General features: G+C 59.7%; 107 protein-coding genes and 2 pseudogenes (2 of these 109 only partly in view). 53 read left to right on the forward strand and 56 right to left on the reverse strand.

All coding sequences use genetic code 11. The features are described from left to right. Positions 1 to 321 carry the end of an acyl-CoA thioesterase gene (locus tag V8689_RS08505; RefSeq protein WP_056791889.1) on the forward strand. The gene continues 477 nt to the left of window position 1, outside the view, so the window shows 321 of its 798 coding nt (coding positions 478-798); its start codon lies beyond the left edge, outside the window; its stop codon occupies positions 319 to 321. 9 nt (positions 322 to 330) lie between these two features. Here V8689_RS08505 and V8689_RS08510 read toward each other — a convergent pair whose 3' ends face one another. The 7 genes from V8689_RS08510 to V8689_RS08540 all read right to left on the reverse strand — a co-directional run bounded on the left by V8689_RS08510 (position 331) and on the right by V8689_RS08540 (position 9,673). Then, on the reverse strand, positions 331 to 693 hold the full coding sequence (locus V8689_RS08510) for an Mpo1-like protein (RefSeq protein WP_003189844.1): 363 nt from the start codon (positions 691 to 693) through the stop codon (positions 331 to 333). A 117-nt stretch (positions 694 to 810) separates the two neighbouring features. Further along, on the reverse strand, positions 811 to 1,200 hold the full coding sequence (locus V8689_RS08515; RefSeq protein ID WP_056791891.1) for a hypothetical protein: 390 nt from the start codon (positions 1,198 to 1,200) through the stop codon (positions 811 to 813). After that, entirely contained in the window at positions 1,200 to 1,451 is a 252-nt protein-coding gene (locus V8689_RS08520) for a polymorphic toxin type 47 domain-containing protein (RefSeq protein ID WP_156408340.1), read from the reverse strand. Before V8689_RS08520 ends, V8689_RS08515 begins: the two co-directional genes overlap by 1 nt. A 546-nt stretch (positions 1,452 to 1,997) precedes the next feature. Continuing rightward, positions 1,998 to 2,408 (reverse strand): DUF6896 domain-containing protein, encoded by a 411-nt coding sequence (locus tag V8689_RS08525; protein WP_056791893.1) that lies wholly within the window; start codon positions 2,406 to 2,408, stop codon positions 1,998 to 2,000. Further along, a complete protein-coding gene (locus V8689_RS08530) occupies positions 2,405 to 7,102 on the reverse strand; it encodes an RHS repeat-associated core domain-containing protein (RefSeq protein WP_282390051.1) in 4,698 nt (1,565 codons plus the stop codon). Before V8689_RS08530 ends, V8689_RS08525 begins: the two co-directional genes overlap by 4 nt. A 198-nt stretch (positions 7,103 to 7,300) precedes the next feature. Then, complete coding sequence (locus V8689_RS08535) at positions 7,301 to 8,770, reverse strand: methyl-accepting chemotaxis protein (RefSeq protein WP_056789350.1); 1,470 nt, start codon at positions 8,768 to 8,770, stop codon at positions 7,301 to 7,303. 96 nt (positions 8,771 to 8,866) lie between these two features. Further along, a complete protein-coding gene (locus tag V8689_RS08540) occupies positions 8,867 to 9,673 on the reverse strand; it encodes a TatD family hydrolase (RefSeq protein WP_056789348.1) in 807 nt (268 codons plus the stop codon). Positions 9,674 to 9,909: 236 nt separating this feature from the next. Here V8689_RS08540 and V8689_RS08545 point away from each other — a divergent pair, with 236 nt between their 5' ends. From V8689_RS08545 to V8689_RS08555, 3 genes are all read left to right on the forward strand, one after another. Then, complete coding sequence (locus tag V8689_RS08545) at positions 9,910 to 11,331, forward strand: transglycosylase SLT domain-containing protein (protein WP_056789346.1); 1,422 nt, start codon at positions 9,910 to 9,912, stop codon at positions 11,329 to 11,331. Positions 11,332 to 11,434: 103 nt separating this feature from the next. After that, positions 11,435 to 11,869, forward strand: a complete 435-nt coding sequence (locus V8689_RS08550) for a DoxX family protein (protein ID WP_003189852.1) — start codon at positions 11,435 to 11,437, stop codon at positions 11,867 to 11,869. A 259-nt stretch (positions 11,870 to 12,128) separates the two neighbouring features. Next, positions 12,129 to 12,437 (forward strand): hypothetical protein, encoded by a 309-nt coding sequence (locus tag V8689_RS08555; protein ID WP_003189853.1) that lies wholly within the window; start codon positions 12,129 to 12,131, stop codon positions 12,435 to 12,437. Between the two features lie 4 nt (positions 12,438 to 12,441). Here V8689_RS08555 and V8689_RS08560 read toward each other — a convergent pair whose 3' ends face one another. The 3 genes from V8689_RS08560 to V8689_RS08570 are packed head-to-tail and all read right to left on the reverse strand — an operon-like array spanning position 12,442 to position 15,844. Further along, positions 12,442 to 14,178, reverse strand: a complete 1,737-nt coding sequence (locus V8689_RS08560; protein WP_056789344.1) for a Gldg family protein — start codon at positions 14,176 to 14,178, stop codon at positions 12,442 to 12,444. A gap of 17 nt (positions 14,179 to 14,195) precedes the next feature. Further along, entirely contained in the window at positions 14,196 to 14,921 is a 726-nt protein-coding gene (locus tag V8689_RS08565; RefSeq protein ID WP_056789342.1) for an ABC transporter permease, read from the reverse strand. Next, positions 14,918 to 15,844 (reverse strand): ABC transporter ATP-binding protein, encoded by a 927-nt coding sequence (locus tag V8689_RS08570; protein WP_056789338.1) that lies wholly within the window; start codon positions 15,842 to 15,844, stop codon positions 14,918 to 14,920. The genes V8689_RS08565 and V8689_RS08570 overlap by 4 nt, the downstream gene beginning before the upstream one ends. Before the next feature lie 240 nt (positions 15,845 to 16,084). Here V8689_RS08570 and V8689_RS08575 point away from each other — a divergent pair, with 240 nt between their 5' ends. After that, a complete protein-coding gene (locus V8689_RS08575) occupies positions 16,085 to 17,131 on the forward strand; it encodes a hypothetical protein (RefSeq protein WP_056789335.1) in 1,047 nt (348 codons plus the stop codon). Between the two features lie 124 nt (positions 17,132 to 17,255). Then, positions 17,256 to 17,735: a transcription elongation factor GreB gene (greB, locus tag V8689_RS08580; protein ID WP_434520701.1), complete on the forward strand. Its 480-nt coding sequence runs from the start codon at positions 17,256 to 17,258 to the stop codon at positions 17,733 to 17,735. A gap of 37 nt (positions 17,736 to 17,772) precedes the next feature. Here greB and V8689_RS08585 read toward each other — a convergent pair whose 3' ends face one another. Further along, positions 17,773 to 20,283 (reverse strand): ABC transporter permease, encoded by a 2,511-nt coding sequence (locus V8689_RS08585; protein WP_056789329.1) that lies wholly within the window; start codon positions 20,281 to 20,283, stop codon positions 17,773 to 17,775. After that, positions 20,283 to 20,966 (reverse strand): ABC transporter ATP-binding protein, encoded by a 684-nt coding sequence (locus tag V8689_RS08590; RefSeq protein WP_003189864.1) that lies wholly within the window; start codon positions 20,964 to 20,966, stop codon positions 20,283 to 20,285. The genes V8689_RS08585 and V8689_RS08590 overlap by 1 nt, the downstream gene beginning before the upstream one ends. Positions 20,967 to 20,976: 10 nt before the next feature. On the opposite strand from V8689_RS08590, the gene V8689_RS08595 reads away from it, so the two are divergent. From V8689_RS08595 to V8689_RS08605, 3 genes are all read left to right on the forward strand, one after another. Next, positions 20,977 to 21,582: an arylesterase gene (locus V8689_RS08595; RefSeq protein WP_056789326.1), complete on the forward strand. Its 606-nt coding sequence runs from the start codon at positions 20,977 to 20,979 to the stop codon at positions 21,580 to 21,582. Positions 21,583 to 21,640: 58 nt separating this feature from the next. Beyond that, positions 21,641 to 21,934: a hypothetical protein gene (locus V8689_RS08600; RefSeq protein ID WP_003189866.1), complete on the forward strand. Its 294-nt coding sequence runs from the start codon at positions 21,641 to 21,643 to the stop codon at positions 21,932 to 21,934. Between the two features lie 78 nt (positions 21,935 to 22,012). Beyond that, positions 22,013 to 22,978, forward strand: coding sequence for a L,D-transpeptidase family protein (locus V8689_RS08605; protein ID WP_003189867.1), 966 nt, complete (start codon positions 22,013 to 22,015; stop codon positions 22,976 to 22,978). On the opposite strand, the pseudogene V8689_RS08610 reads toward V8689_RS08605, so the two are convergent. Together V8689_RS08610 and oprI are read right to left on the reverse strand one after the other, a co-directional pair. Beyond that, a pseudogene (locus tag V8689_RS08610) lies at positions 22,974 to 23,099 on the reverse strand (outer membrane lipoprotein carrier protein LolA); the annotation flags it as partial. The gene V8689_RS08605 and the pseudogene V8689_RS08610 sit on opposite strands and share 5 nt — an antisense overlap. A gap of 51 nt (positions 23,100 to 23,150) precedes the next feature. Then, positions 23,151 to 23,402 (reverse strand): outer membrane lipoprotei OprI, encoded by a 252-nt coding sequence (gene oprI / locus V8689_RS08615; protein ID WP_003172710.1) that lies wholly within the window; start codon positions 23,400 to 23,402, stop codon positions 23,151 to 23,153. Positions 23,403 to 24,014: 612 nt separating this feature from the next. Between oprI and V8689_RS08620 the strand changes: the two genes are divergently transcribed. Further along, positions 24,015 to 24,296: a GNAT family N-acetyltransferase gene (locus V8689_RS08620; protein WP_003189869.1), complete on the forward strand. Its 282-nt coding sequence runs from the start codon at positions 24,015 to 24,017 to the stop codon at positions 24,294 to 24,296. A gap of 69 nt (positions 24,297 to 24,365) precedes the next feature. Here V8689_RS08620 and V8689_RS08625 read toward each other — a convergent pair whose 3' ends face one another. Both V8689_RS08625 and V8689_RS08630 read right to left on the reverse strand, forming a co-directional pair. Beyond that, a complete protein-coding gene (locus V8689_RS08625) occupies positions 24,366 to 25,442 on the reverse strand; it encodes a 3-deoxy-7-phosphoheptulonate synthase (RefSeq protein ID WP_003189871.1) in 1,077 nt (358 codons plus the stop codon). A gap of 130 nt (positions 25,443 to 25,572) precedes the next feature. After that, a complete protein-coding gene (locus V8689_RS08630; RefSeq protein ID WP_056789323.1) occupies positions 25,573 to 26,007 on the reverse strand; it encodes a PilZ domain-containing protein in 435 nt (144 codons plus the stop codon). Between V8689_RS08630 and V8689_RS08635 the strand changes: the two genes are divergently transcribed. The 4 genes from V8689_RS08635 to cysB all read left to right on the forward strand — a co-directional run bounded on the left by V8689_RS08635 (position 26,006) and on the right by cysB (position 29,047). Next, complete coding sequence (locus V8689_RS08635; RefSeq protein WP_056789320.1) at positions 26,006 to 26,392, forward strand: thioredoxin family protein; 387 nt, start codon at positions 26,006 to 26,008, stop codon at positions 26,390 to 26,392. The two genes, V8689_RS08630 and V8689_RS08635, sit on opposite strands and share 2 nt — an antisense overlap. Then, positions 26,389 to 27,351: a putative 2-dehydropantoate 2-reductase gene (locus V8689_RS08640; RefSeq protein ID WP_056789318.1), complete on the forward strand. Its 963-nt coding sequence runs from the start codon at positions 26,389 to 26,391 to the stop codon at positions 27,349 to 27,351. Before V8689_RS08635 ends, V8689_RS08640 begins: the two co-directional genes overlap by 4 nt. A gap of 117 nt (positions 27,352 to 27,468) precedes the next feature. Continuing rightward, entirely contained in the window at positions 27,469 to 27,969 is a 501-nt protein-coding gene (locus V8689_RS08645) for a universal stress protein (protein ID WP_003189875.1), read from the forward strand. A 103-nt stretch (positions 27,970 to 28,072) separates the two neighbouring features. Then, positions 28,073 to 29,047 carry an HTH-type transcriptional regulator CysB gene (cysB, locus tag V8689_RS08650; protein ID WP_003189876.1) on the forward strand — a complete coding sequence of 325 codons (975 nt, stop codon included), beginning with the start codon at positions 28,073 to 28,075 and terminating at the stop codon, positions 29,045 to 29,047. A gap of 123 nt (positions 29,048 to 29,170) precedes the next feature. On the opposite strand, the gene V8689_RS08655 is transcribed toward cysB, so the two are convergent. Both V8689_RS08655 and V8689_RS08660 read right to left on the reverse strand, forming a co-directional pair. Then, on the reverse strand, positions 29,171 to 29,653 hold the full coding sequence (locus tag V8689_RS08655) for a GreA/GreB family elongation factor (protein WP_056789316.1): 483 nt from the start codon (positions 29,651 to 29,653) through the stop codon (positions 29,171 to 29,173). A 14-nt stretch (positions 29,654 to 29,667) separates the two neighbouring features. After that, positions 29,668 to 30,036 carry a hypothetical protein gene (locus V8689_RS08660; protein ID WP_056789314.1) on the reverse strand — a complete coding sequence of 123 codons (369 nt, stop codon included), beginning with the start codon at positions 30,034 to 30,036 and terminating at the stop codon, positions 29,668 to 29,670. Between the two features lie 132 nt (positions 30,037 to 30,168). Here V8689_RS08660 and earP point away from each other — a divergent pair, with 132 nt between their 5' ends. Beyond that, a complete protein-coding gene (earP, locus tag V8689_RS08665) occupies positions 30,169 to 31,302 on the forward strand; it encodes an elongation factor P maturation arginine rhamnosyltransferase EarP (RefSeq protein WP_056789313.1) in 1,134 nt (377 codons plus the stop codon). Between the two features lie 49 nt (positions 31,303 to 31,351). After that, positions 31,352 to 31,924: an elongation factor P gene (locus V8689_RS08670; RefSeq protein WP_003172723.1), complete on the forward strand. Its 573-nt coding sequence runs from the start codon at positions 31,352 to 31,354 to the stop codon at positions 31,922 to 31,924. A 65-nt stretch (positions 31,925 to 31,989) separates the two neighbouring features. Here V8689_RS08670 and V8689_RS08675 read toward each other — a convergent pair whose 3' ends face one another. From V8689_RS08675 to V8689_RS08685, 3 genes are all read right to left on the reverse strand, one after another. After that, positions 31,990 to 32,409 carry an organic hydroperoxide resistance protein gene (locus V8689_RS08675; protein ID WP_308908566.1) on the reverse strand — a complete coding sequence of 140 codons (420 nt, stop codon included), beginning with the start codon at positions 32,407 to 32,409 and terminating at the stop codon, positions 31,990 to 31,992. A gap of 705 nt (positions 32,410 to 33,114) precedes the next feature. Next, on the reverse strand, positions 33,115 to 33,567 hold the full coding sequence (locus V8689_RS08680; RefSeq protein ID WP_056789311.1) for a MarR family winged helix-turn-helix transcriptional regulator: 453 nt from the start codon (positions 33,565 to 33,567) through the stop codon (positions 33,115 to 33,117). A gap of 81 nt (positions 33,568 to 33,648) precedes the next feature. Next, a complete protein-coding gene (locus V8689_RS08685) occupies positions 33,649 to 34,599 on the reverse strand; it encodes a LysR family transcriptional regulator (protein WP_056789308.1) in 951 nt (316 codons plus the stop codon). A gap of 108 nt (positions 34,600 to 34,707) precedes the next feature. Between V8689_RS08685 and V8689_RS08690 the strand changes: the two genes are divergently transcribed. Beyond that, positions 34,708 to 35,457: a sulfite exporter TauE/SafE family protein gene (locus tag V8689_RS08690; protein ID WP_056789306.1), complete on the forward strand. Its 750-nt coding sequence runs from the start codon at positions 34,708 to 34,710 to the stop codon at positions 35,455 to 35,457. Here the strand turns inward: V8689_RS08690 and V8689_RS08695 are convergent. Beyond that, complete coding sequence (locus V8689_RS08695; protein WP_056789303.1) at positions 35,447 to 36,328, reverse strand: LysR family transcriptional regulator; 882 nt, start codon at positions 36,326 to 36,328, stop codon at positions 35,447 to 35,449. The two genes, V8689_RS08690 and V8689_RS08695, sit on opposite strands and share 11 nt — an antisense overlap. 70 nt (positions 36,329 to 36,398) lie before the next feature. On the opposite strand from V8689_RS08695, the gene V8689_RS08700 reads away from it, so the two are divergent. Continuing rightward, on the forward strand, positions 36,399 to 36,605 hold the full coding sequence (locus V8689_RS08700; RefSeq protein WP_056789300.1) for a DUF1127 domain-containing protein: 207 nt from the start codon (positions 36,399 to 36,401) through the stop codon (positions 36,603 to 36,605). Positions 36,606 to 36,650: 45 nt separating this feature from the next. Beyond that, positions 36,651 to 37,880: a winged helix-turn-helix domain-containing protein gene (locus tag V8689_RS08705; protein ID WP_056789297.1), complete on the forward strand. Its 1,230-nt coding sequence runs from the start codon at positions 36,651 to 36,653 to the stop codon at positions 37,878 to 37,880. A 96-nt stretch (positions 37,881 to 37,976) separates the two neighbouring features. Here the strand turns inward: V8689_RS08705 and V8689_RS08710 are convergent, their stop codons facing one another. After that, positions 37,977 to 39,323 (reverse strand): class II 3-deoxy-7-phosphoheptulonate synthase, encoded by a 1,347-nt coding sequence (locus V8689_RS08710; protein WP_060766050.1) that lies wholly within the window; start codon positions 39,321 to 39,323, stop codon positions 37,977 to 37,979. Positions 39,324 to 39,446: 123 nt separating this feature from the next. Between V8689_RS08710 and V8689_RS08715 the strand changes: the two genes are divergently transcribed. Continuing rightward, positions 39,447 to 40,202, forward strand: coding sequence for a spermidine synthase (locus V8689_RS08715; protein WP_056789292.1), 756 nt, complete (start codon positions 39,447 to 39,449; stop codon positions 40,200 to 40,202). Positions 40,203 to 40,335: 133 nt separating this feature from the next. Here V8689_RS08715 and V8689_RS08720 read toward each other — a convergent pair whose 3' ends face one another. After that, positions 40,336 to 41,127 (reverse strand): crotonase/enoyl-CoA hydratase family protein, encoded by a 792-nt coding sequence (locus tag V8689_RS08720; protein WP_014717676.1) that lies wholly within the window; start codon positions 41,125 to 41,127, stop codon positions 40,336 to 40,338. A gap of 422 nt (positions 41,128 to 41,549) precedes the next feature. Between V8689_RS08720 and V8689_RS08725 the strand changes: the two genes are divergently transcribed. Beyond that, positions 41,550 to 43,223 carry a DEAD/DEAH box helicase gene (locus V8689_RS08725; RefSeq protein WP_003189900.1) on the forward strand — a complete coding sequence of 558 codons (1,674 nt, stop codon included), beginning with the start codon at positions 41,550 to 41,552 and terminating at the stop codon, positions 43,221 to 43,223. Between the two features lie 586 nt (positions 43,224 to 43,809). Here the strand turns inward: V8689_RS08725 and V8689_RS08730 are convergent. Further along, complete coding sequence (locus V8689_RS08730) at positions 43,810 to 44,577, reverse strand: DODA-type extradiol aromatic ring-opening family dioxygenase (RefSeq protein WP_056789289.1); 768 nt, start codon at positions 44,575 to 44,577, stop codon at positions 43,810 to 43,812. 103 nt (positions 44,578 to 44,680) lie between these two features. Between V8689_RS08730 and V8689_RS08735 the strand changes: the two genes are divergently transcribed. Then, positions 44,681 to 45,337 carry a thiopurine S-methyltransferase gene (locus V8689_RS08735; protein WP_056789286.1) on the forward strand — a complete coding sequence of 219 codons (657 nt, stop codon included), beginning with the start codon at positions 44,681 to 44,683 and terminating at the stop codon, positions 45,335 to 45,337. 186 nt (positions 45,338 to 45,523) lie between these two features. Here V8689_RS08735 and htpX read toward each other — a convergent pair whose 3' ends face one another. Together htpX and V8689_RS08745 are read right to left on the reverse strand one after the other, a co-directional pair. Then, positions 45,524 to 46,411 carry a protease HtpX gene (gene htpX, locus V8689_RS08740; RefSeq protein WP_003189904.1) on the reverse strand — a complete coding sequence of 296 codons (888 nt, stop codon included), beginning with the start codon at positions 46,409 to 46,411 and terminating at the stop codon, positions 45,524 to 45,526. Between the two features lie 304 nt (positions 46,412 to 46,715). Next, positions 46,716 to 47,927: a pyridoxal phosphate-dependent aminotransferase gene (locus V8689_RS08745; RefSeq protein ID WP_003189906.1), complete on the reverse strand. Its 1,212-nt coding sequence runs from the start codon at positions 47,925 to 47,927 to the stop codon at positions 46,716 to 46,718. 202 nt (positions 47,928 to 48,129) lie between these two features. Between V8689_RS08745 and msrB the strand changes: the two genes are divergently transcribed. After that, on the forward strand, positions 48,130 to 48,522 hold the full coding sequence (gene msrB, locus V8689_RS08750) for a peptide-methionine (R)-S-oxide reductase MsrB (RefSeq protein WP_003189907.1): 393 nt from the start codon (positions 48,130 to 48,132) through the stop codon (positions 48,520 to 48,522). Positions 48,523 to 48,674: 152 nt separating this feature from the next. Then, the gene (locus V8689_RS08755) at positions 48,675 to 49,160 is read left to right on the forward strand and encodes a glutathione peroxidase (RefSeq protein ID WP_014717681.1); all 486 of its coding nucleotides are present in this window, start codon (positions 48,675 to 48,677) and stop codon (positions 49,158 to 49,160) included. 21 nt (positions 49,161 to 49,181) lie between these two features. Here V8689_RS08755 and V8689_RS08760 read toward each other — a convergent pair whose 3' ends face one another. Then, entirely contained in the window at positions 49,182 to 51,491 is a 2,310-nt protein-coding gene (locus V8689_RS08760; protein WP_434520702.1) for a response regulator, read from the reverse strand. Positions 51,492 to 51,655: 164 nt separating this feature from the next. Here V8689_RS08760 and V8689_RS08765 point away from each other — a divergent pair, with 164 nt between their 5' ends. Beyond that, complete coding sequence (locus tag V8689_RS08765; protein WP_056789280.1) at positions 51,656 to 52,546, forward strand: ATP-binding protein; 891 nt, start codon at positions 51,656 to 51,658, stop codon at positions 52,544 to 52,546. Continuing rightward, on the forward strand, positions 52,543 to 53,025 hold the full coding sequence (locus V8689_RS08770; protein ID WP_056789276.1) for a GAF domain-containing protein: 483 nt from the start codon (positions 52,543 to 52,545) through the stop codon (positions 53,023 to 53,025). The genes V8689_RS08765 and V8689_RS08770 overlap by 4 nt, the downstream gene beginning before the upstream one ends. Positions 53,026 to 53,095: 70 nt before the next feature. Here V8689_RS08770 and V8689_RS08775 read toward each other — a convergent pair whose 3' ends face one another. The 7 genes from V8689_RS08775 to V8689_RS08805 form a co-directional block, all read right to left on the reverse strand. Beyond that, positions 53,096 to 56,731 (reverse strand): transporter substrate-binding domain-containing protein, encoded by a 3,636-nt coding sequence (locus V8689_RS08775; protein ID WP_056789273.1) that lies wholly within the window; start codon positions 56,729 to 56,731, stop codon positions 53,096 to 53,098. A gap of 8 nt (positions 56,732 to 56,739) precedes the next feature. Continuing rightward, a complete protein-coding gene (locus V8689_RS08780) occupies positions 56,740 to 57,366 on the reverse strand; it encodes a response regulator transcription factor (protein WP_003189917.1) in 627 nt (208 codons plus the stop codon). A 248-nt stretch (positions 57,367 to 57,614) separates the two neighbouring features. Continuing rightward, positions 57,615 to 58,016 (reverse strand): response regulator, encoded by a 402-nt coding sequence (locus tag V8689_RS08785; protein WP_056789261.1) that lies wholly within the window; start codon positions 58,014 to 58,016, stop codon positions 57,615 to 57,617. 168 nt (positions 58,017 to 58,184) lie between these two features. Further along, positions 58,185 to 59,516 (reverse strand): deoxyguanosinetriphosphate triphosphohydrolase, encoded by a 1,332-nt coding sequence (locus V8689_RS08790; RefSeq protein WP_032892699.1) that lies wholly within the window; start codon positions 59,514 to 59,516, stop codon positions 58,185 to 58,187. Positions 59,517 to 59,681: 165 nt separating this feature from the next. Further along, the gene (locus tag V8689_RS08795) at positions 59,682 to 60,023 is read right to left on the reverse strand and encodes a hypothetical protein (RefSeq protein ID WP_056789259.1); all 342 of its coding nucleotides are present in this window, start codon (positions 60,021 to 60,023) and stop codon (positions 59,682 to 59,684) included. Next, entirely contained in the window at positions 60,020 to 60,424 is a 405-nt protein-coding gene (locus V8689_RS08800) for a phage holin family protein (protein WP_032892696.1), read from the reverse strand. The genes V8689_RS08795 and V8689_RS08800 overlap by 4 nt, the downstream gene beginning before the upstream one ends. A 2-nt stretch (positions 60,425 to 60,426) precedes the next feature. Beyond that, positions 60,427 to 60,741 carry a DUF883 family protein gene (locus V8689_RS08805; protein WP_003189926.1) on the reverse strand — a complete coding sequence of 105 codons (315 nt, stop codon included), beginning with the start codon at positions 60,739 to 60,741 and terminating at the stop codon, positions 60,427 to 60,429. Between the two features lie 345 nt (positions 60,742 to 61,086). Between V8689_RS08805 and V8689_RS08810 the strand changes: the two genes are divergently transcribed. Next, entirely contained in the window at positions 61,087 to 62,295 is a 1,209-nt protein-coding gene (locus V8689_RS08810) for an ammonium transporter (RefSeq protein ID WP_056789255.1), read from the forward strand. Here the strand turns inward: V8689_RS08810 and V8689_RS08815 are convergent. Beyond that, positions 62,282 to 64,012 (reverse strand): cation:proton antiporter, encoded by a 1,731-nt coding sequence (locus tag V8689_RS08815; protein WP_056789252.1) that lies wholly within the window; start codon positions 64,010 to 64,012, stop codon positions 62,282 to 62,284. The two genes, V8689_RS08810 and V8689_RS08815, sit on opposite strands and share 14 nt — an antisense overlap. A 246-nt stretch (positions 64,013 to 64,258) precedes the next feature. Between V8689_RS08815 and V8689_RS08820 the strand changes: the two genes are divergently transcribed. From V8689_RS08820 to V8689_RS08830, 3 genes are all read left to right on the forward strand, one after another. Next, positions 64,259 to 64,495, forward strand: coding sequence for a glutaredoxin family protein (locus V8689_RS08820; RefSeq protein ID WP_056789246.1), 237 nt, complete (start codon positions 64,259 to 64,261; stop codon positions 64,493 to 64,495). 74 nt (positions 64,496 to 64,569) lie between these two features. Continuing rightward, positions 64,570 to 64,905: a hypothetical protein gene (locus tag V8689_RS08825; protein ID WP_003189932.1), complete on the forward strand. Its 336-nt coding sequence runs from the start codon at positions 64,570 to 64,572 to the stop codon at positions 64,903 to 64,905. 68 nt (positions 64,906 to 64,973) lie between these two features. Further along, positions 64,974 to 65,864, forward strand: coding sequence for a pseudouridine synthase (locus V8689_RS08830; RefSeq protein ID WP_056789244.1), 891 nt, complete (start codon positions 64,974 to 64,976; stop codon positions 65,862 to 65,864). Positions 65,865 to 65,919: 55 nt separating this feature from the next. On the opposite strand, the gene V8689_RS08835 is transcribed toward V8689_RS08830, so the two are convergent. Then, positions 65,920 to 66,141 carry a YgdI/YgdR family lipoprotein gene (locus V8689_RS08835; protein WP_005786486.1) on the reverse strand — a complete coding sequence of 74 codons (222 nt, stop codon included), beginning with the start codon at positions 66,139 to 66,141 and terminating at the stop codon, positions 65,920 to 65,922. Positions 66,142 to 66,220: 79 nt separating this feature from the next. After that, positions 66,221 to 66,823 (reverse strand): molybdenum cofactor guanylyltransferase MobA, encoded by a 603-nt coding sequence (gene mobA, locus V8689_RS08840; protein ID WP_056789352.1) that lies wholly within the window; start codon positions 66,821 to 66,823, stop codon positions 66,221 to 66,223. Positions 66,824 to 66,899: 76 nt separating this feature from the next. Between mobA and moaB the strand changes: the two genes are divergently transcribed. Together moaB and V8689_RS08850 are read left to right on the forward strand one after the other, a co-directional pair. Continuing rightward, entirely contained in the window at positions 66,900 to 67,439 is a 540-nt protein-coding gene (moaB, locus tag V8689_RS08845; protein WP_032892684.1) for a molybdenum cofactor biosynthesis protein B, read from the forward strand. Next, on the forward strand, positions 67,423 to 68,649 hold the full coding sequence (locus V8689_RS08850) for a molybdopterin molybdotransferase MoeA (protein ID WP_434520703.1): 1,227 nt from the start codon (positions 67,423 to 67,425) through the stop codon (positions 68,647 to 68,649). Before moaB ends, V8689_RS08850 begins: the two co-directional genes overlap by 17 nt. Positions 68,650 to 68,947: 298 nt before the next feature. Here the strand turns inward: V8689_RS08850 and V8689_RS08855 are convergent. The 3 genes from V8689_RS08855 to V8689_RS08865 form a co-directional block, all read right to left on the reverse strand. Continuing rightward, positions 68,948 to 70,311, reverse strand: a protein-coding gene (locus V8689_RS08855; RefSeq protein WP_155717239.1) for an IS3 family transposase whose coding sequence is annotated in 2 segments (ribosomal slippage) — positions 68,948 to 69,846 and positions 69,846 to 70,311 — 1,365 coding nt in all. Because the reading frame shifts where the segments join, the coding sequence is not laid out codon by codon here. Positions 70,312 to 71,295: 984 nt separating this feature from the next. Continuing rightward, the gene (locus tag V8689_RS08860; protein WP_056788616.1) at positions 71,296 to 71,625 is read right to left on the reverse strand and encodes an EscU/YscU/HrcU family type III secretion system export apparatus switch protein; all 330 of its coding nucleotides are present in this window, start codon (positions 71,623 to 71,625) and stop codon (positions 71,296 to 71,298) included. Continuing rightward, a complete protein-coding gene (locus V8689_RS08865; RefSeq protein ID WP_056788613.1) occupies positions 71,622 to 73,199 on the reverse strand; it encodes a flagellar hook-length control protein FliK in 1,578 nt (525 codons plus the stop codon). The genes V8689_RS08860 and V8689_RS08865 overlap by 4 nt, the downstream gene beginning before the upstream one ends. 200 nt (positions 73,200 to 73,399) lie before the next feature. On the opposite strand from V8689_RS08865, the gene ccmA reads away from it, so the two are divergent. From ccmA to V8689_RS08935, 14 genes and pseudogenes are all read left to right on the forward strand, one after another. Beyond that, positions 73,400 to 74,035, forward strand: a complete 636-nt coding sequence (ccmA, locus tag V8689_RS08870; RefSeq protein ID WP_056788610.1) for a cytochrome c biogenesis heme-transporting ATPase CcmA — start codon at positions 73,400 to 73,402, stop codon at positions 74,033 to 74,035. Continuing rightward, on the forward strand, positions 74,032 to 74,700 hold the full coding sequence (ccmB, locus tag V8689_RS08875) for a heme exporter protein CcmB (RefSeq protein WP_003189951.1): 669 nt from the start codon (positions 74,032 to 74,034) through the stop codon (positions 74,698 to 74,700). Before ccmA ends, ccmB begins: the two co-directional genes overlap by 4 nt. 87 nt (positions 74,701 to 74,787) lie before the next feature. Continuing rightward, positions 74,788 to 75,543 (forward strand): heme ABC transporter permease, encoded by a 756-nt coding sequence (locus V8689_RS08880; protein WP_003189953.1) that lies wholly within the window; start codon positions 74,788 to 74,790, stop codon positions 75,541 to 75,543. Beyond that, complete coding sequence (gene ccmD / locus V8689_RS08885) at positions 75,540 to 75,716, forward strand: heme exporter protein CcmD (RefSeq protein WP_003172771.1); 177 nt, start codon at positions 75,540 to 75,542, stop codon at positions 75,714 to 75,716. Before V8689_RS08880 ends, ccmD begins: the two co-directional genes overlap by 4 nt. Then, complete coding sequence (gene ccmE, locus V8689_RS08890) at positions 75,713 to 76,171, forward strand: cytochrome c maturation protein CcmE (protein ID WP_034135169.1); 459 nt, start codon at positions 75,713 to 75,715, stop codon at positions 76,169 to 76,171. The genes ccmD and ccmE overlap by 4 nt, the downstream gene beginning before the upstream one ends. Positions 76,172 to 76,174: 3 nt before the next feature. Then, complete coding sequence (locus tag V8689_RS08895; RefSeq protein ID WP_056788608.1) at positions 76,175 to 78,163, forward strand: heme lyase CcmF/NrfE family subunit; 1,989 nt, start codon at positions 76,175 to 76,177, stop codon at positions 78,161 to 78,163. Continuing rightward, positions 78,160 to 78,696, forward strand: a complete 537-nt coding sequence (locus V8689_RS08900) for a DsbE family thiol:disulfide interchange protein (RefSeq protein ID WP_032892673.1) — start codon at positions 78,160 to 78,162, stop codon at positions 78,694 to 78,696. Before V8689_RS08895 ends, V8689_RS08900 begins: the two co-directional genes overlap by 4 nt. Next, positions 78,693 to 79,166, forward strand: coding sequence for a cytochrome c-type biogenesis protein (locus tag V8689_RS08905; protein WP_056788604.1), 474 nt, complete (start codon positions 78,693 to 78,695; stop codon positions 79,164 to 79,166). Before V8689_RS08900 ends, V8689_RS08905 begins: the two co-directional genes overlap by 4 nt. Next, positions 79,159 to 80,349: a c-type cytochrome biogenesis protein CcmI gene (gene ccmI, locus V8689_RS08910; protein ID WP_056788601.1), complete on the forward strand. Its 1,191-nt coding sequence runs from the start codon at positions 79,159 to 79,161 to the stop codon at positions 80,347 to 80,349. Before V8689_RS08905 ends, ccmI begins: the two co-directional genes overlap by 8 nt. A gap of 16 nt (positions 80,350 to 80,365) precedes the next feature. Beyond that, positions 80,366 to 80,775, forward strand: a pseudogene (locus V8689_RS08915) (hypothetical protein). Between the two features lie 262 nt (positions 80,776 to 81,037). Beyond that, positions 81,038 to 81,610 carry a phosphonate metabolism protein/1,5-bisphosphokinase (PRPP-forming) PhnN gene (gene phnN, locus V8689_RS08920; protein WP_056788595.1) on the forward strand — a complete coding sequence of 191 codons (573 nt, stop codon included), beginning with the start codon at positions 81,038 to 81,040 and terminating at the stop codon, positions 81,608 to 81,610. Positions 81,611 to 82,012: 402 nt separating this feature from the next. Next, positions 82,013 to 83,566: a M57 family metalloprotease gene (locus V8689_RS08925; RefSeq protein ID WP_056788592.1), complete on the forward strand. Its 1,554-nt coding sequence runs from the start codon at positions 82,013 to 82,015 to the stop codon at positions 83,564 to 83,566. Between the two features lie 792 nt (positions 83,567 to 84,358). Further along, positions 84,359 to 86,461 carry a M10 family metallopeptidase C-terminal domain-containing protein gene (locus V8689_RS08930; RefSeq protein WP_434520704.1) on the forward strand — a complete coding sequence of 701 codons (2,103 nt, stop codon included), beginning with the start codon at positions 84,359 to 84,361 and terminating at the stop codon, positions 86,459 to 86,461. Between the two features lie 200 nt (positions 86,462 to 86,661). Next, entirely contained in the window at positions 86,662 to 88,299 is a 1,638-nt protein-coding gene (locus V8689_RS08935) for a M10 family metallopeptidase C-terminal domain-containing protein (protein WP_434520705.1), read from the forward strand. Positions 88,300 to 88,424: 125 nt separating this feature from the next. On the opposite strand, the gene V8689_RS08940 is transcribed toward V8689_RS08935, so the two are convergent. The 9 genes from V8689_RS08940 to gcl all read right to left on the reverse strand — a co-directional run bounded on the left by V8689_RS08940 (position 88,425) and on the right by gcl (position 99,862). Beyond that, positions 88,425 to 89,630 (reverse strand): MFS transporter, encoded by a 1,206-nt coding sequence (locus V8689_RS08940; RefSeq protein ID WP_056788580.1) that lies wholly within the window; start codon positions 89,628 to 89,630, stop codon positions 88,425 to 88,427. Between the two features lie 889 nt (positions 89,631 to 90,519). Beyond that, entirely contained in the window at positions 90,520 to 91,521 is a 1,002-nt protein-coding gene (locus V8689_RS08945) for a sulfate ABC transporter substrate-binding protein (protein WP_056788576.1), read from the reverse strand. A gap of 94 nt (positions 91,522 to 91,615) precedes the next feature. Continuing rightward, positions 91,616 to 92,440, reverse strand: a complete 825-nt coding sequence (locus V8689_RS08950) for an ion transporter (protein ID WP_014717713.1) — start codon at positions 92,438 to 92,440, stop codon at positions 91,616 to 91,618. A gap of 31 nt (positions 92,441 to 92,471) precedes the next feature. Further along, the gene (locus tag V8689_RS08955) at positions 92,472 to 93,347 is read right to left on the reverse strand and encodes an urea transporter (protein WP_056788573.1); all 876 of its coding nucleotides are present in this window, start codon (positions 93,345 to 93,347) and stop codon (positions 92,472 to 92,474) included. Between the two features lie 105 nt (positions 93,348 to 93,452). After that, positions 93,453 to 94,868 carry a pyruvate kinase gene (pyk, locus tag V8689_RS08960; RefSeq protein WP_056788571.1) on the reverse strand — a complete coding sequence of 472 codons (1,416 nt, stop codon included), beginning with the start codon at positions 94,866 to 94,868 and terminating at the stop codon, positions 93,453 to 93,455. Next, positions 94,858 to 96,138: a glycerate kinase type-2 family protein gene (locus V8689_RS08965; RefSeq protein ID WP_056788567.1), complete on the reverse strand. Its 1,281-nt coding sequence runs from the start codon at positions 96,136 to 96,138 to the stop codon at positions 94,858 to 94,860. The genes pyk and V8689_RS08965 overlap by 11 nt, the downstream gene beginning before the upstream one ends. A gap of 136 nt (positions 96,139 to 96,274) precedes the next feature. Beyond that, on the reverse strand, positions 96,275 to 97,165 hold the full coding sequence (locus V8689_RS08970; RefSeq protein WP_056788564.1) for a 2-hydroxy-3-oxopropionate reductase: 891 nt from the start codon (positions 97,163 to 97,165) through the stop codon (positions 96,275 to 96,277). Positions 97,166 to 97,293: 128 nt separating this feature from the next. Next, positions 97,294 to 98,076 carry a hydroxypyruvate isomerase gene (gene hyi, locus V8689_RS08975; protein ID WP_056788561.1) on the reverse strand — a complete coding sequence of 261 codons (783 nt, stop codon included), beginning with the start codon at positions 98,074 to 98,076 and terminating at the stop codon, positions 97,294 to 97,296. 10 nt (positions 98,077 to 98,086) lie between these two features. Next, positions 98,087 to 99,862: a glyoxylate carboligase gene (gcl, locus tag V8689_RS08980; protein WP_003189987.1), complete on the reverse strand. Its 1,776-nt coding sequence runs from the start codon at positions 99,860 to 99,862 to the stop codon at positions 98,087 to 98,089. 256 nt (positions 99,863 to 100,118) lie between these two features. On the opposite strand from gcl, the gene V8689_RS08985 reads away from it, so the two are divergent. Next, positions 100,119 to 100,559 (forward strand): GlcG/HbpS family heme-binding protein, encoded by a 441-nt coding sequence (locus tag V8689_RS08985; protein WP_020302584.1) that lies wholly within the window; start codon positions 100,119 to 100,121, stop codon positions 100,557 to 100,559. Between the two features lie 106 nt (positions 100,560 to 100,665). Here V8689_RS08985 and V8689_RS08990 read toward each other — a convergent pair whose 3' ends face one another. Both V8689_RS08990 and V8689_RS08995 read right to left on the reverse strand, forming a co-directional pair. Continuing rightward, entirely contained in the window at positions 100,666 to 101,124 is a 459-nt protein-coding gene (locus V8689_RS08990; protein WP_056788558.1) for an REP-associated tyrosine transposase, read from the reverse strand. A gap of 213 nt (positions 101,125 to 101,337) precedes the next feature. Further along, positions 101,338 to 101,943, reverse strand: a complete 606-nt coding sequence (locus V8689_RS08995) for a TetR/AcrR family transcriptional regulator (RefSeq protein ID WP_003189991.1) — start codon at positions 101,941 to 101,943, stop codon at positions 101,338 to 101,340. A 134-nt stretch (positions 101,944 to 102,077) separates the two neighbouring features. Here V8689_RS08995 and V8689_RS09000 point away from each other — a divergent pair, with 134 nt between their 5' ends. Continuing rightward, on the forward strand, positions 102,078 to 102,992 hold the full coding sequence (locus V8689_RS09000) for a DUF808 domain-containing protein (protein ID WP_056788556.1): 915 nt from the start codon (positions 102,078 to 102,080) through the stop codon (positions 102,990 to 102,992). Positions 102,993 to 103,047: 55 nt separating this feature from the next. Here the strand turns inward: V8689_RS09000 and V8689_RS09005 are convergent, their stop codons facing one another. Next, positions 103,048 to 103,836, reverse strand: a complete 789-nt coding sequence (locus V8689_RS09005) for an MlaA family lipoprotein (protein ID WP_003189993.1) — start codon at positions 103,834 to 103,836, stop codon at positions 103,048 to 103,050. Continuing rightward, positions 103,829 to 105,127 carry a serine/threonine protein kinase gene (locus V8689_RS09010; RefSeq protein ID WP_056788553.1) on the reverse strand — a complete coding sequence of 433 codons (1,299 nt, stop codon included), beginning with the start codon at positions 105,125 to 105,127 and terminating at the stop codon, positions 103,829 to 103,831. Before V8689_RS09010 ends, V8689_RS09005 begins: the two co-directional genes overlap by 8 nt. Positions 105,128 to 105,360: 233 nt before the next feature. On the opposite strand from V8689_RS09010, the gene V8689_RS09015 reads away from it, so the two are divergent. Further along, a complete protein-coding gene (locus V8689_RS09015) occupies positions 105,361 to 105,729 on the forward strand; it encodes a hypothetical protein (RefSeq protein WP_014717724.1) in 369 nt (122 codons plus the stop codon). Positions 105,730 to 105,835: 106 nt separating this feature from the next. Here the strand turns inward: V8689_RS09015 and V8689_RS09020 are convergent, their stop codons facing one another. Further along, the gene (locus tag V8689_RS09020) at positions 105,836 to 107,389 is read right to left on the reverse strand and encodes a glycosyl hydrolase family 17 protein (protein ID WP_056788550.1); all 1,554 of its coding nucleotides are present in this window, start codon (positions 107,387 to 107,389) and stop codon (positions 105,836 to 105,838) included. Positions 107,390 to 107,721: 332 nt separating this feature from the next. Between V8689_RS09020 and V8689_RS09025 the strand changes: the two genes are divergently transcribed. The 3 genes from V8689_RS09025 (at position 107,722) to V8689_RS09035 (ending at position 110,772) form a co-directional block, all read left to right on the forward strand. Further along, positions 107,722 to 108,573 (forward strand): glycine betaine ABC transporter substrate-binding protein, encoded by an 852-nt coding sequence (locus V8689_RS09025; RefSeq protein WP_003233255.1) that lies wholly within the window; start codon positions 107,722 to 107,724, stop codon positions 108,571 to 108,573. Between the two features lie 232 nt (positions 108,574 to 108,805). Further along, entirely contained in the window at positions 108,806 to 109,117 is a 312-nt protein-coding gene (locus V8689_RS09030; protein WP_003190001.1) for a DUF485 domain-containing protein, read from the forward strand. Beyond that, positions 109,114 to 110,772, forward strand: a complete 1,659-nt coding sequence (locus V8689_RS09035; protein ID WP_032892639.1) for a cation acetate symporter — start codon at positions 109,114 to 109,116, stop codon at positions 110,770 to 110,772. Before V8689_RS09030 ends, V8689_RS09035 begins: the two co-directional genes overlap by 4 nt. Before the next feature lie 700 nt (positions 110,773 to 111,472). Here V8689_RS09035 and gltA read toward each other — a convergent pair. After that, positions 111,473 to 112,762 carry a citrate synthase gene (gene gltA, locus V8689_RS09040; protein ID WP_003190003.1) on the reverse strand — a complete coding sequence of 430 codons (1,290 nt, stop codon included), beginning with the start codon at positions 112,760 to 112,762 and terminating at the stop codon, positions 111,473 to 111,475. Positions 112,763 to 113,127: 365 nt separating this feature from the next. On the opposite strand from gltA, the gene sdhC reads away from it, so the two are divergent. Continuing rightward, positions 113,128 to 113,305: the 5' end (the start) of a succinate dehydrogenase, cytochrome b556 subunit gene (sdhC, locus tag V8689_RS09045; protein WP_014717729.1), read on the forward strand. Its footprint extends 197 nt past the window's final position; the window shows 178 of its 375 coding nt (coding positions 1-178); the start codon lies at positions 113,128 to 113,130; its stop codon lies off the right edge, out of view.

Below are 113,305 nucleotides of genomic sequence, written 5' to 3' on the forward strand. Positions count from 1 at the left end.
TCCCGCGAGATGGGCGGTTGGGTAAGGTTGCGCGGGGATGTAAAAGAAGAACCACTGACCGAGGCGCATATCCTCGCCCTGGTCGACGCCTGGCCACCGGCGTTGCTGCCGCACCTGAAAAAGCCCGCGCCGGGTAGCACCCTGACCTGGACCATCGAGTTCATTCAGCCCCTGCAAGACCTGAGCACCCTTGACTGGTGCCAGTACCACGTCAACATCGAACACGCCCGCGACGGCTACGGCCACGCTGCCGCTGCCTTGTGGAGCCCGACCGGCGAGTTGATCGCCCTCAGCCGTCAGACTGTGGTGGTGTTCGCCTGAACCTGCCGGTCAGTGGTGGTGCCGCTGCCGCCAGGCGCGCCACCAGCCACCGCTGAGCACAAAGCGCGGGAAGGTCACGAACTGCTCGACCACCAGGCGCTGCACCGCATCTTTACGATCGCTGAACGGCTCACTGGCCTGGGCCTCCAGGCTATGGCCATGACGCTGCAACGCCAGGCCCGCGACAATGCCAATCACACCGACGGCGAAGCTGGCCAGGCTGAGACTGAACACGCCCGACACGATCAGCAGGAAACCAACGATAAACAGCGGCACGGCAATCAGGTGCAGCGCCAGGTTGGTCGGGTGCTGATGGTTCTGTGGGTACTGACGCCATTGCCAGGCGGGGAGATTGGGGTGACGTTTGCCCATGGTGGTGAATCCTCTGTCCGTTGAAACAACTTGGACAGAGTCTAGGTTGAGGTGGGCGGGGTGGCGAATTGGGGCTGGCTATGGGCCTCATAGTCTGCAATTTAGGCGGAGTGGCGCTCATGCCCAAATGACACAGTCATGATCGTCCATGTGTACTAAGAACGTCAGCTCGTTATCGGTTATCCAAAACGGATATCCGGTGGTTTCGCCTAACACAGAGGCGAGCACTCGAGCGTTTTCCATTCTCCAGGCGCTGTACGCTGAATCAAATACCAGCAGAACCAGGCCATTCCCGCTAATGCGATGCGGCACCTCCTTCCAAAAATCAGGGTTGTGTTCGGTGCTTTTCTCGTTCAGTTCGACGGGATCAAGCACATTGCTTTGCGCTTTGAAGAATTTTCTCGTCAGAGAGCTTATCAACAAGTTGAGTTCGCTCGAATCAAGCTTTCCAGCGTCGAGGTTCAGCGCATTACAGGCTTCGTCTATTTCGTCTTCCAGATAATTCATCAGGGGACACCTATTCTGGACCGGCTGACAGGAACCAGTTGGAGCAGTATATCGCCTCTTTTGGCTCCTCCATCGCCTCTTTTTCCAGGTGTTTGATAACCAATATGAGGTGATTTCGGGCCTTCTTTACTTGGCACAAGCATAGGATCGTCAATATTCACTTCCGCTCCTCTATTGGGACCGGTTTGTACTCGCCATTCTGTTGGAAATGATTTGCCATATTGGTCTTTGCCCGTTTCTATACGCGGTATTCGATCTTGGGTATGCCCGTCCTGCGAAAAGGCTCATCCAAACCATTGGTGGGAAAGAGTGTCGCCGTGGGTTCGGATGTGGGAGGAATGCCAGTCAGTTAAGCGCAGATCCCCTGTGGGAGCGGGCTTGCCCGCGAAGGCGGTGTGTCAGTCACTGCATCTGTTACTGCACTACCGCTTTCGCAGGCAAGCCATAATGCCAATCAGTTAAGCGTCATCGCCCTGTGTAGGAGCGAGCTTGCTCGCGAAAAACGTCAACGATAACGCGTGCTCGCTGAATGAACGCGGCGCCTGTAAGTTTTTCGCGAGCAAGCTCGCTCCTACAAAAAGGCCTTAACTGACTGGCATTAAGGCAAGCCAGCTCCCACATTGGATCTTCGTTGCTTTGAGCATTGCGTTCGCTTGACTGATCCGCACCAGGGCTTGCCCCCGATGTTGTTGGGGCAGTTTGCACATGCATTGGCTGGTTCACAGCTATCAGGATCAAGCCCCATCCCATATTCGATATTCAGGGTGTCTAGGGTAAGGGGGGTTACCGGAACGGCATCAAGACTGTATGAAGTACAAATTGGATGTGGATCCTTCAATTTTCTTGGCTTTTCCCTTTTTTAGGTACGCATTGAACTCACGTTCCAAGACTTGTTTGTCTGTATATTTTTTGTACTTGCTGGGTGTTTCGCATGCGTACATATACAGCCTCCACGAGTCGAAACCGTCGACCCTATCGTCCGGACCGTAATCAAAGTCGACACATATTTCAGATAAGTAAACACTGCAACCAATACCGTGCAGTTCGTAGGTGACATTTGCAGCGACCGTCCCGCGCTGTGGGATCTGTTTGGATCGCCACAGACCAATGATATTTTTGGTTCCAAACACTTGCTCAAGTAAATTGGTAGCCTTTTTTACTTGTTTCAAGTAGTCGGTGATCAAATGTTCTAGAGTTTGAGCTCTCATCTTCTTGGCCTTTCTAGTCTATCCAATCCTGCTGTATTTGAAGCGTCTATTACATCCTTGGTGCTGTTGAACGAGCTGTTATGATCACCTATGTTCTGGATTAGTTTTATGGTGACTGGCGTCTTTGTTTGTCTTGCAGCGGCAGCTCGGTGGTGCCCATCAACAATATAGCGTTGCTCGTTATACTCAAGCACGTCTATTGGCGTATTTTTATCGTATCCATCGTTTCGCATACTGCGAGCAATCTCTTCCACACGCTTGGTTGATCGCTTCCCTTCAATACTGTGTGTTCTATTTAAGGAGGTTGCGTCTACTCCGTGAACAAGAGGTGCGGAAGGCTGTCCCTCATCCACGCTCGATTTGTAGGATGGATCGTCAGCACTCGTTTGTTTTTTACACCCATCGTCTGGGCATGAATTCAAGCCTAGTGGATCCACCCACCCCGTAGGATTGGGCACATACCTGTACCCATTGATCCCCCCCGCCAACTTCACCGGGTCCGGCGTCAGGTAACGACCAATATCCGGATTGTAGTAGCGATGGCGGTTGTAGTGCAGGCCGCTTTCCGCATCGAAATACTGCCCTTGAAACCGCAGCGGGTTGTCGATTTTGCCCACGTCCAGCCGGGCGATCTGGCCGTAGGCGCGGTAGTGGGCGGACCAGACGATTTCGCCTTCGGTGTCGGTGAGTTCTTGCGGGGTGCCGAGGTGGTCGAGTTGGTAGTGGTAGGGCTTGGTTTCTTTTGGGCCGAAGCCTTGCAGTAGGGCCAATGGGCGGAAGCTGTCGGGCTCGTATAGGTAGCTGCGATGGCGTTCAGCATGGTGCTCGGCTATCAGCTTGTTGCCTTGCCAGAAAAACTCGGTGGTTTTGCCGTCCACGGTTTTGCTGATACGCCGCCCGAACGGGTCATAGCGATAGCTTGCGGTTTCGCCGTTCGGCTTTGTGATGCTGATTAACCGATGCTGGCAGTCGTAGCGGTATTCGGTGACAAGTTGCTGGCCTTTGCCGCGTCGTTCGCGGATGAGGTTGCCAAAGGCGTCGTAGTCGTAATGGCGGTCGCCCTGGATCATCAGGCGGTTGGCCGCGACGATGTCCGGGCCGGGGCGGTCTTGCATCAGCAGGTTGCCCGCCGGGTTGTGGCCGAAGCGTTCCTGCACGTCTTGGGAGTGGCCGGCGCGGGTCAGGCGGGCGAGGGGGTCGTAGTGGTAGCGGTGTTCGCCTTTGCGGGTGTCGAGCAGGCGGGTGAGGTTGCCGGCTTTGTCGTAGTCGTATTGGCGTTGGTAGAGGTGGTTCTGTTGCTGGGTGACCGCGTGGGCGTGTAGGCGGTGTTGTTCGTCGTAGTGATAGTGGCTGAGCAGTTGGCCTTGCTGGCGCTGGTGTTCGCGGCCGCTGTTGAATAGATGTGAGGTGAGCAATCCACCATTGAGTTCGACGGTGGCGAGGTGGCCGCCTTTGTCGTGGTTGAAGGTGACGCGGTTGTTGTCTGGCAGGCACAGGTGTTGAAGCTGGCCGCAGGCGTCGTAGCCGTAGCGCAGGGTGCCCCAGCCTTGGTGTTCGGCGGTGAGGCGGTTTTGGCGGTCGTACTCGTAGGCCAGCGCCCAGTGGCCGTCTTCGACGCTGAGGAGGTTGCCTTGGCGGTCGTAGGCGTAGTCGACAACGTTGCTGTCGGGCAGGGTTTTTCGTACGAGGCGTCCGGCGTGGTCGCGCTCGTAACGGGTGATTAGCTGCCTGCCATCGTCGCCGTATTCGGTTTTCTCCAGCAGGTTGCCGTTGAGGTCGTAGGCGTAGGCGGTGCGCTGGCCGTCGAAGCCGGTTTCCTGGCGGATCAGGCCGTTGGGGTGGTAGTCGAGTTGGTAGGTTTCGCCGGCTTCGTTTTCGATCTCGGTGAGCAGCAGCCGGGCGTTGTCGTAGCGGTACTTGACCTGGGTGCCGTCGGCGTTGAGACGGCGGCTTATCAGGTGCAGGCCGTCTGCGTATTCGTAGCGGGTGACGTGGCCGAGTTCGTCGCGTTCGGCGATGATTTTGCCGTAGGGGTTGTAGCTGAATTCGCGTGTGGCGCCGCCTGGCAAGACGAGGCGAATCAACCTACCGACGCAGTCCCATTCATAGGCTGTCTGCGCGCCGTGTTCATCCTCACGGGCAACCTGTCGACCAAGATCATCATAGCGATAGCGCTTGATCCCACCATTGGGCAATTGCTCCTCAAGCAACTGCCCGCGCTCGTTCCACACCAGCCGATGACAGCTGATGTCGGGGTACCAAACCCCGGTCAGTTGCCACTGTTTGTTGTAGCTGTAGTCAGTCGAGTTACCATCCGGGTCAGTCTTGCGGATGACATCGCCCTGGTCATTACGCTCATACTTCCAGACCGCCTCCCCACGCCTGACAATTCGTACAAAACCGTTGTCATGCTCGTAGGACGTCGGCTCATCATCCCCTGGAAACAGCGCCACCAAGCGTCCGGCATCGTCGTACTGATAGGCCGTCACCGCGCCCATCGGGTCTTGCTCGACGGTCAGGCGGCCTTGGTCGTCGTAGGATTTAAAATGCGTGGCGCCATCCGGATCAATCCTCTGCACCAGCCGCGCCCGCTGGTCATGGACATACACCTCCTGGCTACCATCGGCGTTATGCACGGTGACACGCCCGTCATCGCCCCAGGCATAACGCGTGTCCATCTGCGAAAAGCTTGCCCAATGCCGGACGCAACGCGCCGCCTTGCCAGCGCGCTCCCATTCCCAGAAGAAGCTCGCCCCACCGGCCAGTTGGCGTTCCAGAATGACGTGCTGATCGTCGTACCGATAACGCTCGCTTTTCCCGACAGCATTGGTCGCGCAAACCAGTCGTCCGTGTTCGTCATAGGCGTAGGAAACGAGGTTCTGCTCGGTCTCCCACACGTAGGGCTCTCGCCCTTTGGCACGATGCACCTGGTAGTCCACCGCAACGATGCGATCCAACTCATAACGCAACAGCAGCGAACGGCCAGCACCGTTATCCAGCCGCTCAATCCGCCCTGAACGATCCCGGCAAAGGCGCAGGCGGTTGTCATACGCATCGCTGATCGAGACCAGTACACCATCGCGAAAGTGATAGAAGCGCGAGGCCTGGGCCAGCACCAACTCATCAGGAGCCGAACCTAAATAGATCGCTGCTTCGGCCAGGCTATTGGTGATCGCGGGCCGAGAGTCGGTGGGCAAGGGCAGGGTAGTCGAGCGGTTCTCATGGTCAGTCCACACCACCGAATCGCCCGACACCACCAGCCGATGGGCCAGCGCATGGCTCCAACCAAACCCCAACCCGCAATCGACTTCCACCGCGCTGGTGCGATACAGCCGCGTCCACTCAAACGGCAAGATTCCATCCAGCGCGCCGTCGGTAAGGGTCAGCAATTCCTCACCAGTGACCATCGACACCGGGCAACCGTGAGTGACGGTTTTATCCGCAGAAGCCGCCGCATCCCCCTTCGGATTTGAAGCCACAGCCGGCACATCGTCGACAGGCTCCTGACGGACCAACGCCGTGCGCTGGGCCTTGCCGCGCACCATCGGCACCGGGTTCGAAACCAGCGTATCGCCCGCCTTCAACGGCACAGCCGGCACCGCCTTGACCGGCGTCGCCGCACTGCTCAGCAACACCGGCTTGGCGACCTCGACATGGGGTTCCAGCCGAGGCCCTGCCACCTGCTTGGCCAGCAATTCCAACAACGCCCGTGCCCGCCCGGACTTGACGTGACTGAGCGTCTGCGCGCCCAGGCGCAGTTGGACCCCGATGCCCCGCGTGGCCCAGATCAGCAATAGATTGATCAAGACTTCGCCGGTGATTTCACCCAGCAGTTCGTACATGTCGGGCGGCGGCAGCATGCGTATCCAGGCCACCAGCGCCGACAGGTAGATAAACAACAGCGGCTCATCACTGAGCACCAGCAAACCCTTGGCCAGCGTGTCTTTGCCCAGCGCGAGCAGCGCCTTCAGCTCGGCTTCGGACAGGTATTTCAGCAACTTTTCGCTGTTGGATTTGAGGTTGGCGAGCAGGTCGTACAGCTCGGTGATGTTGTCCCACAGGTTATAAAGCGCGCTGCCGAGCCCGGCAGCAAAGGCCATGCCCTGTAATGCACTGCGCTTGTAGGCGGGCGCTTTGGCAAAGTCTGCCCATCGAGGCTTGAACTGCTCGGCCCAGGCCTTGCGCAAATCCGCTTCCAACCCGGCGATCACAGACTCATAGGACGCATACAGCGCCTGGACGTGAGCCTTGGAAACGTTGGGGTAAAAGGTGATTTCGTACGTCTGGTCGCGGGTACAGTCGTTGACTTCAAGAATGCCGCTGGGGCCAATGGTCCGATGCAGTGGCGCACCTACCGGGCTTCTGTCTCGTGCAACGGCTTGCAGCCTCACGGGCGTGTTGCCGATGGGCACGAACTGCGTGCTTTCGAACAGATGCACCAGGGTCAGCCCGCCTTGGGCTTTGCATTGAGCGACCGTGCGACTGGGTTTTTTCGAAGAAACCGGTGCGACCAGTGCGACCTGTTCTCCAACCTTGAAGACCTGCTCCACGCTAAGTGCCGAACCACTTAAAAAGCTGTCGGCCCACTTATCAAAGGTAATCAGGCAGGTGCGGAAATCCGCGAATACGCGCTCAACCTTCGGCGCTTCGGGATCCATCGGCACCAGCACCAGGTTGGCCAGCACCGAGATCAAGAGACAGCCCCATCCACCAGGGCTTTAACGAACACCACCATTTGCAATCCCTCGCACTGTTTGATCAGGCGAGGGACTTTGCAGCGGTTGTCAGGTAAAAGAAGTCGGCGTTATTCGCGAGAGGGGCGAGGAAGTTTCGTCTTAATCTCAGGTAAACCGAGACTTGGTCGTAGGAGTCGGATTACAGCTGGAACAGTCTTACAACTTCAACTGCCCAATCGCCTTGCTCAACTCCCCGGCCAACGTCGCCAGTTCATTGCTGGTAGTCGCCGATGCCACGGTTTGATGTACGGTGTTTTCGGTCACGTCGCGAATGCTCACCACGGCGCGGTTCATTTCTTCGGCGACATGGCTTTGTTGCTCGGCGGCCACGGCAATCTGGGTGTTGCTTTCGCGCATCTGTGCCACGGCCCCGGTAATTTCAGCCAGCGCGATGCCGGCTTCCTGGGCCTGCTGCACGCAGTCATCGGCCTTGAATGAGCTTTCTTGCATGAAGTCCACGGCGTCGCGGGTGCCGGCTTGCAGCGCCGAGACCATGCGGGTGATTTCATCGGTGGAGCTTTGCACGCGCTTGGCCAGGTTGCGCACTTCGTCGGCGACCACCGCGAAACCGCGGCCCATTTCCCCGGCGCGGGCGGCTTCGATGGCGGCGTTGAGGGCAAGCAGGTTGGTCTGTTCGGCGATGCTGTGGATCACCCCGACCACGCCGTTGATTTTCTGGCTGTCTTCGGCCAGTTTCTGGATCATTTCAGCGGTCTGCTGTACGCCACTGGACAGCCCGGCGATCGAGCGCTGCACCCGGGTGACCACTGCCTGGCCGCTGCCGGCGAGGGTGTCGGCGGACTGAGACAAGTCACGGGTGGCGCCCGCGTGCTGGGCGATGTGGTAGACGGTGGCGGTCATTTCGTTGATGGCGGTGGCGGCCTGGTCGGTTTCGCTCTGCTGGCCAAGCATCCCGTGTTGTACCTCGTTCATGCTGCTGGCCAGGCGTGCGGCGCCGTCGTCCAGTTGCCGGGCGGTGCGGGCCACGGTATTGACCACGCGCTGGTAGCTGGCTTGCATGGCGTTGAAGGCGCTGGCCATCTGGCCGACTTCATCCTTGCAAGCCAATGGCACCCGCGCCGACAGGTCGCCGGTTTTTTCAACGTGCAGCATCACATCCTTGAGGGTGTTGAGTTGGCTGAGCAGAAAGCGGATCAACAACTGCGAGGCGCCGAGCATGGCGAGCATCAGTACGGCCACGGCGACGGCGTAATGAGTGAAGCGTTCACGGAACACCTGGCTCAGGCTCGGCGCGTAGGCCAGGACTGCGACCTGCTGGCCGTCGGCCCGGCTGATCACTTCGGCGCCGATCAGCGGGTTTTCACCGAACAACGGCATGTGGTTGAGTTCAGTCCAGCCGTTGGCAGTGCTCAGGGCGGGCAAATCCAGGGGGATCTGGCCTTTGGCAAAGGTGAGCCAGTGCTCACCCGTGGGCAAGGTTTTGTCGGCTGGCCAGGCGCTGAGCAAGCGGCCCTGGGCCTGGGCCGATGCCTGCGCTGCCTGGCTGCGCGCCTGTTGTTCAAGCTGTACGGCGTACAGCACCAGCAGCAGGGTGGTGATAAAGGCGACCGCATTGACGGCCCAGAATTTGTATTTGAGCGAGATATTGCTAAGCCAGGCACCCATGGAAGGTTTTCTCTGATAGCGGAAACAGTATTGGCAAGGTGCCATTATTGTGCCGCTATTCAGAACAGCGCTTTTGACATGGGTCAATGCGCCGCATTAATCGATGCCAGGCAAGCCGAAAAAGCGCCGGGCGCACGCGGTGCTGTGCAGCGCCAGGTCTTCAATTGTTTCGTTACGGTGCAAGGCCACTTCGCGCAGTACTTCGGGCAGGTACGCCGGTTCATTGCGACCGTTCTTTGGTTTGGGACGCAACGTGCGTGGCAACAGGTAGGGCGCATCGCTTTCCAGCATCAGACGGCCTCGGGGAATCTCCCGGACCAGCGGATGCAGGTGAGTGCCACGGCGTTCGTCGCAGATCCAACCCGTGATGCCAATGTGCAAGTCCAGGTCCAGGTAGCTGAACAGCGCTGCCTGTTCACCAGTGAAGCAGTGCACCACGGCGGCCGGCAGGTGGTCGCGGTAGTCCTTGAGGATCTCCAACAGGCGCTGGTTGGCATCGCGCTCATGGAGAAATACCGGCAGTTTCAGCTCGACGGCCAGGGCCAGGTGTTCTTCGAGGACTTTTTCCTGCTGGGGGCGAGGGGAGAAGTCCCGGTTGAAATCCAGCCCGCATTCACCCACGGCGCGCACTCGGCTGTCGCCCAGTAAGCTGCGCAGGCGTTGAGCGCTGTCGCTGTTCCAGTCGCTGGCTGAGTGAGGGTGAATGCCGGCAGTGCTGAACAGTCGCTGGCCGCTTTCGTCGAGTTTTACACACAGTTGCAGGGCCTGTTCGCTGCCTTCGACGCTGGTGCCGGTGAGTACCAATTGCTGCACGCCAGCGGCGTAGGCGCGTTCGAGAACGGCCGTGTGCCTCTCGTCGAAACTGGGGTTGGTCAGGTTGACGCCAATATCAATGAGTTGCATGGTGCTATCTCCGCCTGCGGCCGGAAAGCATATCAGAGCTGTAGATTGATAAGAAAAACCAAGAACTACAATGCGTTAACGCTGTCTTTGAACGTCGCAAGCGACATTGTGGTGGGCCGATTGCCTGCCACCGTGGCGCCGTTGCACGCCTTGCCAGCGCATAAAGCGCTCTGTTTCTGACCACCAGCACTGCGTTATTCGCGCACGCGCTGGCCAGTTTTCTTTCCGGAGAGCGGATGATCCGACCCTCGGCGTTGCTTATATTGTGCCTGACGTTGCTGCTGCCCATGGCGGCGGTCGCACGTCTGGATGGGCCGCTGCAAGTGACCAAGCCCGGCAAGGTCCGCGACCTCGCGCAAATTCGCTCCAGCCGCACCCTGCGCGTCTTGGTCAACCAGAGCCGCAACAGTTCCGGTGAAGTGCAGGGCCAGGCCATCGGTGTCGAATACCATCGGTTGCGCGCCTTCGAGCAGTACCTCAACGGCCATGCCCGTGATGGGCAGGCCATCAACCTCAAGATCATCCCCAAGGCCAAGGACCAGTTACTCGGCGCGCTGGCCCGCGGTGAAGGCGACCTGGTGGCGCCCGGTGAGTTGCTGGACGTTAAGGGCGTGCGCAAGGTCAGCGCCAGCGACCCGATTGTCAGCGATGTGCCGTTGTGGCTGGTGGGCGTCAAGGGTGAACGACGCTTTACCAAGTTGGAGCAACTGTCGGGTCGCACACTGACGCTGACCACCGGCAGTGCGGCGGCGGATGCCATCAGTCAGGTCAATCAAAAACTGGCTCTTCACAAACGCCCACCCGTAAAAGTGGAATGGGTTGACCCCAGCCTGGCGGTGGAAGATGTTCTGGAGATGGTGCAGGCCGGGATTTTTCACCTGACGATTGTGGAAAAACCGATTGCCCAACGCTGGGCGAAAATCCTGCCCAAGTTGCGCTTTGACAAACAGGTAGTGATCAGCGAACCGGGCGACGAGTTCTGGTTTGTGCGCCAGGACGCGTCGATGCTGCGCGCCAGCATTGATCGGTTTCTCAAGACCTATCACACGCCTTCCGACCAGGATGTGGCCTTCCAGCGTATCTATCGACGCCTCTATCAGGTCCGTAACCCATTGGCGCGGGCTGACCGCCAGCGCCTGGAAAAACTGCGCCCGGTTTTGCAAAAACATGCGCGTGAGCAAGGTATGGACTGGCTGAACCTGGCGGCGTTGGCGTTCAAGGAGTCTTCCCTTGACCCAGGTGCACGCAACAGCGGCGGCCCCACCGGCCTGATGCAGATCACGCCGTCGGCGGCCCAGCGGGTGGGGGTCAACAATATCGAGACGCTCGACAATAACGTGCAAGCGGGGGCACGTTACCTGGCGATGATCCGTCGCAAGTTTTTCGCCAGCCCTAAGCTCAATGAGCGCGAGCGCATGGCCTTTATGCTGGCGGCGTACAACATGGGGCCGGAGCGAGTGCAAGGCATGCGCACCGAGGCCAAGCGCCGCGGGCTTAACCCCAATCAGTGGTTCTTCCAGGTTGAACGCATTGCCATGGAGCAGGTAGGGATGGGCGGCGTCAGCTATGTTAATAGCGTCAACAAGTATTATTTGGCGTTCGATCGGGAGCGGGAGTCCCTTGAGCCGGTAGCTGCTAAAATTGCCTCGCGCAAATAATCGAATTGTTAGATATTAATTAGGCAATATTTCGGCTTTTATCATTGCTTAAACTGATTAATATAGCGGCCAACCAACCCCTACCTAGAAAAGGATTTACCCCATGAGCCCAATGATTACCCGTGTACTGTCCACTCGCGCCGGTTATGGCCTGACTATTCTGCGCATCTTCGTCGGCATCATCTTCGCTGCCCACGGCTCGCAAAAACTCTTCGGCTGGTTTGGCGGTGGTGGCCTGGCGGGCACCGCACAATGGATGGAAAGCATCGGCCTGGCGCCGGGTACGCTGATGGCGCTGCTGTCGGGCGGTACCGAGTTCTTCGCCGGCCTGGCCCTGATCATCGGTTTGCTGGTTCGCCCTGCCGCATTGGGCCTGACCTTCCTGACGCTGGTGGCGATTTTCTCTGTACACATCCACAACGGGCTGTTCATGGCCAACAACGGTTATGAGTTCGCGCTGGCGTTGCTCGGCGGCGCGCTGGCGGTGTTGCTGGAAGGTGCGGGCAAATTGTCTGTCGACCGCGCGATCACTCACTGATCGTTTTGCAAGCTGCACAAAAGGCCCGCTGATGCGGGCCTTTTCGTTGCCCGGGATTCTTGACACTGCCCCACCGGCTTCTCTAGGATGCTGCTCATGCGCCGATTTAAACAGCTAATTGCGGGGCGCCACTGGGTCTCAATGCAGCCCGACAGAAGCACGCTTGCTCACGCAGGGCGTTCTTCGAAATACCGCTAAAGCGCTGGTTCGGTGTTGCCTCTCACCTGCCCGCAGACTTTTGAGGCAGAGACACGACACGATGAATGCACTACGCCCCCTCATACGCCTGGCCCCGATCACCGCGGACCTGACTCAACGCAATCCGAAAATCCTGTTGGGCGGCAAGCACCAGCCGACACTGCTGCGCTATCTGGACGGCTGGCCACGTCGTTCCGGTCGGCCCTCGGCGTTCCTGATCCAGTTTGTTGAAGACGGCGATTCACTGGCCCGTTTTGCCAGCGACAGTTTCGATCTGGCAGTTATTCAGGCACCGAGTGCCAGCAACGCCCATGAGGTGATCCACCAACTGACGCGCATTGCCCGGCAAGGGCTGATTGCCCGTCGCTGAGCGATTAGTGAAAGATCGCGGGGGTACGACGCCGGCGCTGGTGTAGGAAAAGTAACCAGGCAATCAGGCACAACAGCAGCGGAAGGGGCAAGATTATCAGCCCTTTGAGCTGTCGCTCGAAACGCTGCACCGGGGCATAGGCCTGCGCCTTGAGCGCATGCAACTCGATGGGCAACTGCAGGCGCTCCTTGTTCAGTGCCTGCAACTGGGTACTGGTATCCACCGCTTGGGTGATAAGCCGTGTGTGCAGTGGGTTCAACCTTCGCCACGCTTGCTCCGTCTGCTCAAGTCGTCGCTCCAGCTCAAGCGAGTTTTTCCGATACGCCTGTGCGGCTTGGTCCCGCATCTGATCCAGCCTGTGCAACGGTTGGTGCATGACACGGGGTCGAATGCGTTTGAGTGCGTCGGGCGCCGCCAGGTTATCCAATGTGTTCAATACCAACTGCGCGTTGCCGTTGGGTCTTGCCTGGCTGAGAGTGTCCGCTAGCAGGTCAGTGTCGGCCATGACTACCATCTGAATCAGTTCTGCTTTTTGCAGCCCGGGCGGCTGGCCCTTGAAACCGTCGGGAAACGCTGAGTAAGCGGGCCCCTCAATGCGCGCTGCGATTACGTGGCGCTGCCCTGAAGTTGCCGTTTCATCGATGAGCGAGTCGAATGTCGTCGCCGAGGCAAAGCGTTTTGCGTCCAACAGGGCCGATTGCCCTGAGCTCAGTAGGAGCGGGGTCAGCTGTGAGCGGCTCTTGGGCGCTAGCGAAAGCGCGCCGCTGCTTGAGACGATGACGCTGTCCAGTCCCCAGGTGCTGATATCCGTCGTGGCCATGGCTTGTCGTGGCAGGTGTAGCCGGGCGGGGTGCAGTACCCGGGGGATTCCCGGACCGGGCGTGGCTGATGAGGCATAAAGATTGTCGATCAACAGCTTGTCCTCCGGCATCTGGATGCCCCACGCGTTCAGCAGCCCCTCCATTCTCGCGTTCGCTGACACGGCGTCAGCGCCTATCTCGCTCACGGGGTCGATGAACATCATCAACGGGGTGCCTTTCAATACCGATTGCTCAACGGCATATAAGGCCCGCTCAGGTAAGGCGTGCGGCTGTATGACCATCAATGTAGCGATGGATGGCGGTACCTGAGCGATGTTCGCCGCCAGTTCCACCACATTGAATTGCTCGCGCATCAACGCCAGCAACTCGCTGGCCGGTTTATCCAGCGACAGGCCCGACAGCAGGCCGATAGTGGCACGCTCAGGGTGCCCCAACTTATAGATCAGGTGGCTGATCTCATATTCAAGTAATGACTCGTGCTCAGGGCGGAACGCTTCGATGCGTTGGGCGCCCTGGCCAGCGCGGGTGCCGATAAGACCAAGAAATCCTTGTGTATCATCAAGCCCGAACAAGCTGGCTTTGTAGGCGTCTTCAGAAAAGGGAGCGGGGTTGATGATATGTAAGTTGATCATGCCGTTTGCCGCTTTTTCGAACGCTTTGAGCACGTCTTCGACGCGCCGACCATAACGTTCTAATGCCTGGCTTTTTTGCGGCGCATTGAGGGTATTGAAGTAATACAGATCCAGGGGGCTTTCAAGTGAGGCAAGTAGTTGCCGCGTTGCTGGCGATAACGTATGGATTTTTTCTTGGGAAAAGTCCCATTGGGCAGTAGGTAGTTTGGGTACCCAGACTAGATTGAGTGCCAGAAACAGCAGTGATATGACGAGAAGTGTCATACCCGCACGAAAAGCGGATCCCATCAGTGGTCTTCCTTTTCTCAACTGCTTTTGTAGTTGAGTGTTAGGGTGGTTGCAAACAGAAAAGCAACGATCATGCTGATAAAGTACAGGCTGTCATGCAGTGTGAGTCTGCCGTTATCCATCGCGCTGAAGCGGGCAATGGGATCCAGGGACATCAAACTGTCGATAACCCATATCGGTGCTTGTTGTTCAAGTGCATCCAGTACTGACGAAAGCCCACTGGCGGTCAGCAACAAGCCGAGGGTGAAAAAGAAAATCAGCAGGCGTTGGTTCGCAAGTACACAGATGAAGCAACCCACGGAAAGATAACTTCCCGCCAGCAACCAACTGGCCAGGAACTGCGAAGCGATAACGCTATTGTCAGGCGTGCCCAGATAATTGACGGCAATTACCAAGGGGAAGTTAAGCATCAGCGCAATGCCACAGACAGTCCATGCTGCGATAAATTTTCCGATCACTCGTTCCACTGAGGTGACAGGCAAGGCATTGAGGGTGTCGTAAAAGCTGGCGTTGGATTCATCCGACCACAACTGCGTCGATAACAGGGGGACCAGCAGGAGATAGAGCCAGGGATGCAGTTCGAAAAAGGCCTGCAGATCGCTGCTGTTGCGCTCCATCCATTGGCTGGAATGCAGTCCCAGCACTGCGCATAGCGCGAGAAAAATCGCCACGCTCAGATAGGTGCTGGGCGCGCAGGCATAGTTGGCGAGTTGTCGTTTGAAAATGACAGGTAGCAGTCTCAAGGTGTTACCTCTTGGCTCAGATGGTGAACGACATCGTTCAGGCGACCCGGCTCCAGATTCATTGACGTGATATTCCAGCCGCGATGGGTGATAAGCGCGTTGATTGCGGGAAATATGGAATGCCCAGGCATGGCCAGGACCGTCACCTTGCCGGGTGCATGTCGGTCTTCTTCGATGCCGGCGACGCCGGGCAATACGGCCAGCGCGAGCAAGTCCAGCGGGGTGTCTGCTGCGAGGGTGACGGCCTGGAAATGCCGGGAGCTGCGCTGTAAGTCGGGCAGCGAGGCATCGGCCACCAGGCGGCCACCGGCCATAACCAAGGCACGGGTGCAGATGTCCGCCAGCTCCTGGTAATGGCGGGAGGCGATGATGATGGTCATTTCCTCGCTCAGGGAGTGAATGAGTGCCCGGAACTTGAGCCGTTGATCAGGACAGAGCCCTTCTGTGGGTTCATCCAACAGCAGCAGGCTTGGTGAATGCAGGAGCGCCTGGGCCATTGCCACTCTGCGCTTCAAACCAAGGGAAAGTACGCTGATGGCGCAGTCGAGCACGGGCAGCAGTTCCAGGCGTGCGGCGACCTGCGCCACTTGGCTGCGTTTTTCCAGCCCGCTCAAACCGCGAATGGCAGCAATGAAATTGAGCATGTGTTTGACGGACATCGTGTGATGGTCGAGGCCGCCTTGAAGTTGATAGCCAATGACTTTTTTGGCTTGAGTTGAATGGGTATGGGTATTGAAACCTTGAATAGTGATATGCCCGGCCGTCGGCTTGATCGCCCCGGCGATCAAGCTCAATAGTGTGGTTTTCCCTGCACCGCTCTCTCCCAGCAGGCCCACACACTCCTGGCGCTGGGCACAGAAGGACACGTTGCTGATTACGCGTGTTTTGCCCAGCTGTTTTGTCAGGTTGCTTATCTCGATCATGGTTTTACCGAATAAGTTTTGCAGGGCGTGTGAGGGGGGCCGGCTGTAGGGGAAAGTGCTTTAAAAAGGGTACGTTCAATATGAAGGCTTGGGAACGCGAAGTATGCTTAATAAGAAGAATCCTACGTTCGCTCCGATAATTCGCTGAAACAATTGTTTTGTTTTGAATACTTATTAATGCCCGGATGTTTATCGGATGTTTATATAAAGTTTTCTTTTTTGTAATGAGGCCTGATTGCCATGATGCTTCTACGTACTCTTGTTCTTGAGCGCAACGATGAAGGGACGCCCGTTAACGGCGCCTTGTTGTGCGGGTTTGCTGTTACGCAAACGGCGTCCAACTTTCTGGTGTACAGCCTGGATGAGGAGGCAGAGCCCGGCCACTCCAGGGTCTATATCGCCGCATTACGTAAAAAGATTGAACGGTATTTTCTGGGAGGCGTTGATTCCAAAGAGGACCTGCAATTAGCCATGCAAGTCTTCAAACAGATCCTGACGATGGCAGCCGCAGCCGGCTCGAAGACGACGCCCATTGCCGAACCCCAGGTTCCCTTTCATTTCATTGATTTGAAAGGCTGCCGGTTACCGCCGGCCAGGCCAGAGGATCACCACTCGGTGATCATCAAGAAGGCTCTGGTCATGAAGGTCATCACCCTGGGCATGTCAGCCCCGGCGTTGCCTGCGATCGAAAGCAGTGCAGTGATCGTGCCGTCCATTCGCTTCTCGTCGCAAATGGTTGCGCCGCCGCGAAATCCGCGCTCAGCCACGACGGCGCCGCAGCCTATGGATGAAGACACCGTTGAGGAACCGGCGCGGTCGCTGGTCGCGATACCGCAGGAGCAGGTTGAGAGCAGTGCGTCGCCTGTTCCGGTTGAACAAGATGACAGTCACTTTGAGCCAAACAACCTGCGGTTGGACCCACCTGAGCCGGAGCCCGAACCCTTGGACCCGCCTGCTCAGCTGGACCATACCTCTTTGCTCGAAATGGACAGCGCACTGAGCAACCTGGCCAAGGTCGCCCAGGAACTGACGCAAAAAAAATGCGCAGTACTGGAGAAGGAACAGATGCTCGAACAGTGGCAGGCGCGATTGCAACAGCAGCAGAGCCAGCTGGAAGAGAAGGGCCGTGAACTTGAACAGCGCCATGCCTATTTGCAGGAGCAGGGCTTGGAGGTCAGCCAGAAGGCCGAAAAGCTGGCGATGATGATGTTGCAGTTGTCGGGTATGCGCCAGCGTATGCAGGGCACGTTGCTTGAGTTGGATCAAGTGCTGGAGGGGCATGGGTGAGGTAATGGGGCGCCGGCCTGGATACTTTCCAGGGTTCATTTATCATCAGTCCCAGCCAGCCGCTGCCTGGGCATGATGCCCTGGCATAACGGCACCATTGCACATTGCCTGGGGATGCAAGCGTTTGAGTACCAAGCTGATTACCAAAGAAGGTCATGAAGCGCTGAAAAAAGAGCTGGATTACCTGTGGCGAGAGAAACGCCCGGATACCACGCGCAAAGTGACCTGGGCGGCCTCCCTGGGAGATCGCAGTGAAAACGCCGATTACCAGTACAACAAGAAGCTGTTGCGCGAGATAGACCGGCGCGTGCGTTACCTGCGCAAACGCCTGGAAGACATGCGGGTGGTGGAGTACATGCCCGAGCAGGAGGGAAAGGTATTTTTCGGCGCATGGGTCGAAATCGAAAACGAGCAGGGCGAGACCAAGCGTTTTCGCATCGTCGGTTATGACGAGATCTACGACCGCATGGATTACATCTCCATCGACTCACCCATGGCACGGGCCCTGCTGCGCAAGGAGGTGGATGACGAGGCAATCGAACAGACCCCAGGCGGGGAGGTGTGCTGGTGGATCACCAAGATCGAATATGTGAAGCCCGTCTGATGGCACGTACCTTGGCTGGGTACGTGCCATCCGGGTTTCAGCCTTCGCGCAATACGGTCAGCGGGCTGGCATTCAGCGCACGGCGCGTGCCGAACACGCCGGCAGCGCCAATCAACAAAGCACCGATCACGGGCAGCAATAACAACCACGGGTGGGGATGCCACGCCAAGTCAAAGGCGTAGCGATACAGCACCCATGTCACCAGTTCGGTGCCCAGTGCCGCCAACAAGCCGCTGACGGCGCCCAGCAGGCCGAACTCAATGCGTCGGGCCTTGACGAGCAACTTACGCTCGGCACCCAGGGCGCGCAGCAATGCACCCTGGCGGATTCGTTCATCCAGGGTGGCCTGCAGGCCAGAGAACAACACCGCCATGCCCGCCGCGAGTACAAACAACAGCACGTATTCCACGGCCAAGGTCACTTGGGCAAGGATGCTGCGCAACTGCTCCAGCAGGGCCTCGACCTGCAGGATAGTGACCGCCGGGAAGGCCCGTGACAGATCGACGATCTGTTGGTCATGGCCGGGAGCCAGATAGAAGCTGGTGAGGTAAGTCGCGGGCAGATCCTTCAAGGTGCCCGGTTGGAAAATCATGAAGAAGTTGGGCTGGAAGTTATCCCAGTTGATGGTGCGCAGGCTGGTAACCCGCGCTTCACGGTTTTCACCGCCGATGGTGAACACCAGATGGTCGTTGAGCTTGAGCTTCAGGCTCTCGGCCACTTTGGCTTCCACCGACACGCCAGGAACCCCCTCAGTGGGTTGCGCCGACCACCAGGTACCTGCCGTCAGGACGTTACCCGCCGGCAAGTCGGCTGCCCAGGTCAGGCTCAGGTCGCGTTGAGTGGCACGGTCGCCGCTGGAGTCCTTGCTGACAATTTCCTGCACCGGTTCGCCATTGATGCTGATCAAGCGCCCTGGCACCACCGGGTAAAGCGGCGCAGCTTGCGCCTGGACGTCCAGCAGGCGGGCGCCAAAGGCGTCCTTGTCGGCTGGCAGGATATTCAGGGCGAAGTAGTTGGGCGCATCCTTGGGCAACTGGTTTTGCCAGGTGTCGAGCAATTCGCCCCGCAACAGCGCGATCAACCCCATGGACAGCAGGATCAAGCCAAACGCCAGGGACTGGCCTGCCGCCGCCAACGGGTGACGCAACAACTGGCCCAGGCCCAGGCGCCAGGGCAGGGAGGCGCGAGCCAATAACCGCCGCAGGCTTTGCAGCAACAGCAACAGCAAGCCGCCCAGCAGCAACGCAGCCACCACACCGCCACCGAGTAACGCGAAGGTCAATACCAGGTCCAGGCTCAGGCGCCACATGATCAGGCCCAAGGCAAACAGCGCCGCGCCGTAGACCATCCAGGTGCTTGAGGGGATAGGCAGCAAATCGCGGCGCAACACCCGCAGCGGCGGTACCCGGCCCAGTGCGGCCAGCGGCGGCAGGGCGAAGCCAGCGAGGGCAACCAGCCCGGTGCCGATCCCGGCGACAGCCGGCAGCAACCCGCCCGGCGGTACGTCGGCGGGCAGCAGGTCGTGCAGGAAGTAGAACAGACCAAATTGCGCCAGCCAACCGAGCAGGGCGCCGGCCAGGCTCGCCAGCAAGCCCAGCACACTCAGTTGCAAGGTGAACAACAACATCGCTTCACGGCGCGACAGGCCCAGGCAGCGCAACAACGCGCTGGCATCGAAACGTCGACTGGCGAAGCGGTTGGCCGACAGCGCCACGGCCACCCCAGCCAGCAGCACAGCCACCAGGCTGGCCATATTCAGGTAGCGCTCAGCCTTGCCCAGCGCGCCGCCGATCTGCTGGTTGCCATCGCGCGAGTCCTGCAGGCGCTGGTTGGCGGCCAGGCCCGGTTTGACCAGGTCGCGATAGGTTTGCAGCGCAGTGCTGCCTTGCGGCGCACGCCATAGTTCGCGGTAGCTCACCCGGCTGCCTGGCTGCACGACACCGGTGGCGTCCAGGTCCGCCAGGTTGATCATGACCCTGGGCGTGAGGCTGTAGAAGTTGCCGGCGCGGTCAGGCTCATAGGTCAGGATGCGCGCCAGGCGCAGGGTCTTCATGCCGACATCAATGCTGTCGCCGACTTTCAGGTCCAGCGCCGTCAGCAATCGTGCTTCCACCCAGGCTTCGCCGGGTTTTGGACCACCGCCCGGAACTTCAGCGCCGAAAGGCTCGGTGCTGCTTTTAAGCTCGCCACGCAACGGGTACTGCTCGTTGACCGCCTTGATGCTGGAAAGCTGGATGCCATTGTCGGTGGCGATAACGCTGGAGAATTCCACGATGCGGGCGTGATCCAGGCCCAGTTCGGTCCCTGATTTGATTTGCTCGGGGCGGGCCGGCGAGCTGCCTTCGAGCACCAGGTCGGCACCGAGGAACTCGGTGGCACGCAGCAGCATGGCGCCGTTGAGGCGCGCACCAAAGTAGCCGATGGCGGTGCTGGCGGCCACGGCCACCAGCAGGGCAAAGAACAGCACGCGCAATTCACCTGCGCGGGCATCGCGCAGTAACTGACGCATGGCAAGGCTGAACAGACGCAACAGCGGCAAACGTGCCATCAAGGCTCCAGGGGCGCGACCATCAGGCCGGCTTCAAGGCGGATCAGGCGTCGGCAACGATGGGCCAGGCGCTCGTCATGGGTGACCAGTACCAGGGTCGTGCCACTCTCTTTATTCAACTCGAACAGCAGGTCGCTGATGCGCTCGCCAGTATGGCTGTCGAGGTTGCCAGTGGGCTCGTCGGCAAACAGCACATCCGGTTCGGCGGCAAACGCGCGGGCAATCGCCACCCGTTGCTGCTCACCACCGGACAACTGGCGGGGCGAGTGGGTCAGGCGCTGGCCCAGGCCTACGCGCTCCAGCAGGTGTTTGGCCCGCTCGCGGGCGTCCTGGCGACCGTCCAGCTCCAGCGGCAGCATTACGTTTTCCAGCGCGTTCAAGCTGTCGAGCAACTGAAAGGATTGGAATACGAAGCCCACATGCTCGGCACGGATGCGTGCGCGCTGGTCTTCGTCGAGGGTGCTCAGGGCTTGCCCGGCCAGGGTCACTTCGCCGCTGCTGGGCAGGTCGAGGCCGGCCAGCAGGCCCAGTAGGGTGGATTTGCCGGAACCGGAGCTGCCGACGATAGCCAGGCTATCGCCCTTGTTCAGTTCCAGGCTCAGTTCGTGCAGGATAGTCAGTTCACCTTCCGCGCTGGGAACCACTTTGCTAAGGTTTCGCGCGGTGAGAATGCTTGCGCCCATGGAGAATCCGATGCGAGTGTGGTTTTTGAGTGCTGGCCTGGCCTTGATGTGCATGGCCCAGAACGCAGCGGCGGGTACAGTCCTGATCGTTGGCGATAGTATCAGTGCCGGTTTCGGCCTGGATACCCGCAAGGGGTGGGTCGCGTTGCTGGAGCAACGGCTCAAGCAGGAGGGTTTTGACGATAAAGTCGTCAATGCTTCCATCAGTGGCGACACCAGTGCAGGAGGCCTCGCGCGGCTGCCGGCGGCACTTGCGGCGCATAAACCGGATGTGGTGGTGATCGAGTTGGGTGGCAACGATGGCTTGCGCGGCCAGCCGCCTACGCAATTGAAACAAAATCTTGCGTCGATGATCCAGCAGTCCCAGGACAGCGGTGCGAAGGTACTGCTGTTGGGCATGCAGATTCCGCCCAATTACGGCAAGCGCTATGTCGACGCCTTTGCCAAAGTGTTCGGTGATGTCGCAGAGGAAAAAAAGGTGCCGTTGGTGCCGTTTTTCCTCGAAGGAGTCGGCGGTCATCCGGAGTTGATGCAGGCTGACGGGCTGCATCCGGCAGTCGCCGCTCAGGACAAGTTACTGGAAAATGTCTGGCCAACGCTAAAACCGCTGTTATGACGCTTTTCTACCGGCAGGCTTTCGGCTAAGGTGGCGCCCCCCCGATTTGGAGCCCTCGATGTCGCGCCCTGCCTGGTCCCTGTTTAACTACCAACTGATCGAGCCGGACGAGCAGCTGGACCTGTTCGCCTGCCAGGAAGTGCGGGTGCATTTGGTGGCGCGTCAATTGGAACTGGGCGGCTCCATTGATCGCACGCTCTGCGGCACTCTATTGCCGGCACAGCCACGCTGGTCATCGGTCAACCGCTCGATTTTCCAAGACCAGCGACTCTGCCCTTTGTGCCGGGCGATTCTTGAATCGCAAAAGCGCGGCACGCCGCCGATCTGGCCGGAGCTGCGCTTCGAGCTGTAAAACAGCTTGAAGCTTGGCGCTGCGAAGCCGTATACAATCAATTTTTCCCTACCCGTCGTCTTGCGAAGGATTTTCCGGATGTTGTCGCGCCTTTCCGTCGTCACCTGCTGCCTGTCTCTTGCTGCGCTTTGTGCGGCGGGTTCGGCGGCGGCCTTGCAGTTGCCCTTGCCACCGCCCGGTGAGGACATTGTCGGCCAGGTCCAAGTGATCAAGGCCAAGTACGAAGACACCTTTGCCGACCTGGGTACTACCTACGACCTGGGCTATTCGGAAATGGTCGCGGCCAACCCGGGTGTCGATGCCTGGTTGCCGGGTGCGGGCACCGAGATTGTGCTGCCCACCCGCTTTATCCTGCCGCCCGGCCCGCGGGAAGGCATTGTGATCAACCTGGCGGAATACCGGCTTTACTACTATCCCAAAGGCCAAAACGTCGTCTATACCTTCCCGCTGGGTATTGGCCGAGAAGGCTGGGGCTCGCCGATTGCTCATACCAGTATCATCGCCAAGACGCCCAACCCGACCTGGACGCCACCGGCCTCGATCAAGGCCGAGCACGCCGCCAACGGTGACCCGCTGCCCAACGTGGTGCCTGCCGGCCCCGACAACCCACTGGGGCCGTTCAAGTTCACCCTGGGCACGCCGGGTTACCTGATCCACGGCTCCAACATGAAGTTTGGCATTGGCACGCGTACCAGCCACGGGTGCTTCCGCATGTTCAATAACAACGTGTTGGAAATGGCGGGCATGGTGCCGGTGGGCACGTCAGTGCGCATCATCAACGACGCGTACAAGTTCGGCAGCAGCGGTGGCAAGGTCTATCTTGAAGCCCACACGCCGTTGAACGATGACGGTACGCCATCGGTGGTCGACAAGCACACCGCAGTTATCAATGCGTTGCTCAAGCGCGAAGACCTGTCCAATAACCTGCGGGTCAACTGGGACCAGGTGCGTGATGTGGTCGCCGCCGAGGATGGCTTGCCGACCGAAATTGGTGTGCCAGGCGCGGCCCCGGTGGCCTCAAGTACGCCGGCCGACCTGCTGTAGGAGCGAGCTTGCTCGCGAAAAACCTGAGGGCGCCGCTGTAAATCAGCACGCCCGCGTCATCGTTGACTACCTTCGCGAGCAAGCTCGCTCCTACAGGTGGCGCGTGCCAAATCAAAGGCAAAAAAAAGCCGACCCATAAATGGATCGGCTTGATAACAACCCCGAAGGATTATTACTTGCGGCTTGCTTTTTCAAGCATGCGCAGAGCGCGCTCGTTAGCTTCGTCAGCAGTCTGTTGTGCTTTTTGAGCAGCAGCCAGAGCTTCATCAGCTTTACGGTAGGCTTCGTCTGCACGGGCCTGGGAGCGAGCTGCTGCGTCTTCAGTTGCAGTCAGACGAGCTTCGGTTTCTTTGGAGACGCTGCTGCAACCGGTAGCCAGAACTGCGGCCAGAGCCAGAGCAGAGAATTTCAGAACGTTGTTCATCGTGTTCCCCTTCAAGGACTTTCAATTTAATGGCTACTTTCTCAGAGTGAGCTAATAGCCGGCGTACATACTACCCATTACTTGTAGTAAGTAAACTGACGTTGCGCAAGAAGCAAAAAAATTTCTTGTGCCGAATCTATTTTGGCTAATCTTTTGACGGTTTGTATGAAAACCGTCCAATTTTTTGCGCCTCGACGAACATTGGATCCAGGCTGAAAGGGCCGGCCCGCATGTGTTAAGCCTTGTAAATAGATGAAATTTTATATAACGAAGCGGGGCACTTTGGTCGCGCTTGGCTTTACTGCGCCAGGCATCTTTTGCGCATCTAGAGGTGACTTTAAGAGCGCCAGTTCGTCTCAAGGTTCAACTGCCGGCAATGTTCAGGCTATCGGTCACCGATTGATCGAGGCCCTTTCTATATCCACCAGCGGCGGGGAATGACGAGTGCGCCTTGAGCAATTTCAGGATTGGTGCCTACTATTCCCTATGTGCTGGTTGTGAGCGCTCACGGTTTTCTCGCTGTCGAAACCGGCACGGGGTGGCGTAGATGTTCCTTCGCCGGAAAAACATCGGTAAGGTAGGGTCGTTAATTCAGACCCGCGAGGAGTAGTGATGAGCGAGGCGTTGTCCATCCACCATGACCAGGCTGGTCATCAGTTCGAGACCAATGTGGACGGTCATCGTGCCTACCTGACCTACATGGACCTCGGGAAGCAGACCCTGGATATCTATCGCACGTTCGTGCCCAACGCACTGCGGGGGCGAGGCATTGCGGCGGCGTTGACCGAGGAAGCCTTGAAGTTTGCCGAAGAGGCTGGCTACACGGTGATCCCGTCGTGCTCCTATGTCGAACGCTACATGGAGCGCCACCAGCGCCATGCCGCGAAGCTGTAACTGACCAGTTGCCAATAAAAAACGCCGGGCTTAGCCCGGCGTTTTTGTGTGCGCGAAACGGGTACAGGCTCAGGTGCGTTTGCGCTGGGGCAACACGTCCTTGAGTTTGGCATGCATGCTGCGCAGGGTGGTTTCGGTGGCGGACCAGTCGATACAGGCATCGGTGATCGACACGCCATACTGCAAGTCGGCCAGGTCTTTTGGAATCGCCTGGCAACCCCAGTTCAAATGGCTCTCTACCATCAAGCCGATGATCGACTGGTTGCCTTCCAGGATCTGGTTGGCAACGTTCTCCATCACCAACGGCTGCAGCGCCGGGTCTTTGTTGGAGTTGGCGTGGCTGCAGTCGACCATGATGTTTGGCTTGATCTTGGCCTTGTTCAGCGCCTGTTCGCACAGGGCGACGCTGACCGAATCATAGTTGGGCTTGCCATTGCCGCCACGCAGTACCACGTGACCGTAGGCGTTGCCCTTGGTGGTCACGATGGACACGCCGCCTTCCTGGTTGATGCCCAGGAAACGGTGAGGGCTGGAGACCGATTGCAGCGCATTGATCGCCACGGTCAGGCCGCCGTCGGTGCCGTTCTTGAAGCCTACGGCCGAGGACAGGCCCGACGCCATTTCGCGGTGGGTCTGGGATTCGGTGGTGCGTGCGCCGATGGCCGACCAGCTGATCAGGTCCTGCAGGTATTGCGGGGAGATCGGGTCGAGGGCTTCGGTGGCAGTGGGCAGGCCCATTTCAGCCAGGTCCAGCAGCAGCTTGCGACCGATGTGCAAGCCGTCCTGGATCTTGAAGGAGTCGTCCAGGTACGGGTCGTTGATCAAGCCTTTCCAGCCGACGGTGGTACGCGGCTTCTCGAAATACACGCGCATGACCAGGTACAAGGTGTCGGACACTTCAGCCGCCAGCACCTTGAGGCGCTCGGCATATTCGTGGGCGGCCTTGAGGTCGTGGATAGAGCAGGGCCCGATCACCACGAAGAGGCGGTGGTCGGTGCCGTCGAGAATGTCACGGATGACTTCGCGGCCCTTGGTGACGGTCTGCAAGGCAGCGTCGCTCAGGGGGATTTCGCGCTTGAGCTGATCGGGGGTGATCAGGGTCTCGTTGGATTCAACGTTAAGGTCATTGATCGGTAAATCAGCCATCGTGTTACTCGCCAGGGTCACGGGTGCCGGCCGCCAGCTATCCCCGTGCGGCGGGCACAGCATGATTTGAATGCAGGGGGGAGGAACCTTAGCGCGTAACACGGGCCCGCGACAATGGGCAAAGCCCGGTTTAATCCAGCGCTGGCTGCACAACCGCCTCATGGGAGAACTCGCCGGCATGGCGCGACACCCAATCACGGGCCATGGCTTCCAGTTGCGCAGGCGTTGGCTCGGCATCTTCGTGCAGGCGGCAGTAACGCTCGATCTGGCACACTTGCTCGCCCATCCGCGCACCGAACAAGGCGTGTTCATCGGTAAAGCAGATACCGATGCGATAGCCCTGTTCGACCTTGCGGCACCAGGCAACATAGCCCGGATAACGGGCGCTGGGCCCCAGGGAAGGGATATGCAGATCGACCGCCGTGCCGGCGCGCCAGGCACGCGGCCAATTGCAGGCGATGCCGCCACGGCCGATAGTGTGCAGGCGTTGGCGGGGAAGGGCGGGAGAGGGACGTTGGATCAACTCGACAGCGACATCATCAGGGGGAGGTAAAAAACGACCCATGTACACGGACTCCGAGCGCCGTCCAGTTGACGGCAATGGCAGCAGTATAGTGAAGGAACTGGAATTGACCGACCTGGATATTGACCAGCAATTGCTGGGATTGCCAGGTATTTCGCTGGTAGTGTTCACCAGTGTCGGTTGTGCCAGTTGCCGCTGGGCACGCCAGCAATTGCCCGGCTGGCAATTGCCGGTGGACCGCGTGTGCTGGGTGGATGCCGGGCACAACGGCGGTGCGGTGCAACGCTACCAGATCTTTCATTTGCCGGCGTTGTTCCTGGTGTGCGAGGGTCAATTCCTTGGGCGATTACAGACACGTCTTACAGCGTCCGACCTCGCCGAATGCGTAAACCAGGCGCTAACCCGAACACCAGAGGATTTGCCATGACAGCAGTTGCAGCCCCGTCGCCACGCATTGGCATTATCGGCACCGGTGCCATTGGTGGTTACTACGGACTGATGCTGGCGCGTGCCGGCTTCGACGTGCATTTTCTGTTGCGCAGCGAATACGCCGCGGTGAGCAAGCATGGCCTGCACGTCAACAGTACGGTGCATGGGCAACTGCACCTGCATCCGGTGCAGGCCTATGCCAGCGCCGCCGACATGCCGCCGTGCGACTGGCTATTGGTGGGCACCAAGTCCACCGGCAATGTGGACCTGGCGCCGACCATCGCCCAGGTGGCGGCGCCGGACGCCAAAGTGGTGCTCCTGCAAAACGGCCTCGATGTGGAAGACAGCCTGCGTGAACATCTGCCGCCGTCGCTGCATCTGTTGGGCGGCTTGTGCTACATCGGTGTGCACCGCTCGGCCCCCGGTGTGGTCGAGCATCAGGCGTTGGGCCGGGTCAACCTGGGCTATCACAGTGGCACGGCGGCCAACGATGAGGTGCAGCAACAGGCGATTGTCGAAGCCGGCGCCGGGCTGTTTCATCAAGCCGGCATCGAGTCCCAGGCCATGGCCAATGTGCATCTGGCGCGTTGGCACAAGCTGGTCTGGAATGTGCCGTTCAACGGCCTCTCGGTGTTGCTGGGCACGGGCACCACGGCCATGATGGCCGATGAGTCCAGCCGCGAGTTGATCCAGGCGCTGATGGCCGAGGTGGTGCAGGGCGCTCATGCCTGCGGGCATGAAATTGCTGCCAGCTACGCCGGGCAGATGTTCGCCATGACCGAAACCATGGACGACTACCTGCCCAGCATGTACCACGACCACCTGCACAAGCGGCCGTTGGAACTGGCGGCCATCTACGCCCGTCCCTTGGCCGCTGCCAAAGCGGCCGGTTGCGAACTGCCACGTATGCAGGCGCTGTACCAGGCCTTGAGTTTTATTGATCGGCACAACCGCTGATTGGGGGGAACCACTGACCATGTGCCCCATGGCATCAGCAATGAGTTGAGAATCCAGACCGAGCGCTAGCTGCTAAGCTCATTCCATCCCCGCCATCCTGGCAGTCCAGGAGGTTTTATGATTCGTTCGATGCTGTTTGCCACGGACCTCGGTCTGTATGCACCCTATGTGATGCAGCATGCACTGGCGCTGGCGCGAACGTTCAAGGCTGACCTGTATGTGATTCACGTGGTCGAACCCATCGGCTTGTTCGCCGAATCGGTGTTGCAGAGCTACCTTGATGAGGCCGCCTTGAGCGAATGGCAGAGCAAGGGGCTGAGCACGGTGATGGCGACGATTGAACAGCGCGTGCTGGACAGCTTTCGCGAGGAGTGGGGGGAAGGCGAGCAGGACCTGCAATGGATTCGCTCGGTCAAGGTGATCCAGGGGGACCCTTGCGAGGTGATTCTCGACCAGTTGCGAAAACTGTCTGTCGACTTGCTGGTCGTCGGCAGTCATAGCCAGGCAACCGGCGTGGCCGTGCCCCTTGGACGCACCGCCGCACGGGTGTTGCAGTTGTCCCCGGTGCCGGTTTACCTGGTGCCGTCGCTGCAGCGTCGGCGCAGTGACGACAGTTGATCGGTAAAAACGATAAAAAGTTCTAGATTTATCCGCCAAACCTTTAATATAGTTATATACCGTCGCTGATACCCGTGGCGTCTATCTGCTTTGAGGGATTGATATGAAGCTTCAACAACTGCGCTACATCTGGGAAGTGGCGCACCACGACCTCAACGTTTCCGCTACCGCTCAAAGCCTCTACACCTCGCAGCCTGGTATCAGCAAGCAGATCCGCCTGCTCGAAGACGAGTTGGGCGTCGAAGTCTTCGCACGCAGTGGCAAACACCTGACCCGCGTCACTCCGGCTGGCGAGCGCATCATCACCACCGCCGGCGAGATCCTGCGTAAAGTCGAAAGCATCAAGCAGATTGCCCAGGAATTCTCCAACGAGAAGAAAGGCACCTTGTCGATCGCCACCACTCACACCCAGGCACGTTATGCGCTGCCGCCGGTGATCCGCGATTTCATCAAGCAATACCCGGACGTGGCGCTGCACATGCACCAGGGTTCGCCGATGCAGATTGCCGAGATGGCCGCTGACGGTACCGTCGATTTTGCCATCGCCACCGAGGCCCTGGAATTGTTCGGCGACCTGGTGATGATGCCCTGCTACCGCTGGAACCGTTGCGTGGTTGTGCCTCAGGGGCACCCGTTGGCCAAGTTGCCGAAGCTGACTCTGGAAGCCTTGGCTGAATACCCGATTGTGACCTATGTGTTCGGCTTTACCGGCCGTTCCAAGCTCGACGAAGCCTTCAGCCATCGCGGCCTCACGCCCAAGGTGGTGTTCACCGCTGCCGATGCCGACGTGATCAAGACCTATGTGCGCCTCGGCCTGGGTGTCGGGATCGTCGCCAAGATGGCGGTCGACACCAACCTTGACAAAGACCTGGTGGTGCTGGATGCCAGCGAATTGTTCGAGTCCAGCGTGACCAAGATCGGTTTCCGCCGCGGTACTTTCCTGCGCGGCTTCATGTGCGACTTCATCGAGAAGTTCGCGCCGCACCTGACCCGCGAAGTGATGGCCAAGGCGATCCAGTGCCACAACAAGCAAGAGCTGGAAGAGCTGTTCGACGGCGTCGAATTGCCCGTCCACTGACACGATTACCCTGTAGGAGCGAGCTTGCTCGCGAAGATCGCCAACGATAACGCGGGGCGCCAGGTTGAATGCGGCGCCCTTGCGTTTCTTCGCGAGCAAGCTCGCTCCTACAGGGGCCCTAGGTTATCTGGCCTCGGTCACCGTAAAGTACTGCCGAGCGCCGGCCACCAGAATCTCCACCTCTTCATCGATACGCTTGCCCAACAGGCCTTTGCCCAGCGGCGAGCGCGGCGTGATGACGGTCACCGGTTGCCCGACCACATCCACTTTCAAACCCGCTGCATCCGGCGCCAGGAACAGCCATTGCTGGCGACCGTCCTCGTCTTCCAGGCCTACCAGCGTGCCTGTCTCTATCCCGCGTTGATCATCGTATGCACGTAGCTGCAGGTTCTGGCACAGCACCAGCGATTGCTTGATCTCCTCCACTCGCCGGGCCTGCCCGGTGGCCAGGTAAGAAGCCTCCAGGCCGAGGGTGTCGTATTTGTTCTCGGCGATGTTTTCTTCGTGGGTCGCGGTTTCGTAGGCGGTCTGCGCGGCGCGTTGGACGATGTCGAGGTCGATGGTGAGCTTTTCCAGGATCAACTGGAGCACGGCGTGTTTATTCATGGCGGTATTTGGCATCAATCGCAGAATTGCAGGACATTGGCCCGCGTCTTTTCATTGGGGGCGTTCTGGTCTTGTTGCAGCCAGAACTGGCATTTGGGGTTGGACAGATTACGCGCGTTGCTTCGTGCCTGGTCCAAGGCCTGTTGTTGTTCCTGTTTTTGCAGGTTCTGTTGGTACTGTTCGAACAGGCGGTTCGGTGGCTGCGGCTCAACCATCGCCGGTTTGCCCAATTGCTGAACCGCCTGGGCCATTGGCGCCAGGCTCTGGGGGAACAGGTAGCGAGACGCCAGCCAGGTGGTCAGTGCAATGGCGATAAACCCCAGCCATACGCCGGCGGCAATCGCAATGCAGAGCTTGAACAGCGACAGTGGACGGTCAGACATAAGGGCCTCCTGGCAGACATTGACGGCATGGCGGTGATTGTCGCACAGCCTCCGTGCAGAATAATCGCGATCAAGCCTTCTGCATCCACGCATTTATGCGGACAATCAGACCTTTGATCGATGGAGCCCGGAATGAAAGCCCGCTGGGATATTTTTTGCAGTGTCGTCGACAACTACGGCGACATCGGCGTGACCTGGCGCCTGGCCCGGCAGTTGGTGGTGGAGCATGGCTGTGACGTGCGCTTGTGGGTCGACGACCTGCGGGCCTTCGAACGCATGTGCCCGGATATTGATGTGCGGGTGGGCCAGCAATGGCAAGAGGGCGTGCAAGTGCGTCACTGGCCGGCCGAATGGCCGGGCGCACACCCTGCCGATGTGGTGATTGCCGCGTTCGCCTGCCAGCTACCGCCTGAATACATGGACCGCATGGCCGAGCGTGAGCGTGCGCCATTGTGGATGAACCTGGATTACCTCAGCGCCGAAGACTGGGTGGTGGGTTGCCATCGCTTGCCTTCGGTGAAGTACAAAGGCGTGCAGAAATACTTTTTCTTCCCCGGTTTTCGCCCTGGCACCGGCGGCCTGTTGCGCGAAGCCGGCTTGTTGGAGCGCCGCCAGGCATTTCAGCAGGATGACGTCGCGCAGCAACAGTTCCTGCAAAGCCTGGGCGTTGCTCCGACGGCCGGCGCGCGTTTGATGTCGCTGTTTGCCTATGAGAATGACGGCTTGGCCGGCTGGCTGGACGTATTGGCGGCCGATGGGCGTGGGACGCACTTGCTGGTGCCGGAAGGGCGCATTCTGGGGGATGTGCAACGCTGGCTAGGCGTGAACAGCTTGTCCGCAGGCGACATCCAGGTGCGCGGCGCGCTGACCGTGCAGGTCATTGCATTCGTGCGCCAGGAGCAATATGACCGATTGCTATGGTGCTGCGAATTCAACGCCGTGCGTGGCGAGGACTCATTCGTGCGTGCCCAGTGGGCGGGCAGGCCATTGCTGTGGCACATCTACCGCCAGGACGAAGACATCCACCTGGACAAGCTCGACGCCTTCCTGGAACTGTACACCGCCGCACTTTCGCCGGCCGCCAAGGCTGCCGTCGTCACGCTCTGGCAAGCCTGGAACGCTGATGGCGATATGGCACAATCCTGGAAAATGCTGCTGGAACATTGGCCCGAGGTCAGCCAGCACGCGCAGAACTGGTGTCTGGAACAAGGCTTGCAGGCCGATCTTGCGACGGCGCTGGTACAGTTTTATGAAAGTTGGATATGATACGCCACCTTGATTTTTGTCAATCCCATCCAAATTTCGGATATACGCAATGAAAACTGGTAAAGAACTGAAACCCGGTACAGTGATCCGTCTCGAAAACGACCCTTGGCTGGTTCAGAAAGCTGAGTTCACCAAGTCTGGTCGTAACAGCGCAATCATGAAGACCAAGCTGAAGAACCTGCTGACCGGTTACAAGACCGAGATCGTCTACAGCGCCGATGACAAACTGGACGACGTGATCCTCGACCGCAAAGAAGCGACCCTGTCCTTCATCAGCGGCGACACCTACACGTTCATGGACACCACTGACTACACCATGTACGAGCTGAACGCTGAAGATATCGAAGCCGTTCTGCCGTTCATTGAAGAAGGCATGGAAGACGTCTGCGAAGCGATCTTCTTCGAAGAGCGCCTGGTTTCCGTAGAGCTGCCGACCACCATCGTGCGTAAGGTTGCTTACACCGAAGGCTCCGCTCGCGGCGACACTTCCGGCAAGGTGATGAAGCCTGCCAAGCTGAGCAACGGTACCGAACTGCAAGTGGCCGATTTCATCGAAATCGACGACCTGATCGAGATCGACACCCGTGAAGGTGGTTCGTACAAAGGTCGCGCCAAGAAGTAATTCTGGCCCCGGCGATACGAAAAAAGCCCGACCTTGAGTCGGGCTTTTTCATGGGCGTCTGTTTATCAGACCGTTACATGCAAGCGCACATCCACGTTGCCACGGGTAGCGTTGGAGTACGGGCAGACTTGGTGCGCGGCGTCGACCAGGCTTTGCGCATCATCCTGGGCCAGGCCCGGCAGGCTGATATGCAGGTCGATATCCAGGCCGAAGCCGCCAGGGATCTGGCCGATGCCCACGTGGGCAGTGATCGACGCGTCATCCGGGATCTTGCGTTTGGTCTGGCTGGCCACGAATTTCAGGGCGCCGATAAAGCAAGCAGAGTAGCCAGCAGCAAACAATTGCTCGGGGTTAGTGGCCTGGCCACCGGTACCGCCCAACTCCTTTGGAGTCGACAGCTTGACGTCGAGGATATTGTCGCTGGAAACGGCGCGACCATCACGGCCGCCAGTGGCGGTGGCTACTGCGGTGTAGAGCGTTTGCATGGGGCGTTCCTCTGTTGTTTAGCGCTAAACATTTGCGCGCTAAGTAGTTGGTGAGATGAATGTATAGCGCTAATGTTTAGTGCGCAAGATAAATTTTCAGCTTTTTTAGGTGAACAAAAAATTTGAGGGGCACCACAGAGCAAAAGTGGGAGCTGGCTTGCCTGCGATGACGGCGAGTCAGCTTGCACATGAGCGGCTGATACACCGCCATCGCGGCATAGGTATCTACACAACTTGTACCCACGATGCGAAGCGAGCCGCTCCTGATCTGCTTTTGATCTTAGGCGCCCCGTCAAACCACGCTGGCCGGAATTCGACAGGGATTTGGGGGGTAAACCGGCAGGGATGCCGGTTTAGCCGCCCCGCGCCATGGATGGCGCGTGGCGGCGGCCCCCCAAATCACTGGCGGATTACGGGCACACCGAGCCTAAGCGAGGTGCCGAGTGGTGGGGCAAGAGCCCTTTTGGTTACTTTTGGGGCTCTTTTCCAAAAGTGACCCGCTGTCAGAGCGGAACCCTAAGTGGCCGTTACCTAAATAACGGATATGTCCCCGGTCCAACTGTGTTGACTGTCAGGCCGCCATCGCAGGCAAGCCAGCTCCCACAGTTGGATCGTTGGGGTGTCAGGTAGATAGGTATCGGCTGTGAGGGCGCCATCGCAGGCAAGCCAGCTCCCACTTCTGAGTGTGTGTAATGCTGGGGCGTGTCAGAGGCTGGTTTGCAGATTGGCGCGCAACGCGATCAGGTCGCCTTGCAGCTTGCGCAATTGCTCCAGCGCCATCCCGCTGGCGCCCAGGATGCATTGCGGAACATCCTTGGCCTTCTCCTGCAAGGCGCGCCCGGCATCGGTCAGCTCCACCACCACCACCCGTTCATCTTCACGGCTGCGGGTGCGGCTGAGCAGGCCCTCGGCTTCCAGGCGCTTGAGCAGTGGCGTCATGGAGCCCGGGTCCGTCAGCAGGCGGCTGCTGATTTCGCTGACGGTCAACTCATCCTCTTCCCACAGCACCATCATGGCCAGGTATTGCGGGTAAGTCAGGCCAATGGCCTGGAGCAGCGGCTTGTAGACCTTGGTCATCAGCAGTGAAGTGGAGTGCAGGGCGAAGCACAGCTGGTTGTCCAGCAACAGCGATTCGCAAGGATCAGGGTTTTTGCTCATGGTGGCGTCTCGAAAAAGCATGTCTGGGCTGGAATCTAGCGGGCAAATCTTTAATGCGCCAGGTAATTTTTGCCGGAGGCGTCAGACCAAGCCACTTTGCAATGCCAGATCCCAAGGCGGCACCGGGCTGAAACGGGATTTGAGATATTCAAGCAACAATCGGCTGCGCGCATTGGGCTGTTGCTCCAGGCGCAGCGCATAAATGCCGGCGGTTTCCGGGCTCGGCAAACCGTCTTCACAAAACAGCGGCAACAGTTCGCCGCGCACCAGGTATTCACTGGCCAACCAGGTCGGCAGGTGAGCGATGCCCAGCCCGGCCAGTGCACCCGAAAGCAGGGCTTCGGCATTGTTGGCGCTCATGCGGATGCGCCGCGGGCGATAGGTGGTGCGGCGCCCGTCCAGTTCGAAGCGCCAGGCGAACATCGGCGCCAGCCCGTCCCAGTCCAGGCCATCATGTTCGCTCAGCTCCCGAGGATGGGCCGGCGTGCCACGGCTTTTCAGGTACGCAGGGCTGGCACAGGCGATACGCACGATACTCGCCAACGGCGTAGCGATCAGCCGGGAGTCGACGATATGCCCGGCGCGCAATACCAGATCGACCTTGCCCAAATGCGCGCCCTGCATATCGACAAAGCTGTCGATCAAGTGCAGGTGCACGTCCAGTCCTGGATACAGGCTCAAGAAGTCCGCAATGACCGGCGCCAGGTGCCGGCGACCGAACGCTGCGGGCGCATCCACCCGGATCAACCCTTCCGGCGCGTGGCTCAGCGAGACTGCTTCGGCTCGCGCCAACTGCAACTCGCTGACAATCCGTCGCGCCCGCTCGGCAAAGGCCAGGCCCGCTGAGGTGGGCACCACCGCATGGGTGCTGCGCTGGAACAGGCGGCTGCCCACTGAATTCTCCAGGCTGTCGATGCGCCGCGCCACGGCCGATGGTGTCAGCGGATGACGGCGCGCGGCGGCGGAAAAACTGCCGGTTTCCAGTACATCCAGAAACAGGCTCAGTTGGTCGGTCAAGGTGTTGGGGTTCATGGCTCAACGCTTATGCGAGTTTGGCACAGCCATTGTGCGTTGCTGTGCGTTTCCGCGCCAGGGCCGACTGCGTAGCATGCCAAGCCTGAAATGGCGGAGTAGCGAGCGGTGTGGGATTTAGTAATGTACCTGGCATTGGGTGCGGCGTTGGGCACCGTGGGTGGGCTGTTTGGCATTGGCGGCGGGCTGATTGCTATCCCGGTGCTAGGCGTGTTGTTCGGCCTGGATCAGCAGATTGCCCAAGGCACCGCTTTGGTGATGGTCGTGCCGAACGTGATGCTCGCCCTGTGGCGTTATCACCAGCGTAACCGCATCGAGTTGCGTCACGCCTTACCCCTGGGTGTGACCGGCTTTTGCTTTGCCTGGCTGGGGTCGATCTGGGCGGTGGGGCTGGATGCGGGCGCCATGCGCATTGGGTTTATTGCCTTCTTGGTGGCGCTGTCTGCCTACAACCTGCTGCGCATGTTCACTCGCAACGCGCCGCCCACCGCGAAAATGCGTTATTCCTGGCCCTGGCTTGGCGTCTTGGGCGCGGCATCCGGTTCCATGGGCGGGCTGTTCGGGGTTGGCGGCGCGGTGGTCGCCACGCCGGTACTCACCAGTGTCTTCGGCACTACTCAAGTGGTGGCCCAAGGCTTGTCGTTGGCCCTGGCGTTGCCTAGCACAGGTGTGACCCTGGTCACCTATGCCTGGCACCACGAGGTGGACTGGATGATCGGCCTGCCGCTCGCGGTGGGGGGCCTGCTGAGTATCAGTTGGGGCGTGAAAGTGGCACATGCCTTGCCGGAGCGTCTGTTGCGCGGCCTGTTCTGTGGCTTTTTGGTGGTATGCGCGGTGATGCTGACCTTCAAAGTTTGAAGCCTTCGACGATGTAGTCCGCCAGGCATTCGGTGATAGGTGAGGTCATCTGCGGGTTACGCAGCAAGCGCAGGTTCATTGACGGCAAAGGCGGGAAGCCTTCGTCGCCGCCGAGCACGCGCAGGTCGTCGGTGACCAGGCTTTCCATGCTGACCATCGCCGCCAGGCCCGCACTGACCACCGCCAGGATCGCTGCTCCGTTAGAGCTGTGATAGGCCAGGCGATAATCTCGCCCAGCCGCCTCCAGTGCGGCACGTGCCCAATGGGTGTACAGGCACTCGTCGCCGGACACCGCCAGGGGTAGGGCATCGTGCTCCTCCACACAAAAGCACGGCGATGCTGCCCACACCATGCGTTCGGTACGCAATAACTCACCCAGATCATTACCGGGCTCGCGGCTGATCACGGTCAGCGCCAGGTCCCGCCGCTGCATCAATACGGTCGATGCTTCACAGTGCATTTCGATCTGAATCAGTGGGTAGGCTTTGGAGAACTGCTTGAGGATCCCAGGCAGAAAGCGCATCACGTAGTCATCCGGCGTGCCGATGCGCACCAACCCCACCATATGCGGCTCGCGCAGGGTATTGAATACCTCGCTGTGCAATTTCAGGATGCGCCGCGCATAACCCAATAGCACCTGGCCTTCGGGCGTGAGCCGTACCTGCCGGCCATCGCGCTCGAACAGTTTGCGCTGCAGCACGTCTTCTTCCAGACGCTTCATCTGCATGCTCACCGCCGATTGAGTGCGGTTGACCTGCTCGCCGGCGCGGGTGAAACCGCCTTGGTCGGCAATCGCGACGAAGGTGCGCAGCACGTCTGTGTCTATGCTGGGATAGGCGGACAATTGATCAATCTCCGAGATGCATTGCATAAGAAACATTCGTTGGATTGATCATAATGCCAAGCACACACTGTCGTCATCCCCACTGGAGGGCGAGAAGATGAAAGGTCAAAAAGGTTTCATATCGACGGATAAATGGCCGTTTGCCGGGCTGTTTCACACGTTCGCGCGTTGGCAGCTATTGCATCAGGAGCGCCAGATGCTGGCGACCCTGAGCGATGACGCACTCAAGGACATCGGGCTCAATCGCGCCGATGTAGAACAGGAAAGCCATCGGCATTTCTGGGAAGACCCGCTGCGAAAATAAGCCTGGATGCAGTAGGGTAGTGGGCGAGCTTCTATGGAGATTGCCATGCCCGCCGACCTGTGTTTTTCACTCAAGCAAGCTCGACGCATGGCGCTGGCAGCCCAGGGATTTTCCGGGCGCCAGGCGCCTGCACAGATAAAGGCTGCGCACCTCAACCGCCTGATCGAACGCCTGGGCGTTTTACAGATCGACTCGGTCAATGCGCTGGTGCGTTCCCACTACCTACCCGTGTTTTCCCGCCTTGGTTCTTATTCCCCGTCAATTCTTGAGCAAGCCGCCTGGAGCCAGGGGCGGCGACGTTCACTGTTCGAATACTGGGGGCATGAGGCGTCGCTGCTGCCCATGGCCCTGTACCCGCTGGTGAAGTGGCGCATGGAGCGCGCCCGGCAAGGGCAGGGGATCTATGCGCAAATGGCGCGTTTTGGCCGTGAGCAGCAGGCGACTATCCAGCGCGTGTTGCGCACCGTCGAACAGCAGGGCGCCTTGGGGGCCGGCAGCTTGTCGACCCGCGAGGAGCGTGCCGGGCCCTGGTGGGACTGGAGTGATGAAAAGCACGCGCTGGAATGGCTATTCGCCGCAGGCTTGGTCACGGTTGCCGGTCGTCGAGGGTTTGAGCGACTTTATGATGTGCCCGAGCGCGTTATCCCCGCCGAGGTGCTCAATGTCTCTATGGGGGAAGCTCAAGCGCAGCGCGGCTTGCTGTTGCACAGTGCGACGGCGCTGGGTGTCGCCACCGAAAAAGACCTGCGCGATTATTTTCGCCTCGACCCCGCCGACAGCCGCAACCGCTTGGCCGAGCTGGTCGAGGATGGGCAACTGCTGGCGTGCCAGGTGCGGGGCTGGAAGCAACCCGCGTATTGCCTGGCGCAGCCGAAACTGCCACGCAACGTACTGGTCAGCGCATTGTTGTCGCCGTTCGATTCGCTGATTTGGGAGCGCAGCCGCACCGAGCGCCTGTTCGACTTTCGCTATCGGCTGGAGATCTACACCCCGCAAGAAAAGCGCGTGTATGGCTATTACGTGTTGCCGTTTCTGCACAACGAGCGCATTGCCGCGCGCGTCGACCTGCGGGCCGAGCGTGCCCATGGGCGCCTGGCCGTGCATGCCGTGCACGAGGAAGAGCCGGGGCTGGATGAGGAAGGCATATTGGCGCTGGCGATGAACCTGCGAAAGATGGCCGACTGGCTAGGGCTGGAACAGGTCCAGCTCAATTGCCAGCGGCCCAGTGCTGCCCGGTTAAGGGCAGCGATGCTGAACCGAGATACCAACCTTTAAACCTCTATCGCGGGCAAGCCCGGCTCCCACAGAGAAACGCGTTCAAATGTGGGAGCCGGGCTTGCCCGCGATAGCGTCATCCCCGTCGATAAAACGTCAGCGCTTTACCTGTTTCAAGGTCTCGGCAATCAGAAACGCCAACTCCAGCGACTGATCGGCATTCATCCGTGGGTCGCAATGGGTGTGATAGCGGTCTGACAGGCCATCTTCGGTAATTGGCCTTGCGCCGCCGATGCATTCGGTGACGTTCTGCCCGGTCATCTCGATATGGATCCCGCCGGCATAGGTGCCTTCTGCCTGGTGCACCTGGAAGAAATCCTTCACTTCGCCAAGGATCTGCGCAAAGTCGCGGGTCTTGTAGCCACTGCTGGCCTTGATGGTGTTGCCGTGCATCGGGTCGCTGCTCCACAGCACTTGCTTGCCCTCGCGCTGCACGGCGCGGATCAGGTTGGGCAAATGGTCGCCGACCTTGCCTGCGCCCATGCGGGCGATGAGGTTGAGGCGGCCAGGGTCGTTATCCGGGTTGAGGATGTCGATCAGGCGGATCAGGTCGTCGGGGTTCATGCTCGGTCCGACCTTCACGCCGATCGGGTTGTTCACCCCGCGCAGGAACTCGACATGGGCGCCATCCAACTGACGGGTACGGTCGCCGATCCACAGCATATGCGCCGAGCAGTCGTAGTAGTCGTTGGTCAGGCTGTCACGGCGTACGAAGGCTTGTTCATAGTTGAGCAGCAACGCTTCGTGGGCGGTGAAGAAGCTGGTTTCGCGCAATTGCGGCGAGCTGTCCATGCCACAGGCGCGCATGAAGGCCAGGGTTTCGTCGATGCGGTCGGCCAGTTGGCTGTACTTTTCAGCCAGGGCTGAGTTGGCGATGAAATCCAGGTTCCACTTGTGCACTTGGTGCAGGTCAGCGAAACCACCCTGGGCAAAGGCGCGCAGCAGGTTGAGGGTGGCAGTGGACTGGTGGTAGGACTGCAGCAGGCGGTCCGGGTCTGGCACGCGGCTTTTTTCGTCGAAGCCGATGCCGTTGACGATATCGCCACGGTAGGCGGGCAGGGTGATACCGTCGATGGATTCATCGTTGGCCGAGCGTGGCTTGGCGAACTGACCGGCCATGCGCCCGACTTTCACCACCGGGCAACCGGCGGCGAAGGTCATGACAATAGCCATCTGCAGCAGCACCTTGAAGGTGTCGCGGATCTTCGCGGCGGAAAACTCGGCAAAGCTCTCGGCGCAATCGCCACCTTGCAGCAGGAAGGCACGGCCCTGGGTCACTTCGGCAAACTGACGGCGCAATTCGCGGGCTTCCCCGGCAAACACCAGGGGCGGGTAGCTCGCCAGGCTTTGTTCCACTTGCAGCAAGTGGGCAGCGTCCGGGTATCGGGGTTGCTGCTGGATCGGCAGGGCTCGCCAGCTATCGGGGCTCCAGGGTTGGCTCATCATGAACTCGTTTGCGGGTGGATGTCGGGGCGTCAATGTTAGCAGCAATTAGTACGTGACCTGTGGCTGCCGCTTGGCCGACAATCGCGCCTTTGTCGTGCGGTAGACCCTTTAGGAGTAGTGATGAGCGAGGAGCGTGTCGAGCGCCTGCTGGCCGAAGTCCATGATGAATTCGGCATGATCCGTGTGCTTGAAGTGGCGGATTACCGCTTTCTCGAATTCGGCGATGCCATTGAGCAAAGCTGTGTATTCACCGCTGACCCAAGCTGGCTGGAGTACGACTACACCCGCGCGATGCTGATTGGTGCGTTGTGCCATGAGCAGCCGGAGAGTGCGTTGTTTCTCGGCCTGGGCGCGGGCACGTTGACCCAGGCATGCCTCAAGTTCCTGGCGCTGGACGATGTCGAAGCCATTGAACTGCGCCCTGATGTGCCGCGCCTGGCGATTGAATATCTGGGGCTGGATGACGATCCGCGCTTGTACATCCGCATTGGTGACGCGCTGCAATTGCTCGACAGTGCCGAATCGGCCGATCTGATTTTCGTCGACCTCTACACCGATGTCGGCCCGGGCGTGGGGCATCTGGCCTGGACCTTTCTGGAAAACTGCCAGAAGAAACTCAACCCCGGCGGCTGGCTGGTGATCAACCAGTGGGCTACCGATGATGGCAAACCGTTGGGGGCGGCGTTGCTGCGTGGGTTGTACCACCGGCATTACTGGGAGCTGCCGGTGAAGGAGGGCAATGTGATTCTGTTGGTGCCTTCGGATCTGGATCAGGAACTGGACCTGGATGCGCTGTCTGCCCGCGCCGAAGCCTTGGCGCCGCGGTTGGGGTACTCGTTGCAGCCGTTGATCAAGGCGATTCGGCCAGCAACTTAGTTGTCAGTTCGGGCGCTTTCGCGGGCAAGCCCGCTCCCACAGGGGATTGCATTTCAGCAGAGAATGCAATTCAACTGTGGGAGCGGGCTTGCCCGCGAAGAGGCCCTCACTGCCGACCGCTAATTCAGTTCGTTCAAATCCCCTTGAACACCCCCGGCCGCTTCTCGACCATCGCCCGCACCCCTTCCTTGGCATCTTCGCTATTGAGCAGCTTATCCACCATGGGCGGCAGTGCGGCGGCGGCGACAGCTTCGCCTTCCATCCGCGCCAGCCGCGCCGACATCAACGTGGCCTGCACACCCAGCGGTGCCTGGCGCGCAATGCGGTTGGCCAACTCGATGGCGCGGGGCAACAGGTCTTCACTGGCCATCACTTCCTGCACCAGCCCCAGGCGCAGGGCTTCATGGGCGTCGAATTCGTCGCCAGTGAGCAGCCAGCGCATCGCATTGCCCCAGCCGGCAATCTGATGAAAGCGCAATGTCGCGCCGCCAAATGGAAAGATCCCACGTTGAACTTCCATCTGGGCAAAGCGGGTATTGCTGGCGCAGAGGTTGATATCCGCCGCCAGCATCAATTCGATACCGATCGTCAGGCAATAACCCTGGGCGGCAACGATCACCGGCTTGCTCACGCGCGGGCCGGCAAACACCCCCCACGGGTCGCACCCTCCCAGCGGCGGTTGCCAGCCGCCCGCCATCACGCTGCTGACATTGGCCAGGTCCAGCCCGGCCGTGAAGTGATCGCCATGGGCAAACACCACGGCCACCCGAGCGTCATCGTTTCGATCAAATTCGCCATAGGCCAGGCTCAGCGCATTGAGCAAGTCCAGGTCAAAGGCGTTGCGTTTGGCCACACGGTCCAGGCCCAGCAATAGAACATGGCCCTCAAGTGCGCGGCTGACACGGCTACTGCTGGCTTGATTCATGGGGTGTGCCCTCGGGCGCGGGTAGGTATTCAGACCAAAGGGTCTCAAACATTGGGTGAACCGTTTAAGCTTTATGACCAGCAGGGCCGGGCCTTTGAAAAATAGACCCTGGCGCACGGATCTGCAAAGGGTGTGACGCAGTGCGGTTTATCGGTGCGTGGCGAGAAAAAAAGCTCCCTTTTTCAGCTATTTCCGGTATAGTGCGCGCCGGCCTTTAACCGGGCCGCGTTTAGGTAGCGCAATTCCCCGAAGTCAGCTTCGGCTGCACGTCCGCACAGCGGACTCTCCCTTGACGAATCTTTTTCATTCATTCGTTTTCGCAAATCCCCGCCGACAAAGCAGCCAGGGCGACTCTTGAGTCTCAACACGGCATGCGCAGCTTTGGAGCATGGGTCTTTGCGGATGCACTTAGAGGCAGACCCATGACCCAGGAAACCGGCGGCTTCGCCGCTTTTAATCTTAACCCGAATATTCTTGCAGCCGTCGCAGCGACCGGCTACGAAGAACCTTCGGCGATTCAGCAGCAATCGATCCCGATCATCATGGCCGGTAAGGACATGATTGGCCAGGCGCAAACCGGTACCGGTAAAACCGCCGCGTTCGCCCTGCCTATTCTGCATTGCATCGATCCTGCCAAGCGCGAGCCGCAAGCCCTGATCCTGGCGCCAACCCGTGAGTTGGCGCTGCAAGTAGCAACCGCCTTTGAAACCTACGCCAAGCAAATGCCGGGTGTAACTGTTGTGGCCGTTTACGGCGGCGCGCCTATGGGCCCACAACTCAAGGCAATCCGTAATGGCGCACAGATTGTTGTCGCCACTCCGGGCCGTCTGTGCGACCACCTGCGTCGTGACGAAAAAGTCCTGTCGACCGTGAACCACCTGGTTCTGGACGAAGCTGACGAAATGTTGAAGCTGGGCTTCATGGATGACTTGGAAGTCATCTTCAAGGCACTGCCAGCGACCCGTCAGACTGTACTGTTCTCGGCTACCCTGCCGCAGTCCATCCGTGCCATTGCCGAACGCCACCTGCGCGATCCGGAGCACGTGAAGATCCAGACCAAGACCCAGACCGTTACCGCGATCGAACAGGCTCACCTGTTGGTTCACGCTGACCAGAAGACCTCGGCTGTATTGAGCCTGCTGGAAGTCGAAGACTTCGACGCCCTGATCATGTTCGTGCGCACCAAGCAAGCGACCCTGGACCTGGCCAGCGCCCTGGAAGCCAAAGGCTACAAAGCCGCTGCGCTGAACGGTGACATTGCCCAGAACCAGCGTGAGCGCGTGATCGACTCCCTCAAGGATGGCCGTCTGGACATCGTTGTGGCGACCGACGTTGCCGCCCGTGGCCTCGACGTTCCACGTATTACCCACGTGTTCAACGTTGACATGCCTTACGATCCTGAGTCCTACGTTCACCGTATCGGCCGTACTGGCCGTGCCGGTCGCGAAGGGCGTGCATTGCTGCTGGTGACTCCACGTGAGCGCCGCATGCTGCAAGTGATCGAGCGTGTTACTGGTCAGAAAGTTGCCGAAGTCCGCCTGCCGGATGCCCAGGCCGTTCTCGATGCGCGCATCAAGAAACTGACCAACAGCCTGGCGCCACTGGTGGCTGACGCTGAATCGACTCACGGCGACCTGCTGGACCGCCTGACCGCCGATATCGGTTGCACCCCGCGTGCCCTGGCTGCAGCTCTGCTGCGCAAAGCCACCAACGGTCAAGCCCTGACCCTGGCAGCCATCGAAAAAGAACGTCCACTGGTTCCGAACAGCGCGCCACGCGGTGATCGTCCAGAGCGTTCCGGTGACCGTCCAGACCGTGGCGACCGTGAGCGTCGTGCTCCAGTGCCATTGGCTGAAGGCCGTGCTCGTTGCCGTACCGCGCTGGGCGCGCGTGATGGTATCGCTGCCAAGAACCTGCTGGGCGCTATCCTCAACGAGGGTGGCCTGGCGCGTGAAGCCATCGGTCGTATCCAGGTGCGTGACAGCTTCTCCCTGGTGGAGCTGCCGGAAGACGGCCTGGAAAAACTGCTGACCAAGCTCAAAGACACTCGCGTTGCCGGTAAGCAGCTCAAGCTGCGTCGCTACCGCGAAGATTGATCCGCCCTTGGGCTGATTGATCGCACATAAAAAATCCCCGACTGGTTCGGGGATTTTTTTTGCCTCCTGTTTTAGTCTTCGACGCTATCAACTGTGGGAGCTGGCTCCCGGGACGACCTGATGGTAGATGCTGATCTTACTGATGCCCCGCGATCCAAATGTGGGAGCTGGCTTGCCTGCGAAGGCGGCCTGACGGTCAACACAGTTGGATTGTGTACATATCCATTGCTGCGGTAACGGCCACTTAGGGTTCCGCCCTGACGGCGGGTCACTTTGGAAAAGCCCCAAAGTAACCAAAGGGCTCTTGCCCCACCACTCGGCACCTCGCTTGGGCTCGGTGTGCCCGTAATCCGCCAGTGATTTGGGGGGCCGCCACCACGCGCCATCCATGGCGCGGGGCTGCTAAACCGGCATCCCTGCCGGTTTACCCCCCAAATCCCTGTCGAATTCCGGCCAGCGTGGTTTAACGGGGCGCCTGAGATCAAGATCACAAGCAGATCAAGAGCAAGATCAAGAGCGACTCGCTTCGCATCGTGGTTACCGTCGGCTGCTATTGCAGCAAGCCATCTTTAAAGGTGTGACGGTGTCAGCCAAAGCGATAGATATCCATGCCCAGCGCGCCCAGTGTGAAGCCTTGGTGTGCCACGCTGAAATCTGCGCCCGCACCCCGCGCAAAATACAGTGGCAGCAAGTGCTCATCGCTGGGATGGCTGCGCACGGCATGGGGCGCCTGACGGCGATAGTCATGCAAGGCGGCGTCGTCATTGGCCGCCAGTCTGTCGACCACCCAGTCGCGAAATTCCCGGGCCCACGGTGTGATCGTCTCCGGCCCGGCGCGCCAATCCAGTTCGCCCAGGTTATGGGTGATGCTGCCGGAGCCGATCAGCAGCACACCCTGTTCGCGCAGGCTGGCGAGTGCATGCCCCACGCGGGTTTGCAGGGCGGGGCCCAGGCGGCTGGGCAGCGAGACTTGCACAACTGGAATGTCTGCTGCCGGGTACATCAGCGACAGCGGGACCCAGGTGCCGTGGTCAAAGGGGCGTTGCTCGTCAACACGAGCAGCAAGCCCGTCGGCGTGCAGCAGTTCGACAATCTCACTGGCCAGCTGTGGGTCACCCGGCGCGGGGTATTGCACCGCAAACAGCTCGCGCGGGAAGCCGCCGAAGTCGTGCCAGGTTTCGGGTGCAGCGCTGCCGCTGACCAGCAGTTCCGCGCTTTCCCAATGTGCCGACACCACCACAATGGCTGTGGGCCGTGGCAGCTCGGCAGCCAGGCGCTGCAGCGCGGGGCCGCTGGCGCCGGGTTGCAAGGCCAGCATGGGCGAGCCGTGGGAGATAAACAGGCTGGGGAGCATGAGCAGGGTCCTGAGGGTTAAGATGGAGCCATCTTCAATCAGATTATCGATTTAAATCTAATATAAGTTTTAGCGCCTTTTGATCGAATTTTCGGAGTGATTTATGCAGCCTGAATTTTGGCAGGACCGCTGGGCGAGCAATCAGATTGGTTTCCACCAGCGCGAGGTCAATCCCTATTTGCAACGGCACTGGCCTGTACTGGGGTTGCCCGTGGGGGTAAAGGTGCTGGTGCCGTTGTGTGGCAAAAGCCTGGACTTGGTATGGCTCAAGAGCCAGGGGTACCCGGTAATGGGCGTGGAGCTGTCGGAGCAGGCGGTTCAGGCGTTTTTCAGCGAGCAGGAGCTTGTGCCGCACGTCACTCAGAAGGGCGCCTTCAAGGTCTACCAGGCGGGCCAGATCGAACTGTGGTGTGGCGATTTTTTCCGCCTGGATGCCGAGGCGGTGGCCGGTTGCCGCGGCGTATATGATCGCGCCGCGTTGATTGCATTGCCGCCACTGATGCGTGCGCAATACGCCGAGCACCTGAATGCCTTGCTGCCCTCAGGCTGCCAGGGCTTGCTGATTACCGTCGATTACGACCAAGCGCAGAAGGCCGGCCCACCTTTTGCTGTTACGGACGAGGAAGTGCAGTTGCTGCTGGGGTCGTATTGGGCGTTGGAGCGGCTGGAGGAGCGGGACATTCTGGCGGAGAGCGGGAAGTTCCTGCAGGACGGTGTTACTCGCCTTGAAGAGTGTGCTTATCGGCTGACCAGGCGCTGAAAGGGCTTTTCCTTTTTTGTAGGAGCGAGCTTGCTCGCGAAAAACTCACAGGCGCTGCGTTCATTCAGAATGTATGCGTAGTCGTTGAGGTTTTTCGCGAGCAAGCTCGCTCCTACAGAGAGCGGTGAAAAGCAGCAGGCACAAAAAAGGGGCGATCAGATCGCCCCTTGTCGAATCATCCGGCTATCAGCCCCGGCGACGCAGTGCGTCAATCCGCTCTTCCAGCGGCGGATGGCTCATGAACAGGCGAGCCAGGCCCTGCTTGATGCCGCCGTTGATGCCGAAGGCGGTCAGGCTGTCGGGCATATGTACTGGCAGACCTTGTTCGGAGCGCAAGCGTTGCAGCGCGCCGATCATGGCGCTGGTGCCCGCCAGGCGTGCGCCGGCTTCGTCGGCGCGGAACTCGCGTTTGCGCGAGAACCACATCACGATGGCGCTGGCCAGGAAGCCCAGGACCAACTCGGCGAAAATGGTCGCCACGAAGTAGGCAATGCCACGGCCTTCTTCGTTCTTGAAGATGACCTTGTCGACGAAGTTGCCGATGATCCGCGCAAAGAACATCACGAAGGTGTTCACCACGCCTTGTACCAGCGCCAGGGTGACCATGTCGCCGTTGGCTACGTGGCCGATCTCGTGGGCCAGCACCGCCTTGACTTCATCGGGCGAAAACCGCTCCAGCAGGCCCTGGCTCACGGCCACCAGTGCGTCGTTCTTGTTCCAGCCGGTCGCAAAGGCGTTGGCCTCATACGCTGGAAAAATCCCCACTTCGGGCATTTTGATGCCAGCTTCCTGAGACAACTGCTCCACGGTTTGCATCAGCCATTGTTCATGGCGAGTGCGGGGTTGAGTGATGATCTGGGTGCTGGTGCTCATCTTCGCCATCCACTTGGAGATGAACAGCGAGAACAGCGAGCCGGCAAAACCAAAGACCGCACAGAAAATCAGCAGCTGATTGAGGTTCAGATCAACCCCATTGGCCGCCATGAACCCATTGAAGCCAAAAAGGCTCAGGGTGACGCTGGCAATCAGTACGACCGCCAGGTTAGTGGCCAAGAACAGCAGGATGCGCATCATGGTTGTAGAATTCTCCTCATGCTTAATATGTCGCTCACTGCGGGGTATATAAGGTGCGGCATGGGGTGATTCAACCGGGGGACTATTTCAAACTGTGTCCTACACCTCGGGCGTAGGGCCTTGAAGGGATTTTCCCACCTGTATTGTCAGCCTTGATCGACCCGATGCTGCCCCGTCGCCCCGTGATTATAGGGGGTACGTCATCGGCAGAGGCCAAATGAAGTACAACCGCAAGTAAGTGACACAGAAGTGTTGCTAGATAATCGCTGTACGACCCTTTGTGAGTCGTACAGCGTCAATTGCCTTACTGGCGATAGGACTTCAGGAAGTTACCGATGCGACCAATGGCCATTTCCAGGTCATCCACGCGTGGCAAGGTCACCACGCGGAAGTGATCCGGCCACGGCCAGTTGAAGGCGGTGCCTTGCACCACCAGCAGTTTTTCTGACAGCAGCAGGTCGAGCACGAACTTCTCATCGTTGAGGATCGGGCAGACTTTCGGGTCGATCCGCGGGAACGCATAGAGCGCGCCCATGGGCTTCACACAGCTCACGCCGGGGATAGCGTTGAGCAACTCCCAGGTGCGGTTGCGCTGTTCCAGCAGGCGGCCTTGGGGCAGGATCAGGTCATTGATGCTCTGGTAACCGCCCAGGGCGGTCTGGATCGCGTGCTGGCTTGGCACGTTGGCGCACAGGCGCATGTTGGCCAGCATATCGATGCCTTCGATGTAGCTTTGCGCGTTGTGCTTGGGCCCGGAAATGGCGATCCAGCCGGAGCGGAAACCCGCCACGCGGTAGGACTTGGACAGGCCATTGAAGGTCAGGCACAGCAGGTCTGGCGCCAGGGAGGCGGTGCAGATATGCACGGCGTCATCGTAGAGGATCTTGTCGTAGATCTCGTCGGAGAAGACCACCAGGTTGTGCTGGCGTGCCAGTTCCAGCATGCCCAGCAGTACCTCCTTGGAATACACCGCGCCTGTAGGGTTGTTCGGGTTGATGATCACCAGGGCCTTGGTGTTGGGGGTGATCTTGGCCTTGATGTCGGCCAGGTCCGGGAACCAGTCGGCGCCTTCGTCACACAGGTAATGCACCGGGTGGCCGCCCGCCAGGGTCACGGCGGCGGTCCACAGTGGGTAATCCGGGGCTGGCACCAGCACTTCATCGCCATTGTTGAGCAATGCCTGCATGGACATCACGATCAGCTCGGACACGCCGTTGCCCAGGTAGATGTCCTCGATGCCGACACCTTCGACCTGCTTCTGCTGGTAGTACTGCATCACCGCCTTGCGCGCGCTGAACAGGCCCTTGGAGTCGCTGTAACCCTGGGCGGTCGGCAGGTTGCGGATCACATCCTGGAGGATTTCGTCCGGCGCCTCGAAACCAAACGGCGCCGGGTTGCCAATGTTCAGCTTGAGGATGCGATGGCCTTCCTCTTCCAGGCGTTTGGCGTGCTTGAGCACTGGGCCGCGAATGTCGTAGCAGACGTTGGCGAGCTTGTTCGATTTGCTGACCTGCATGGCGATGTGATCCTGAAAATGAACGATCCCGACGGCGTAGGCACTACCGTAGGGTGAAGCCTGCACGGCCCGCACCCATAAATACGTTTGAATGCCGGTGGCGCGGGTGCCAGACTGGCGTTTTGAAGAGGCGCAATCATACGTGCCGCCTGATCCATGGAAAAGACACAGATCAGGGTTTTTCAGTTGCCGAGGTGTACCGATGGATAAGTTGCAGAAAACTGTAGACGAATGGAAGGCGATGCTCGATCCGGAGCAGTACAACGTGTGCCGTCTCAAGGGTACCGAGCGACCGTTCAGCGGCAAGTACAACGCCACCAAGACCGACGGCGTCTATCACTGCATCTGCTGCAACGAGCCGCTGTTCGATTCCAAGGCTAAGTTTGATTCCGGCTGCGGTTGGCCCAGCTTCTATGAGCCGATTGCCGATAGCGCAATGGTCGAGATCCGCGACGTCAGCCACGGCATGATTCGCACCGAAGTCACCTGCGCCAAGTGTGATGCACACTTGGGGCATGTGTTCCCGGACGGCCCGCCGCCGACGGGCCTGCGTTACTGCATCAACTCGGTATGCCTGGATCTGGTGCCGCGCTAGGCTTGCATAGCCCCTGTAGGAGCGAGCTTGCTCGCGAAAAACGCCAACGATAACGCGGGGCGCCTGAATGAGCGCGGCGTCTGGGAGTTTTTCGCGAGCAAGCTCGCTCCTACAAGAATAAGGTTCTTCTTTCGCTGACTTGAGGCATTGCCATGAGCGACTCCCTGCTGAGCATCCCTTGCACCACCATCAAGGGTGAACAAAAGACCTTGGCCGATTTTGCCGGCAAGGCCATTCTGGTGGTCAACACCGCCAGCAAATGCGGCTTCACCCCTCAGTACAAGGGCCTCGAGCAACTTTGGCAGCAATACAAGGACCAGGGCCTGGTCGTGCTCGGCTTTCCCTGCAACCAGTTCGGCAAGCAGGAGCCGGGCAACGAAGGTGCGATATCCGAGTTTTGCGAGCTGAATTTCGGCGTCAGTTTTCCGCTGTTCAAGAAGATCGACGTCAATGGCAGCGACGCTCACCCCCTGTTCGTGCAGCTGAAAAAACAGGCCCCGGGGCTATTGGGTTCCAAGAACATCAAGTGGAACTTCACCAAGTTCCTCATCGGCCGTGATGGCCAGCAGGTCAAGCGCTTTGCGCCAACCACCAAGCCCCAGGACTTGACCCAGGAGATCGAAGCCCTGCTCAAATGACCTACGCAGTGCGGGTACTCGTCAGAGGCTGGTGGTCTTCGGTACCCACAGTTCCAGCAGCGCGTTGAGTTCTTCCCGGCGAAACGGCTTGGCCAGGTAATCGTTCATTCCCGCGGCCCGGCAACGCTCGCGTTCTTCGGCCATCGCGTTGGCGGTCAAGGCCACGATGGGCAAGTCCGGCCAACGCCCGCTGCGGCGAATTTGTCGGCTGGCCTCATAGCCATCCATCACGGGCATGTTGCAGTCCATCAACACCATATCGAAGCGCTGCTCCTCCAGGAGCTTGAGGGCTTCGCCGCCATGGGCCGCGACGATCACCTCGCACCCGAGCTTGCTGAGCATGCCCTTGGCCACCAGTTGGTTGACCGCGTTGTCCTCCACCAACAGGATGCGCGCGCGGTGCGCAAGCGGTGCGGTTTCTATCTGCACCGGGTCGAGCACCAGTTGCGCGTCGCTGCGCAGGTTGCGTTGCAGGATCTGATACAGCGCGTTACGGCTCAACGGGCGGGCTTGTTGCTGCAGCGGCGCCAGGGCCGCGACTTCTTCGCTGGGCAAAAAGTTGCCGTAGGCGGTGACCAGCAGAATCGGCGCGCTGATGCCCGGGCGCAAGCGGAACAAGCATTCAGGGCAGTCCGTGATCAACAGGTCCGGCGCCAGCCCGCTCAGATCATCGTCCTGGGAATAGCACCGCGGCGTCAGCCCCCAAGAGGGCAATAGCGTGGTGAGCAGCTCCGTCAGCCCGCCGCCGGCGTTGGTGATGGCGATCACCTCGCCCGTGAGCGGTGCATAGCGTGTGGCAGGCAAATGCGCCGGCAGTGGAAGGTCGGCGCAGAACTGGCTGCCAAAGCCCACTTCCGAGCTGATACTCAAGCGGCCTTGCATGGCTTCGCACAGGTTATGGGTCAGTGCCAGGCCCAATCCCGTGCCGCCAAACTGGCGGGTGATGCCAGCGCCGGCCTGAGTGAACGGCTGGAATATTTTTACCTGGGCTTCCTGGGCGATGCCGATGCCGGTGTCACACACTTCGATGCTGACCCGGCCTGCCGAGGCGCGCAGGCGCACATCGACGCGGCCGAAGCGGGTGAACTTCAAGGCATTGGAGAGCAAGTTGCTGACGATTTGCCGCACACGGGTCGGGTCACCGATCACCTGGGCGGGAAATTGCGGGTCGATCAGGCAGGTCAGCTCCACACTCGGCGCGGCGTTTTGCGACAGCAGGTTGGCGGTGTCCTCCACCAGGGAGCCCAGGTCGAAGGGGATATGCTCCAGTTCCAGTTGGCCGGCATCGAATTTGGACAGGTCGAGAATATCGTTGAGCAACTCCACCAGCACTTTGCCTGAGTCATGGGCAATGGACAGTTGCTGGCGCTGTTCGGCGGTCAGCGGGCTGTCCAGTGACAAGGCAATCATGCCCAGCAGCCCGTTGAGTGGCGTGCGGATTTCATGGCTCATATTGGCCAGGAATGCCGCCCGCGCCTGGGCCATGCCCAGCGCCGTCATTTTCGCCGCCTCCAGCTCATCGTTGGACTGGCTCAAGCGTTGGTTGCTGGCCTTGAGTTCAAGGGTGCGCGCCGAAACGATATGCTCAAGTTGCCCCAGGTACTCCGTAAGGCGGTCTTCGGCGTGGCGCCGCTGCTGGATCTCGGTTTCCATGTTTTCGAATTGCTGGTTGGCGACGCTGACGAGCACGCCGATTTCATCGTGTTCATGCCCCGGTGGGCAATCCAGGCGCGCCTGTTTGCGTGTGCTCAACTCGCGGATAATGCGTACCAGCGGTTGGGTGAGCATTACGTAGAACAGGCCGAGCAAAATCCCGGTGAGCAACAGGCTGCGGGCGAAGCCGTTGAGCAGGGTGATCTCGGCGCGATGCAGGAAACGGCTGCCAAAGGCATAGGTGTCGACGTCGAGGCGCAACACACCGAGCGAGTGGTTGGGAATATGGCTGAGAAACAGCCGGTCTTCGAACTGGCGATTGGCACCAAACAGAAAGTCGCTGACGGGCCGATAGTTGCTTTCTTTGCGCGGGCGGTTGACGTCGGCCAGCACCACGCCATTGTTGTCGATCAACTGCGCGCGGATGATGGCAGGGGAGTGCAGCAGGCCCAGGGTCAGTTCCTGGGCGAGTTCGGCATCGATGTTGTAGGCGATGCGTGACGCCGGGTTGTGGCTGATTTCAATCAGTGAGCGTATTTCACGGTTGATGGATGCGTCTTCACTGGCATAATCAATGCCGATTTGGATCAGGCTGAGCAGGGTTCCCAAGACGAAACCGACCAGCACAGTCAATCTGGCTTGTTTATAAGACAAGCGGTGGGCGAACTTGATATCCATCGAGTGTTGAACCACTTAGCGTTTCCCTTCGCCCGGCAAGCATAGCTGAACATCCACAAGCTTTGGCTCGCCCGGCATGAATCGTTTTTTTGATGCAGCCCATGCAGTGTGCCGCAGGGTTGCCAATACGCCATCTTTTGCAAGAAGTTGCCAGAGGAATAGCTGTGGATTCTCGATTGAATGCCTTTCTTGAGCGCGCCGATGCGGTGCTGGCTCGCCTGGAACCGTTGTTACCCGCCCCGCGCCAAGCGATCGACTGGAGCCAATGCCTGGCCGCCCGTTGGCAGCGCGAAGGCCGCACTGGCTTCCTGTTACCGCTGGAGGTCAGCCTGGACATGCGCCTGTCGGACCTGATCGGTGTCGATAAACAACGCGAGCAACTGGCGCGCAACACCCAACAGTTCCTCGACGGTTTGCCCGCCAACCATGCGCTGTTGTGGGGTTCGCGTGGCACCGGCAAGTCTTCCATGGTCCGTGCCTTGCTCGCCCACCACGCCAAGGCGGGCCTGCGCTTGATCGAGATCGAGCGTGACCACCTGGCGGACCTGCCGCGAGTGGTCGAGCAACTGCTCAAGCTCCCCCAACGCTTTATTCTGTTTTGCGATGACCTGTCGTTTGAAGCTGGCGAAGGCGACTATCGCGTGCTCAAGAGCGTGCTCGATGGCTCCCTGGAACAGGCGCCGGAAAACGTGCTGCTGTATGCCACGTCCAACCGTCGCCACCTGGTGCCGGAAAACCAGAGCGACAATGACAACTGGAAGCGCGTGGATGGCGAATTGCACCCGAGCGAGGCGGTTGAAGACAAGATTGCCTTGTCAGATCGTTTTGGCCTGTGGCTGTCGTTCTACCCGTTTAGCCAGGAGCATTTCCTGGATGTGGTGGAGCACTGGATCGGTGAGTTGGCCAGCAAGGCTGGCTTGCAGTGGCAGCGCGATGAACAGCTTGATGTCCTCGCGGTGCGTTGGGCAACGGGGCGCGGCAACCGCAATGGCCGGTGTGCCTATCAATTCGCCCGTTACTGGGTGGGTCTTAAATTGCTGGAACGTCAACCATGATCGATTTACAACAGGCCGGCAGCGGCCTTGATGGGTATGCCATGCTGTGCGCGCAACTGGAGTCGCTGTTGGCTGATGAGCGCGATTTTATTGCCAACAGTGCGCAGTTTTCCGCGTTCCTGTTCAACCAGTTGGATGACTTGAACTGGGCGGGCTTTTACCTCAATCGCAATGAAGAGTTGGTGCTTGGGCCCTTTCAGGGGCAGATCGCCTGTGTGCGCATTCCGTTTGGTCGTGGCGTGTGTGGTGCGGCTGCGGCAACGCGGCAAACCCAGCGCGTGGAGGATGTGCACGCGTTCCCAGGCCATATCGCCTGTGACAGCGCTTCGAACAGTGAATTGGTAGTGCCCATGGTCAAGGACGGTCACCTGATTGGCGTTCTTGACCTCGACAGCCCATTGCTGGCCCGGTTCACCCCTCAGGACCAGGTGGGCATTGAGCGGCTGGCCGAGATTTTCCTGCGGTTGACCGACTGCTGAAGCGGCTGATGCTAAGGCAGGTTAGGGTAGGGGCGCGTTTGCTCACTCCTGCCCCTACCGGCCCTGGCGCTTAATGGCTTTGCAGCTCATCCAGTTGAACCTGCAGCATCTTTTCCAGTTCCTGCATGAGTTGTTCCAGGGCCCTGATACCGCTTTCGATCACGGCCCACTCCTCATTGCGCGAACAGCTTTGCTCCAAGGCTTCGCATTGCCCCGCCAATGAATGGGCTTGCACGATACGGGCTGCGCCCTTGATCTTGTGGGCTTGCTCAATAATTTCCGAGAGTGGAGCATGTCGATCCAGCAGTTCGCTAAGGATATGGCGGTCTTGATGGCTGCTGCTCAGTAGTTCCTCCAGCAGGCGTCTACTCAAATGGGGGTCACCGCCGGTCAACGCTTCCAGGCACCCGAGGTCCAGTCGTTGGTGCACGGCTTTAGGGACAATGTGTGCCAGTTGGCGCTCCAGTACGGTGAGGCTGATGGGCTTGAACAGACAGTCATCCATGCCGGCCTGCACGCATCGTTGCCTTTCTTCTGGCTGGGCATTGGCGGTAAAGCCCAGTACCACGCAGGGCACCAATTGTTCGCGCTGCTCATACTCACGGATTGAGCGACTCAGTTCATAGCCATTCATGATGGGCATGTTGCAGTCGGCAATCACCAGGTCGAAATGCTCTTTACGCCAGGCCTGGAACCCCGCCGCACCGTGCTCGGCAGCGGTGAATTTATGCCCCAGGTAGCCCAGTTGCTGGCACATCAGCAGGCGGTTCGCCGGGTGGTCGTCTACCACCAGTACGTTAAGCACCAGTGCGGTGGCCGGCGTTTGCGGCGGGTGTTCACCCTCCGCCTGGATCGCTTGCAGGCGAGGCATGCTGAGGTTGACGTGCACCTGGGTGCCTACCATGGGCACGCTGCTCAGGCTCAATTGGCCGCCCATCATCGCGCACAGGCTGCGGCAGATCACCAGCCCCAGGCCCGCGCCGCTGCGGGCCAGTTGCCCGGAGTTGTCCGCTTGGGCAAAGGGTTCGAACAGGCGCAGTTGGTCTTCCCGGCTGATGCCGATGCCGGTGTCTTCCACCACCAGTCTCAGTTCGATCTGCTCCGGTGCCTGGGTTGGCTGCAGCTCAACCTTGATCTTGACCTGCCCCTCTTCGGTGAACTTGATCGCGTTGCTCACAAGGTTCGATAGCACCTGCTTGAAACGCAGCGGGTCTATCAGCACCTCGATATCGTTCAGATCGGGTTTGAACTCCAGCAGCAGACTGAGGGTTTTCTGCCTTGCCAGCCCGTCGAAGACGCGCACCACTGATTCAATCACCTCCCGCAGGTTGACGCGCTCCGGCGCCAGGCTGAGGCGGCCGGACTCGATACGCGCGATGTCGAGAATGTCACCGATCAGCTCCAGCAGGTCTCTGGCCGAGTTGTACGCCACCTCGATCGCCGGACGGTCAAGGTGCCCCTGGTCGGCGCGCTTGAGCGTCAGTTCGAGCATGCCGATCACGGCGTTCATCGGGGTGCGAATCTCGTGGCTCATGGTGGCCAGGAACGTGCTCTTGGCGCGGTTGGCCTCGTCGGCACGCTCCTTGGCGGCGCGTAGTTCATCGAATAGCTGGCGTCGGTCACTGATATCGATCCAGCCACCGATGATGCCTTGGACTTCACCCGTAGAGTCGCGGTAGGGCAGGATCCAATGGTAGATGGTCAGTTTCCTGTCGTGGATATGCAGGCTGCGATCGAGGATCAGCGGGTTGCCCTCGGCGACTACGCGCAGGTAGTCAGCATGATACTGGGCTGCTTCCGACGCCAGGGCCATGGTCATCTGGGTCACGCTTTTGCCGATCACCTCTTCGCGCTTGACATCGAACACCTGTAGGTAGCTGTCGTTACAGGTCTGCAACAGCCCATTGCGGTCGCGCACGTAGATCGGATGCGGCGTCTCGTTGACCAGTGCGCGCATGAACTCGAACTGATCGTTGAGGGCGCGTTCGGCCATTTTCCGGTGTTTGATCTGGCGACGCATGTAGGCATTCCAGGCCAGGGAAATCAATAGCAACAGCCCGGTGCCGATGATGATGCGCGCGATCAATTGATGGTAGTTACGCCAGTAGCTGTCGGATGCGGCAGTGTAGCCACGCCAGCGGCTGTTGATCACACCCATTTCATCCGGGGCAATGCTGAGCAGGGCCTTGTCGAGGATCGAACTCAACTCCGTGGCTTGACGCGAGGTGGCCAGGGTGAAGGTCGCAGGGGTCGTGCCGATGCTGGCACTGATTTGCAGGCGGTCCTGGAAAACCTGGGAAGACAGGAAGTAGTTGGCGATCACCAGGGTGTTCACGGCCCCATCCACTTGCCCCTGTGCGAGCAGTTCAGATGCTCTGAATGTATCACTGGTTTCCACCAGGTGAATCTCAGGGAAGTCCTTGCCCAAAGTTGCGGCCAAGGGGTTGCCCTGGGTTATAGCCAGACGCTTTCCTGCCATTTGCTCCATGTTCGTGGGCGCCCCTGGCTCTTTGCGCGTCAGCAGCACATAGGAGTTTTCCAGGTAAGGACGGCTGAAATTAAGCTGTGAGTCTCGTTCGTTGCTTGGAACGATGGCCCCGATCATATCGATTTTCTGAGCCGCGACCTGATCGATCATCGCGTTGACGTCGCGCCCGCGCTGCACCGAAAAACGCAGGCCGGTGCGCAGGCGAATCAACTCCAGCAGATCGGCGGTGATCCCGCGAAAGTTACCGTCCGCATCGAAGAACGTCAGGGGCGCGAAGGTTTCGTTGACGATCACCGTGACCACCGGGTGATCTTTGAGCCAACGCTCTTCGCGCTGGGTCAGTTGCAGTTTCTGGTCGGTCAGCAGGATGTCGCTGCCGGCGCTCCAGCGCTTGGCAATGCTGTCCCTTTCGTTGATGGGCACCGAGGCCAGGGCTGAATCGACAATGCTGAGGAGCATCCGGTTGTCCTGGCGTGTGGCAAAACTGAAACCATAAGCTTCATGCTTGCCGAAGTTGGCCATGCGAATGTTTTTGAGATAGCCCTTGTTGATCATGTAATGGGTGGAAATGGTGTCACCGAGAAACACATCCGCCTGGTCGAAGGCCACTGCATTCAAGGCATTTTGATAAGACGGGTAGGCGCGGATGATCGCCTTGGGGTACAGCTTTTCCACCTCATTGAGCGGCAGGTAGTGATAGACAAGGCTCAGGCGCAGCCCGTCGAGGCCTTCGCTGAGGCTGCGGGTTTCTCCTTCGCGCGTGACCAGCACCGGCTGGTCCACGGCATAGGGTTCGGAGAGGATAAGGTTCGGCGTTGCAGCTTCAAACCCGTTGGATGAGCCCAGCAGGTCAATTTCCCCGGCTTCCAGGGCACGAATGGCTGCCGCTCGGGAGGGGTAGCGCATCACAGTGATGGGCAGGGAGAGTGCCTTGGCCAGCAGTCCTGCATAGTCGGCGGTAAGGCCTTCGTAATCATGGCCGCTGGAAGTGAGGTCGAAGGGCGGGTAGTCAGGGGTGGATGTCCCCAGCGTTAGTTCACGTTTGTTCTGCAGCCACTGGCGCTGGGCCTTGTCAAAATGAGTGTCCAGTTGAACAGCTCCCGCGCGACTCAAGAGGGTGAAGCGTTCCGGGCTGGTTTGGTGCTCAGCGAGCACAGTGGTGCTGAAGTACAAACCGGCACTTAGTATTATTAGATAGTCCTTTATACGCCTGGGCATCCGCTTTCTCACACTAGCGCGTTTCGTTTTGCCATCTCGATGAGGTCAACCAAGGATTTGGCTTGGAGTTTTTGCATGAGTCTCTTTTTATAAGTGCTGACGGTCTTGTTACTTAAGAACATGCCTTTGGCGATTTCCTTGTTAGTGCGGCCCTGTGCAAACAGTTGCAGGACCATCAGTTCCCGGTCGTTGACGGTCTTGAACAGCTCCAGCTCTTGAGCATCCATGCCTTCGGTTCCGGGGCCATTCAAGGCCTGGCTGGGGAAGTAGTTGTAGCCGGACAGCACCGCGCGAATGGCACTCAGTAACTCGCTCAGGTCACCCTCCTTGCACACGTAGCCTTCCGCCCCCGAGCGCATGCAGCGCGTGGCAAACAGCGTGGGGCATTGGGCCGTGAGCACCAGGGTTTTCATCGAAGTGTTCATGGCGTTGAACCGGCAGAGCACCTCAAGGCCATCAAGTTTCGGGATGCTAATGTCGAGAATCACCAGGTCTGGAAGGCATTCACGGACCATCTGTATGGCATCGCACCCGTTATCTGTTTCGCCGACGACTTTGTAACCTTCGTGCTCCAGCAACATTCGAATGGCAAGCCGGATAACGGGGTGGTCATCGATAATAAAAACTGTGTTCATAGTCACTTTCCATGCAGGTGCAGATAAAGCGGGCACATTAGCTCAGAAGGTGAGCGCGCAGTATGAAGCTCGCACGGAGTAGATGCAGAACAGGAAAGTTCCTACATTTAAAAAGGTATAGGCCTACAAGTTGTTAGGTAATCGTGACAGCGCATGTGAGCGTTTTGAGGATGAGCCAGACAAGAAGGGAGGCTTAGAGATTTACGGCGGACCCGAATCGTTTTTCGTTGTAGGGGATGTTTAAAATCCTACAGGCGCGGGTTAAAAGTTGAGCGGACTAATCGCTCAAGTTCATCTTTGTTCAAAGGTTTTGATAAGTAGCCAAGGAGGGGGAGACTTCGTCGTGCCGCTTGTATCGTCAGGTTAACCAATTCCGAGGTGGGTAAACCGCTTAACAAGATAGCGCTGGTGATGAAGCGCCGGCGGCTGGCGATTTCCACCAGTTCAAGCCCGGGCAGGTCGGGCAGGCATTGGTCGCATAACATCAGGTCGAAAGGGTGTTCGGACTGACTCATCACGCGTATGGCTTGCTCGGCGTTTTCCACCGGGGTCAGTTGATCGAAGCCGAAGCTTCTGAGCAGGCACTGGGTGGCCATGAGTTGAAAGGGGTGATCCTCCACCAAAAGAATACGAAGAGAATAGCTGGGCATAAAGAGCACACAGTAAGGCAAGCGTCGATGGGGGCAGTAGGAATTACTCGGCGGGTCCGTTGGGGGCGCGCGTGATTATTCTTCGTGCGCCTGTACGAATTCGATCAGGCCGCTCTGTTCCCATCGTAGGGCAATTCGCTTCAGGGAACAGGCAGCTGGATGGAGTCGCTATTGAGGGCTGGAGCGCCCGGTCATTTCCCGTGCCATTTCGGTGGCGTAGCTGTCGGTCATACCGGCGATGAAGTCGATCATGCGCAGGAAAGAGGCGTGCAGCGGCCAGGCGGGGTCCGGCGCGCTATTGCCCAGCAAATCGAGAATGCGCCGGTTCTTGAACGACGGCGTGCGCCCGCCATGTTGTTCCAGGGCCGCGCCGCAAAAGGCATTCAGCAGGATTTCCAGGGTGGTATAGGCCCCGATCTCATGCAGTGTCTTGCGCTTGTCCTGGAAGATCTTCTTGCGTGCCATGTCCTTGGCATCCAGTACGCAGCGCTTTGCCGGGCCGTGCATGTGTTCCACCAAGTCACCGGGCAGCGTGCCGGCCAATAGAGCGTCCTGCTGTTCGACAAACGCCTGCGCCGCCGCATTGGTCAGGTGCTCGATGGCTTTGCCGCGCAGGATCGCCAGCTTGCGGCGACGTGAGTCCATTGGGCCCAGTTGGCGATAGGTTTGCGGCAGGTCATCGCCGACCAGGTTCAGCAGCAGCGACTCGACTTCGGCGTACTGCAGAAGCTCCATTTCCAGGCCGTCTTCCAAGTCGATCAGCGCATAGCAGATATCGTCGGCGGCCTCCATCAGGTAGACGAGCGGGTGACGTGCCCAGCGTTGCTCCTCCAACTGGGGCAGGCCAAGCTTGTGGGCGATCTGCTCAAGAATCGGCAGCTCGCTCTGGTAACAGCCGAACTTGTGTTTCTTGTAGCCCAGCGAGTCGGCGTGGCGGGCGGTCCAGGGGTATTTGAGGTAAGTGCCCAACGTGGCGTAGGTCAGCCGCGTGCCGCCGTCGAACTGATGGTATTCAAGTTGGGTGAGTACCCGAAAGCCCTGGGCATTGCCTTCGAAGTTCAGGAAGTCATTGCGTTCGGCGCTGCTCATGTCATCCAGCCAACCGCGCCCGGCGGCCTGTTGGAACCAGTGGCGAATGGCGTCTTCACCAGAATGCCCGAATGGCGGGTTGCCGATGTCATGGGCCAGGCAGGCCGATTGCACCACCATGCCCAGGTCGCTCGGGTCGCACCAGTCGGGCAGGGCGCTGCGCAGGGTTTCGCCTACGCGCATGCCGAGTGAACGCCCCACGCAGCTGACTTCCAGGGAGTGGGTCAAGCGTGTATGGATATGGTCGTTACTTGAAACCGGATGCACTTGGGTCTTGCGCCCCAGGCGCCGGAACGCGCCGGAGAAAATAATGCGGTCGTGATCTTTGTGGAAGGGGCTGCGGCCCAGTTCTTCAGGGCTGTGCAGGGGTTTTCCAAGACGTTCGCGGGTCAGCAGGGTGGGCCAATCCAAGGCGCAGGCTCTCCGTAAGGTGAATGACAGTTCCAGCTTCCCGGTTCGGCTTTTGTGGGGCAAGCGAATCCAGCGGTCGGCCGCATCGGTATCAATTAACAGGCAGCGCAAAAAACCGCAATGACCAGCAGGTGACTGGTCATTGCGGTCATTGGCTGTCGAAGGTCAGCTTTTGCGCGAAGAGCCTTGCATGGCCAACTTGATCAGCGGGATCAAGCCGGCACCCAGCCGCACCAGGCGCGTGACGCTGCTGATACTGCCGCCCTTGGCGCCTTTGCCGGTAAAGAAGCCCATCAGGGTGACCGCCGCCACGCCCCACAACGGCGCGTGCTTGATGCCCAGGCTGTCCTGCCAGTTATGGCGCATGTTGCGCATTTTGTGCAGGGGCGCCATGAGTTGTTGGGACTCATGCCGGATTTCCTGGCGATGCATTTCCATGCGCAGGCGGATCAAGGCTTTGCGCATTTCCCGGCGTGACGTGTTTTGCGGGATCTCAGTCATGCTCATGGCAGCAGGCGCTCCCGGTCATTGGCCAGTTCTTCGAGCGTGGCGTGGAAGGGCGTGGATTCATCGAACACCGCCGCCTTCAAACGCACACCGCAGAACGCAGCGGCCAGGCTATAGAACACGCACAGGCAGATGATGCCGGTGAGGCGATAGCCTGTGTCCCACACCAGGATCATCACCAGCGTCGACAACCCCACCAGCAACAGCAGGGCAAACACCAACGCCAGGCCGGCAAACAGCAAAAGGCTCACGGTACGGGCCTTTTGCTCTTGTAATTCAATGCCAAACAACTCGACGTGACTGTGCAGCAAGCCCAGCACAGCTGCGCCCAGGCGTCGGGAAGTCGAACCGCTTGCTGAGGAATGTGCGCTCGAAGATGAGCTGGATTCGCCGATAGACATGGTTAGCGCCTTGTAGCCAGCAGACCGATCAAAAAGCCTACGCCGGCAGCAATGCCGACCGACTGCCATGGGTTGGCTTGCACGTAGTCTTCGGTGGCAGTGATCGCCGCCTGGCCGCGCTCGCGCAGTGAGTCTTCAGTCAGTTGCAAGGTCTCGCGGGCCTTGAGCAGGCTCTCGTGGATCTTGGTGCGCAGCTCGTCAGCCTGGTCACCGGCCAGCACGGCGGTGTCGTCCAGCAACTTTTCGGTATCGCTGACCAGGGTTTGAAAATCCTCCATCAGTATCTCTTGAGCAGTCTTTGCTGTTTTACCGGCCATGGTTGTCTCCGTGGGTAGCTGATCTGTACGTGTGGTTTCGAGTCGCGGCGTTGGCTGAAGGTTCAGTGCAATTGTGTGGTACAGCTTTTGCTTTGCCTTGGTGCGCAGGCTATAGGGCCTGCGCTGAATCCGGGCGGTCGAGGTAGAAACCTTGAAAAACCTTACCCTAAATCACTTAACTTCGCGGAAAAACCCTGTCGGCAACGGCCTGTTGTGTTGATCGCTGCGCTAAAGCGGTTCACGCCCTCTGAAGAGGGGCGAAGCCGGCGGTGCCAATTTAGTGCGCGAAACCCTGGCTTGAACCGCTTTGGTGCTTTTTGCCTTGATGCAGGCCTGCCAACCTCCATGGAAAACTTGCAAAGCGCGGTGGACACCCTCGTCCACAGTTCCAACACCCTGTTCATCCTGATTGGCGCGGTCATGGTACTGGCCATGCACGCCGGCTTTGCCTTCCTTGAAGTCGGCACGGTACGCCAGAAGAACCAGGTCAACGCCTTGTCGAAAATCCTCAGTGATTTTGCGATTTCAACGCTGGCCTATTTCTTTATAGGCTATTGGATCTCCTACGGTGTGAGCTTCCTGCAACCGGCCGCCGTGATCAGCGCCGATCATGGCTACGGCCTGGTGAAGTTTTTCTTCCTGCTGACGTTTGCCGCGGCGATTCCGGCGATCATTTCCGGCGGGATTGCCGAGCGTGCGAAGTTTGCGCCGCAGCTGTGCGCCACCGCGCTGATCGTGGCGTTTATTTACCCGTTCTTCGAAGGCATGGTGTGGAACGGCAACTTTGGCTTGCAAGCCTGGCTGCTCGCAACCTTTGGCGCCAGCTTCCACGACTTCGCCGGCTCCGTGGTGGTGCACGCCATGGGCGGCTGGCTGGCGCTGGCGGCGGTGCTGTTGCTGGGCCCGCGCAATGGGCGGTATCGCGAAGGTCGCCTGGTGGCGTTTGCGCCGTCGAGCATTCCCTTCCTGGCGCTGGGCTCGTGGATTCTGATCGTGGGCTGGTTCGGCTTTAACGTGATGAGCGCGCAAACCCTCAATGGCGTCAGTGGCCTGGTGGCCGTCAATTCGCTGATGGCCATGGTCGGTGGCACCGTGGCTGCCCTGGTGATTGGCCGTAACGATCCCGGTTTTCTGCACAATGGTCCTCTGGCCGGGTTGGTGGCGATCTGCGCCGGCTCCGACCTGATGCACCCGGTGGGCGCGTTGGTCACGGGCGTGGTGGCTGGCGGCTTGTTCGTGTGGTGTTTTATCGCGGCCCAGGCACGTTGGAAGATCGACGACGTGCTGGGTGTGTGGCCGTTGCATGGTTTGTGTGGTGTGTGGGGCGGTATTGCCTGCGGCATCTTCGGGCAGACCGCCCTGGGTGGGCTGGGCGGTGTGAGCCTGATCAGCCAGTTGATCGGCACCGGGCTGGGCGTGGCGGTGGCGTTTGGCGGCGGCTTGCTGGTGTACGGCGTGATCAAGCGCGTGCAAGGGCTGCGCTTGACTCAGGAGCAGGAGTACTACGGTGCGGACCTGTCGATCCACAAGATCGGCGCGGTCAGTCAGGATTGATCGGCGCTTCTTCATCTGTATGTGGCGGCGGGTAAAAACCGTGTAGCAGGCGGTAGCGGTTGTGCCGTACCTCATCCACCCGCGCCTGCACCTGTTGGTCCGGCAGGCCCAGCAGGATCAGGGCATGGGCGGCGAGCATCAGGCTTGATTCCAGCAACTCGGGCACCACTTCGCTGGCGCCCGCAGCCTTGAGTTCAGCCAACTGGCTGTCATCGCGGGTGCGCACCAGGATTGGCACGTCGGGGTTGATCTGCCGCGCCTCTTTGAGCACCACCAGGGCGACATCGCTGTTGTCCACCGCGATCACCACCAACCGCGCCCGCTCCAGGCCGACGGCGCTGAGCAGGGCGCCACGGCGGCAGTCGCCGTAATGCACGCTGCTGTCCTCGGTGGCGGCTTCCTGCACCCGTTCGGGGTCATCATCCAGGGCGATAAACGCCTGTTGTTCGCGGCGCATAAAGCGCCCGATGGACTGGCCCACGCGGCCATACCCGCAAATCACCACGTGCCCGTGCAGTTGGGCATTGAGCGCGGTGATCTGCTCCAGTTGCACTTGCTGGTTGGGCTTGCGATGCAGGCGCAGGGCAACGGCCGGTGCCGCACGCAACAGCAGCGGTGTCAGCAGCATCGAGCAGAAGGTGGCGGCCAATAGCAAGCCGTTGAACTCATCGGGAATCAACCGGCTCTGCTGCATCTGCGCCATCAGTGCAAAACAGAACTCGCCGCCCTGGGCCAGTGCCAGGCCGCTGCGCCAGGCCGTTTCGGTATCGCTGTTACGCCACTTGACCAGCGCCGCGACCACCATGCCTTTGACCAGCATCAACGTGAGCGTCAGGCCGAGGATCAACAGGCTGTGGCTGACGAACAACTGCAGGTCGATAAGCATGCCGATGCTGACGAAAAACAGCCCCAGCAGGATGTCGCGAAACGGGCGGATATCCGCTTCGATCTGATGCCGGTAATGACTCTCGCCCAGCAGCATGCCGGCCAGGAACGCACCGAGGGCAGGGGACAGGCCCAGCAGGTGGGTGAGCCAGGCGGTGAGCAAGACTATCACCAACGCCAGCAGCACAAACAGCTCCGCCGAATGCGACGCGGCGACTTCACGGAACAAGCGCGGCAGCAACCAGCGGCTGGCGAGCAACAGGCCCACGAACAGCACCACGGTCTTGCCCAGGGTCAGCGGCAGCGCCCAGTACCAGGCTTGGTCACTGCTGCCGGCAAACACCGGCACCAACGTCAGCAGCAACACCGCCACGACGTCCTGAAACAGCAACACGCCTATCGCGTTCTGGCCATGACTGCTGAAGATCTCACCGAGGCTGGTCAATTCCTTGCTGACAATGGCCGTGGACGATAACGCCAGCCCTGCGCCCAGCAGCAACGCGATGCCGGGTGCGAGGCCAAAGCCCATCAGTAATGCGCCCAGCAATGCCCCACACCCCAGCACCTGCAGGCTGCCCAGGCCGAAGACCACGCTGCGCAGCGCCAACATTTTCGACAGGGAAAACTCCAGCCCCAGGGAAAACAGCAGGAACACCACGCCCATCTCGGCCAGGTCCGGCAGGTCTTCGTTGTCATTGACCCAGTCCAGCGCGGTGGGGCCCACTGCCAGGCCCACGCACAGGTAGCCCAGCACGGGCGGCAGTTGCAGCCGTCGAAACAGTGCGATCACCACCAGGGATGAGGCCAGAATAATCAGCAGGTTGGCGAACACAGGCATCTCCGTTGCAGGGTGAGCGGCAAAAAGCCGCAAGCATTGCTGAATCAGTTATAGGCCATGGTGATCTGGGTCAGGCTTTTTACACCGTAGGAGCGAGCGTGCTCGCGAAAAACGTCAACGATAATGTGGGGTTCCTGAATGAACGCGGCGCACGGGAGTTTTTCGCGAGCAAGCTCGCTCCTACAAGGGGCTTGTTGGGCTTAGAATGGAGGTTCGTTTTGTGACCTGAGTCCTTTCATCATGCTTCCTGAATGCCAGCTGTTCGGCACCCTGGGTTGCCATCTGTGTGAAATTGCCGAAGCCGAAGTCATGCCGCTCGTCGAACGCGGGCTGTTGGTGGAGTTGGTGGATATCACCGATCCCCAGGACCTGACAGACGTCTACGGCCTGCGGATTCCGGTGCTTCGCCGCACGGACACCGGGGCGGAACTGGACTGGCCGTTCGACACCGAGCAGTTGGTTGCCTTCCTGCGCTGAGATTTATGCGATGGCGGCTTTTCAAATATTCAGTTACTGTATATTCGTACAGCGATTGAATAGAGGGAACGCCCGTGGTGAATGTTGAACAACTTAAAAGCAGCGTCAATCGCATGTCCGCCGATGTGGTGCGCGACGCGGTGAACGAGCTGCGCCTCGATGGCCTGGTCACGGAAGGCAAGACGCCCTTTAACAAAGTGCATTTCAACACCTGCTTCGCGGAAATCGAGGCGCTGTTCCAGCGCGCCGGTTATCACAAGCAGCTGGATGTGGTGGGTTATCAGGGCTTGCTCTACGCGCTGTATGACCCGGGCCGTTGGGAAGCGGTGGACGTGCTGCGCTGGCTCAAGGAATTCACCGAGGCGGCAAGCGCCTCGCCGGTGCTGCGGGCTCAACTGGCCAAGGCCTGAGATAGCCCTAGGCAATCGCACGCCATGGGCGATAATGCCCGCCTGTTTTCCAGGCTTTGAGCGTCAGCATGTCCACTTCCGGTTTTTCTCCCTCCCAGCACCAAGCCAGCACCCTGTACTTGCCGCCGGGCTCCTGGGTGACGGTGCTCGATTGCCTGTGCGCACATTTCCCGGCCATTGGCCGTGAACAGTGGTTGGACCGCATTGCCCGCGGCCGGGTGCTGGATGTCAATGGCAGCCCGATCAGCCTGGGCCTGGGCTACAAGGAAGGCCTGTGCATCTATTACTTTCGCGAAGTGCCCAACGAGAAAGTGATTCCGGTGCAGGAAAGCATCCTGTACGCCGATGAGCACCTGGTGGTAGCGGACAAACCGCATTTCCTGCCAGTGACACCCGCTGGCGAGTACGTCGAGCACACCTTGTTGCGACGCTTGATCCGGCGTCTGGACAACCCCGCCCTGGTGCCTCTGCACCGTATCGACCGGCATACGGCGGGGGTGGTGCTGTTCTCCGCCAACCCGCACAGCCGTTCGGCCTATCAGCAATTGTTTCCCACCCGACGTATCGACAAATTCTACGAAGCCATCGCCCCCGCCTTGCCGCACCTCAGCTTCCCGTTGGTGCACAAAAGCCGCCTGGTGGATGGCGAACCTTTCTTTCGCATGCAGGAAGGGCCGGGCGCCAGCAACACCGAGACGGCGGTAGAGGTGCGCGAGAAAAATGGCGATCTATGGCGCTACGGCCTGTTCCCGGTGACCGGCAAGAAGCACCAGCTGCGCGTGCATATGACCGCGCTGGGAGCGAGCATCTGCAATGACCCGTTCTACCCCGAAGTGATCAAGGACGCCGAGGACGATTACGCCAAGCCACTCAAGCTGCTGGCCCAGGGCGTGCGCTTTATCGACCCGGTGAGCGGCCAGGAGCGCAGCTTCCGCAGCCAGATCACCCTGGACTGGTAAACCCCAGGAACAACAAGGCCCGCGCGAGGCGGGCCTTGTGTGCAAGCGTTAAGGCTTACAGGTCTTTAACGGTGCGAACCTGATCTTTGTTGATGCGGGTGCGCTTGCCGTCAAGTTGCTGGAATTCGTAGAAGCCCGAATCTTCGTCAAACTTCGGGGTGTCGACAGCCTGGATTTCACGACCGTCATTCAGGGTGATCACTGTTGGCGAAGCGCAACCGGCGAGGGTGGCGAGGCCCAGTGCAAGCATGAGAGCGGCGATGGTCCGTTGAGTCATGAGTTTGTCTCCGAGAGAATACTTTTAAATTGCTGACCTTGTGACGTACGGGACGCCGGCAAAGTTCCTTGTGCAGGGTTCATTCTGACATGCCAGCCCCGGGGTGCAACAGCTCGGGCGTATTAAGATTGGCCAGGCGCGGGTCATCGGCCGGGCATTCCAGGGCCACCGCGCCCAGTTGCAGCCAGAGCTTGCGCGGGCTGCGTTCACCCGCTTGCCACGCCTGTTCCACCTGGTTTTTCAGGCTCGTGGGGATGATGCACAGCAAGGGTTCCCAGTATTCACCCTGGCGCACCATCACCGGTAGCTGCGGGTTGCGTCGTGAGGTCGCACGCAGGTCGGCCAGCAGTCGCGCATCGATCTGCGGCACATCGCAAGGCAAGATCAGCAGATGCGCATGGCGTGCGGCGAAGAGTCCTGCACGAATGCCCGCCAGCGGGCCGGGGAAGTCCGGGCTGTCATCGCTCACCTGTTGGTCGGCATAGGGTGCGTAGCGTTCATGGTTGCGGTTGCACGAGATGATCAGGTCATTGGTGAGTGGCCGGGCCAGCTGGTGCAGGTGGGCGATCAAGGGCTGGCCTTGCCATTCCAGCAGCCCTTTGTCCTGGCCGCCCATGCGTTGTCCGCGACCTCCGGCCAACAACAGGATCGAACACGGCAGGGAGGAAAATTCAAAGCTCATGGTGGTTGCGCTGCGGCAGGTAAACAGGGGCCTGTGATATAACATCGGGCTGTTCCTTCGACAACCGGACCGTGCCATGAAAGCCAAGGCCGATGCGCCCTTTGTACCCCTCAATATTGCTGTATTGACCGTCAGCGACACCCGCACCCTGGAAACTGACACCTCCGGCCAGGTCTTCGTCGACCGCCTCACCGCCGCCGGCCACCACCTGGCCGAGCGCGTGCTGCTCAAGGACGACCTCTACAAGATCCGCGCCCAGGTGGCCCACTGGATCGCCGAAGACGTGGTGCAAGTGGTGCTGATTACCGGCGGCACCGGCTTCACCGGCCGTGACAGCACGCCTGAAGCAGTGAGCTGCCTGCTCGACAAGCAGGTCGATGGTTTTGGCGAGCTGTTCCGCCAGATCTCCGTGGCCGATATCGGCACCTCCACCGTGCAATCGCGCGCCCTGGCGGGGTTGGCCAATGGCACCCTGGTGTGCTGCCTGCCGGGCTCCACCAATGCCGTGCGCACCGGTTGGGACGGCATCCTCGCCGAGCAGTTGGATAACCGTCACCGCCCGTGCAACTTCGTCCCGCACCTCAAGCAGGCCGAACCTTGTGAATCCCGTGGATAAGCCCGGCAAGACCGGCGTCCTGATGCCGGTGGAAGCGGCCTTGCAACGTTTGCTGGACATGGCCGCCGCTGCGCCGATCCGCGAGCAGCAAGTGTTGCCGCTGGCTGAGTGTGATGGCCGGATATTGGCCCAGGACCTGATTTCCACACTCGACCTGCCGCCGTGGCCCAACAGTGCCATGGACGGCTATGCCGTGCGCCTGGCGGACTGGACCGGCGAACCCTTGGTGGTGAGCCAGCGTATTTTCGCCGGCACTGCCCCTGAACCCTTGGCGGCCGGTACCTGCGCACGCATCTTTACCGGCGCGCCGGTGCCCCAGGGTGCGGACTGCGTGCAGATGCAGGAAAACGCGGTGGTGCATGCCGACCAGCGCGTGAGTTTCACCGAGCCGTTGCAGAGGGGGGACAACATCCGTCCCCAGAGCCAGGAAACCACCGTCGGTGAGACCGTACTCAATGCCGGCACCCGCCTGGGGCCCATCGAACTAGGTTTGGCCGCGTCCCTTGGGCGTGATCGACTTGAGGTGGTGCGACGCGTGCGCGTGGCCGTGTTGTCGACCGGCGATGAACTGATCGAGCCAGGGCTGCCGCTCGGCCCGGGGCAGATCTACAACAGCAACCGCCGCGTGCTGTGCAGTTGGTTGGCGCGCATGGGCTGTGAAGTGATTGATGCCGGGATTTTGCCGGATGATCTGGAACAGACCCGCGCGCGCCTGGCGGGGCTGGGCAGCGTTGACCTGATCCTGTCGACCGGCGGTGTGTCGGTGGGCGAGGCGGACTTCCTCGGCATTGCCTTGCGCGAAGAGGGGGAGCTGGCGCTGTGGAAGCTGGCGATCAAGCCGGGCAAGCCGCTGACCTTCGGGCATTTTCGTGGCGTGCCGGTGATCGGCCTGCCGGGCAACCCAGCCTCTACCCTGGTGACCTTTGCGCTGTTGGCGCGTCCGTATTTGCTGCGCCGCCAAGGTGTGATGGAGGTGCAGCCGCTGCGCTTCGAAGTGCCGGCAGGGTTTGTCTGGCCCAAGCCTGGCAACCGTCGCGAGTACCTGCGTGGGCGGATCGAACAGGGCAAGGCGATCATCTACCGCAACCAAAGCTCCGGGGTGCTGCGCAGTGCGGCATGGGCTGAGGGTTTTGTGGAGGTGATGGAAGGGACCACGTTGGCCATCGGCGACCGGGTCAATTTCATTCCCTTGAGCGAAGTCCTGAACTGAGCGAGCGCTAAAAAAATGTGGGAGCTGGCTTGCCTGCGATGGCGGCCTGCCAGCCGCCCCCTATCTACCTGACACCCCACGATCAACCTGTGGGAGCTGGCTTGCCTGCGATGACGCCCTTACAGCCGACCAATATCTACCTGACACCCCAACGATCCAACTTGTGGGAGCGGGCTTGCTCGCGAAGGCGGCCTGTCAGTCAACACAGTTGGATTGTGTGCATATCCATTGCTGCGGTAACGGCCGCTTAGGGTTCCGCCCTGACGTGAACTGCCCCCCGAAAGTTGGACAGGGGACGCTATTGATTTAATGCCTGAGTCCGAAATTGTACCGGGCTCAAGCCATTTAGTCTGAGGCTTATGCGGTCTTGGTTGTAGTAGGCGATGTAATCCTCTATGCCTGATGCCAACTGCTCCACACTCTCAAATGACTCCAAATAGAAAAACTCGCTCTTGAGCGTGCCGAAAAAACTCTCCATGGCGGCATTGTCCAAGCAATTACCCTTGCGCGACATGCTCTGCTCGATGCTCTTTTCGGCCAGCATGTGTCGGTAGATAGGCTGCCTGTACTGCCAACCCTGGTCGGAGTGCAGTATCGGTTTGTCACCTTGATTCAGTCGCCCGAAGGCTTTTTCCAGCATCGTCGAAACCATCCTGAATTCGGGACGTCGGTTGATCTGGTAAGCCAGGATCTCGCCGTTGTACAAATCCATGAGAGGCGAGAGAAACAGCTTTTGCCCCTTCACCTTGAACTCCGTCACGTCGGTTGCCCATTTCTCGTTAGGGGCTTCTGCCTTGAATTCGCGCTTTAGTAGATCAGGCGCAACAAGCCCTTCAGCACCTCGGTAAGAGCGATATTTCTTCACTTTGACCAGCGACTTGAGGCCTATCACCTGCATCAGTCGATACACCTTTTTGTGATTGATCAACTCACCACTGTTTCCAAGGGTCGCGGCGATGCGGCGGTAGCCGTAACGCCCCTTATGCCCGTGATAGACGCTGCGGATGCGATCTTTAAGGCCGGCATGCTTGTCGGTTAGCAGTGTTTTGCTTTGGTAATAGAAGGTGCTGCGTGCCAGTGCCGCAGCACGTAGCAACAGAGCAAGTGGATGCTCATGCCTCAATCCTTGGACGGCCTGCGTTTTTTTGGCTGCGCAGTACGGGGATCCGCTTGGATTAAGGCATCGAGCTTTTTTAGATAGGCATTCTCCGCGCGCAGATAAGCCAGTTCTGCGAGCATTTGTGCAGGGGTCAGTTCTGCGTCCGCAGGAAGAGCAGGACTTGCTTTGGGTTGCCTGGAAGGTTTGCGGGGCATACTGGACTCTTTAAGACGCTGCGGTTGTAGTGCTTCTACACCGCCTTCATCGTACAGCTTTCGCCACTGCCTGATACTACTTGGACCACGGATATCAAACCGTATACAGGCCTGTTGGTCCGACAGTCCATCTTGTTTGATGCACTGCAAAACCTTTAATTTAAACTCGGCATCGTAATGGCTGTACTTGGCGATCAAGCCAGAGGCGCCGTGCTTTTCAAAACCCTTGACCCAGCGTCGCAGGAGCGATGGACTCAAGTCATGCTTAAGGGCCACCTCATGGATGCTACTGGCAGACAGGCACTCTTCAATCAATGATTGCTTGAGCGCTAGGTTGTATTTCGTCATGGAACACTCTCCCGAGGGGGCAGGTGTCCAACATTCGGGGGTCAGTTCAACGGCGGGTCACTTTGGAAAAGAGCCCCAAAGTAACCAAAGGGCTCTTGCCCCACCACTCGGCACCTCGCCCAGGCTCGGTGTGCCCGTAATCCGCCAGTGATTTGGGGGGCCGCCGCCACGCGCCATCCATGGCGCGGGGCGGCTAAACCGGCATCCCTGCCGGTTTACCCCCCCAAATCCCTGTCGAATTCCGGCCAGCGTGGTTTGACGGGGCGCCTAAGATCAAGATCAAGAGCGGCTCGCTTCGCATCGTGGTTACCGATGGCTGCGGCGAACTGCACAGTTGTGTAGATACCTATGCTGCGATAGCGGCGGTTCAGTTGGCCCATTTGTTACTGATACAACGACATAGCGATCAACGGTAACTACGATGCGAGGCGAGCCGCTGTTGATCTTGCTCTTGATCTTGCTCTTGATCTGCTTTTGATCTGCTTTTGATCTTGATCTCAGGCGCCCCGTTAAACCACGCTGGCCGAACGCAGGCTTGAATTCGTGGGTAACCCGGCAGGACGCCGGGTTAGCCGCCCCGCGCCATGGATGGCGCGTGGCGGCGGCCCACGGATTCAAGCCTGCGTTCGGGCACACCGAGCCTGAGCGAGGTGCCGAGTGGTGGGGCAAGAGCCCTTTTGGTTACTTTTGGGGCTCTTTTCCAAAAGTGACCCGCTGTCAGAGCGGAACCCTAGGTGGCCGTTACCTAAATAACGGATATGTACCCGGTCTAACTGCGTTGACTATCAGGCCGTCTTCGCAGGCAAGCCAGCTCCCACATTTGGACTGCGGCGCGTCAGGTAGATCAGTGACGGCTGTCAAGCCGTCAGGGGAGCAAGCACCCTCGCCACAGGATCAGCGCCGTACCGAAGTTGTGTAGATACCGATGGCTATCGCAGGCAAGCCAGCTCCCACAGTGGTTGGCGTATGGGCCCTCATGAGCACTCAGTAATCGTCACCCTGCTCAGTGACGTCCCGCTCCTCCGGTCCCGCATCCGGGTCGTAGCCCACCGGGAACTTGCCTTTCAACGTCCAGGCAAATGCAATGATTTCGGCAATCGTGCGGTACAGCTCTTCCGGAATGCTGTCTCCCAGTTCCATGCGCGCCAGCAGTTTCACCAGCTCGGGGTTTTCATAGATGGGGACTTCGTTCTCCCGTGCCAGCTTGAGGATGGCTTCTGCCAGGGCGTCGTCGCCTTTGGCCGTCAGAGTGGGGGCCTGTTGGCCGTCGTACTTGAGGGCGATGGCCTGGCGGGGTGGGGCGGCGTTTTTCATGCGGTTTCATCCACCCAGCGTTGTTCCAGTCCGGTTTTTGGCCCGCGTGGCGGGGTGCCCAGATGGCAATCCAGGTCGCCGACGTTGAGGCCGGATGACACCAGTCGCTCGCGCAGGCTGCCCAAATGGCTTTCGATCAGGCTGGCGGTGAACGGGCGGCTGGCCCACAGCTGGCTGGACAGTTTGCCTTGGGACAGCTGCGCCTGAACTTGCAGCGGCCCCAGCGGCTCCATGTCGAAGGCCAGTTCGACGCGCCAGAGCATTTGTTTCGGGTCTTTTTTATCCTTGCGTTCGGGCTGGTCCTTGTCTGGCGCGGGCTCCTCGCGCTGGAACTTGACCTGCAACGGCACGATGTCTTGCAGCGTGCGCAGGGGGATTTCCAACTGCCAGGTGGTTTGCAGGCGACCGTCGGCGGTGGTGCCGGTCTGTTCCAGGCTCGACAGTTGGTGGCTCTGCAAGCGCGAGATCGCCCCGGCGGCCAGGCGTAGCAGGTTTTCCAGGTCGCCTTCACCTTCCAGCTTTGCCATCAACCGCTCGGGCAGCGGGAAGCCGGCGGGGATCTGGCGGGCGCCGACTTGGCCGAGGGTGTTCAACGGGCTGCGCACAAAGTGTGGCAACACCTGGGCCAGGGTATTGGCGGCGAGGATCGCATTCAGGTTGGTGCTGGCGGGCAGGGCAGGCAGCAGGTCTGCGACCAGGCGCAACAGCGCGCCTTTCATGTCCAGCGGTGGGATTTGCGGGTTCTGGCCGGCGAGCAGTTTGGCTTCCAGAAAGGCGCCGCTGTTCTGCACCACCTGGGCCAGTACCTTGGGGTTGCTGACCTGCGCCAGATCGGGCAAGGCCGCCAATAATCGCTCGGCGGCGGCCCGCAGCTCAGCCGATGTGCTGTCGCCACGGGGCAGGTTTTGCAAGGCGGTAAACACCGCGTCCAGCGAGCCTTGGCGACTTTGCTGGGTAGCAAGCTGTTGCGCCACGGCCAGTTGGTCTTTCAAGCCGCTCAGCGGTACGAAGTTCAGCGTTTGCGCGTTCTGCACCACGGCACTGAGCAAGCTGCCCACCCTCAGCGGCTGAGGGCTTTCCAACGTCAGGGTGGTACCGGCCAGGGCGTTATTGAGCACACTCACCAGCGAGCGATAAATTGCCGGTTGCGCCGTGCCCTGGGGCAGCATCTGCGTGGTCAGCACCTTGGCTTGCAGCAGCGTGCCTACCGGCATTTGCGTGGTGTCGAGGCGGGTGAGGGCGGCCACGTTGGCGCTCATGGCTTGCTGCAAGGTGATGGCCAGATTGCCCGCAGGCGTCTGGCTCACCGCCACATTGCTGCCCAGGGGCAAGGGCTGGGCGCTGCTGGCCTGCACCAGGGTCTGGCGACCGCCTTCGAGGGTCAACTTGAGCAGCAGTTGAAAAGCCTCGCCGCCTTGTTTGAGGGCGATGACCTCGGCGTTCACGGTTTTCCCCGGGCCGATCAACCCGGCCTGCGGTTCCAGCAGCTTGAGCAGCTCGCCGGCAGCCGGCAGCGGCGCGGGTCCGGGGGCTGAGGTGGGCGGCAGTGGAGGAAGGTTGATCTCACCGGTCATCGTGCGCGTGGTCTCTGGGGAAATTGCCCTCTTTAGAGTAGGGCATCGCATGTATAATGCCGCCCGTCTGCAAAGAGAGCGGTAAAAACCTCACAACTATTTGATCCAGCTCTCTAAAATCGGTCGCCAAAGCCGTTATTGTGCATCTCTCTATAACGGCCGCTGCACCGCCGACTTGAACCGTAAAGGCCCGCGATCTTTTGACCAGCCCTCTTCTTGAAGCCGTAGCGCTTGCCTGTGAACGCGACCTGCGCCTGCTGTTCGAGCAACTCGACCTGCGGCTTTCGGGGGGCGACATGGTGCAAATCAGTGGCCCCAATGGCAGCGGCAAGACCAGCCTGCTGCGCCTGCTGGCCGGGCTGATGCAGCCCACGGCCGGTGTGGTGCGTCTCAACGGCAAGCCGTTGAACGAACAACGTACTGAGCTTGCGCGCAACCTGGTCTGGATCGGCCACGCTGCCGGCATCAAGGACGTACTCACCGCTGAAGAAAACCTCAGCTGGCTCAGCGCCCTGCATCATCCTGCTTCCCGTGACGCCATCTGGCAGGCCCTGGCCGCGGTGGGCCTCAAGGGCTTTGAAGATGTTCCCTGCCACACCCTGTCCGCCGGCCAGCAGCGCCGCGTAGCCCTGTCCCGCCTGTACTTGCCCGGCCCGCCGCTGTGGATTCTCGATGAACCCTTCACGGCCCTCGACAAGCAAGGCGTGGCTCAACTCGAAGCACACCTGGCCCAGCACTGCGAGCAAGGCGGCCTGGTGGTGCTCACCACCCACCACACCTTGGCGCGCATGCCTGCCGGCTACCGTGAGCTGGACCTGGGGCGGTGGTCGCTATGAGTGTGTTCGCCCTGTTGGTGGCCCGCGAGGCACGGCTGTTGTGCCGTCGCCCCGCCGAACTGGCCAACCCGCTGGTGTTCTTTGCCATCGTGATTGCGCTGTTTCCGCTGGCGGTCGGCCCGGAGACTAAACTGTTGCAAACCTTGTCCCCGGGACTGGTGTGGGTCGCCGCGCTTTTATCGGTTCTGCTCTCGCTGGACGGGCTGTTTCGCAGTGATTTCGAAGACGGTTCCCTGGAACAGTGGGTCCTTTCGTCGCACCCTTTGCCACTTCTGGTACTGGCCAAGGTACTGGCACACTGGGCTTTTTCCGGCTTGGCGCTAGTCTTGCTCTCGCCACTGCTTGCCATGATGCTGGGGTTGCCCGTTGAATGCCTGCCGGTGCTGCTCCTGTCCTTGTTACTCGGCACGCCGGTGCTCAGCCTGTTGGGGGCGGTGGGCGCAGCGTTGACGGTCGGTTTGAAGCGCGGCGGGCTGTTACTGGCGCTGTTGATTCTGCCTTTGTATATCCCGGTGTTGATCCTGGGCAGTGGCGCGTTGCAAGCCGCGCTCATGGGCATGCCGGCGACCGGTTACCTCTTGTGGCTTGGTAGCCTGACCGCCCTGGCGGTAACCCTGACACCTTTTGCTATAGCCGCCGGCCTGAAAATCAGCGTCGGCGAATAATGAGGTCTGACCCGGCGTTAACGACGCGGAGTCAGTAAAGACCCTGAGCTTTTCGCCACGACGAAAAGCACCGTGATGGAAACAGCAATGAACTGGACCTGGTTTCACAAGCTCGGCTCGCCCAAATGGTTTTATGGCATCAGTGGCAAGCTGCTGCCGTGGTTGAGTATCGCCGCCATCCTGCTGATCGGCATCGGCCTGGTCTGGGGCCTGGCCTTTGCGCCGCCGGACTATCAGCAAGGCAACAGCTTTCGCATCATCTATATCCACGTGCCTGCCGCGATGCTGGCCCAGTCCTGCTATGTGATGCTGGCGGTGTGCGGCATCGTCGGCCTGGTCTGGAAGATGAAGCTGGCCGATGTGGCCCTGCAGTGCGCCGCGCCCATCGGTGCGTGGATGACCGCCGTGGCGCTGGTGACCGGTGCAATCTGGGGCAAGCCGACCTGGGGTTCGTGGTGGGTGTGGGATGCGCGCCTGACCTCGATGCTGATCCTGTTGTTCCTGTATTTCGGCCTGATCGCCTTGGGCAACGCCATCAGCAACCGCGACAGCGCCGCCAAGGCCTGCGCGGTGCTGGCGATTGTCGGCGTGATCAACATCCCGATCATCAAGTACTCGGTGGAGTGGTGGAACACCCTGCACCAGGGCGCCACTTTCACCCTCACCGAAAAACCGGCGATGCCCGTGGAAATGTGGGCGCCGTTGCTGCTGATGGTGCTGGGCTTTTACTGTTTCTTCGGCGCCGTATTGCTGCTGCGCATGCGCCTTGAAGTGCTCAAGCGTGAAGCCCGTACCAGTTGGGTCAAAGCCGAAGTGCAAAACTGCCTGGGAGCACGCGGATGAGTTTTGCTTCTTTCAGTGATTTTCTCGCCATGGGCCACCACGGCCTGTATGTCTGGACGGCCTATGGCATCTGCCTGGCGGTGCTGGCCCTCAACGTCGCCGCGCCGATCCTGGCCCGCAAGCGTTACCTGCAACAAGAGGCGCGACGTCTGCGCCGGGAGACCGAAAAGTGAATCCGCTGCGTAGAAAGCGTCTGTTGATCATCCTTGCCATCCTGGTCGGCGTCGGCATTGCCGTGACCCTGGCCCTGAGCGCCTTGCAGCAAAATATCAACCTGTTCTACACGCCCACCCAGATCGCCAATGGCGAAGCGCCGGTCGATACGCGCATCCGCGCCGGCGGCATGGTGGAGCAGGGCTCGTTGAAGCGTTCCGGCGATTCGTTGGACGTGACCTTCGTGGTCACCGATTTCAACAAGGCCGTGACCATCACCTATCGCGGCATCCTCCCGGACCTGTTCCGCGAAGGCCAGGGCATTGTCGCCCTGGGCAAGCTCAACGCCGACGGCGTGGTTGTGGCTGACGAAGTGCTGGCCAAGCACGATGAAAAATACATGCCGCCGGAGGTCACCAAAGCCTTGAAAGACAGCGGCCAAACCGCGCCCGCCGCCCCAGCCAAGGAGGGCTAAGCCATGACGTCCGCACTGTTTATTCCTGAGTTGGGCCAGTTGGCGATGATCCTCGCGCTGTGCTTTGCGGTGGTCCAGGCCGTGGTGCCCTTGCTGGGTGCCTGGCGCGGCGATCGCCTGTGGATGAGCCTGGCGCAGCCGGCCGCCTGGGGCCAGTTCGCTTTCTTGCTGTTCGCCTTTGGTTGCCTGACCTACGCCTTCATGACCGACGATTTTTCCGTCGCTTATGTTGCCAACAACTCCAACAGCGCCTTGCCCTGGTACTACAAGTTCAGCGCCGTGTGGGGCGCCCACGAAGGCTCCTTGCTGCTGTGGGCCGTGATCCTCGGCGGCTGGACCTTCGCCGTCTCGGTGTTCTCGCGCCAATTGCCGCAAGTGATGCTGGCGCGGGTGCTGGCGGTGATGGGCATGATCAGCATCGGTTTCCTGCTGTTCCTGATCATGACCTCCAACCCGTTCACCCGCATCCTGCCGCAGATCCCGGTGGACGGTCACGACCTCAACCCGTTGCTGCAGGATATCGGCCTGATCGTGCACCCGCCGATGCTCTACATGGGCTATGTGGGCTTTTCCGTGGCCTTCGCGTTCGCCATCGCCGCCCTGCTCGGCGGGCGTCTCGACGCCGCCTGGGCGCGCTGGTCACGGCCATGGACCATCGTCGCCTGGGCCTTCCTCGGTATCGGTATCACCCTAGGCTCGTGGTGGGCCTATTACGAACTTGGCTGGGGCGGCTGGTGGTTCTGGGACCCGGTGGAAAACGCCTCCTTCATGCCGTGGCTGGTGGGTACCGCGCTGATTCACTCCCTGGCCGTCACCGAAAAGCGTGGCGTGTTCAAGAGCTGGACGGTACTGCTCGCCATCGCGGCGTTTTCCCTCAGCCTGCTCGGCACTTTCCTGGTGCGCTCGGGCGTGCTGACCTCGGTGCATGCGTTTGCCTCAGACCCTGAGCGCGGCGTGTTCATCCTGATCTTCCTGCTGTTTGTCGTCGGCGGCTCGCTCACCCTGTTTGCCCTGCGCGCGCCGGTGGTCAAGAGCCAGGTCGGTTTCAACCTGTGGTCGCGGGAAACCCTGTTGCTGGGCAATAACCTGGTGCTGGTGGTGGCCGCGTCGATGATCCTGCTCGGCACCCTCTACCCGCTGGTGCTGGACGCCTTGAGCGGCGCCAAGCTGTCCGTGGGGCCACCGTACTTCAATGCGTTGTTCATCCCGCTGATGGGCCTGTTGATGGTGGTGATGGCGGTTGGCGTGCTGGTGCGCTGGAAAGACACCCCGGTGAAATGGCTGGCGGGCATGCTGATGCCGGTGCTGCTCGGCAGCGTGGCCCTGGCGGTGATCGCCGGGTTTGCCTACGGCGACTTCAATTGGGCGGTACTCGCCACGTTCCTGCTGGCGGCCTGGGTGTTGCTGGCTGGGGCGCGGGACATCGTCGACAAGACGCGCCACAAGGGTTTGCTCAAGGGCCTGCCCACCTTGACGCGCAGCTACTGGGGCATGCAGATCGCCCACATTGGTATTGCGGTGTGCGCCCTTGGGGTGGTGCTGTCCAGCCAGAACAGCGCCGAGCGCGACCTGCGCCTGGCGCCGGGCGAGTCCATGGACCTGGCCGGTTATCACTTCATCTTCGAAGGTGCCAAGCACTTCGAAGGGCCGAACTTTACTTCCGACAAAGGCACGGTGCGCGTAGTGCGCAATGGCAAGGAAATCGCCGTGCTGCACCCGGAGAAACGCCTGTACACCGTACAGAGTTCGATGATGACCGAAGCCGGGATCGACGCCGGGTTCACCCGTGACCTCTATGTGGCCCTCGGTGAACCCCTGGGCGACGGCGCCTGGGCCGTGCGCGTGCATGTCAAACCCTTCGTGCGCTGGATCTGGTTCGGCGGCTTGCTCACCGGGTTCGGCGGGTTGCTCGCGGCGCTGGACCGGCGCTATCGGGTCAAGGTCAAGAGCCGGGTGCGTGAAGCGCTGGGCCTTTCGGGAGCTGCGGTATGAAGCGTTGGTTGATGGTTGTGCCGCTGGCGTTGTTCCTGCTGGTGGCGGTGTTTTTGTATCGCGGGTTGTACCTGGACCCGGCCGAGCTGCCTTCGGCGATGATCGGCAAGCCGTTCCCCGCCTTCAACCTGCCAACGGTGCAGGGTGACAAGACCCTCACCCAGGCCGACTTGCAGGGCAAGCCGGCACTGGTCAACGTGTGGGCCACCTGGTGCATCTCTTGCCGCGTCGAACACCCGGTGTTGAACAAGCTGGCCGAGAAGGGCGTGGTGATCTACGGCATCAACTACAAGGACGACAATGCGGCGGCCTTGAAGTGGCTGGCGGAATTTCATAATCCGTACCAGCTGGATATCCGCGACGAAGACGGCAACCTGGGGTTGAACCTCGGCGTGTACGGCGCGCCGGAAACCTTCTTCATCGACGCCAAAGGAGTGATCCGCGACAAGTACGTCGGCGTGATCGACGAAACGGTGTGGCGCGAGCAACTGGCCGCCAAGTACCAGGCGCTGGTCGATGAGGCCAAGCCATGAAGCGTTGGTTGACCGCAGCCGTTTTAGCCCTGGGCCTGGTCGGTGTGGCCCATGCCGCCATCGACACCTATGAATTCGCCAACGACGCCGAGCGCGAGCGTTTTCGCGACCTGACCAAGGAACTGCGCTGCCCCAAGTGCCAGAACCAGGACATCGCCGACTCCAACGCCCCGATCGCCACTGACCTGCGCCGAGAGATCTTCCGCATGTTGGGGGAGGGCAAGGACGACCAGCAGATCATCGACTTCATGGTCGACCGCTACGGCGATTTCGTGCGCTACAAACCGGCGCTCACCGGCAAGACCGCGCTGTTGTGGTTTGGCCCGGCCGGGCTGTTGCTGGCCGGCGTGGTGGTGATGGCCGTGATCGTGCGCCGTCGCCGCGTCGCACCGATTGATGGCGCTGATGCGCTGTCCCCTGAAGAGCGCAAACGCCTCGACCAATTGCTGGACACCAAGACTGATGATTGATTTCTGGCTCGCAGCCGGTTTGCTGCTACTGATTGCCCTGAGTTTTCTGTTGATCCCTGTGTTGCGTGGCCGTCGTGCCCAGCGTGAAGAGGATCGCACCGCGTTGAACGTGGCGCTGTACCAGGAACGCGTCGCCGAGCTGCAAGCGCAGCAGGACGAAGGTGTGTTGAATACCGCGCAACTCGACACCGGCCGCGCCGAAGCGGCCCGTGAGTTGCTGGCCGACACCGAAGGCGTGGAAAAACCCCGTGAATCGCGGTTGGGCAAACCACTGCCGTTTTTGGCGGCGTTTCTGGTGCCTGTGCTGGGCGTCGCGCTGTACCTGCATTATGGCGCGAGCGACAAGGTCGAACTGACCCGAGAGTTTTCCCAGCCACCGGTGTCCATGGCCGACATGACCCGCCGTCTGGAGCGCGCCGCCGCTGCACAACCGGATTCGGCAGAAGGTTTGTACTTCCTCGGTCGCGCCTATATGGCCCAGGACCGTGCCGCCGATGCTGCCAAAGTCTTTGAACGTACGGTTGCATTGGCCGGGCGCCAACCGGAACTGCTCGGCCAATGGGCCCAGGCGCAGTACTTTGCCGACAACAAACAATGGTCGCCAAAGGTTCAGGCGCTGACCGACGAAGCCTTGAAGCTCGACCCCAAGGAAGTCACCAGTCTCGGCCTGCTGGGTATCGCCGCCTTTGAGGGCCAGCGTTATCAGGAAGCCATCGACTACTGGAACCGCCTTCTCGCGCAATTGCCGCCAGAGGACAATTCCCGTGTCGCCCTGCAAGGCGGGATTGATCGCGCGGCAGAGAAGCTCAAGGAGAGCGGTGGCAGCGTCGCACAGGCGCCCAAGGCGCTGCTGAAAGTGCGTGTGGATGTATCCGCCGAGGTAAAAGCCAAAGCCCTGCCGGGCGACAGCGTGTTCATCTTCGCCCGCGCCGTTAACGGCCCGCCGGCGCCCTTGGCGGCCAAGCGCGTGACCGTCGACGCATTGCCGGTCACCGTCGAACTGGGCGATGCTGACGCGATGATGCCGCAGTTGAAACTGTCCAACTTCCCCGAAGTCCAACTGGTTGCGCGCATATCCCGGGCCGGCCAACCGACCACTGGCGAATGGATCGGCCGCAGCCAACCGTTGGCCAGCAGCACCACTGCGCTGCAGCAATTGACCATCGACACTCCGGACCAGTAATTCTGAGGACACGCCCATGACCGCATTTGCACGCATCACCTTGCTCAGCCTGGTACTTGGCCTGAGCGCCTGTGCGGTCCACCGCCCACCTGCGGCGCCGACCGGCCCGGCTATTCCACCTGTTGGCCCATCTACGCAGCCGAGCACCAAGCCCAGCACACCAAACCTTCCGGCCCGGTGACGCCGCCGCCCAAACCCCTGCCAAGCAAATCGCCGACCTTCGCCCCACCGCCGGGTGCCGCCAGCCACTGGGACGGCAAGATGCAGGTGTACGTGCTGGACGACCAGCCGGACACCTTCTACCGCCAGCGCACCTACTACCGCTGGAGCAACGGCTGGAGCCGCTCCATCAGCCCCAATGGGCCATGGGAAGAAACCAACGTGCAAGGCGTGCCGCCGGGGTTGAGCAAGCAGTACGCGCAATGAGGAAAGGCGACCTGAGGGTCGCCTTTTTCATGGCTTTCAAATGCACTGTGTCGATCATGGCAGGGGTAAGCCATTCAAGCCCGGTGTATGCGCCGAATGCGCAGCGCCCTGGCGTAATGTGACCATCGCTGGCCTGGCGTGGGAATGATTGCTAGGTATACTTTCTTACGACTACGACGACGCGGCCTCCCAGGTGTAAACCAGGCGCTGCGCAGTGGGGCCGGGGATGTACCGGTCTGGAGACAAGTGAAGAGGGTTTTTAATGGCAGGCAGGTTGATCTATCTCATCGGGCCATCGGGTTCGGGCAAAGACAGTCTGCTGGATGCCGCACGTCCACGCCTGGTCGAGCGTGGGTGCCGTATGGTGCGACGGGTGATCACACGGTCGGCGGAGGCGGTGGGCGAAGCGGCGCAAGGGGTGAGCCCCGAGCAGTTTGCGGCCATGGAGGCCGAGGGCGCGTTTGCCTTGAGCTGGCAGGCTAATGGCTTGTCTTACGGCATTCCCAAGGAGATCGACGAGTGGTTGGCCGCCGGGGACGACGTGCTGGTCAATGGCTCCCGTGCCCACCTGGCGCAGACCCGCGAGCGTTATCCGACGTTGCTGGTATTGCTGCTGACGGTGGATCAAGCGGTGCTGCGCCAACGTCTGATTGCTCGTGGGCGAGAGTCACTGGTGGACATCGAAGAACGCCTGGCGCGCAATGCGCGGTTCACTGCCGAGTTGATTGCCGGTCATGGCGCCGGTTTGTTCGTATTGGACAATTCCGGCCCGTTGGCGCATACCGTCGAACGCTTGCTGTGCTGCCTGGACCACGGGCATAGCGTATGCACCTGACCTCAGTCTCGGTAGGTTGGGACAACCCCTTCATGTAGTGCGTGGTTATGTCAAAGCTCGGATAAAACCCAGGCGCCAAGCTTATTTTTCGCTGATGTGTTTGTTTGGTTTACTGGATATTTGAAAGTTGATGAGTGGGTCGATTAAGTTAATTTTTTGGCGGGTTTTTATGCCTGCTGTGTTAAGGCGTGTCGCGGTCAGTCAATAAGTGTGGGCAGGTTGCGCTGAATAAAACTTGTGCGGATTTTTTGCGAGCGTGTTTATAGTGGGTTCTTGCAAAGAATTAGCGATGGTGAAGGCATTTTCAATATGGGAGCTTTATCGGGCTGGTAATGGATCAGTCAGCATCGATAACTTCTATACATGGACGGGTCATTTCACTGTTCAGAGTAATAAAGCACCATGCATATCCCGGTTAGGCAGTCTACCCAGTCGCATGTCCCAGAGACGTCCCACTCGCATTTCTCCGCCGATGAGAATCAAGTTATTCTCTGGGCCAATAATAAAAAATCTTTCACCACGGACCAGGCGGCGAAACATATTACGCGCAGTGGTTCCAAGTTTAAGGACAGTAATAGAGATGGCAAAATTGTCGTGGGTTTCAACTTCAGCGGGAACTTCAATGCGGCTCAGAAAGAGCGCGCCAGGCAAGCCCTTCAATACTGGGCCGATGTCGCCAATATCCAATTTGTTGAAAAGGGCTCAAACACCGATGGCAACATCACTATCAATGGGATGGGCGGGTCAGCAGGCTATGCGGACTTCCCGTACGGTCATTATGCGAAACCCCAAGCCAACATAGGCACCTACGGCGGGCAGAACCCGACAATGGGCAGCCACTTCCTCAGTTTGTTGATCCATGAGCTGGGGCATACCCTCGGGCTGAGCCATCCAGGTGACTACAATGGTCACGGCTACAACTACGGACGCAATGCCGAATACGCCCAGGACACCAAGGCACGCAGTGTCATGAGTTATTGGGACGAGACCCATCAGCCCGGGCACAATTTTGCCGGGCACGGCCCAGCGGCACCGATGATGGACGATATCGCCGCGGCACAGCGGCTTTACGGCGCCAATACCAAAACCCGCAATACCGATACCACCTACGGCTTCAATTCCAATTCTGGTCGGGATGTCTACAGCCTTAAACGGGGGAGTGACAAACCGATTTTCACCGTTTGGGATGGCGGGGGTAACGACACACTCGATTTTTCCGGGTTCACCCAGAACCAAACCATTAACCTCAAGGCTGAGGCGTTTTCGGATGTGGGTGGCTTGCGCGGGAATGTGTCGATTGCCAAGGGCGTAATGGTGGAAAACGCCATTGGCGGTGCTGGCAACGATACCTTGACGGGAAACGAGGGCAATAATCGCCTTACGGGCGGCAGGGGGGCTGACAAGTTGTTCGGTGGCGCTGGGGCAGACACCTTTGTCTACCAACGTGCCAGCGATTCAACCGCGCAAAAACCTGACATCATCCAGGACTTCCAAAGCGGGATCGACAAGATCGACCTGACCGGCGTTCTTCAGGAGGCGGGGCTCAAATCGTTGAATTTCTCTGAACGATTGAGCGGCAAAGCCGGGGACGCCGTGCTGGGCCAAGACCCGAAAACCGGTCGTTTCACATTGTCGGTGGATACAACGGGCAATGGCTCGGCGGACCTCCTGGTGGTCAGCCAAAGCCCGATCAAACAGACGGACGTGATCTGGAACGGGCAGGCGCCGACCGTGGCGCCGACCGTGACTCCGACGCCGACGCCGACGCCGACGCCGGCCCCCCCTGTCGTTCCTGTTTCGGACCCCATCCCGGCGCCTACTTCAGAGCCGACTGAACCCGAGCCTGAGCCCGAACCTGAACCTAAACCGGCCCCTCGGCCCGGTGGAGGGTTTTTCGAGAAAATTTTTTCGTCGTTCAAAGGGTTCCTCAACAAGGTGTGGTCGATATTCAGCTGAGCCCACTCTTCGATCAGTGAACACCTTCCTGCTTTAAATGCCGTTACCCAGGTTTCCTTCTATCCAGGTTTGGACGTGCGCGGCATCGCGTTCAAGCCTGCCTGTCACGTGCAGCATCGTTACCCCCCAGACACGCTCATATTCATGTGGTGCGCTTTTCACCGGGCTATCTCGGTGATTCCTTCCTGTTTCGTCGGCCCATGGGGCAATCGCGTCGCGCGTTTTGCACAGCTATTCATTGGCCGTAGCATCCGTATGTTTTACATGATTGCGTTTCGGCGAGGTCAGCTTGATCGGCTGTTGCAGTGCCTTGAATTACCGTTGAGGGCCAGACATAAAACCCCTCTATGCACGCTTTGGATTTTTTCCTTCACTTCATATTCTACTATTCGCCCTTTAATCAAACTGCTGTGTAGGGCGCGTTAAAAGTTTTAAGTCGGGTATATGTTTTTGTGCGCTCGGGGTCTTGTCTGATTGTGAATAATGCTTTGCAATAAAAATGACAACAAGAGTGCTTGTGGAGTTTTATTTTCATATAAAACAGAGGGTTATCGTTTTTGCCAGGCAGTGGTTCCGCTACTGCGATTTCAGCGTTTTTCGGCTGTCGGGTTAAAGTGTTTTTAAATTTTAGAGTGTGTCTGGTTGAATTAATTCGTCGCTGGCCTGCGGGCAGGGAGTGTGAGAATTTAAAGCGGTGCCGATAACTACTGCTGCTCTTGTTGGGCGGGAATCGGTATCTCGAATGTTTTAAATTTTATCGTTCGAGTCTGATTTTTATGAGGACTTTGGTTTATGAGAGTGCCAGGACCATCCACAACTAATGTTGGTGTGCCCCAAGCGCTGGATACCGGGAGCAGTATCAGCCCTGAGGGCCCTGCTGATGTATCTACGCTAAACAGCAAAAAGCCGGTGTTTACTTCGCAACAGGCTGGTAAACAGCTCACCCGCAGCGGTTTCAAGGTTCATGACAATAACGGTGACGGCAAAACCACGTTGTCCTATCGCGTCTCCAAGGGCTTCACTCCACAGCAGGCAGAGCAAGCCAGGCAGGCAATGCAGTCCTGGCAGGATGTCGCTAACGTGACATTTACCGAAAAAGCGCCGCATCGTGACGGCCATGTTGATATCAATGACATGCCCGACTCCTCGGGAGGGGTGGCTTCACTTCCCCATCAGTTTATGACCCAGACTTCCGCAAGCATTGGAACGCAGAATGTGGGTGCGAACCCGCCACCGGGGCATTTCTTTCGTATGGTTTTAGTTCATGAACTAGGCCACGCCCTTGGGTTGGAGCATCCGGGAAACTATGACGGTTCCGGTAACTATGGGCGTCACGCAGCGTATACCGGGGATACCCAAGCGCGTTCTGTCATGAGTTACTTTTCGGAGAAAAATCAGCCCGGGCATGACTTCAAATTACTGCACCCCTCTGCGCCGATGATGGATGACATAGCGGCGGCCCAGAAACTCTATGGGGCGAATACTAAAACACGCAATACCGACACGACCTATGGGTTTAATTCCAATACGAATCGCGAAGCGCTTAGTTTGAAGTCGGCGAATGACAATCCTATTTTCTGTGTGTGGGATGGGGGAGGCAACGACACTCTGGATTTCTCCGGGTATTCACAGAATCAGAAAATCAACCTCAACGCCGAGTCCTTTTCGGATGTGGGCGCGTTGAAGGGTAATGTCTCCGTTGCCAAGGGCGTCATACTGGAAAACGCAGTGGGCGGGAAGGGGGATGATGCCCTGATAGGTAATGCTGTTGCCAATCGTCTCAAAGGAGGCGGTGGAGCAGACCGGTTGTCAGGGGGGGGCGGTGCAGATACCTTCGTTTATGATCACGCCAGTGACTCCACTCCGGATAACCCCGACGTCATTCTGGATTTCGAGAGTGGCTCCGACAAGATTGATGTTCGCGCCGTCCTGAAACAGGCGAATCTCAGTGCGCTTAAATTCGTCGAACGCTTTACCGGTCAACCCGGTCAGGCGGTGATAAGTTACAACCAGGGTAGCAACGAGGGAAGTCTGGCCCTGGATCTGACGGGTAACGGTAAGGCAGACCTATTAATCAAAAGCCTCGGCCAGATAAAAGCAGGTGATGTCTTGTCGCAGTGCGACACCCCAACGGCAAACCCTGAACCGAAAGACCCCAAGCCTGCGCCGCGTCCTCAACCCGAGGAGCCCAAACCCAAGCCGGAACCAAAACCGGAGGAGCCAAAACCGAAGCCACGTCCGGATCCGTGTGAGCCGAAGCCACGTCCGGATCCGTGTGAGCCACAGCCGCGTCCAGACCCGCGTGAACCACAACCACATCCGGATCCGCGTGAGCCGAAGCCGGGCCCATACCCGCGTGAGCCGCAGCCACGTCCGGATCCCTGTGAGCCACAGCCACGTCCGGATCCGTGTGAACCGAAGCCGCGTCCATACCCGCGTGAGCCGCAGCCACGTCTGGATCCGTGTGAACCGAAGCCGCGCCCATACCCGCGTGAGCCGCAGCCACGTCCGGATCCGTGGGAACCGAAGCCGCGCCCATACCCGCGTGAGCCGCAGCCACGTCCGGATCCGTGGGAACCGAAGCCGCGTCCATACCCGCGTGAGCCGCAGCCACGTCCAGATCCCTGTGAGCCACAGCCACGTCCGGATCCGTGTGAACCGAAGCCGCGACCATACCCACGTGAGCCGAAGCCACACCCGGTTCCGTGTGAGCCCAGACCCATCCCTCGTACAGATCCTTGTGAGCCGAAAGCTTTCATTCGAAATTCAAGACCGGCCTATGGCTTCAATACCCATTCAGGCCAGTCCCGCGCGATGCACGCATCGGCTTTTGATCAGTCGGCGTTTTCCGCACGGGTTTGGAGGGGGAACCATTCAATGTCAGATGGGCGCTGAGTCTATTTAAGTCCATCGCTGTTATGAGTGAAACATCAGGCCAAGCGTAAGTGCTGACTACCAGTAATAACTTGGCTGTTTTATGACGCTCGCTGAAAAATTTGAGTGGTCATGTTTGAGACCGGCTATTTAAGAATTCATGGGTGCCTTACTTGTGAAGTGTCGTGTTGTTGTTTTTAACTAACTGAGAAAGCTTAATTATGATTAATGTAACTCCATCCGCTGCAAACCACTATATGCCAACGCCGAGCGTGACTCCTCAGCCGTCACCGCAGGCACATCCTGGCAACCAAGGCGACAGTGAAGCCGCGGCGTCTTCTCATGGCGATGCGAACTCAGCGGTAAACAACCAAGCCTCGACAAAATCAAAATTGCTTAGTCTTTCCGCTCCGCTGCTAGGTGAGCGCACTGGCCTACAGCGAATGTATGGATCGAGCCTGAACTCCGGGCTGCTTCACCTTGGAGACATGAATCCTGGCAAAGCGGTAATGGCTCAGTGCTATTCGAAGCCACAGACAGATACCGAACCCACTGCTGAGACCAAGCCAAACGACGAAACCAAGCCAGTAACGGCTAAGCCCATCTCGGACGGCGATACCAAGCCAGTAACGGCTAAGCCCATCTCGGACGGCGATACCAAGCCAGTAACGGCTAAGCCCAAGCCGAGCGGCTTCAAAACGCCATTAACTGATCGGCTAAAGCCACGCGGCGGCACCGAGGAGCCAGTGGTTGAACAGCCCAAGGCAGGCGGCACCAAGGAGCCAGTGGTTGAACAGCCCAAGGCAGGCGGCACCAAGGAGCCAGTGGTTGAACAGCCCAAGGCAGGCGGCACCAAGCAGCCAGTGGTTGAACAGCCCAAGGCAAGCGGCACCAAGCAGCCAGTGGTTGAACAGCCCAAGGCAGGCGGCACCAAGGAGCCAGTGGTTGAACAGCCCAAGGCAAGCGGCACCAAGCAGCCAGTGATTGAACAGCCTAAGGCAAGCGGCACCAAGCAGCCAGTGATTGAACAGCCCAAGGCAAGCGGCACCAAGCAGCCAGTGGTTGAACAGCCCAAGGCAGGCGGCACCAAGGAGCCAGTGGTTGAACAGCCCAAGGCAAGCGGCACCAAGCAGCCAGTGGTTGAACAGCCCAAGGCAAGCGGCACCAAGGAACCTGTGTCTGGACAGCCCAAGGCAGGCGGCGACACCAGAGCCGACGACACCACCTACGGATTCAACTCGAATACCGGCAGGCTGGAAACTACCCTGACGTCAGCGTCCGATAAACCCGAATTCAATATCTGGGATCAGCGCGGGAACGATACCTTTGATTTCTCTGGCTTTGTACAGGATCAAATCATCGACTTGCGCAGTGGTGCGCTGTCCAGCGTAGGTGGGATGAGGGAAAATGTCAGGATCGGCGAGAAGACCGTGATCGAAAATGCCGTGGGTGGCCGCGGTAACGATCGGATCATTGGGAACAGCGCCGATAACGTACTGACCGGTGGCGCTGGGGCCGATACGCTGATGGGCGGCGAGGGTTGGAACACCTTCAAGTTCAATGCCTTTAGTGATTCAACCCGTGCCAATGCCGACTTGCTACTGGACTTCAAAACCGGGCAAGACAAGATCGATCTGTCGCAAATGGCGCTCGACGGCAAGGTCACGTTGAACTTCGTCGACAACTACACCGGGGCGGCGGGTGACACCATCATCAAGTTCAATCCGCAGACGGGACGTTACTTGCTGGCGACCGACCTGGATGGCGATGGTAAGACCGACTTCCTGATCAAAAGCACCCGAATGATCAGCCCGGAAGATGTCATCGGGCTCAACATCAAAGATGGCGGTTATCTCTAACGACTTGATCGCGCACCTTTGACGGTCGCCATTGCTTGAAGCAAGGCGGGGCGGGACTTAATCAATGGTTGATCAAGTCCCGCCCCTTTGTGCGTTGTGAAAAATTTTGTTGGCCCAATGACCCGTCAGGACGCTTGCGCGGTGACCAACGCGGCTTTACGTGCTGCACTCAGGAAGCGCAACAAGGCGACCAGGGCAAATGCACTGCCCACCAGCATTACGGCCAACCAGCCGCCGTGCTCATACACGCTGCTGGCAATGGCCGAACCGAATGCTCCGCCAATGAAGATGCTGGTCATGTACAGCGCGTTCAGACGGCTGCGGCTGTGGGCGTCGAGGGCGTAGATGGCGCGTTGGCCGAGGACCATGTTCATCTGCACGCAGAAATCCAGGACCACCCCGGTGACTGCCAAGCCGATCACGCTGTAGAGCGGGTGCACCAACGCCGGCAGGAAGCTCAGCGCACCAAACAACATCGCCAGCAGCGAGGCGCGGTGGGTATGGCCAGCATCGGCCAGGCGACCGGCCATGGGCGCGGCGATGGCGCCAAGGGCACCGACCAAGGCAAACAGAGCGATTTCGCTTTGGCTCAGGCCGTGGTTACGCGCCAGTTCCAGTGGCACGGCGGTCCAGAACAGGCTGAAAGCGGCGAACATGCAACCCTGGTAGAACGCCCGTTGGCGCAACAGCGGTTGCTCACGCAGCAGGGTGCCCAGGGAGCGCAGCAACTGGCCGTAGCTGGCACTGTGATCGGGTTGGCGCTTGGGGATGGTCAGCATCAGCACCACGCTGATAAACGCCATCAGCGCCGCGGCCGCCATGAACATCGCACGCCAGCCGAAGTGGTCGGCCACCACGCTCGACACCGGCCGTGCCAGCAGGATGCCCAGCAGCAGGCCGCCCATGATACTGCCGACCACCCGGCCACGAGACTCGGCCGGCGCCAGGTGTGCGGCCAGCGGAATCAGGATCTGCACCGAGACGGAACTGAAACCGATCAGCAACGACACCAGCAGGAACAGGTTCGGCTGTTCGATAAACGCCGCACCCAACAGGCTGGCGATCGCCACGACGGTGGTGGCAATCATCAGCTTGCGGTTTTCCAGCAGGTCGCCCAGGGGCACCAGAAAGAACAGGCCCAGAGCATAGCCGATTTGCGTGAGGGACACGATCAGGCTGGCCATTGCTGGCGTCAGGCCAATGTCTGGGGCAATCAGCTCGATGATCGGTTGCGCGTAGTAGATGTTGGCGACGATGGCGCCGCAGCAAAACGCGAACAGCATGACCATGCCCCGGGTCATGGTGCCTGCAGCGTGAGGGGTTGCGTTCATGGTGTACTCATAAAGGCGATGGAAGTGGTGTGAGAGAGTAAAGACAAGGCTCGCAAGTGAGTAGGTTGCTTGTGGTGATATCACTTATGTCGGCTGATGATACATTCAGACACATCTGTTTCGCGCAAAAAAGTGGGCGCTGGTTTGCTTGCGATGACGGCCTGGCAGCCGACGCTAATCTGACTGACGCACCGCGATCCAACTGTGGGAGCTGGCTTGCCTACGAAGACGGCCTGACAGCCGATGCTTATCTACCTGACACCCCACGATCCAACTGTGGGAGCTGGCTTGCCTGCGAAGACGGTCTGACAGCCGATGCTTATCTACCTGACACCCCACGATCAAACTGTGGGAGCGGGCTTGCTCGCGAAGGCGGCCTGGCAGTCAACACCGTTGGATTTTGTGCATATCCATTGCTGCGGTAACGGCTACTTAGGGTTCCGCCCTGACGGCGGGTCACTTTGGAAAAGCCCCAAAGTAACCAAAGGGCTCTTGCCCCACCACTCGGCACCTCGCTTAGGCTCGGTGTGCCCGTAATCCGTCAGTGATTTGGGGGGCCGCCGCCACGCGCCATCCATGGCGCGGGGCGGCTAAACCGGCATCCCTGCCGGTTTACCCCCCAAATCCCTGTCGAATTCCGGCCAGCGTGGTTTAACGGGGCGCCTAAGATCAAAAGCCAGATCAAGATCACAAGCAGATCAAGATCACAAGCAGATCAAGATCAAGAGCGGCTCGCTTCGCATCGTGGTTAGCGTTGGCTGCTACAACCTACAAAATTGTGTAGACGCTGCTATGGCGGGGTATCAGCCGCTCATGTGCAAGCTGACTCGCCGTCATCGCAGGCAAGCCAGCTCCCACAGGTTTGACCGAGTTGATTCAGTCAGATGGGTTATTGGCCAGAGTAGATCTGGTCGAACACGCCGCCATCATTGAAGTGGGTCTTTTGCACCGTGCGCCAGTCACCAAAGGTTTTCTCCACCGACAGGAAATCTACCTTGGGGAACCGGTCGGTGTACTTGGCCAGTACCTTCGGGTCCCGTGGGCGCAGGTAGTTGTTGGCCGCAATTTCCTGGCCTTCGGGCGACCACAGGTACTTGAGGTAGTCCTCGGCCGCAGCACGGGTGCCTTTTTTCTCGACCACTTTATCCACCACCGACACCGGCGGTTCGGCTTCGGCGGAGACGCTTGGGTAGACCACTTCGAACTGATCACGGCCAAACTCACGGGCGATCATTTCTGCTTCGTTTTCAAAGGTCACCAGCACGTCGCCAATCTGGTTGGTCATGAAGGTGGTGGTGGCGGCGCGGCCACCGGTGTCCAGTACCGGCGCTTGCTTGAACAATTTGCCAACGAAGGTCTTGGCCTTTTCTTCATCGCCACCGTTCTTCAATACGTAACCCCAGGCCGACAGATAGGTGTAGCGGCCGTTGCCGGAGGTTTTCGGGTTGGGAACGATTACCTGCACGCCGTCCTTGAGCAGGTCGGGCCAGTCTTTCAAGGCTTTGGGGTTGCCTTTGCGCACGATAAACACCGTGGCTGAGGTGAACGGCGCGCTGTTGTTCGGCAAGCGCGTTACCCAGTTGTCCGGCACCAGTTTGCCGTTGTCGACCAGGGCATTGATGTCGGTAGCCATGTTCATGGTAATCACGTCGGCGGGCAGGCCGTCGATCACCGAGCGCGCCTGTTTGCTGGAGCCACCGAAGGACATCTGCAATGTCAGCTTGTCGTCCGGGTGCTCAGCTTCCCAGTGCTTCTGGAAGGCGGCGTTGTAGTCCTTGTAGAAATCGCGCATCACGTCGTAGGAGACGTTGAGCAGGGTGGTCGCGGCCTGGGCGGAGCCCGCCAGGGCCAGGCCGGCGGCCAGTAGGGAGGCGCTGAGGATCTTTTTCACTGCTCATTCCTTGTTGTTCGAGAAGAGGGGAGGCAATTAGCCAGCGACTATAGCCGGGCCTGCATAGACCCTTAAAGATTAAAAAGAACTTTGCTTATTCCAGTTTGCGAAACAGATTGCTGCCACAGCGCGCGCAAAATGCGGCGTTGGGTTCATGGCTGTCCTTCTTGCACACTGGGCAGTCGGTGTGCAGTTGCTCACCGCGCATGGCACTGGCCAGTTCAGCGGTGAAAATACCCGTCGGCACGGCGATGATCGAGTAACCGGTGATCATTACCAGCGACGAAATCACCTGGCCCAGGGGCGTCTTGGGCACGATATCGCCGAAGCCCACGGTGGTCAGGGTGACGATGGCCCAGTAGATGCCTTTGGGAATACTGGTGAAGCCATGTTCCGGGCCTTCGATCACGTACATCAAAGTGCCGAACACCGTCACCAGGGTGCATACGCTGACCAGGAACACCACGATCTTCTGCTTGCTACCGCGCAGCGCCGCCATCAGGTAGTTGGCCTGCTTGAGGTACGGGCTGAGCTTGAGCACGCGGAAGATGCGCAGCATCCGGATGATGCGGATGATCAGCAGATACTGGGCATCGCTGTAGTACAGCGCGAGGATACCGGGGACGATGGCGAGCAGGTCCACCAAGCCATAAAAACTGAAGGCATAGCGCAGCGGCTTGGGCGAGCAATACAGGCGCAGGCCGTACTCGATGGCGAAGATCAGCGTGAAGCCCCACTCGATATAGGCCAGCACATCCGCGTAGTTCTGGTGAATTGTGTCGATGCTGTCGAGCATCACGATCACCAGGCTGGCGAGGATGATCAGCAGCAGGATGCCGTCAAAGCGCCGCCCGGCGACGGTGTCGCTTTGGAACACCATAATGTAGAGGCGCTGGCGCCAGTCGTTGTTGCTGTCCATAAACCCTGCCCGAAACGAATATCGAGCAAGCCTAGGGCGATTCGAACGGGCTGTCCATGTGAGGCTTGTGCAGCATTCGCTGGCCGGCGCGCACCAGCCAGCACGCGAGGATAAACGGCGCGGTCAGCGCGGGCAGGTGCAGGCCGGCAAAGCCCGGGGTGAGCAGGATGGCCAGGCCAATGCCCAGCAGTGGCAACCAGGGCTGGCGACGTGATGAGCACAGGGCCAGGGCGGCCAGCGCGGGGTTATAGCTGTGCAGGCCGAGCAGGGCGCCAGTGGGGTCGTTCAGCCACCAGCCGGCGAGCATGCCCAGAGCGGCGGCGCCCAAGGCCCACGCGGCGGCGCGACGGTCGGCCAGCAGCAAGCCCAGGGCAATCAGTACACCCGCGAGGGGCTGATCCAGCAGCATGATTTGCCCCAAGCCGGTGAAGGGCGCGGCCAGTACAGCGACAGTGTCGGGCTCGCTCAGCGCAAGGGTGTTTTCAGGACTCTGGCCGAGCAGCAACCAGCCCAGACCCACAAAGGGCGCGGTATAGGCCGGCAAATCCTGGGGCTGGGTCGCGTGTTTCAACCAGTGCCGGGTGAGCATCGCACTCAAGCCGCCACACGCTAGGATCAACGGCGGCACCAGCGCCGACCAGGCAAAGTGCTGGCTGATCAACAGGCCCAGCAACACGCCGTTGTAACTATACAGCCCGGCCTGGCGCTCGGCCTTGGGATACCCCCGGCGCTGGGCCGTGAGCAACCCCGCGACGCCACCCAGCAAGGCCCCGCCAAGCAAGGCCGGGGCGCCAATCAGGATCGCCAGCAGGCACAGCAGGCCGCACAGCGGATGGCGCTGCAGGAAGATTTGGCTGAAGCCGTTGAGCAGGGCTTCGGCCCAGTCGGGGCAGGTTGGGTTGTGCATGTCAGCTCCCGGTAGGAGCGAGCTTGCTCGCGAAAAACCTGAGGGCGCCGCGTGCATTCAGGATACCCACGTCATCGTTGACGTTCTTCGCGAGCAAGCTCGCTCCTACAGTAGGGTTTCGATACGCAGCGAATTGGTAGACCCCGGCTGCCCGAACGGCACCCCTGCGGTAATCACCAAGGTATCGCCACGCTGCGCCATGCCCTGGGCCTGGGCAATTTCCAGCGCGGTGGAACACACCTCATCCACCTGGCGCAGCCGATCATTGACCACCGAGTGCACGCCCCACGCCACGCTCAGGCGTCGCGCCGTGGACAGGTTTGGCGTGAGGTTGAGGATCGGCGCCACGGGCCGTTCCCGCGCCGCGCGCAAGCTGGAACTGCCGGACTCGCTGTAGTTCACCAGCACCGCCACCGGCAGGATGCTGCTGATGCGGCGGATCGCACAGCTGATGGCGTCCGACACGGTGGCATCCGCCTTGGGCCGGCTGACATCCAGCTGGGCCTGGTAGTCCGGGCCGTTTTCCACCTGGCGGATGATCTTGCTCATCATCTGCACCGCTTCCAGCGGGTACTCGCCCGAGGCGGTTTCGGCTGACAGCATCACTGCGTCCGCGCCTTCAGCCACCGCATTGGCCACATCGGTGACTTCGGCGCGGGTGGGTGCCGGGGAGAAGCGCATGGATTCGAGCATCTGCGTGGCCACCACCACCGGCTTACCCAGTTGGCGGCAGGTGCTGATAATGTCTTTCTGGATCTGCGGCACGCTCTCGGCCGGCACTTCCACGCCCAAATCACCCCGGGCCACCATGATCGCGTCACTCAGTTCGGCGATTTCGCGCAGCCGTTGCACCGCCGAAGGCTTTTCGATCTTGGCCATCAAAAACGCTTTATCGCCGATCAGCTCGCGGGCTTCGCGGATGTCTTCCGGGCGTTGCACAAACGACAGCGCTACCCAGTCCACACCCAACTCCAGGCCGAAGCTCAGGTCGCGGCGGTCCTTGGCGGTGAGGGGGCTCAGTTCCAACAGCGCTTGTGGGACATTCACACCTTTGCGGTCAGACAGTTCGCCGCCATTGAGCACGGTGGTGTCGATGGCGTCGGCATGCTTGGTGATCACGCGCAGGCGCAGCTTGCCGTCGTCGAGCAGCAGGTCCATGCCCGGCTCCAGGGCCGCGATGATTTCCGGGTGGGGCAGGTTGACCCGGCGTTGGTCGCCCAGGGTTTCATCCAGGTCCAGGCGCAGGGCCTGGCCGCGTACGAGCTGCACCTTGCCCTCGGCAAAGCGTCCCACCCGCAGCTTCGGCCCTTGCAGGTCCATGAGGATGCCGAGCGGGTAGTTGAGCTGGCGCTCGACCTGGCGAATCCACTGGTAGCGCTGGGCATGGTCGGCGTGGTCGCCGTGGCTGAAGTTGAGGCGGAAGATATTTACCCCGGCTTCCACCAGCTCAAGGATGTCGTCGATACCGTCGGTGGCCGGGCCCAGGGTGGCGAGGATTTTGACCTTCTTGTCAGGCGTCATGGTTGGCAGTCTCAAGGATCAGGATGGCGCGGAAGTCGTTGACGTTGGTGCGCGTCGGCTCGGTGACGATCAAGTCGCCCAGGGCGGCGAAATAGCCGTAGCCGTTGTTGTTGTCCAGCTCATCACTGGCCGACAGGCCCAGGGCTTCGGCACGGCGGTAGCTGCAGGGGGTCATGAGCGCGCCGGCGTTGTCTTCCGAACCGTCGATGCCATCGGTATCGCCGGCCAGGGCGTACACGCCGGGCAGGCCCTTGAGGCTGTCGGTGAGGCTCAAGAGGAATTCCGCATTACGCCCGCCACGGCCGTCGCCGCGCACGGTGACGGTGGTTTCGCCCCCCGAAAGAATCACGCACGGCGCCGCCAGTGGCTGGCTGTGCTGCAGGATCTGCCGGGCGATGCCGGCGTGTACCTTGGCCACATCGCGGGCTTCGCCTTCCAGGTCGCCGAGGATCAGCGGGCTGAAACCGGCCTGGCGTACTTTTACTGCCACTGCTTCCAGGGATTGCTGCGGACGGGCGATCAATTGGAAGTGGCTGCGGGCAAGCACCGAGTCGCCGGGTTTGACGGTTTCCGAGGCGGGGTTGTTAAGCCAACTGCGCACCGAAGCGGGGGCGTCGATGTGGTAGCGCTTGAGGATCGCCAGGGCCTGTTGCGAGGTGCTCGGGTCGCCGACCGTCGGGCCTGAGGCAATCACCGTGGCCTGGTCACCCGGCACGTCGGAGATCGCGTAGGTGTACACCGTGGCCGGCCACGCGGCCTTGGCCAAGCGCCCGCCCTTGATGGCCGAGAGGTGCTTGCGCACGCAATTCATCTCGCCAATGGTGGCGCCGGATTTGAGCAGGGCTTTGTTGATGGTTTGCTTGTCGGCCAGGGTGATGCCCTCGGCGGGCAGGGCGAGTAATGCCGAGCCACCGCCGGAGAGCAGGAAGATCACGCGGTCGTCTTCACCCAGATGGCTGATCAGTTCCAGCACGCGCTGGGCCACGGCCAGGCCGGCTGCATCCGGAACCGGGTGGGCGGCTTCGACCACTTCGATTTTTTTGCACGGCGCGCCGTGGCCGTAACGGGTAACGACCAGGCCCGAAACTTCGCCCTGCCAACAGTCTTCGACAACCAGCGCCATGGCGGCCGCGGCTTTGCCGGCGCCGATCACGATCACACGGCCACTGCGGTCGGCAGGCAGGTAGGGTTCGAGGACTTGCCGGGGGTGGGCGGCGTCGATGGCTGTGGCAAACAGCTCGCGAAGCAGGTGTTGCGGATCGACCGACATAAGCGGGCTCCCGGGGGATTCTTGTTATTAGGGATACAGCGATCGTTCCCACGCTCTGCGTGGGAATGCCTCTTGTGACGCAGAGCGTCCCGGGCTGTATTCCCACGCGGAGCGTGGGAACGATCAGCGGTGTGGGTTACTTCTCGCGAATCGAGAAGTTCGCCATATGCTCCAGGCCCTTGATCAGTGCCGAGTGGTCCCAGTTGCCGCCGCCAATTGCGGTGCAGGTGCTGAACACTTGCTGGGTGCCGGCGGTGTTCGGCAGGTTGATCCCCAGTTCCTTGGCGCCGGCCAATGCCAGGTTCAGGTCCTTCTGGTGCAGGTTGACGCGGAAACCCGGATCGAAAGTGCCCTTGATCATGCGCTCGCCGTGCACTTCCAGGATCTTGGACGATGCAAAGCCACCCATCAGCGCTTCACGCACCTTGGCTGGGTCGGCGCCGTTTTTGGAGGCGAACAACAACGCTTCGGCCACCGCCTGGATGTTCAGCGCAACGATGATCTGGTTGGCCACCTTGGCGGTCTGGCCATCGCCATTGCCGCCCACCAGGGTGATGTTCTTGCCCATGCTCTGGAACAGCGGCAGTGCGCGTTCAAAAGTCTGCGGTTCGCCGCCGACCATGATGCTCAAGGTGCCGGCCTTGGCGCCGACTTCACCACCGGACACCGGGGCGTCCAGGTACTGCGCGCCGGCCTGGTTGACCTTGGCGGCGAATGCTTTGGTCGCAGTAGGGGAGATCGAGCTCATGTCGATCACCACCTTGTTCGGTGACAGGCCCGCAGCCACGCCGTCGGCGCGGAACAGCACATCATCGACTTGTGGGGTGTCGGGCACCATGACGATGATGAACTCGGCTTCCTGGGCCACTTGTTGCGGGTTGGCCAGGGCCACGGCGCCGGCGCTGATCAGTTCAGCCGGTGCTTTGCCGTGATGTTCGGAGAGAAACAGTTGATGACCTGCTTTCTGCAGGTTGGCGGCCATGGGTTGGCCCATGATGCCGGTGCCGATAAATCCGATTTTAGCCATGATCAAAATCCTCTTTTAATGTGGGAGCTGGCTTGCCTGCGATGGCATCAGCCGGGTATGCCTGATACACCGAGGTGTCTGCATCGCAGGCAAGCCAGCTCCCACATTGTTTTGTGTGGTGTCAGTTGTCAGATGGCGTTATGGGTTTTGAGCCAACCCAAACCTGCCTCGGTAGTGGTCAACGGCTTGTACTCACAGCCGACCCAGCCCGCGTAACCAATGCGGTCCAGATGCTCGAACAGGAAGCGGTAGTTGATCTCACCGGTCCCTGGCTCGTTGCGCCCTGGGTTGTCCGCCAGTTGGATGTGGTTGATCTCGCCCAGGTGCGTCTGCATGGTCCGCGCCAGGTCACCTTCCATGATTTGCATGTGGTAGATGTCGTATTGCAGGAACAGGTTGGCGCTGCCCACTTGCTCGCGAATCGACAGGGCCTGCGCCGTGTTGTTGAGGTAGAAGCCCGGAATGTCGCGGGTGTTGATCATCTCCATCACCAGCTTGATACCCGCTGCCTGCAGCTTCTCGGCGGCGTACTTGAGGTTGGCGACGAAGGTCTTTTCTACGGTCTCGTCATCAACGCCTTGTGGCCGGATACCCGCCAGGCAGTTGACCTGGGTATTGCCCAATACCTGGGCGTAGGCGATGGCCAGCTTGACCCCGGCACGGAACTCCTCGACCCGGTCCGGGTGGCAAGCCAGGCCGCGCTCGCCCTTGGCCCAGTCACCGGCTGGCAGGTTGAACAGCACCTGGGTCAGGCCGTTGGCATCCAGCTGCGCCTTGATGTCGGCAGAGCTGAATTCATACGGGAACAGGTACTCCACGCCTTGGAAACCGGCATCGGCAGCCGCTTTGAAGCGGGCAAGGAAGTCCTGTTCGGTAAACAGCATGGACAGGTTGGCAGCAAAGCGCGGCATAGGGTTCTCCTTAATCGAGCAGGGAAATGGCAGTCGGCGCATCGTTACCGACTAGGGCCAGATCTTCGAATTCATTGACGGCGTTGATCTCGGTGCCCATGGAAATATTGGTCACCCGTTCCAGAATAATCTCAACGATCACCGGCACCTTGAATTCTTCGATCATCTCTTGGGCGCGGCGCAACGCCGGTTGGATCTGGCCCGGCTCGAACACACGCAGGGCCTTGCAACCCAGGCCTTCGGCAACGGCCACATGGTCGACGCCATAGCCGTTGAGTTCCGGGGCGTTGAGGTTGTCGAAGGACAGCTGCACGCAGTAGTCCATCTCGAACCCACGCTGGGCCTGGCGGATCAGGCCCAGGTAAGAGTTGTTCACCACCACGTGGATGTAGGGCAGCTTGAACTGCGCGCCCACCGCCAGTTCTTCGATCATGAACTGGAAGTCATAGTCGCCCGACAAGGCCACCACTTTGCGGCTCGGGTCGGCCTTGACCACCCCCAGCGCTGCCGGAATGGTCCAGCCCAATGGGCCGGCCTGGCCGCAGTTGATCCAGTGACGTGGCTTGTACACATGCAAAAATTGCGCGCCGGCAATCTGCGACAGGCCGATAGTGCTGACGTAGCAGGTGTCTTTGCCGAACACCTGGTTCATCTCTTCGTACACGCGTTGCGGCTTGACCGGCACGTTGTCGAAGTGGGTCTTGCGGTGCAGGGTGGCCTTGCGTTGCTGGCAGTCATGCAACCACGCACTGCGGTCCTTGAGCTTGCCGGCGGCCTTCCACTCGCGGGCCACTTCGATGAACATCGTCAGCGCGGAGCCAGCGTCGGAAACGATGCCCAGGTCCGGCGTGAACACGCGGCCAATCTGGGTCGGCTCGATGTCGACGTGAATGAATTTACGGCCCTCGGTGTACACCTCGACCGAACCGGTGTGACGGTTGGCCCAGCGGTTGCCGATGCCCAGCACCACGTCCGACTTGAGCATCGTCGCGTTGCCGTAGCGGTGCGAGGTTTGCAGGCCAACCATGCCCACCATCAGCGGGTGGTCGTCCGGGATCGTGCCCCAGCCCATCAGGGTTGGGATCACCGGAATGCCGGTCAATTCAGCGAACTCCACCAGCAGCTCGCTGGCATCGGCGTTGATCACGCCGCCACCGCTTACCAGCAATGGACGTTCGGCTGCATCGAGCAGGGCCAGGGCTTTTTCCACCTGCACACGGGTCGCCAACGGCTTGGCCAGGGGCAGCGGCTGGTAGGCGTCGATGTCGAATTCGATCTCGGCCATCTGGACGTCGAACGGCAGGTCGATCAGCACCGGGCCAGGGCGGCCGGAGCGCATTTCATAGAAGGCTTTCTGGAACGCGTAAGGCACTTGGCCGGGTTCCAGCACCGTGGTTGCCCACTTGGTGACTGGCTTGACGATGCTGGTGATGTCCACGGCCTGGAAGTCTTCCTTGTGCATCCGGGCGCGGGGGGCTTGGCCGGTGATGCACAGGATCGGGATCGAGTCGGCCGAGGCGCTGTACAGGCCGGTGACCATGTCGGTACCCGCCGGGCCCGACGTGCCGATACACACGCCGATATTGCCGGCCTTGGTACGCGTGTAACCCTCGGCCATGTGCGAGGCGCCTTCAACGTGGCGAGCAAGGACGTGATCGATGCCACCCACCTTCTGCAAGGCCGAATACAGCGGGTTGATCGCGGCGCCTGGGATACCGAAGGCGGTATCCACACCTTCACGGCGCATCACCAGGACGGCGGCTTCGATTGCTCTCATTTTGCTCATGGTTTTGGTGCCTCTTGCGTTTTGTAATTGTATACAAGTGGTGTCTGTCCAAAGTGTATTCACGCCGAGATGCGTTGGTCAATGCCTTTCGTAAACTGACCTCTGCGTTCGTCGGAAGCGCTTTTTTCGACGTATGGAGCCTTTGTTGGAAAATATTGTATACAAAAACAAATATCATTGTGTTCTATTTGTGTGATCGAGCATCTGATCAAACAGACCTCACCGCTTTACCCATAACAAGATAAGGACGGCACCTATGAGCGCTTTAACCTTGAAACTCGCCACCCAACTGGCCACCCAGGCCCTCACCGCAGGCCGCACCATTTCGGCTGCGCCCCTGACCATCGCGGTGCTCGACAGCGGCGGCCATCTGGTCACCCTGCAACGCGAAGACGGCGCCAGCCTGCTACGCCCGCAAATCGCCATCGGCAAGGCCTGGGGCGCCATTGCTCTGGGCAAGGGTTCACGTTTGCTGGCACTGGACGCCCAACAGCGCCCGGCGTTTATCGCGGCGTTGAACAGCCTGGGGCAGGGCAGCGTCGTGCCGGCCCCGGGTGGGGTGTTGATTCGTGATCAGAGCGGCATGGTGCTGGGCGCGATCGGGATCAGCGGGGATACATCCGATATTGACGAGCAGTGTGCGATCACCGCGATAGAGGGGGTCGGGTTGATGGCGGATGCGGGGGTGTCGGCTTGATTCTGGGCTGAGGGATAGGGCCTCTTCGCGAGCAAGCCCGCTCCCACATTTGGATTGCATTCCTCTGTGTGGGCTTGCTCGCGAAAGAGGCGCCTCGGTCTTGGCGCTATACCCAAACGGCATCCCACAACGGATAGTCGCCAATCCGCTTTACCAGCCCAGCTCTCAGGGGATTGGCAACCACATACCTGGCCATTTTTACCAAGTCATCTTCTTTGCGCAGGGCCCGGTCATGAAAGCTGGTTTGCCATAGCCGGCCCTTGCGGCCGGTAGCGCCGTTTACGCTACGAGTACTTTTGGATTTCACCTGACACATCAGATCTCCCAGCGAGCCTTGTCGCAGTTCCATCAGCCAGTGGAAGTGGTCGGGCATCACCACCCAAGCCAGAGAGTGTGCCAGCCCTTGGTACTGGGCGAGTCTGAATTGCCAGACGACCAAGCGACCCAGATGAAAGTCATTGAACATCGGCACACGTTCATGAGTGTTGGTGGTGATCAGATAGATGCGGTTGGACTCGCTGAATCTGCCGATACGCAGGCGGTGTGATGTAGCTCGATCAGGCATTCCTTGGCCTCTCTTCAGATGGGGTTCTGAGAGGCTAGATCTTGGTGGCTGAGGCTGATCTGTGGACTTTTGGCAGGATGTGTCTGGGAGGGCGCTTTCGCGAGCAAGCCCGCTCCCACAGGGGGATTTGTGCGGTTTATACAATGTGTGTCTGGCTTTGCACCTACCTGTGGGAGCGGGCTTGCTCGCGAATGGAACAGGCGCCGCGGTCTATCAATCCGGCTCACACCCCTTGAGCACCAACCGAATAATCGTCTGCGCCGCCGCCTCATAATCGGCTTCATCCAGCTTCGCCTTGCCGGTCACTGCCGAGATCTGCCAGTCGAAATCGGCATAGGTCTGGGTGGCTGCCCAGATGCTGAACATCAGGTGGTTGGGGTCTATCGCTGCGATCAGGCCACGGTCAACCCAGCTCTGGATGCAGTCGATATTGTGCTTGGCCTGGGCATTGAGCTGTTCAACCTGGTCGGCGCTCAGGTGTGGGGCGCCGTGCATGATTTCGCTGGCGAACACCTTGGAGGCGAACGGCAGGTCGCGGGAGATGCGGATTTTGGAGCGGATGTAGTTGCTCAACACTTCCTTGGGCTCGCCGTCGGGGTTGAACGGCGTAGAGGCGGCCAGGATCGGCTCGATGATGCTTTCGAGCACCTCGCGGTAAAGGTTGTCCTTGGACTTGAAGTAGTAATAGACGTTGGGCTTGGGCAGCCCGGCCTTGGCGGCGATGTCGCTGGTTTTGGTCGCGGCGAAGCCCTTGTCGGCAAACTCCTCGCTCGCCGCCCGCAGGATTTTTTCTTTGTTGCGCTCGCGAATGCTGCTCATAAACCAGACGTTTCCTTGCCATGACAGGCGGTTGCGCATGGTAGCACCGGCCATCCGCAAGCCTCAACAATCTGCCCGCAAGGCCCTGCGCCGCGCTATGCTCGCGCCATCTCTCTCTAACGGAAGTCCGGTTCATGGCAGGAAGCAGCTTATTGGTGTTGATCGACGATATCGCCGCGGTACTCGATGACGTTGCGCTGATGACAAAAATGGCCGCCAAGAAGACATCGGGCGTGCTCGGCGATGACCTTGCGTTGAATGCCCAGCAGGTCTCCGGCGTGCGCGCCGAGCGGGAAATCCCCGTGGTGTGGGCGGTGGCCAAGGGCTCGTTTATCAACAAGCTGATCCTGGTGCCGACGGCCCTGTTGATCAGCGCCTTTGCCCCCTGGGCGGTGATACCGTTATTGATGCTCGGCGGTGCCTATTTGTGTTTCGAGGGCTTCGAAAAACTCGCTCACAAGTTCCTGCACAGCAAGGCTGAAGACCAGGCCGAACACGCGCAATTGACTGAGGCGGTGGCCGACCCGGCTACCGATCTGGTGGCGTTCGAGAAAGACAAGATCAAGGGCGCCATCCGCACCGACTTCATTCTCTCCGCCGAGATCATCGCCATCACCCTCGGCATCGTCGCCGACGCGCAGCTCACGCAGCAGGTGATCGTGCTGTCGGGTATCGCCATTGTCATGACCATCGGCGTATATGGGTTGGTGGCCGGTATTGTCAAGCTCGACGACCTGGGGCTGTGGCTGACGCAGAACCCGGGCCAGGTGGCGCGCAGTATTGGTGGCGCAATCCTGAGTGCGGCACCCTACATGATGAAGAGCCTGTCAGTGATCGGCACGGCGGCGATGTTCATGGTCGGTGGCGGCATCCTTACCCATGGCGTGCCCGTGGTGCATCACTGGATCGAAACCGTGAGCCAAAGCACCGGCGCGTTGGCTTGGCTGATGCCAACGCTGCTCAATGCGGTGGCAGGGATCATTGCCGGCGCCGTCGTCCTGGCAGTGGTCAGCGTGGCAGGTAAAGGTTGGAAAGCACTGCGAGGGTGAAACCGCAGGCATAAAAAAGGCCATTCAATCGAATGGCCTTTTTTATCGCTGCGGTTTACTCGGCAATCTGCAACTTGCGCGATTCGGTGTAGATATACCGCACCTTCTCATACTCGAACGGCGAGTTCATCTGGCCGTAGCGGAAGCTGGTCTGGTAGCGCTTGTCCACGGCGCGCAGGGCCCAGACTTCCGGATGGTTGGAGCTGACTTCGGACACGTTGAGGAAGTTGATCTGCGATTCGGCGCTGTAGTCCACCAGCAGGCCGCCGGTGTCACGCAGGTTCGACGGGCCGAAGATCGGCAGCATCAGGTAGGCGCCGCCCGGTACACCGTAGAAGCCCAAGGTCTGGCCGAAGTCTTCGCTCTGGCGCGGCAGGCCCATGGCGGTGGCCGGGTCCCACAGGCCCGCGATGCCAATGGTGGTGTTGACCAGCAGGCGCCCGGTGGTTTCCAGGGAGCGGTGGCCTTTGAGCTGCAACAAGCTGTTCATCAGGTTAGGCACATCGCCCAGGTTGTTGAAGAAGTTGCTCACGCCGGTGCGCAGAAAGCTCGGCGTGACATAGCGGTAACCGTTTACTACCGGCAGGAACACCCACTGGTCGAAGCGATAGTTGAAGTGGTACACGCGACGGTTCCACGACTCCAGTGGGTCGTAGACGTTGAGCGCGGTGAGCGTGGAGCGTTCGAACTCACGCTGGTCCAAGCCTGGGTTGAACTTGAGCTTGGTCAGCGGCTCCTTGAAGCCGTCGGCATCGACCTTGACGGGTTCTTGGGCCTTGCTGTTGTCGGCATTGGCCACGCCTGCGCACATCAGTGCGGCGAGCAGCAGAAGATATTTAGCCACGGAAGAACTCCAGCATGGCGTCGGCGTTGACGCGGTAATTGAGGTTGCCGCAGTGGCCGCCCAGCGGGTAGATGGTCAAGCGATCGCCGAAAGTTTTACGCAGGAAGCCCAGGTCGCCAGGGCCGAGGATCACATCGTCGGCGTTATGCATCACGGCGATTTTCGGGCTGTCGCGCAGGTAGTCCTTGAGGGCGTACAGGCTGACCTGGTCGATCAGTTGCAGCAGGCTGCCGCCATCGGAACGCGCGCGCCACATCGGGATCACTTGTTCGGTGAGGTAGCAGTCGAAGTCACACTGCAGGGCACGCTTGAGGAACGGCGTGAGGCTGGTGCCTTCGGTAATCGGGTACTTGGGCGGAATGATCAGGCCACGGCGGTTGATCAAGTCCGAGGTAAAGGCGATGTCGGCGGCCGAGAAGCGGAACGAGGTGCCGATCAGCATGGCCATCTGTTCGTTGGTCAGGTGCTGCTTGGACTGCTGGAAGTCATAGAGCAAGGCGTCGTTGAGGTCGATGTAGCCTTTTTGCTGGAAGTAACGCGTCAGTTTGCTCAGCACCAACTCATAGAAGGTGGTGCTGTTGTTGATGCCCTTGACCTCGGTCTGTACCAGCTTGTCGAGGTTGGTGATCGAGGTGTAGAGGTTGACTGGCGGGTTGAGCAGCAGCACTTTCTTGAAGTTGAAGCTGCGGCGGGTCTCATCCAGCTTGCTGACAAACGCCGCATCCAGGGCGCCCAGGCTGTAGCCGGTGAGGTAGAAGTCGGTCACGGGCAACGAGGCGTTCTGCGCGCGTACGGCCTGCATCACGCGGTACATGTCTTCGGCGTCTTCTTGGGTGATGCCCGGGGTGGCGAAGCGCGAAGCGGCGCTGATGAAGTCGAAGCTGGTCGGCGAGGACAGCTGCACCACATGGTAGCCGGCCTGGTAATACAGCTTTTTCAGGTATTCGTTGATGCTGCTGTCAAAGCGTGCACCGGTGCCGGCGATGAGGAAGATCAACGGCGCAGCACGGTCTTGCTTGGCAATGCGGTAGGTGAGTTTCTTCACCGCCCAGAAATTGTCCGGCAGGCTGAACTCGCGCTCGGGGCGCATCGTCAGGGTGTAGTCGGACTGGTTGATCTCGTCATCGGTCGGCAGGGTTGGCCGCAGATCGGGAGGTGTGGTGGCGATGGTCGCTTCGAACGGGTTGGTCAAAGGGTAGCCATAGCTGGCTTGGTCGATATCGACGGCCAGTGCTGACGCACTCAAAAATAGGCTGCCCAGCAAGGCAGCACAGCGCAAGGAACGGAGCATGACTTAATCCCTAAGAGGAACGGGCTGAATGAAGTTCGCAGGCTATGACCACCGCCTTGTCACCGAAGTGCCAGCACTCGGCACGAAAAGTCGGAAAAAACGTCGGAATCGGGGTAATAGTAGCGAGACGATACACTTTGCCATGCATTGTTGAACAGATATCTGCGCGAACACCTTGCTAACGGCCGCCGTGGGATTAAGCTGGGCGCCGTTTTTGCCTATCGGAGTGCCCCATGTCCCGTCGTCTGCCGTTGATCCTGCTGCTTATTGCCCTGCCGTTATGGCTGGCTGCCAGTTATGCCGCACGTTACGGCTTCATGGAGGATGGGCAATGGGTTGGCATCTGCGCGGATGAGGCCAGCCGCTGGGAATGCCAGGTGCGTTCGAATTTGGGTTTGATGATTCATTTCAAGCTGCTGGGGTGGGCGGCGTTGATCACCTCGGTGCTGGGCTTTTTTGTGCCGGGGCGTGCGGGGTGGGCGTTGGCGGTGGTGGGGTTGGTGTTCGGGTTGCCGGCGCTGGCGTTGTACAACACGACGTTTGCGGTGTTTGCGGTGGTGATTGCGGGGTTGCGGTTGGTCAGGAAGCCGCGCGGCGCCTGATGTGGCCTCATCGCAGGCAAGCCAGCTCCCACAGTTGATTGGGTTCATACATTTCTATGTGTGAGCACGGTCAAATGTGGGAGCTGGCTTGCCTGCGATAGCGGTGTTAAACCTTGCGCACCCGCAAGCAACGCCACAAAGCGGCAACCATCAGCACGCTGACCACGGCCCAACCCCAGGCCTGCTGGTTCAAAAGCCCTTCACGGTACAACTGCGGCGCAACGCCGGCACCGATGATAAAGGCCAACAACGCAATCTCCCGACGCGGCCCGGTCACCGGGCGTACCAGGTACACCAGGGCCGGCAGCACCAGTGCTGCGCTTGGGAAACTGCGATAGCGCGGGTCAAACACCAGCGCCAGCATCATCACCGCACCGGCAAACCCGGCGATTGCCACCAGCCAGCCGGCGCGCTGCTCCAGCCAGTTGAACCCGCGCTCACGCCAGCCTTCACGGGTGCTGAGGGCCAGGGCAGCATGGGCCAGCACCAGCAGGTTCAACGCCACCAGCAAGCCTGCCCATACCCATTCATCGCTGAAGCGCGCGGTAACGCGGGTCAGTTCGGCCCAACTGCCGATGGAACATGCCGCCACGGCACCGAGCAACGGCAGTATTAACGCTGAGCGCGTGCTGCGAACGCGGCCGCCGAGCACCAGGGTGCCAAGCAGGATGAGCCCGCCGACGCCCAGCCACAGCGGCCAGTACGGCACATTGGTCACAGGGCCTGCGAGAACGCCTTTGTCTTGGCGGTCTGCATCGAACAGCCCCCAGTAACCGCCCACAGCGCCTTCACTGGCGCGCTTCCACGGCTGGTCAAAGGCTTCGATCAGGTTGTAGCGCCAGCCATTGGCTTCGGCCATGGCCACGAAACCGCGCATGAACCTGGCTTCATTGACCCGGCTGGGCACGGCGGTTTCGCGCTGGCGGCCTTCGCTGGGCCAGCCGGTTTCACCGATCACGATGTCCTTGGGTGCGAATTTATGGCCGAAGGTCTGGCGCACATCGCCCACGTGCTTGAGCGCCTGGTCGATGCCGGACGGTTCATCTTCCCAATACGGCAGCAGGTGAATGGTCAGGAAGTCCACCGCCGGCTCGATTTCCGGATGCTGCAGCCAGAACTCCCAGACATCGGCATAGGTGACGGGCTGCTTGATCTGGCTTTTAACCTGGTGGATCAGCGCCACCAGTTGCTTGGCAGTGACTTCCTTGCGCAGCAGGGCTTCGTTGCCGACGATCACCGAGGTCACCACGTCCGGGCTGGCATTGGCCGCCGCGATCAACTCGTTGATCTCTTTTTGAGTCGCCACGGGGTCGCTGCTGACCCAGGCCCCGGCCATCACCTTCAACCCATGCTTGCGCGCCATGTCCGGCAGGGCTTCCAGGCCGGTCATGGAATAGGTGCGAATGCATTCAAAACGCGTGGCGAGCAGCGCCAGGTCGGCGTCCATGCGCTCGGGGCGCAGCGCGAACGGTTGGTCGAATGGGGATTGGTCTTTGTCGAACGGCGTGTAGGACGCACATTGCAACTTATGGCTGGCGCTGGCGACGTCCGGCAACACCACGGGCCGGCCGAGGCCGTACCAGTAGCCGACAAGGGCAAGCACGCCGAGGATCAAGGCGAAGAAATAGGGCAGGGCAGGGAAGCGGGCAGTCGCGGGCATGGTCGGCTTATCTGGGGGAGCAAAGGCGCGCATCTTACCCGGATTTGCCGCAGCCCAGTGCGGCTGCATAATTTTGACATGCAAACTTCGGGCGGGATTCTGGCGATAACGCCTACAAAGCGTCCTACTGGCGATGTGATGTCGTTTCTTGCTCAACCAAGGTCGCTGACAGAGCAGGGCAAATGCCTACTCAGGTTGAAGATAAAACTGTCAGTACTCCACTGATGCCTCAGCAACCGGATCGATGCGCGTGAAGGGGGCGCGGTGCACCCTATAACAACAGTTTGACGTCGCTCGGCATCCGTCGGGCGCAGCACTTTCGGGGAAGTACTATGAAGATGCGACGACTCTTGGGCGCAGCTGCCACTCTGGTAGTTGCGATGGGCTCCACACTGGCCAGTGCCGACAGCAAGACCCTGAGCATCGGCTACGTGGACGGCTGGTCCGACAGCGTTGCCACTACTCATGTGGCGGCAGAGGTGATCAAGCAAAAGCTCGGCTATGACGTAAAACTGCAAGCGGTTGCCACCGGGATCATGTGGCAAGGTGTTGCCACCGGCAAGCTCGATGCCATGCTCTCGGCCTGGCTACCGGTGACACACGGTGAATACTGGACCAAGAACAAGGACAAGGTGGTCGACTACGGCCCCAACTTCAAGGACGCCAAGATCGGCTTGATCGTGCCGGAGTACGTCAAGGCCAAGTCCATCGAAGATCTCAAGACCGATACCACCTTCAAGAACAAGATCGTCGGCATCGACGCCGGTTCAGGCGTAATGCTCAAGACCGACGAAGCCATCAAGCAATATGGCCTGGACTACAAACTGCAAGCCAGCTCGGGTGCGGCGATGATTGCCGAACTGACCCGCGCCGAAGACAAGCAGGAGTCGATTGCGGTCACCGGTTGGGTGCCGCACTGGATGTTCGCCAAGTGGAAACTGCGTTTCCTGGACGACCCAAAAGGGATTTATGGTGCTGCTGAAACCGTCAACAGCATCGGCAGCAAGGGCCTGGAGAAGAAAGCGCCGGAAGTCGCGGCCTTCCTGAAGAAATTCCAGTGGGCCTCCAAGGATGAAATCGGTGAAGTCATGCTGGCGATTCAAGAAGGCGCCAAGCCGGACGCCGCGGCCAAGGACTGGGTAGCCAAGCACCCCGAGCGCGTCGCCGAATGGACTGCTAAATAACCCCGCCCCAACTGTAGGAGCGAGCTTGCTCGCGAAGAACGCACAGGCACCGCGATCATCCAGAATGAACGCGTTATCGTTGACGTTTTTCGCGAGCAAGCTCGCTCCTACATTTTTTTCAAATCCTCGCTAAGCTCGATCTACTACTAAGGTCGTCTGGAACCCATTGCGCAGCCGCATACAGTGGATACGTTCCAAAATAATAAAAAGCTGTGCTGCGAGGATAAAAACAATGAACGACAGCATTTACCTCTCGATTCAAAACAGCCCGCGTTTCAAGGAGCTGGTCAGGAAAAGGGAAAGGTTCGCCTGGATTCTCTCGGCGATCATGCTAGGGCTTTACTCCGCTTTCATCCTGTTGATTGCCTACGGGCCACAAGTGCTGGGGGCCAAGATCAGCCCCGGTTCCTCGATTACCTGGGGCATTCCCCTGGGCGTCGGGCTGATTGTGTCGGCCTTCATTCTCACCGGCATCTACGTGCGTCGGGCCAACGGCGAATTTGACGACCTGAACAATGCGATTCTCAAGGAGGCTGCGCAATGATCCGGCGTCTATTGGCTCTATTCGGCGCTTCGCTGTTGGCTCCGGCCGTTTGGGCGGCGGACGCATTGACCGGTGAAGTGCACAAGCAACCGCTGAACGTCTCGGCCATTGTGATGTTCGTCGCGTTTGTCGGCGCCACCCTGTGCATCACTTACTGGGCGTCCAAGCGCAACAAGTCGGCAGCGGACTACTATGCGGCGGGCGGCAAGATCACCGGTTTCCAGAACGGTCTGGCGATTGCCGGTGACTACATGTCGGCGGCGTCCTTCCTGGGGATTTCCGCGCTGGTGTTCACCTCCGGCTACGACGGCTTGATCTACTCGATCGGCTTCCTGGTGGGCTGGCCGATCATTCTGTTCCTGATCGCCGAGCGCCTGCGTAACCTGGGCAAATACACCTTTGCTGACGTGGCGTCCTATCGTCTGGGGCAAACCCAGATCCGCAGCCTGTCGGCCTGTGGCTCGCTGGTGGTGGTGGCGTTCTACCTGATCGCGCAGATGGTCGGCGCGGGCAAGCTGATCCAGCTGCTGTTTGGCCTTGATTACCATGTGGCGGTGATCCTGGTGGGTATCCTGATGTGCCTGTACGTGCTGTTCGGCGGCATGCTGGCGACCACCTGGGTGCAGATCATCAAGGCGGTACTGTTGCTGTCCGGTGCCTCGTTCATGGCGCTGATGGTGATGAAGCACGTCAACTTCGACTTCAACATGCTGTTCTCCGAGGCGATCAAGGTTCACCCCAAAGGTGAAGCGATCATGAGCCCTGGCGGCCTGGTGAAAGACCCGATCTCGGCATTCTCCCTGGGCCTGGCACTGATGTTCGGTACCGCTGGCCTGCCGCACATCCTGATGCGCTTCTTCACGGTAAGCGACGCCAAGGAAGCGCGTAAGAGCGTGCTGTACGCAACCGGCTTCATCGGCTACTTCTATATCCTGACCTTCATCATCGGCTTCGGCGCGATCCTTTTGGTCAGCACCAACCCGGCGTTCAAGGACGCAGCGGGCGCCTTGCTCGGTGGCAACAACATGGCGGCGGTGCACCTGGCCAACGCGGTGGGTGGCAGTATCTTCCTGGGCTTCATCTCGGCCGTGGCGTTTGCCACCATCCTCGCGGTGGTTGCCGGCTTGACCCTGGCGGGTGCTTCGGCGGTGTCCCATGACCTGTATGCCAGCGTGATCAAGAAAGGCAAGGCCAACGAGAAGGACGAGATTCGCGTATCGAAGATCACCACCGTAGCCTTGGGTGTATTGGCCATCGGCCTGGGTATCCTGTTCGAAAGCCAGAACATTGCGTTCATGGTCGGCCTGGCGTTCTCCATCGCTGCCAGCTGTAACTTCCCGGTGCTGCTGCTTTCCATGTACTGGAAGAACCTCACCACCCGTGGCGCCATGATTGGCGGCTGGCTGGGCTTGATCAGCGCCGTGGGCCTGATGATCCTCGGCCCGACCATCTGGGTCTCGATCCTGCACCATGAAAAGGCGATCTTCCCGTACGAGTACCCGGCGCTGTTCTCGATGATCATTGCGTTCGTCGGCATCTGGTTCTTCTCCATCACCGACAAGTCGGCGGCGGCAGAGAAAGAGCGTGCGCTGTACTTCCCGCAGTTTGTGCGCTCGCAGACTGGCCTGGGGGCGAGTGGGGCGGTTAATCACTGAGTTGTCAGCTGTATAAGAAATACCCCGGTCGTAAGGCTGGGGTATTTTTTTTGCCTGGGTTTATGTGTTGTCTGGACTGGCCTAATCGCGGCATAGGATCTACACAATTTTGTAGGTTGTAGCAGCCAACGGTAACCACGATGCGAAGCGAGCCGCTCTTGATCTGCTCTTGATCTTGATCTTAAGCGCCCCGTTAAACCACGCTGGCCGGAATTCGACAGTGATTTGGGGGGTAAACCGGCAGGGATGCCGGTTTAGCCGCCCCGCGCCATGGATGGCGCGTGGCGGCGGCCCCCCAAATCACTGGCGGATTACGGGCACACCGAGCCTAAGCGAGGTGCCGAGTGGTGGGGCAAGAGCCCTTTTGGTTACTTTTGGGGCTCTTTTCCAAAAGTGACCCGCTGTCAGAGCGGAACCCTAAGTAGCCGTTACCGCAGGAATGGATATGTACACGGTCCAACTGTGTTAACTGTCAGGCCGTCTTCGCAGGCAAGCCAGCTCCCACATTGGATCGCGGGGCATCAGTTATATCAGCGTCGGCTGTCAGGCCGTCGCGTGAGCAAGCTTCCTCGCCACAGGTCCTGCGTCGCATTAAAGTTGTGTAGATACCTATGCTGCGATGGCGGTAGATCAGACCACACAAACAAAAACGGCCTCCACTAAGGGAGGCCGTTCTCAGTACAAACAAGCAATCAAGTGCTTACTTGCGATCTTCCAGCTTGGTGATATCACGCGACTCGTAGCCGGTGTACAGCTGGCGCGGGCGGCCAATCTTGTACGGGCTGGAGAGCATTTCTTTCCAGTGGGAGATCCAGCCCACGGTCCGCGCCAGGGCGAAGATCACGGTGAACATGCTGGTTGGAATGCCGATCGCCTTGAGGATGATCCCCGAGTAGAAGTCGACGTTCGGGTACAGCGAGCGTTCGATGAAGTAAGGGTCGGTCAGGGCGATCTCTTCCAGGCGCATGGCCAGTTCGAGTTGCGGATCGTTCTTGATGCCCAGTTCCTTCAACACTTCGTCGCAGGTCTGCTTCATGACCGTAGCGCGTGGGTCGCGGTTCTTGTAGACCCGGTGACCGAAGCCCATCAACTTGAACGAATCGTTCTTGTCCTTGGCCTTGGCGATGAATTTGTCGATGTTGGACACATCGCCGATTTCATCGAGCATGGTCAATACGGCTTCGTTCGCACCGCCGTGGGCAGGGCCCCACAGTGCGGCGATGCCGGCGGCAATACAGGCGAACGGGTTGGCACCCGAAGAGCCCGCCAGGCGCACGGTAGAGGTGGAAGCGTTCTGCTCGTGGTCGGCGTGGAGGATGAAGATCCGGTCCATGGCCTTGGCGAGCACCGGGCTGATCGGTTTGATCTCGCACGGGGTGTTGAACATCATGTGCAGGAAGTTTTCCGCGTACGTCAGGTCGTTGCGCGGGTACATCATGGGTTGGCCCATGGAGTACTTGTAAACCATTGCGGCCAGGGTCGGCATCTTGGCAACCAGGCGGATCGCGGAAATTTCGCGATGCTGCGGGTTATTGATGTCCAGGGAGTCGTGATAGAAGGCCGACAGGGCGCCTACTACACCGCACATGACGGCCATCGGGTGGGCGTCGCGACGGAAGCCGTTGAAGAAGGTCTTCAACTGCTCGTGCACCATGGTGTGGTTCTTCACGGTGCTGACGAACTGGGCTTTCTGCTCGGCTGTTGGCAATTCGCCATTTAGCAGCAGGTAGCAGGTTTCCAGATAGTCCGACTTTTCAGCCAGTTGCTCGATCGGGTAACCGCGATGAAGCAGAATGCCATTATCACCATCGATGTAGGTGATCTTCGACTCGCAGGAAGCGGTCGACATGAAGCCTGGGTCGAAAGTAAAACGGCCCGTGGCCGTCAGGCCCCGTACGTCGATAACATCGGGACCAACGGTGCCGGTTAAAATGGGCAGCTCGACGGGGGCTGCGCCCTCGATGATCAACTGCGCTTTTTTGTCAGCCATGTGGCCTCCTATTTATGCTTCAAATCATCAGACAGACCCCCCACGCAGGGCCCGCACCACTATATTGATATAAATCCAGATGTCAATTTGCCTAAAGTCTTGCGCCAGAAGGCTTTAACCGTACTTTTTCGTCGAAATTGACTGCCATTTACGCCTTTTATCCCGCCAGCGCAATCAGCTATTAGGGTGAGGTGTGCGCGTTGTCATTAGTAACCTAACTGTCTATACTCGGCCACCGACCGCCAAGGGCTTTTGGGCTTGCTTTCATTGGGGGTCGCACTCCCTGGGTGGTGCTTACCTGACCAGTCGCACTCCCCAACAACTTTGCCCTGATTGTTAGGGGCTCTTCAGTGTGAAAAAAAGCCGTGAATAGCCAACGACCTGTAAACCTAGACCTAAGGACCATCAAACTCCCCATCACCGGCGTTACGTCGTTCCTGCACCGTGTTTCCGGCATCATCCTGTTCCTGGGCTTGGGCATCATGCTTTATGCATTGAGCAAATCCCTGGGTTCCGAGGAAGGATACGCCGAGGTGAAGGCAT

The sequence above is a fragment of the Pseudomonas sp. AK181 genome, from assembly GCF_051122975.1.
In the GTDB taxonomy this organism is placed as follows: Bacteria; Pseudomonadota; Gammaproteobacteria; order Pseudomonadales; family Pseudomonadaceae; genus Aquipseudomonas; species Aquipseudomonas lactis.

Coding starts and splice junctions, on each gene's coding strand:
- V8689_RS08830 (WP_056789244.1), top strand. CDS start 64,974: ATGTCCACTTCCGGTTTTTCTCCCTCCCAGCACCAAGCCAGCACCCTG.
- V8689_RS08730 (WP_056789289.1), bottom strand. CDS start 44,577: ATGCTCCCCAGCCTGTTTATCTCCCACGGCTCGCCCATGCTGGCCTTG.
- ccmD (WP_003172771.1), top strand. CDS start 75,540: ATGAGTTTTGCTTCTTTCAGTGATTTTCTCGCCATGGGCCACCACGGC.
- V8689_RS08810 (WP_056789255.1), top strand. CDS start 61,087: ATGGAAAACTTGCAAAGCGCGGTGGACACCCTCGTCCACAGTTCCAAC.
- V8689_RS08820 (WP_056789246.1), top strand. CDS start 64,259: ATGCTTCCTGAATGCCAGCTGTTCGGCACCCTGGGTTGCCATCTGTGT.
- V8689_RS08905 (WP_056788604.1), top strand. CDS start 78,693: ATGAAGCGTTGGTTGACCGCAGCCGTTTTAGCCCTGGGCCTGGTCGGT.
- V8689_RS08835 (WP_005786486.1), bottom strand. CDS start 66,141: ATGACTCAACGGACCATCGCCGCTCTCATGCTTGCACTGGGCCTCGCC.
- V8689_RS08935 (WP_434520705.1), top strand. CDS start 86,662: ATGATTAATGTAACTCCATCCGCTGCAAACCACTATATGCCAACGCCG.
- earP (WP_056789313.1), top strand. CDS start 30,169: ATGAAAGCCCGCTGGGATATTTTTTGCAGTGTCGTCGACAACTACGGC.
- V8689_RS08570 (WP_056789338.1), bottom strand. CDS start 15,844: ATGATCGAGATAAGCAACCTGACAAAACAGCTGGGCAAAACACGCGTA.
- V8689_RS09015 (WP_014717724.1), top strand. CDS start 105,361: ATGTCCCGTCGTCTGCCGTTGATCCTGCTGCTTATTGCCCTGCCGTTA.
- V8689_RS08965 (WP_056788567.1), bottom strand. CDS start 96,138: ATGTCGGTCGATCCGCAACACCTGCTTCGCGAGCTGTTTGCCACAGCC.
- V8689_RS08805 (WP_003189926.1), bottom strand. CDS start 60,741: ATGGCCGGTAAAACAGCAAAGACTGCTCAAGAGATACTGATGGAGGAT.
- hyi (WP_056788561.1), bottom strand. CDS start 98,076: ATGCCGCGCTTTGCTGCCAACCTGTCCATGCTGTTTACCGAACAGGAC.
- V8689_RS08950 (WP_014717713.1), bottom strand. CDS start 92,440: ATGGACAGCAACAACGACTGGCGCCAGCGCCTCTACATTATGGTGTTC.
- V8689_RS08985 (WP_020302584.1), top strand. CDS start 100,119: ATGAGCGCTTTAACCTTGAAACTCGCCACCCAACTGGCCACCCAGGCC.
- moaB (WP_032892684.1), top strand. CDS start 66,900: ATGAAAGCCAAGGCCGATGCGCCCTTTGTACCCCTCAATATTGCTGTA.
- V8689_RS08555 (WP_003189853.1), top strand. CDS start 12,129: ATGAATGCACTACGCCCCCTCATACGCCTGGCCCCGATCACCGCGGAC.
- V8689_RS08535 (WP_056789350.1), bottom strand. CDS start 8,770: ATGGGTGCCTGGCTTAGCAATATCTCGCTCAAATACAAATTCTGGGCC.
- V8689_RS08640 (WP_056789318.1), top strand. CDS start 26,389: ATGACAGCAGTTGCAGCCCCGTCGCCACGCATTGGCATTATCGGCACC.
- V8689_RS08670 (WP_003172723.1), top strand. CDS start 31,352: ATGAAAACTGGTAAAGAACTGAAACCCGGTACAGTGATCCGTCTCGAA.
- V8689_RS08880 (WP_003189953.1), top strand. CDS start 74,788: ATGAACTGGACCTGGTTTCACAAGCTCGGCTCGCCCAAATGGTTTTAT.
- V8689_RS08780 (WP_003189917.1), bottom strand. CDS start 57,366: ATGAACACAGTTTTTATTATCGATGACCACCCCGTTATCCGGCTTGCC.
- V8689_RS08525 (WP_056791893.1), bottom strand. CDS start 2,408: ATGAGAGCTCAAACTCTAGAACATTTGATCACCGACTACTTGAAACAA.
- V8689_RS08510 (WP_003189844.1), bottom strand. CDS start 693: ATGGGCAAACGTCACCCCAATCTCCCCGCCTGGCAATGGCGTCAGTAC.
- oprI (WP_003172710.1), bottom strand. CDS start 23,402: ATGAACAACGTTCTGAAATTCTCTGCTCTGGCTCTGGCCGCAGTTCTG.
- V8689_RS09025 (WP_003233255.1), top strand. CDS start 107,722: ATGAAGATGCGACGACTCTTGGGCGCAGCTGCCACTCTGGTAGTTGCG.
- htpX (WP_003189904.1), bottom strand. CDS start 46,411: ATGATGCGCATCCTGCTGTTCTTGGCCACTAACCTGGCGGTCGTACTG.
- pyk (WP_056788571.1), bottom strand. CDS start 94,868: ATGACGCCTGACAAGAAGGTCAAAATCCTCGCCACCCTGGGCCCGGCC.
- V8689_RS08600 (WP_003189866.1), top strand. CDS start 21,641: ATGTCGCGCCCTGCCTGGTCCCTGTTTAACTACCAACTGATCGAGCCG.
- V8689_RS08645 (WP_003189875.1), top strand. CDS start 27,469: ATGATTCGTTCGATGCTGTTTGCCACGGACCTCGGTCTGTATGCACCC.
- ccmB (WP_003189951.1), top strand. CDS start 74,032: ATGAGTGTGTTCGCCCTGTTGGTGGCCCGCGAGGCACGGCTGTTGTGC.
- phnN (WP_056788595.1), top strand. CDS start 81,038: ATGGCAGGCAGGTTGATCTATCTCATCGGGCCATCGGGTTCGGGCAAA.
- V8689_RS08970 (WP_056788564.1), bottom strand. CDS start 97,165: ATGGCTAAAATCGGATTTATCGGCACCGGCATCATGGGCCAACCCATG.
- V8689_RS08660 (WP_056789314.1), bottom strand. CDS start 30,036: ATGTCTGACCGTCCACTGTCGCTGTTCAAGCTCTGCATTGCGATTGCC.
- V8689_RS08925 (WP_056788592.1), top strand. CDS start 82,013: ATGCATATCCCGGTTAGGCAGTCTACCCAGTCGCATGTCCCAGAGACG.
- V8689_RS09035 (WP_032892639.1), top strand. CDS start 109,114: ATGATCCGGCGTCTATTGGCTCTATTCGGCGCTTCGCTGTTGGCTCCG.
- V8689_RS08720 (WP_014717676.1), bottom strand. CDS start 41,127: ATGAATCAAGCCAGCAGTAGCCGTGTCAGCCGCGCACTTGAGGGCCAT.
- V8689_RS08595 (WP_056789326.1), top strand. CDS start 20,977: ATGCGAGTGTGGTTTTTGAGTGCTGGCCTGGCCTTGATGTGCATGGCC.
- V8689_RS08700 (WP_056789300.1), top strand. CDS start 36,399: ATGAAAGGTCAAAAAGGTTTCATATCGACGGATAAATGGCCGTTTGCC.
- V8689_RS08695 (WP_056789303.1), bottom strand. CDS start 36,328: ATGCAATGCATCTCGGAGATTGATCAATTGTCCGCCTATCCCAGCATA.
- V8689_RS08605 (WP_003189867.1), top strand. CDS start 22,013: ATGTTGTCGCGCCTTTCCGTCGTCACCTGCTGCCTGTCTCTTGCTGCG.
- V8689_RS08735 (WP_056789286.1), top strand. CDS start 44,681: ATGCAGCCTGAATTTTGGCAGGACCGCTGGGCGAGCAATCAGATTGGT.
- V8689_RS08585 (WP_056789329.1), bottom strand. CDS start 20,283: ATGGCACGTTTGCCGCTGTTGCGTCTGTTCAGCCTTGCCATGCGTCAG.
- msrB (WP_003189907.1), top strand. CDS start 48,130: ATGGATAAGTTGCAGAAAACTGTAGACGAATGGAAGGCGATGCTCGAT.
- V8689_RS08785 (WP_056789261.1), bottom strand. CDS start 58,016: ATGCCCAGCTATTCTCTTCGTATTCTTTTGGTGGAGGATCACCCCTTT.
- V8689_RS08685 (WP_056789308.1), bottom strand. CDS start 34,599: ATGAACCCCAACACCTTGACCGACCAACTGAGCCTGTTTCTGGATGTA.
- V8689_RS08895 (WP_056788608.1), top strand. CDS start 76,175: ATGACGTCCGCACTGTTTATTCCTGAGTTGGGCCAGTTGGCGATGATC.
- V8689_RS08940 (WP_056788580.1), bottom strand. CDS start 89,630: ATGAACGCAACCCCTCACGCTGCAGGCACCATGACCCGGGGCATGGTC.
- V8689_RS09000 (WP_056788556.1), top strand. CDS start 102,078: ATGGCAGGAAGCAGCTTATTGGTGTTGATCGACGATATCGCCGCGGTA.
- V8689_RS08795 (WP_056789259.1), bottom strand. CDS start 60,023: ATGAGCATGACTGAGATCCCGCAAAACACGTCACGCCGGGAAATGCGC.
- V8689_RS08715 (WP_056789292.1), top strand. CDS start 39,447: ATGAGCGAGGAGCGTGTCGAGCGCCTGCTGGCCGAAGTCCATGATGAA.
- V8689_RS08775 (WP_056789273.1), bottom strand. CDS start 56,731: ATGCCCAGGCGTATAAAGGACTATCTAATAATACTAAGTGCCGGTTTG.
- V8689_RS09010 (WP_056788553.1), bottom strand. CDS start 105,127: ATGCTCCGTTCCTTGCGCTGTGCTGCCTTGCTGGGCAGCCTATTTTTG.
- V8689_RS08900 (WP_032892673.1), top strand. CDS start 78,160: ATGAAGCGTTGGTTGATGGTTGTGCCGCTGGCGTTGTTCCTGCTGGTG.
- mobA (WP_056789352.1), bottom strand. CDS start 66,823: ATGAGCTTTGAATTTTCCTCCCTGCCGTGTTCGATCCTGTTGTTGGCC.
- V8689_RS08705 (WP_056789297.1), top strand. CDS start 36,651: ATGCCCGCCGACCTGTGTTTTTCACTCAAGCAAGCTCGACGCATGGCG.
- V8689_RS08630 (WP_056789323.1), bottom strand. CDS start 26,007: ATGGGTCGTTTTTTACCTCCCCCTGATGATGTCGCTGTCGAGTTGATC.
- V8689_RS08680 (WP_056789311.1), bottom strand. CDS start 33,567: ATGAGCAAAAACCCTGATCCTTGCGAATCGCTGTTGCTGGACAACCAG.
- V8689_RS08725 (WP_003189900.1), top strand. CDS start 41,550: ATGACCCAGGAAACCGGCGGCTTCGCCGCTTTTAATCTTAACCCGAAT.
- V8689_RS08930 (WP_434520704.1), top strand. CDS start 84,359: ATGAGAGTGCCAGGACCATCCACAACTAATGTTGGTGTGCCCCAAGCG.
- V8689_RS08755 (WP_014717681.1), top strand. CDS start 48,675: ATGAGCGACTCCCTGCTGAGCATCCCTTGCACCACCATCAAGGGTGAA.
- V8689_RS08560 (WP_056789344.1), bottom strand. CDS start 14,178: ATGGGATCCGCTTTTCGTGCGGGTATGACACTTCTCGTCATATCACTG.
- V8689_RS08860 (WP_056788616.1), bottom strand. CDS start 71,625: ATGAAAAACGCCGCCCCACCCCGCCAGGCCATCGCCCTCAAGTACGAC.
- gltA (WP_003190003.1), bottom strand. CDS start 112,762: ATGGCTGACAAAAAAGCGCAGTTGATCATCGAGGGCGCAGCCCCCGTC.
- V8689_RS08550 (WP_003189852.1), top strand. CDS start 11,435: ATGAGCCCAATGATTACCCGTGTACTGTCCACTCGCGCCGGTTATGGC.
- gcl (WP_003189987.1), bottom strand. CDS start 99,862: ATGAGCAAAATGAGAGCAATCGAAGCCGCCGTCCTGGTGATGCGCCGT.
- V8689_RS08800 (WP_032892696.1), bottom strand. CDS start 60,424: ATGTCTATCGGCGAATCCAGCTCATCTTCGAGCGCACATTCCTCAGCA.
- V8689_RS08745 (WP_003189906.1), bottom strand. CDS start 47,927: ATGCAGGTCAGCAAATCGAACAAGCTCGCCAACGTCTGCTACGACATT.
- V8689_RS08770 (WP_056789276.1), top strand. CDS start 52,543: ATGATCGATTTACAACAGGCCGGCAGCGGCCTTGATGGGTATGCCATG.
- V8689_RS08625 (WP_003189871.1), bottom strand. CDS start 25,442: ATGGCTGATTTACCGATCAATGACCTTAACGTTGAATCCAACGAGACC.
- V8689_RS09020 (WP_056788550.1), bottom strand. CDS start 107,389: ATGCCCGCGACTGCCCGCTTCCCTGCCCTGCCCTATTTCTTCGCCTTG.
- V8689_RS08990 (WP_056788558.1), bottom strand. CDS start 101,124: ATGCCTGATCGAGCTACATCACACCGCCTGCGTATCGGCAGATTCAGC.
- V8689_RS08760 (WP_434520702.1), bottom strand. CDS start 51,491: ATGGATATCAAGTTCGCCCACCGCTTGTCTTATAAACAAGCCAGATTG.
- V8689_RS08590 (WP_003189864.1), bottom strand. CDS start 20,966: ATGGGCGCAAGCATTCTCACCGCGCGAAACCTTAGCAAAGTGGTTCCC.
- V8689_RS08995 (WP_003189991.1), bottom strand. CDS start 101,943: ATGAGCAGCATTCGCGAGCGCAACAAAGAAAAAATCCTGCGGGCGGCG.
- V8689_RS08540 (WP_056789348.1), bottom strand. CDS start 9,673: ATGCAACTCATTGATATTGGCGTCAACCTGACCAACCCCAGTTTCGAC.
- V8689_RS08675 (WP_308908566.1), bottom strand. CDS start 32,409: ATGCAAACGCTCTACACCGCAGTAGCCACCGCCACTGGCGGCCGTGAT.
- V8689_RS08545 (WP_056789346.1), top strand. CDS start 9,910: ATGATCCGACCCTCGGCGTTGCTTATATTGTGCCTGACGTTGCTGCTG.
- V8689_RS08635 (WP_056789320.1), top strand. CDS start 26,006: ATGTACACGGACTCCGAGCGCCGTCCAGTTGACGGCAATGGCAGCAGT.
- V8689_RS08655 (WP_056789316.1), bottom strand. CDS start 29,653: ATGAATAAACACGCCGTGCTCCAGTTGATCCTGGAAAAGCTCACCATC.
- V8689_RS08710 (WP_060766050.1), bottom strand. CDS start 39,323: ATGAGCCAACCCTGGAGCCCCGATAGCTGGCGAGCCCTGCCGATCCAG.
- V8689_RS08575 (WP_056789335.1), top strand. CDS start 16,085: ATGATGCTTCTACGTACTCTTGTTCTTGAGCGCAACGATGAAGGGACG.
- V8689_RS08865 (WP_056788613.1), bottom strand. CDS start 73,199: ATGACCGGTGAGATCAACCTTCCTCCACTGCCGCCCACCTCAGCCCCC.
- cysB (WP_003189876.1), top strand. CDS start 28,073: ATGAAGCTTCAACAACTGCGCTACATCTGGGAAGTGGCGCACCACGAC.
- ccmI (WP_056788601.1), top strand. CDS start 79,159: ATGATTGATTTCTGGCTCGCAGCCGGTTTGCTGCTACTGATTGCCCTG.
- V8689_RS09030 (WP_003190001.1), top strand. CDS start 108,806: ATGAACGACAGCATTTACCTCTCGATTCAAAACAGCCCGCGTTTCAAG.
- V8689_RS08620 (WP_003189869.1), top strand. CDS start 24,015: ATGAGCGAGGCGTTGTCCATCCACCATGACCAGGCTGGTCATCAGTTC.
- V8689_RS08515 (WP_056791891.1), bottom strand. CDS start 1,200: ATGAATTATCTGGAAGACGAAATAGACGAAGCCTGTAATGCGCTGAAC.
- V8689_RS08955 (WP_056788573.1), bottom strand. CDS start 93,347: ATGCACAACCCAACCTGCCCCGACTGGGCCGAAGCCCTGCTCAACGGC.